Origin of the sequence: Methylophilus rhizosphaerae (assembly GCF_900100975.1) — a bacterium.
GTDB classification, from domain to species: domain Bacteria; phylum Pseudomonadota; class Gammaproteobacteria; order Burkholderiales; family Methylophilaceae; genus Methylophilus; species Methylophilus rhizosphaerae.
In genome coordinates, this window is sequence record NZ_FNFX01000001.1 from 469,520 (window position 1) to 582,964 (window position 113,445).

The 113,445-nt window shown below is 52.8% G+C and carries 125 protein-coding genes, 5 tRNA genes and 1 pseudogene (2 of these 131 only partly in view); 49 read left to right on the forward strand and 82 right to left on the reverse strand.

Annotated elements, in window-relative coordinates:
- The 11 genes from BLP53_RS02210 to BLP53_RS02260 all read right to left on the reverse strand — a co-directional run.
- A protein-coding gene (locus BLP53_RS02210) for an NADH-quinone oxidoreductase subunit D (RefSeq protein WP_091469230.1) crosses the window boundary here: on the reverse strand, positions 1-325 show its 5' portion. Its footprint begins 929 nt before the window's first position; only the first 325 of its 1,254 coding nucleotides appear in the window; its start codon is at positions 323-325; its stop codon lies off the left edge, out of view.
- A gap of 83 nt (positions 326-408) precedes the next feature.
- Positions 409-1,005 (reverse strand): NADH-quinone oxidoreductase subunit C, encoded by a 597-nt coding sequence (locus BLP53_RS02215; RefSeq protein WP_091469235.1) that lies wholly within the window; start codon positions 1,003-1,005, stop codon positions 409-411.
- Between the two features lie 28 nt (positions 1,006-1,033).
- A complete protein-coding gene (locus tag BLP53_RS02220; protein ID WP_018985714.1) occupies positions 1,034-1,513 on the reverse strand; it encodes a NuoB/complex I 20 kDa subunit family protein in 480 nt (159 codons plus the stop codon).
- Positions 1,514-1,519: 6 nt separating this feature from the next.
- Positions 1,520-1,876 carry an NADH-quinone oxidoreductase subunit A gene (gene ndhC, locus BLP53_RS02225; RefSeq protein ID WP_425412885.1) on the reverse strand — a complete coding sequence of 119 codons (357 nt, stop codon included), beginning with the start codon at positions 1,874-1,876 and terminating at the stop codon, positions 1,520-1,522.
- Positions 1,877-1,998: 122 nt separating this feature from the next.
- Positions 1,999-2,083: transfer RNA gene (locus tag BLP53_RS02230), tRNA-Leu, on the reverse strand.
- A gap of 8 nt (positions 2,084-2,091) precedes the next feature.
- Complete coding sequence (gene secG / locus BLP53_RS02235; RefSeq protein WP_091469241.1) at positions 2,092-2,436, reverse strand: preprotein translocase subunit SecG; 345 nt, start codon at positions 2,434-2,436, stop codon at positions 2,092-2,094.
- A gap of 68 nt (positions 2,437-2,504) precedes the next feature.
- Complete coding sequence (gene tpiA / locus BLP53_RS02240; protein ID WP_091469246.1) at positions 2,505-3,284, reverse strand: triose-phosphate isomerase; 780 nt, start codon at positions 3,282-3,284, stop codon at positions 2,505-2,507.
- 110 nt (positions 3,285-3,394) lie between these two features.
- Positions 3,395-4,474, reverse strand: coding sequence for an alkene reductase (locus BLP53_RS02245; RefSeq protein WP_091469248.1), 1,080 nt, complete (start codon positions 4,472-4,474; stop codon positions 3,395-3,397).
- Between the two features lie 119 nt (positions 4,475-4,593).
- Complete coding sequence (locus tag BLP53_RS02250; RefSeq protein ID WP_091469251.1) at positions 4,594-5,166, reverse strand: YceI family protein; 573 nt, start codon at positions 5,164-5,166, stop codon at positions 4,594-4,596.
- 19 nt (positions 5,167-5,185) lie between these two features.
- Complete coding sequence (locus BLP53_RS02255) at positions 5,186-5,758, reverse strand: flavodoxin family protein (RefSeq protein ID WP_091469255.1); 573 nt, start codon at positions 5,756-5,758, stop codon at positions 5,186-5,188.
- Positions 5,759-5,788: 30 nt separating this feature from the next.
- Positions 5,789-6,499, reverse strand: coding sequence for a pirin family protein (locus BLP53_RS02260; protein ID WP_091469259.1), 711 nt, complete (start codon positions 6,497-6,499; stop codon positions 5,789-5,791).
- Positions 6,500-6,602: 103 nt separating this feature from the next.
- Here BLP53_RS02260 and BLP53_RS02265 point away from each other — a divergent pair, with 103 nt between their 5' ends.
- Genes BLP53_RS02265 through tadA form a run of 3 tightly spaced genes read left to right on the forward strand, consistent with a single transcriptional unit; the run spans position 6,603 to position 8,480 of the window.
- Complete coding sequence (locus BLP53_RS02265) at positions 6,603-7,520, forward strand: LysR family transcriptional regulator (RefSeq protein ID WP_091469263.1); 918 nt, start codon at positions 6,603-6,605, stop codon at positions 7,518-7,520.
- A 36-nt stretch (positions 7,521-7,556) separates the two neighbouring features.
- Entirely contained in the window at positions 7,557-8,012 is a 456-nt protein-coding gene (locus BLP53_RS02270; protein ID WP_091469267.1) for a phosphate-starvation-inducible PsiE family protein, read from the forward strand.
- A 3-nt stretch (positions 8,013-8,015) separates the two neighbouring features.
- Positions 8,016-8,480 carry a tRNA adenosine(34) deaminase TadA gene (gene tadA / locus BLP53_RS02275; RefSeq protein WP_091469270.1) on the forward strand — a complete coding sequence of 155 codons (465 nt, stop codon included), beginning with the start codon at positions 8,016-8,018 and terminating at the stop codon, positions 8,478-8,480.
- 95 nt (positions 8,481-8,575) lie between these two features.
- Here tadA and BLP53_RS02280 read toward each other — a convergent pair whose 3' ends face one another.
- From BLP53_RS02280 to BLP53_RS02290, 3 genes are all read right to left on the reverse strand, one after another.
- Entirely contained in the window at positions 8,576-10,999 is a 2,424-nt protein-coding gene (locus BLP53_RS02280) for a TonB-dependent siderophore receptor (RefSeq protein ID WP_091469274.1), read from the reverse strand.
- Between the two features lie 102 nt (positions 11,000-11,101).
- Positions 11,102-12,076 carry a FecR domain-containing protein gene (locus tag BLP53_RS02285; protein WP_091469279.1) on the reverse strand — a complete coding sequence of 325 codons (975 nt, stop codon included), beginning with the start codon at positions 12,074-12,076 and terminating at the stop codon, positions 11,102-11,104.
- Positions 12,073-12,594, reverse strand: coding sequence for a sigma-70 family RNA polymerase sigma factor (locus BLP53_RS02290; RefSeq protein WP_245652583.1), 522 nt, complete (start codon positions 12,592-12,594; stop codon positions 12,073-12,075). Before BLP53_RS02290 ends, BLP53_RS02285 begins: the two co-directional genes overlap by 4 nt.
- 191 nt (positions 12,595-12,785) lie before the next feature.
- Between BLP53_RS02290 and BLP53_RS13760 the strand changes: the two are divergent.
- Positions 12,786-13,135 (forward strand): annotated as a pseudogene (locus tag BLP53_RS13760) (transposase); the annotation flags it as partial.
- A 24-nt stretch (positions 13,136-13,159) separates the two neighbouring features.
- Here BLP53_RS13760 and BLP53_RS02300 read toward each other — a convergent pair.
- The 8 genes from BLP53_RS02300 to BLP53_RS02335 all read right to left on the reverse strand — a co-directional run bounded on the left by BLP53_RS02300 (position 13,160) and on the right by BLP53_RS02335 (position 20,091).
- Entirely contained in the window at positions 13,160-13,846 is a 687-nt protein-coding gene (locus BLP53_RS02300) for a Bax inhibitor-1 family protein (RefSeq protein WP_091469290.1), read from the reverse strand.
- 118 nt (positions 13,847-13,964) lie between these two features.
- Positions 13,965-14,864, reverse strand: coding sequence for a lipid A hydroxylase LpxO (gene lpxO / locus BLP53_RS02305; protein WP_091469294.1), 900 nt, complete (start codon positions 14,862-14,864; stop codon positions 13,965-13,967).
- A 75-nt stretch (positions 14,865-14,939) separates the two neighbouring features.
- Positions 14,940-15,986: a beta-N-acetylhexosaminidase gene (nagZ, locus tag BLP53_RS02310; protein WP_091469297.1), complete on the reverse strand. Its 1,047-nt coding sequence runs from the start codon at positions 15,984-15,986 to the stop codon at positions 14,940-14,942.
- 36 nt (positions 15,987-16,022) lie between these two features.
- Complete coding sequence (locus BLP53_RS02315; protein ID WP_245652585.1) at positions 16,023-17,150, reverse strand: N5-glutamine methyltransferase family protein; 1,128 nt, start codon at positions 17,148-17,150, stop codon at positions 16,023-16,025.
- Positions 17,147-17,851 (reverse strand): queuosine precursor transporter, encoded by a 705-nt coding sequence (locus BLP53_RS02320; RefSeq protein WP_143001338.1) that lies wholly within the window; start codon positions 17,849-17,851, stop codon positions 17,147-17,149. The genes BLP53_RS02315 and BLP53_RS02320 overlap by 4 nt, the downstream gene beginning before the upstream one ends.
- 30 nt (positions 17,852-17,881) lie before the next feature.
- Positions 17,882-18,679 (reverse strand): ABC transporter permease, encoded by a 798-nt coding sequence (locus BLP53_RS02325; RefSeq protein WP_091469301.1) that lies wholly within the window; start codon positions 18,677-18,679, stop codon positions 17,882-17,884.
- Complete coding sequence (gene nikB / locus BLP53_RS02330) at positions 18,676-19,605, reverse strand: nickel ABC transporter permease (RefSeq protein WP_245652586.1); 930 nt, start codon at positions 19,603-19,605, stop codon at positions 18,676-18,678. The genes BLP53_RS02325 and nikB overlap by 4 nt, the downstream gene beginning before the upstream one ends.
- A 6-nt stretch (positions 19,606-19,611) precedes the next feature.
- The gene (locus BLP53_RS02335) at positions 19,612-20,091 is read right to left on the reverse strand and encodes a L,D-transpeptidase (protein ID WP_091470393.1); all 480 of its coding nucleotides are present in this window, start codon (positions 20,089-20,091) and stop codon (positions 19,612-19,614) included.
- 160 nt (positions 20,092-20,251) lie between these two features.
- Here BLP53_RS02335 and BLP53_RS02340 point away from each other — a divergent pair, with 160 nt between their 5' ends.
- Positions 20,252-20,941, forward strand: a complete 690-nt coding sequence (locus BLP53_RS02340) for a VIT1/CCC1 transporter family protein (RefSeq protein WP_091469304.1) — start codon at positions 20,252-20,254, stop codon at positions 20,939-20,941.
- A 5-nt stretch (positions 20,942-20,946) separates the two neighbouring features.
- Here the strand turns inward: BLP53_RS02340 and BLP53_RS02345 are convergent, their stop codons facing one another.
- Together BLP53_RS02345 and rlmD are read right to left on the reverse strand one after the other, a co-directional pair.
- Positions 20,947-22,368 (reverse strand): ABC transporter substrate-binding protein, encoded by a 1,422-nt coding sequence (locus BLP53_RS02345; protein WP_091470395.1) that lies wholly within the window; start codon positions 22,366-22,368, stop codon positions 20,947-20,949.
- Positions 22,369-22,421: 53 nt separating this feature from the next.
- A complete protein-coding gene (rlmD, locus tag BLP53_RS02350; protein WP_091469306.1) occupies positions 22,422-23,780 on the reverse strand; it encodes a 23S rRNA (uracil(1939)-C(5))-methyltransferase RlmD in 1,359 nt (452 codons plus the stop codon).
- Between the two features lie 66 nt (positions 23,781-23,846).
- On the opposite strand from rlmD, the gene BLP53_RS02355 reads away from it, so the two are divergent.
- On the forward strand, positions 23,847-24,332 hold the full coding sequence (locus BLP53_RS02355) for a hypothetical protein (RefSeq protein WP_176755187.1): 486 nt from the start codon (positions 23,847-23,849) through the stop codon (positions 24,330-24,332).
- Positions 24,333-24,349: 17 nt separating this feature from the next.
- Here BLP53_RS02355 and BLP53_RS02360 read toward each other — a convergent pair whose 3' ends face one another.
- The 6 genes from BLP53_RS02360 to cysM form a co-directional block, all read right to left on the reverse strand.
- A complete protein-coding gene (locus BLP53_RS02360; RefSeq protein WP_091469310.1) occupies positions 24,350-25,123 on the reverse strand; it encodes a 3'-5' exonuclease in 774 nt (257 codons plus the stop codon).
- A 136-nt stretch (positions 25,124-25,259) separates the two neighbouring features.
- Positions 25,260-25,739 (reverse strand): hypothetical protein, encoded by a 480-nt coding sequence (locus BLP53_RS02365; RefSeq protein ID WP_091469313.1) that lies wholly within the window; start codon positions 25,737-25,739, stop codon positions 25,260-25,262.
- A gap of 190 nt (positions 25,740-25,929) precedes the next feature.
- Positions 25,930-26,415, reverse strand: a complete 486-nt coding sequence (locus BLP53_RS02370; protein WP_245652588.1) for a YdbL family probable chaperone protein — start codon at positions 26,413-26,415, stop codon at positions 25,930-25,932.
- Complete coding sequence (locus tag BLP53_RS02375) at positions 26,412-26,651, reverse strand: hypothetical protein (RefSeq protein WP_143001339.1); 240 nt, start codon at positions 26,649-26,651, stop codon at positions 26,412-26,414. Before BLP53_RS02375 ends, BLP53_RS02370 begins: the two co-directional genes overlap by 4 nt.
- A 52-nt stretch (positions 26,652-26,703) precedes the next feature.
- Complete coding sequence (locus BLP53_RS02380) at positions 26,704-28,692, reverse strand: hypothetical protein (RefSeq protein WP_091469322.1); 1,989 nt, start codon at positions 28,690-28,692, stop codon at positions 26,704-26,706.
- On the reverse strand, positions 28,692-29,585 hold the full coding sequence (cysM, locus tag BLP53_RS02385; RefSeq protein ID WP_091469326.1) for a cysteine synthase CysM: 894 nt from the start codon (positions 29,583-29,585) through the stop codon (positions 28,692-28,694). The genes BLP53_RS02380 and cysM overlap by 1 nt, the downstream gene beginning before the upstream one ends.
- 208 nt (positions 29,586-29,793) lie before the next feature.
- On the opposite strand from cysM, the gene BLP53_RS02390 reads away from it, so the two are divergent.
- Positions 29,794-30,765, forward strand: coding sequence for a hypothetical protein (locus BLP53_RS02390; protein ID WP_245652589.1), 972 nt, complete (start codon positions 29,794-29,796; stop codon positions 30,763-30,765).
- 48 nt (positions 30,766-30,813) lie between these two features.
- Here BLP53_RS02390 and BLP53_RS02395 read toward each other — a convergent pair whose 3' ends face one another.
- Positions 30,814-31,317, reverse strand: coding sequence for a disulfide bond formation protein B (locus tag BLP53_RS02395; protein WP_091469329.1), 504 nt, complete (start codon positions 31,315-31,317; stop codon positions 30,814-30,816).
- An 84-nt stretch (positions 31,318-31,401) separates the two neighbouring features.
- Here BLP53_RS02395 and xseA point away from each other — a divergent pair, with 84 nt between their 5' ends.
- The 8 genes from xseA to prmB all read left to right on the forward strand — a co-directional run bounded on the left by xseA (position 31,402) and on the right by prmB (position 41,295).
- Complete coding sequence (gene xseA / locus BLP53_RS02400; RefSeq protein ID WP_425412886.1) at positions 31,402-32,622, forward strand: exodeoxyribonuclease VII large subunit; 1,221 nt, start codon at positions 31,402-31,404, stop codon at positions 32,620-32,622.
- 120 nt (positions 32,623-32,742) lie between these two features.
- Positions 32,743-34,626: a potassium transporter Kup gene (locus tag BLP53_RS02405; RefSeq protein ID WP_091469335.1), complete on the forward strand. Its 1,884-nt coding sequence runs from the start codon at positions 32,743-32,745 to the stop codon at positions 34,624-34,626.
- 119 nt (positions 34,627-34,745) lie between these two features.
- The gene (locus BLP53_RS02410; RefSeq protein WP_091470400.1) at positions 34,746-35,588 is read left to right on the forward strand and encodes a M48 family metallopeptidase; all 843 of its coding nucleotides are present in this window, start codon (positions 34,746-34,748) and stop codon (positions 35,586-35,588) included.
- 97 nt (positions 35,589-35,685) lie between these two features.
- Entirely contained in the window at positions 35,686-36,513 is an 828-nt protein-coding gene (dapD, locus tag BLP53_RS02415) for a 2,3,4,5-tetrahydropyridine-2,6-dicarboxylate N-succinyltransferase (RefSeq protein WP_091469339.1), read from the forward strand.
- 204 nt (positions 36,514-36,717) lie between these two features.
- Positions 36,718-38,790 (forward strand): putative bifunctional diguanylate cyclase/phosphodiesterase, encoded by a 2,073-nt coding sequence (locus BLP53_RS02420; RefSeq protein ID WP_245652590.1) that lies wholly within the window; start codon positions 36,718-36,720, stop codon positions 38,788-38,790.
- A 99-nt stretch (positions 38,791-38,889) separates the two neighbouring features.
- The gene (locus BLP53_RS02425; protein ID WP_091469343.1) at positions 38,890-39,243 is read left to right on the forward strand and encodes an ArsC family reductase; all 354 of its coding nucleotides are present in this window, start codon (positions 38,890-38,892) and stop codon (positions 39,241-39,243) included.
- A 5-nt stretch (positions 39,244-39,248) separates the two neighbouring features.
- Positions 39,249-40,391: a succinyl-diaminopimelate desuccinylase gene (dapE, locus tag BLP53_RS02430; protein WP_091469346.1), complete on the forward strand. Its 1,143-nt coding sequence runs from the start codon at positions 39,249-39,251 to the stop codon at positions 40,389-40,391.
- Between the two features lies 1 nt (position 40,392).
- Complete coding sequence (gene prmB / locus BLP53_RS02435; RefSeq protein ID WP_091469349.1) at positions 40,393-41,295, forward strand: 50S ribosomal protein L3 N(5)-glutamine methyltransferase; 903 nt, start codon at positions 40,393-40,395, stop codon at positions 41,293-41,295.
- Between the two features lie 21 nt (positions 41,296-41,316).
- On the opposite strand, the gene thiD is transcribed toward prmB, so the two are convergent.
- From thiD to BLP53_RS02455, 4 genes are all read right to left on the reverse strand, one after another.
- On the reverse strand, positions 41,317-42,189 hold the full coding sequence (thiD, locus tag BLP53_RS02440; protein WP_091469352.1) for a bifunctional hydroxymethylpyrimidine kinase/phosphomethylpyrimidine kinase: 873 nt from the start codon (positions 42,187-42,189) through the stop codon (positions 41,317-41,319).
- Between the two features lie 84 nt (positions 42,190-42,273).
- On the reverse strand, positions 42,274-43,392 hold the full coding sequence (locus tag BLP53_RS02445) for a pseudouridine synthase (protein WP_091469356.1): 1,119 nt from the start codon (positions 43,390-43,392) through the stop codon (positions 42,274-42,276).
- 99 nt (positions 43,393-43,491) lie between these two features.
- Positions 43,492-45,177 (reverse strand): single-stranded-DNA-specific exonuclease RecJ, encoded by a 1,686-nt coding sequence (gene recJ, locus BLP53_RS02450; RefSeq protein WP_091469359.1) that lies wholly within the window; start codon positions 45,175-45,177, stop codon positions 43,492-43,494.
- Between the two features lie 16 nt (positions 45,178-45,193).
- The gene (locus tag BLP53_RS02455; protein WP_091469362.1) at positions 45,194-46,177 is read right to left on the reverse strand and encodes a hypothetical protein; all 984 of its coding nucleotides are present in this window, start codon (positions 46,175-46,177) and stop codon (positions 45,194-45,196) included.
- 191 nt (positions 46,178-46,368) lie between these two features.
- Between BLP53_RS02455 and BLP53_RS02460 the strand changes: the two genes are divergently transcribed.
- Complete coding sequence (locus BLP53_RS02460; RefSeq protein ID WP_091469366.1) at positions 46,369-48,480, forward strand: putative bifunctional diguanylate cyclase/phosphodiesterase; 2,112 nt, start codon at positions 46,369-46,371, stop codon at positions 48,478-48,480.
- 401 nt (positions 48,481-48,881) lie between these two features.
- Here BLP53_RS02460 and BLP53_RS02470 read toward each other — a convergent pair.
- From BLP53_RS02470 to BLP53_RS02515, 10 genes are all read right to left on the reverse strand, one after another.
- Positions 48,882-48,958: transfer RNA gene (locus BLP53_RS02470), tRNA-Pro, on the reverse strand.
- Between the two features lie 108 nt (positions 48,959-49,066).
- Positions 49,067-49,501, reverse strand: coding sequence for a MerR family transcriptional regulator (locus BLP53_RS02475; RefSeq protein WP_091469369.1), 435 nt, complete (start codon positions 49,499-49,501; stop codon positions 49,067-49,069).
- 14 nt (positions 49,502-49,515) lie between these two features.
- Positions 49,516-49,833 carry an integration host factor subunit alpha gene (locus tag BLP53_RS02480; RefSeq protein WP_091469372.1) on the reverse strand — a complete coding sequence of 106 codons (318 nt, stop codon included), beginning with the start codon at positions 49,831-49,833 and terminating at the stop codon, positions 49,516-49,518.
- 85 nt (positions 49,834-49,918) lie between these two features.
- The gene (gene pheT / locus BLP53_RS02485; protein WP_091469376.1) at positions 49,919-52,267 is read right to left on the reverse strand and encodes a phenylalanine--tRNA ligase subunit beta; all 2,349 of its coding nucleotides are present in this window, start codon (positions 52,265-52,267) and stop codon (positions 49,919-49,921) included.
- Positions 52,268-52,306: 39 nt separating this feature from the next.
- A complete protein-coding gene (gene pheS / locus BLP53_RS02490) occupies positions 52,307-53,308 on the reverse strand; it encodes a phenylalanine--tRNA ligase subunit alpha (RefSeq protein ID WP_091469379.1) in 1,002 nt (333 codons plus the stop codon).
- 82 nt (positions 53,309-53,390) lie between these two features.
- Positions 53,391-53,750 (reverse strand): 50S ribosomal protein L20, encoded by a 360-nt coding sequence (gene rplT / locus BLP53_RS02495; protein ID WP_091469382.1) that lies wholly within the window; start codon positions 53,748-53,750, stop codon positions 53,391-53,393.
- Between the two features lie 10 nt (positions 53,751-53,760).
- Positions 53,761-53,958, reverse strand: coding sequence for a 50S ribosomal protein L35 (gene rpmI, locus BLP53_RS02500; RefSeq protein ID WP_018985786.1), 198 nt, complete (start codon positions 53,956-53,958; stop codon positions 53,761-53,763).
- An 87-nt stretch (positions 53,959-54,045) separates the two neighbouring features.
- Positions 54,046-54,612: a translation initiation factor IF-3 gene (infC, locus tag BLP53_RS02505; RefSeq protein ID WP_091469386.1), complete on the reverse strand. Its 567-nt coding sequence runs from the start codon at positions 54,610-54,612 to the stop codon at positions 54,046-54,048.
- Between the two features lie 40 nt (positions 54,613-54,652).
- Complete coding sequence (thrS, locus tag BLP53_RS02510) at positions 54,653-56,575, reverse strand: threonine--tRNA ligase (RefSeq protein ID WP_091469389.1); 1,923 nt, start codon at positions 56,573-56,575, stop codon at positions 54,653-54,655.
- 86 nt (positions 56,576-56,661) lie between these two features.
- Positions 56,662-56,738, reverse strand: a tRNA-Val gene (locus BLP53_RS02515).
- A 90-nt stretch (positions 56,739-56,828) separates the two neighbouring features.
- Here BLP53_RS02515 and BLP53_RS02520 point away from each other — a divergent pair.
- A complete protein-coding gene (locus BLP53_RS02520; RefSeq protein ID WP_091469392.1) occupies positions 56,829-57,497 on the forward strand; it encodes a 2OG-Fe(II) oxygenase in 669 nt (222 codons plus the stop codon).
- Positions 57,498-57,532: 35 nt separating this feature from the next.
- Here the strand turns inward: BLP53_RS02520 and BLP53_RS02525 are convergent, their stop codons facing one another.
- Genes BLP53_RS02525 through ypfJ form a run of 4 tightly spaced genes read right to left on the reverse strand, consistent with a single transcriptional unit; the run spans position 57,533 to position 61,074 of the window.
- On the reverse strand, positions 57,533-58,714 hold the full coding sequence (locus BLP53_RS02525; protein WP_245652591.1) for a lytic murein transglycosylase: 1,182 nt from the start codon (positions 58,712-58,714) through the stop codon (positions 57,533-57,535).
- A gap of 37 nt (positions 58,715-58,751) precedes the next feature.
- A complete protein-coding gene (locus tag BLP53_RS02530) occupies positions 58,752-59,582 on the reverse strand; it encodes an NAD-dependent epimerase/dehydratase family protein (RefSeq protein WP_091469396.1) in 831 nt (276 codons plus the stop codon).
- A 12-nt stretch (positions 59,583-59,594) separates the two neighbouring features.
- Positions 59,595-60,212 (reverse strand): NUDIX domain-containing protein, encoded by a 618-nt coding sequence (locus BLP53_RS02535; RefSeq protein WP_091469400.1) that lies wholly within the window; start codon positions 60,210-60,212, stop codon positions 59,595-59,597.
- 28 nt (positions 60,213-60,240) lie between these two features.
- Positions 60,241-61,074: a KPN_02809 family neutral zinc metallopeptidase gene (gene ypfJ, locus BLP53_RS02540; protein ID WP_091469404.1), complete on the reverse strand. Its 834-nt coding sequence runs from the start codon at positions 61,072-61,074 to the stop codon at positions 60,241-60,243.
- Between the two features lie 76 nt (positions 61,075-61,150).
- Here ypfJ and BLP53_RS02545 point away from each other — a divergent pair, with 76 nt between their 5' ends.
- Genes BLP53_RS02545 through BLP53_RS02575 form a run of 7 tightly spaced genes read left to right on the forward strand, consistent with a single transcriptional unit; the run spans position 61,151 to position 66,747 of the window.
- Positions 61,151-61,744 (forward strand): riboflavin synthase, encoded by a 594-nt coding sequence (locus BLP53_RS02545; RefSeq protein WP_091469407.1) that lies wholly within the window; start codon positions 61,151-61,153, stop codon positions 61,742-61,744.
- Entirely contained in the window at positions 61,744-62,853 is a 1,110-nt protein-coding gene (gene ribBA / locus BLP53_RS02550) for a bifunctional 3,4-dihydroxy-2-butanone-4-phosphate synthase/GTP cyclohydrolase II (RefSeq protein WP_091469411.1), read from the forward strand. The genes BLP53_RS02545 and ribBA overlap by 1 nt, the downstream gene beginning before the upstream one ends.
- Entirely contained in the window at positions 62,850-63,455 is a 606-nt protein-coding gene (locus tag BLP53_RS02555; protein WP_091469415.1) for a YqgE/AlgH family protein, read from the forward strand. The genes ribBA and BLP53_RS02555 overlap by 4 nt, the downstream gene beginning before the upstream one ends.
- Positions 63,448-63,951, forward strand: a complete 504-nt coding sequence (gene ruvX, locus BLP53_RS02560) for a Holliday junction resolvase RuvX (protein WP_091469419.1) — start codon at positions 63,448-63,450, stop codon at positions 63,949-63,951. The genes BLP53_RS02555 and ruvX overlap by 8 nt, the downstream gene beginning before the upstream one ends.
- A gap of 12 nt (positions 63,952-63,963) precedes the next feature.
- Positions 63,964-64,506, forward strand: a complete 543-nt coding sequence (gene pyrR / locus BLP53_RS02565) for a bifunctional pyr operon transcriptional regulator/uracil phosphoribosyltransferase PyrR (RefSeq protein ID WP_091469423.1) — start codon at positions 63,964-63,966, stop codon at positions 64,504-64,506.
- On the forward strand, positions 64,499-65,455 hold the full coding sequence (locus tag BLP53_RS02570; RefSeq protein ID WP_091469426.1) for an aspartate carbamoyltransferase catalytic subunit: 957 nt from the start codon (positions 64,499-64,501) through the stop codon (positions 65,453-65,455). The genes pyrR and BLP53_RS02570 overlap by 8 nt, the downstream gene beginning before the upstream one ends.
- The gene (locus BLP53_RS02575) at positions 65,452-66,747 is read left to right on the forward strand and encodes a dihydroorotase (RefSeq protein WP_091469430.1); all 1,296 of its coding nucleotides are present in this window, start codon (positions 65,452-65,454) and stop codon (positions 66,745-66,747) included. Before BLP53_RS02570 ends, BLP53_RS02575 begins: the two co-directional genes overlap by 4 nt.
- Positions 66,748-66,808: 61 nt before the next feature.
- On the opposite strand, the gene BLP53_RS02580 is transcribed toward BLP53_RS02575, so the two are convergent.
- Entirely contained in the window at positions 66,809-67,969 is a 1,161-nt protein-coding gene (locus BLP53_RS02580; protein ID WP_091469433.1) for a PilT/PilU family type 4a pilus ATPase, read from the reverse strand.
- A gap of 10 nt (positions 67,970-67,979) precedes the next feature.
- Positions 67,980-69,023 carry a type IV pilus twitching motility protein PilT gene (locus BLP53_RS02585; protein ID WP_091469437.1) on the reverse strand — a complete coding sequence of 348 codons (1,044 nt, stop codon included), beginning with the start codon at positions 69,021-69,023 and terminating at the stop codon, positions 67,980-67,982.
- 76 nt (positions 69,024-69,099) lie between these two features.
- Here BLP53_RS02585 and BLP53_RS02590 point away from each other — a divergent pair, with 76 nt between their 5' ends.
- Genes BLP53_RS02590 through BLP53_RS02600 form a run of 3 tightly spaced genes read left to right on the forward strand, consistent with a single transcriptional unit; the run spans position 69,100 to position 71,208 of the window.
- Entirely contained in the window at positions 69,100-69,825 is a 726-nt protein-coding gene (locus BLP53_RS02590; protein WP_091470404.1) for a YggS family pyridoxal phosphate-dependent enzyme, read from the forward strand.
- A 1-nt stretch (position 69,826) separates the two neighbouring features.
- Complete coding sequence (gene proC, locus BLP53_RS02595; protein WP_091469441.1) at positions 69,827-70,657, forward strand: pyrroline-5-carboxylate reductase; 831 nt, start codon at positions 69,827-69,829, stop codon at positions 70,655-70,657.
- Between the two features lie 2 nt (positions 70,658-70,659).
- Positions 70,660-71,208 carry a YggT family protein gene (locus BLP53_RS02600; RefSeq protein WP_091469444.1) on the forward strand — a complete coding sequence of 183 codons (549 nt, stop codon included), beginning with the start codon at positions 70,660-70,662 and terminating at the stop codon, positions 71,206-71,208.
- Positions 71,209-71,252: 44 nt separating this feature from the next.
- On the opposite strand, the gene rng is transcribed toward BLP53_RS02600, so the two are convergent.
- Both rng and BLP53_RS02610 read right to left on the reverse strand, forming a co-directional pair.
- A complete protein-coding gene (gene rng, locus BLP53_RS02605; RefSeq protein WP_218119019.1) occupies positions 71,253-72,719 on the reverse strand; it encodes a ribonuclease G in 1,467 nt (488 codons plus the stop codon).
- A gap of 42 nt (positions 72,720-72,761) precedes the next feature.
- A complete protein-coding gene (locus BLP53_RS02610) occupies positions 72,762-73,328 on the reverse strand; it encodes a Maf family protein (RefSeq protein ID WP_091470406.1) in 567 nt (188 codons plus the stop codon).
- Between the two features lie 165 nt (positions 73,329-73,493).
- Here BLP53_RS02610 and BLP53_RS02615 point away from each other — a divergent pair, with 165 nt between their 5' ends.
- From BLP53_RS02615 to BLP53_RS02680, 15 genes are all read left to right on the forward strand, one after another.
- On the forward strand, positions 73,494-74,357 hold the full coding sequence (locus BLP53_RS02615) for an ATP-binding protein (RefSeq protein ID WP_091469449.1): 864 nt from the start codon (positions 73,494-73,496) through the stop codon (positions 74,355-74,357).
- Between the two features lie 3 nt (positions 74,358-74,360).
- Positions 74,361-75,326 carry a Nudix family hydrolase gene (locus tag BLP53_RS02620; RefSeq protein WP_091469452.1) on the forward strand — a complete coding sequence of 322 codons (966 nt, stop codon included), beginning with the start codon at positions 74,361-74,363 and terminating at the stop codon, positions 75,324-75,326.
- 199 nt (positions 75,327-75,525) lie between these two features.
- A complete protein-coding gene (locus BLP53_RS02625) occupies positions 75,526-75,789 on the forward strand; it encodes a hypothetical protein (protein WP_091469454.1) in 264 nt (87 codons plus the stop codon).
- Positions 75,790-75,870: 81 nt separating this feature from the next.
- Entirely contained in the window at positions 75,871-76,260 is a 390-nt protein-coding gene (locus tag BLP53_RS02630; protein ID WP_091469457.1) for a DUF4260 domain-containing protein, read from the forward strand.
- A 24-nt stretch (positions 76,261-76,284) separates the two neighbouring features.
- Entirely contained in the window at positions 76,285-76,878 is a 594-nt protein-coding gene (locus BLP53_RS13475) for a hypothetical protein (protein ID WP_143001340.1), read from the forward strand.
- A gap of 15 nt (positions 76,879-76,893) precedes the next feature.
- A complete protein-coding gene (locus tag BLP53_RS02635) occupies positions 76,894-77,421 on the forward strand; it encodes a hypothetical protein (protein ID WP_091469459.1) in 528 nt (175 codons plus the stop codon).
- Positions 77,422-77,493: 72 nt separating this feature from the next.
- Positions 77,494-77,955, forward strand: coding sequence for a hypothetical protein (locus BLP53_RS02640; protein ID WP_091469462.1), 462 nt, complete (start codon positions 77,494-77,496; stop codon positions 77,953-77,955).
- 61 nt (positions 77,956-78,016) lie between these two features.
- Positions 78,017-78,352 (forward strand): hypothetical protein, encoded by a 336-nt coding sequence (locus BLP53_RS02645; protein ID WP_143001341.1) that lies wholly within the window; start codon positions 78,017-78,019, stop codon positions 78,350-78,352.
- 106 nt (positions 78,353-78,458) lie between these two features.
- Positions 78,459-79,016, forward strand: coding sequence for a hypothetical protein (locus tag BLP53_RS02650; protein ID WP_091469466.1), 558 nt, complete (start codon positions 78,459-78,461; stop codon positions 79,014-79,016).
- A gap of 97 nt (positions 79,017-79,113) precedes the next feature.
- Complete coding sequence (locus BLP53_RS02655; protein ID WP_091469468.1) at positions 79,114-79,392, forward strand: putative quinol monooxygenase; 279 nt, start codon at positions 79,114-79,116, stop codon at positions 79,390-79,392.
- A gap of 158 nt (positions 79,393-79,550) precedes the next feature.
- Positions 79,551-79,958 (forward strand): YybH family protein, encoded by a 408-nt coding sequence (locus BLP53_RS02660; RefSeq protein WP_091469472.1) that lies wholly within the window; start codon positions 79,551-79,553, stop codon positions 79,956-79,958.
- A gap of 36 nt (positions 79,959-79,994) precedes the next feature.
- On the forward strand, positions 79,995-80,342 hold the full coding sequence (locus tag BLP53_RS02665; RefSeq protein ID WP_091469475.1) for a DUF488 domain-containing protein: 348 nt from the start codon (positions 79,995-79,997) through the stop codon (positions 80,340-80,342).
- A 155-nt stretch (positions 80,343-80,497) separates the two neighbouring features.
- On the forward strand, positions 80,498-80,914 hold the full coding sequence (locus BLP53_RS02670) for a VOC family protein (RefSeq protein WP_091469479.1): 417 nt from the start codon (positions 80,498-80,500) through the stop codon (positions 80,912-80,914).
- Between the two features lie 377 nt (positions 80,915-81,291).
- The gene (rnk, locus tag BLP53_RS02675) at positions 81,292-81,705 is read left to right on the forward strand and encodes a nucleoside diphosphate kinase regulator (protein ID WP_091469482.1); all 414 of its coding nucleotides are present in this window, start codon (positions 81,292-81,294) and stop codon (positions 81,703-81,705) included.
- 169 nt (positions 81,706-81,874) lie between these two features.
- Entirely contained in the window at positions 81,875-82,093 is a 219-nt protein-coding gene (locus BLP53_RS02680; protein ID WP_091469484.1) for a VF530 family protein, read from the forward strand.
- Between the two features lie 34 nt (positions 82,094-82,127).
- Here the strand turns inward: BLP53_RS02680 and BLP53_RS02685 are convergent, their stop codons facing one another.
- The 5 genes from BLP53_RS02685 to BLP53_RS02705 all read right to left on the reverse strand — a co-directional run bounded on the left by BLP53_RS02685 (position 82,128) and on the right by BLP53_RS02705 (position 85,107).
- Positions 82,128-82,574, reverse strand: a complete 447-nt coding sequence (locus BLP53_RS02685; RefSeq protein WP_091470409.1) for a copper chaperone PCu(A)C — start codon at positions 82,572-82,574, stop codon at positions 82,128-82,130.
- Between the two features lie 17 nt (positions 82,575-82,591).
- On the reverse strand, positions 82,592-82,783 hold the full coding sequence (locus BLP53_RS02690) for a DNA gyrase inhibitor YacG (protein ID WP_091469487.1): 192 nt from the start codon (positions 82,781-82,783) through the stop codon (positions 82,592-82,594).
- A complete protein-coding gene (zapD, locus tag BLP53_RS02695) occupies positions 82,783-83,556 on the reverse strand; it encodes a cell division protein ZapD (RefSeq protein ID WP_091469490.1) in 774 nt (257 codons plus the stop codon). The genes BLP53_RS02690 and zapD overlap by 1 nt, the downstream gene beginning before the upstream one ends.
- Before the next feature lie 69 nt (positions 83,557-83,625).
- Positions 83,626-84,225 (reverse strand): dephospho-CoA kinase, encoded by a 600-nt coding sequence (gene coaE / locus BLP53_RS02700; RefSeq protein ID WP_091470411.1) that lies wholly within the window; start codon positions 84,223-84,225, stop codon positions 83,626-83,628.
- A gap of 9 nt (positions 84,226-84,234) precedes the next feature.
- Positions 84,235-85,107 (reverse strand): prepilin peptidase, encoded by an 873-nt coding sequence (locus BLP53_RS02705; protein WP_176755188.1) that lies wholly within the window; start codon positions 85,105-85,107, stop codon positions 84,235-84,237.
- Positions 85,108-85,330: 223 nt separating this feature from the next.
- Between BLP53_RS02705 and BLP53_RS02710 the strand changes: the two genes are divergently transcribed.
- Positions 85,331-85,744 (forward strand): hypothetical protein, encoded by a 414-nt coding sequence (locus BLP53_RS02710; RefSeq protein ID WP_091469492.1) that lies wholly within the window; start codon positions 85,331-85,333, stop codon positions 85,742-85,744.
- 46 nt (positions 85,745-85,790) lie between these two features.
- Here BLP53_RS02710 and BLP53_RS02715 read toward each other — a convergent pair whose 3' ends face one another.
- From BLP53_RS02715 to recA, 7 genes are all read right to left on the reverse strand, one after another.
- Entirely contained in the window at positions 85,791-86,720 is a 930-nt protein-coding gene (locus tag BLP53_RS02715; RefSeq protein WP_091469495.1) for a polyprenyl synthetase family protein, read from the reverse strand.
- Between the two features lie 260 nt (positions 86,721-86,980).
- Positions 86,981-87,057, reverse strand: a tRNA-Arg gene (locus tag BLP53_RS02720).
- A 56-nt stretch (positions 87,058-87,113) separates the two neighbouring features.
- Positions 87,114-87,207, reverse strand: a tRNA-Ser gene (locus BLP53_RS02725).
- Between the two features lie 122 nt (positions 87,208-87,329).
- Complete coding sequence (locus BLP53_RS02730) at positions 87,330-88,559, reverse strand: aspartate kinase (protein ID WP_091469498.1); 1,230 nt, start codon at positions 88,557-88,559, stop codon at positions 87,330-87,332.
- Between the two features lie 29 nt (positions 88,560-88,588).
- Complete coding sequence (gene alaS / locus BLP53_RS02735; RefSeq protein ID WP_091469502.1) at positions 88,589-91,240, reverse strand: alanine--tRNA ligase; 2,652 nt, start codon at positions 91,238-91,240, stop codon at positions 88,589-88,591.
- Complete coding sequence (gene recX / locus BLP53_RS02740; protein ID WP_091469506.1) at positions 91,215-91,688, reverse strand: recombination regulator RecX; 474 nt, start codon at positions 91,686-91,688, stop codon at positions 91,215-91,217. The genes alaS and recX overlap by 26 nt, the downstream gene beginning before the upstream one ends.
- A gap of 5 nt (positions 91,689-91,693) precedes the next feature.
- Complete coding sequence (recA, locus tag BLP53_RS02745; RefSeq protein ID WP_091469509.1) at positions 91,694-92,722, reverse strand: recombinase RecA; 1,029 nt, start codon at positions 92,720-92,722, stop codon at positions 91,694-91,696.
- A 204-nt stretch (positions 92,723-92,926) separates the two neighbouring features.
- On the opposite strand from recA, the gene BLP53_RS02750 reads away from it, so the two are divergent.
- Positions 92,927-93,253 (forward strand): hypothetical protein, encoded by a 327-nt coding sequence (locus BLP53_RS02750; protein ID WP_091469513.1) that lies wholly within the window; start codon positions 92,927-92,929, stop codon positions 93,251-93,253.
- Between the two features lie 3 nt (positions 93,254-93,256).
- On the opposite strand, the gene BLP53_RS02755 is transcribed toward BLP53_RS02750, so the two are convergent.
- The 5 genes from BLP53_RS02755 to mog are packed head-to-tail and all read right to left on the reverse strand — an operon-like array spanning position 93,257 to position 96,160.
- A complete protein-coding gene (locus BLP53_RS02755) occupies positions 93,257-93,763 on the reverse strand; it encodes a CinA family protein (protein ID WP_091470418.1) in 507 nt (168 codons plus the stop codon).
- Positions 93,763-94,269 carry a phosphatidylglycerophosphatase A family protein gene (locus BLP53_RS02760; RefSeq protein ID WP_425412891.1) on the reverse strand — a complete coding sequence of 169 codons (507 nt, stop codon included), beginning with the start codon at positions 94,267-94,269 and terminating at the stop codon, positions 93,763-93,765. Before BLP53_RS02760 ends, BLP53_RS02755 begins: the two co-directional genes overlap by 1 nt.
- The gene (thiL, locus tag BLP53_RS02765; protein ID WP_091469520.1) at positions 94,253-95,200 is read right to left on the reverse strand and encodes a thiamine-phosphate kinase; all 948 of its coding nucleotides are present in this window, start codon (positions 95,198-95,200) and stop codon (positions 94,253-94,255) included. Before thiL ends, BLP53_RS02760 begins: the two co-directional genes overlap by 17 nt.
- Positions 95,193-95,549 carry a VanZ family protein gene (locus tag BLP53_RS02770; protein WP_091469523.1) on the reverse strand — a complete coding sequence of 119 codons (357 nt, stop codon included), beginning with the start codon at positions 95,547-95,549 and terminating at the stop codon, positions 95,193-95,195. The genes thiL and BLP53_RS02770 overlap by 8 nt, the downstream gene beginning before the upstream one ends.
- Positions 95,550-95,560: 11 nt before the next feature.
- Entirely contained in the window at positions 95,561-96,160 is a 600-nt protein-coding gene (gene mog, locus BLP53_RS02775) for a molybdopterin adenylyltransferase (protein WP_091469527.1), read from the reverse strand.
- A gap of 99 nt (positions 96,161-96,259) precedes the next feature.
- On the opposite strand from mog, the gene BLP53_RS02780 reads away from it, so the two are divergent.
- On the forward strand, positions 96,260-96,973 hold the full coding sequence (locus BLP53_RS02780; RefSeq protein WP_245652593.1) for a PDZ domain-containing protein: 714 nt from the start codon (positions 96,260-96,262) through the stop codon (positions 96,971-96,973).
- A gap of 61 nt (positions 96,974-97,034) precedes the next feature.
- Positions 97,035-99,035: a site-specific recombinase gene (locus tag BLP53_RS02785; protein WP_091469531.1), complete on the forward strand. Its 2,001-nt coding sequence runs from the start codon at positions 97,035-97,037 to the stop codon at positions 99,033-99,035.
- Between the two features lie 58 nt (positions 99,036-99,093).
- Here BLP53_RS02785 and BLP53_RS02790 read toward each other — a convergent pair whose 3' ends face one another.
- Both BLP53_RS02790 and yjgA read right to left on the reverse strand, forming a co-directional pair.
- Entirely contained in the window at positions 99,094-99,426 is a 333-nt protein-coding gene (locus BLP53_RS02790; protein ID WP_245652595.1) for a sulfurtransferase TusA family protein, read from the reverse strand.
- On the reverse strand, positions 99,416-99,946 hold the full coding sequence (yjgA, locus tag BLP53_RS02795) for a ribosome biogenesis factor YjgA (protein WP_091470427.1): 531 nt from the start codon (positions 99,944-99,946) through the stop codon (positions 99,416-99,418). Before yjgA ends, BLP53_RS02790 begins: the two co-directional genes overlap by 11 nt.
- A gap of 74 nt (positions 99,947-100,020) precedes the next feature.
- Between yjgA and pmbA the strand changes: the two genes are divergently transcribed.
- On the forward strand, positions 100,021-101,343 hold the full coding sequence (gene pmbA, locus BLP53_RS02800; protein ID WP_091469535.1) for a metalloprotease PmbA: 1,323 nt from the start codon (positions 100,021-100,023) through the stop codon (positions 101,341-101,343).
- Positions 101,344-101,412: 69 nt separating this feature from the next.
- Here the strand turns inward: pmbA and BLP53_RS02805 are convergent, their stop codons facing one another.
- The 6 genes from BLP53_RS02805 to panC form a co-directional block, all read right to left on the reverse strand.
- Positions 101,413-102,519 carry an MlaA family lipoprotein gene (locus BLP53_RS02805; protein ID WP_091469537.1) on the reverse strand — a complete coding sequence of 369 codons (1,107 nt, stop codon included), beginning with the start codon at positions 102,517-102,519 and terminating at the stop codon, positions 101,413-101,415.
- 205 nt (positions 102,520-102,724) lie between these two features.
- On the reverse strand, positions 102,725-104,155 hold the full coding sequence (locus tag BLP53_RS02810; protein WP_091469540.1) for a cryptochrome/photolyase family protein: 1,431 nt from the start codon (positions 104,153-104,155) through the stop codon (positions 102,725-102,727).
- 2 nt (positions 104,156-104,157) lie between these two features.
- Positions 104,158-104,625, reverse strand: coding sequence for a 23S rRNA (pseudouridine(1915)-N(3))-methyltransferase RlmH (rlmH, locus tag BLP53_RS02815; RefSeq protein WP_091469544.1), 468 nt, complete (start codon positions 104,623-104,625; stop codon positions 104,158-104,160).
- A 15-nt stretch (positions 104,626-104,640) separates the two neighbouring features.
- Positions 104,641-105,012 (reverse strand): ribosome silencing factor, encoded by a 372-nt coding sequence (gene rsfS, locus BLP53_RS02820; RefSeq protein ID WP_091469548.1) that lies wholly within the window; start codon positions 105,010-105,012, stop codon positions 104,641-104,643.
- A 17-nt stretch (positions 105,013-105,029) separates the two neighbouring features.
- Positions 105,030-105,410, reverse strand: a complete 381-nt coding sequence (panD, locus tag BLP53_RS02825) for an aspartate 1-decarboxylase (protein ID WP_091469552.1) — start codon at positions 105,408-105,410, stop codon at positions 105,030-105,032.
- Between the two features lie 101 nt (positions 105,411-105,511).
- Positions 105,512-106,366, reverse strand: coding sequence for a pantoate--beta-alanine ligase (gene panC / locus BLP53_RS02830; protein ID WP_091469555.1), 855 nt, complete (start codon positions 106,364-106,366; stop codon positions 105,512-105,514).
- Between the two features lie 147 nt (positions 106,367-106,513).
- Here panC and mscL point away from each other — a divergent pair, with 147 nt between their 5' ends.
- Positions 106,514-106,924, forward strand: a complete 411-nt coding sequence (mscL, locus tag BLP53_RS02835) for a large conductance mechanosensitive channel protein MscL (RefSeq protein ID WP_091469558.1) — start codon at positions 106,514-106,516, stop codon at positions 106,922-106,924.
- 61 nt (positions 106,925-106,985) lie between these two features.
- Here the strand turns inward: mscL and BLP53_RS02840 are convergent, their stop codons facing one another.
- Entirely contained in the window at positions 106,986-107,846 is an 861-nt protein-coding gene (locus tag BLP53_RS02840) for a CorC family transporter (protein ID WP_091470429.1), read from the reverse strand.
- A gap of 160 nt (positions 107,847-108,006) precedes the next feature.
- On the opposite strand from BLP53_RS02840, the gene BLP53_RS02845 reads away from it, so the two are divergent.
- Entirely contained in the window at positions 108,007-111,699 is a 3,693-nt protein-coding gene (locus tag BLP53_RS02845; protein ID WP_091469562.1) for a DUF748 domain-containing protein, read from the forward strand.
- A 70-nt stretch (positions 111,700-111,769) separates the two neighbouring features.
- On the opposite strand, the gene BLP53_RS02850 is transcribed toward BLP53_RS02845, so the two are convergent.
- The 3 genes in view from BLP53_RS02850 to BLP53_RS02860 are tightly spaced (at most 29 nt apart) and all read right to left on the reverse strand, a layout consistent with a single transcriptional unit that may run on beyond the window.
- Positions 111,770-112,408: a site-2 protease family protein gene (locus tag BLP53_RS02850; protein WP_091470431.1), complete on the reverse strand. Its 639-nt coding sequence runs from the start codon at positions 112,406-112,408 to the stop codon at positions 111,770-111,772.
- Between the two features lie 29 nt (positions 112,409-112,437).
- Complete coding sequence (locus BLP53_RS02855) at positions 112,438-113,061, reverse strand: L-threonylcarbamoyladenylate synthase (RefSeq protein WP_091469567.1); 624 nt, start codon at positions 113,059-113,061, stop codon at positions 112,438-112,440.
- A 6-nt stretch (positions 113,062-113,067) separates the two neighbouring features.
- Positions 113,068-113,445: the 3' end of a 3',5'-nucleoside bisphosphate phosphatase gene (locus tag BLP53_RS02860; RefSeq protein WP_091469571.1), read on the reverse strand. It continues 474 nt past the right edge of the window; only the last 378 of its 852 coding nucleotides appear in the window; its start codon lies off the right edge, out of view; it ends in the stop codon at positions 113,068-113,070.

Below are 113,445 nucleotides of genomic sequence, written 5' to 3' on the forward strand. Positions count from 1 at the left end.
TAAGGATACGGGTAATTTCGTCGAACATGACGCGGATATACTGTGCCCGCACCGGCACTTCCAGGCCCAGCATTTTCTCAATCGCCATCACATAAGCATGCTCATTGGCCATCATGGATACATAATCCAGGCGGTCCATATACGGCACGCTTTGCAGGTAGGTACGATTTTCTGCCAGTTTTTCAGTGGCCCTGTGCAGCAAACCGATATGTGGATCCGCACGCTGAATCACTTCACCATCCAGCTCCAGCACCAGGCGCAACACACCGTGCGCCGCAGGGTGCTGCGGGCCAAAGTTCATGGTGTAATTCTTGATCTCAGCCATACTAAATAATTCCTAGCTTGCCAGACTCGGCCAAACAAAAGGCAGAAGTGTAAAGAAAAGAGGAGAAACTGCCCGACATCCGCTTACCCATGGTGCGCCCCATCATCGCGAATCAGGCGCGGCACATTATTACGCGGATCAATCGTGACCGGCTGGTAAATCACACGCTGCTGTACCGGGTCATAACGCATTTCCACGTTGCCTATCATGGGGAAATCCTTGCGGAACGGATGCCCGACGAAACCGTAATCGGTTAGCAGGCGGCGCAGGTCGGGATGGTTTTCAAACATCATGCCGTACAGGTCAAACGCTTCGCGCTCAAACCAGTTAGCGACGGGCCAGACATCAACCAGGGTCGGGAATACCGGAAAGTCATCATCCGCGGCAAATGCACGGATACGCACGCGCTGGTTCAGGCTGATAGACAATAAATGTAATACCAGCGCAAAGCGCGGGCCTTCCCAGCGACCATCACCATAATCAGAATAGTCCACACCACACAAATCAATCAGCTGTTCGAACTTAAGCTCGGCATGGGTTTTCAGCTTGTCAGCCACGGCCAGCAAATGCGTCACATGCACTTCTACTGTAATTTCACCCAGCTTTTGTTCCAGCTTCGCCACGCCATCACCCAAGGCTAGCTTGAGCTGCGCGGACAAATGTTCGAGTTTTGCAGACATAGTGTGATTTCTTGGGGGAATATGGAGTTCAGGTTCTGGCGATGGTATTGGTGCGCTTGATTTTTTTCTGCAACTGGATAATGCCGTACAGCAAGGCCTCAGCAGTGGGCGGGCAACCCGGCACATAGACATCAACCGGCACGATGCGGTCACAGCCACGCACCACCGCGTAAGAATAATGATAGTAACCGCCACCATTCGCGCAGCTCCCCATGGAAATCACCCAGCGGGGTTCTGCCATCTGGTCATAGACTTTGCGCAAGGCAGGGGCCATTTTATTGACCAATGTCCCCGCTACAATCATCACGTCAGACTGGCGCGGGCTCGGACGGAACACGATACCGAAACGGTCCAGGTCATAACGTGAGGCACCTGCGTGCATCATTTCAACCGCGCAGCAGGCCAACCCAAAGGTCATTGGCCACAGGGAGCCGGTACGCGTGTAGTTAATCACCGTATCCAGCGTGGTAGTGACAAAGCCTTTTTCCAATACGCCTTCAATGCTCATTTTGCATCAATCCCACTCGAGGGCACCCTTCATCCACTCAAAGATGAAGCCGACCACCAATATAAACAAGAAAACCATCATCGCCCAAAAACCAGCCGAACCAATTTCCTGGATCACAACCGCCCAGGGAAAAAGAAACGCAATTTCGAGATCAAACAGGATAAACAGGATAGCGACCAGGTAGTAACGCACATCGAATTTCATGCGCGCATCTTCAAATGCTTCAAAGCCACATTCATAAGGAGAGTTTTTTTCCGCATCAGGTTTGTGCGGAGAGAGAATTTTACCGGCCAATAGCGGCCCCAAGCCAACGCCTAGGCCTACCAGAATAAACATCAGAATCGGGAAATAGTTTTCTAACACTGATTTGCCTTAATCGATCATGTTAACAAGTATTCACTGCAAACCCATCAGGTCTGACAAGCGCACACAAAAACACTCCCAAGCAAACACTCCCGCCAGCCAACGTCGCCAAACGCAAACACTGGTGCCGTCGGCGAGACTCGAACTCGCACGACTTTCGTCACTACCCCCTCAAGATAGCGTGTCTACCAATTCCACCACGACGGCCAAAAAAACTAATTGGGAATATCTTTGGGTGTATTTTCTACCGGCTGGGCTGGCTTGACAGCCTCACCTTCTGCCGGTGCTTGCTGTGTCAACGCGGGTTTAACCACGCTGCCAGAACCCGCTTTGTGACTGGACATAAAAGCCAGTGTCAAACTGGTTGCAAAAAATACTGTAATAAAAATCGATGTCAGCTTGCTGAGCAAATTGGAAGAGCCGGATACCCCGAACAGGCTACCGGAGGCACCACTACCAAAGGCTGCACCCATGTCAGCCCCTTTGCCATGCTGCAATAAGACCAGGCCAATCACGGCAGCGGCTGCCAGCACATGAATGACGAGAATGACGTTTTCCATATTCCTTTAATCCAATAATGTAATAACGATTTGGCTTTTGGCACTTTCGCTATCTAGCGATGATGCTGTTATACCGGGCTGGCCTGGCATATTTTTATAAATTGCTCCACATCCAGCGAGCAACGGCCAACCAACGCACCATCTATTTCCTTCTGATTTAATAATTGTACCGCATTTTGTGGGTTTACGCTGCCTCCATACAGGATTTTTAACGTAGCGGCAGCGGCCTGATCTGCACTGGCAACCGTATCACGGATAAACTGGTGCATGGAGACTGCCTGTTCCGCTGTCGCCGCCAGGCCGGTGCCAATGGCCCAGATAGGTTCGTAAGAAATAATGGCCTCTGTAAATGCCCCGCCACCAAACAGGCGGATAATCGTTTCCAGCTGCTTGCCGACCACGCGTTCCATCACGCCCGCCTCGCGTTCCAGCAGGGTTTCCCCCACACACAAAATCGGTGTCAGGCCATGGCGCTTGGCCATCATGAATTTTTCGGCAATATTCTCATCAGACTCACAATAGGCCGTGCTGCGTTCAGAGTGTCCAATAATCACATACTGTACCCCGAAATCACGCAACATGTCGGCACTGACTTCACCGGTGTAAGCCCCCTGCTCATACTTGGCAAGATTCTGCGCGCCCCAGGCGACCCGGCTGCCGGACAGCAATGATTGCATTTGTGCCAAGTAAGGATAAGGCACACAGACCACCACATCGGTTTGCGGCAAGGCCTGCAACCCTTGCAGGTAACCTTCAACCAATGCCTGGTTAAATGCCAGACTGCCATGCATTTTCCAGTTGGCAACGACAAGTTTACGAAAAGCGGAATGTGGTACGGAATGAGGCATGCAGAAATTAACTCACGATGTGCGGAGCAGTATTGGTTCGAATTTGCGTTGCGCGAATTCTACGCCCGCACACTGTGAGCGACAAGCCTGATGGCTAAAAACCGGGCAAATTAAACCGTCAGGAATGGGTAATCGGTATAACCGTTTTCATTACCACCATAGAAAGTGGCCGAATCAGCTGCATTCAGTGGTGCATTTCTGGCGTACCGCTCGACCAGGTCTGGATTGGCGATAAATGGCACGCCATACGCCACTGCATCGGCATGGCCACTGGCGATCACCGCATTGCCACGCGCTTTGTCATAGCCCAGGTTGGCAATATAGCCATTGCTGAACAACTGGCGCATCTGCGCAAAGTCAAATGGTTCAGACTCACCCCCGCCATGGATGCCACCTTCAACCACGTGCAGGTAAGCAAGGTTAAACTGGTTCAGCGCCCTGGTCACATAATTGAAAGTCTGTTGCGGCTGGCTGTCCTGCATATCGTTGAATGGATTGACCGGTGACAAACGCACGCCGACCTTGTCCGCACCTATCGTACCCACCACTGCCTGCACTACTTCCAGCAACAAGCGTGTACGATTTTCTAATGATCCACCGTACTGATCAGTCCGATGGTTGGTGCCATCGCGCAAAAACTGATCCAGCAGGTAACCGTTCGCCGCATGCACTTCCACACCATCAAAGCCCGCCGCAATCGCACAACGTGTCGCATGCACATAATCCTGGGCCAGCGTCGCCAGCTCAGCCTCATCCAGCGCACGGGGCGTGACAAAATCCTGCAAGCCTTCATAGGTGAATGCCTGGCCTGCTGGCTTAATCGCTGAAGGTGCTACGGGCGTCGCCTGGTTGGGCAACAAGCTGGGGTGGGAGATACGGCCCACATGCCATAACTGAATGACAATCTTGCCGCCGCTGGCATGCACGGCATCCGTGACTTTTTTCCAGCCGGCAATCTGTGCATCAGTATAAATCCCTGGCAAGGCCGGATAGCCATGTGCCATAGGAGAAATCGGTGTAGCTTCGGTAATGATCAGCCCGGCAGAAGCCCGTTGCTGGTAATAGGTCACATTCATTTCCTGCGGCACCCCTCCCTCGCCTGCGCGATTGCGTGTCAGTGGCGCCATCACCACACGGTTCTTTAAAGCGATTGCGCCTAATTTTGCCGGGGAAAATAAATCCAATGCCATAGAGATCTCCACTTTAATTTATTTTACTAAATGTATATTTTACGGAATGCTCACATGCAGGCCCGGTCACCCAATATTATCCAGATACCGGGCCCGCAGAACGATTAAATGCTTAACACTTACTTGGCTTTCACGCCTTCAATCAACAAAGTCACTTCAATATCATCGCCCACTGGCGCATTGGCACCGGTTGCCCAGCCAAAACCATAATCAGAAGCTTTCAAGGTGATATGGCCTTCAAATCCTGCACGCTGGCCGCCCCATGGGTCAGCACCATAGCCCAGTACGCGGATAGGAATATCCACCAGTTTAGTGACGCCGTGCATGGTTAAGTTGCCCTGCATAATGCCTTGCGTCTGATTGGAAGCGGTGATTTTGGTGCTTTCGAATTGGATCTGGGTATATTTGGCCACATCCAGGTATTTATCCGCCTTGATATGCTCGTCACGCTTGCCAAACCCTGTATTCACGCTGCTCACATTGATGGTGGCACGTACAGTCGCTGTGTTCAGATTCGCCGGATCCAGCGTAATCACGCCAGCCACATCGTTAAAAGTACCCGAAGTTTTGGAAACGACATGCCGGATACTGAAATTGGCAAAACTGTGTGTTCCATCGATATTGTAGGTTTCTGTTGCAGCCCAGGCCTGAGAGGCCGCCAACAAACTTACGGCCAAGAATATTTTTTTCACGTGTTTCTCCTTGTGATTGTTATTTGGATGATACAAACCGTTTGGTAATGGTCGCGACCCGCTCACCCAAATGTTCAGCAGTCAGTAAGTCACTCTGGATAGGCGCCAGGTCTGGTCCCTGATCTGAATTGGCCTGTGCCATTGCACCCAGAAAACCACCCAAACGATTTAAGTCGTTGACCGAACCATGACTGTGATTGTTCCCTGGCAGCAACCCCAAGCTTACCCAGATCATGCCATGCTGGGCTGCAAAAACCGAGAGTTGCGTCAATGTATTCAGCTTATCCCCGCTTTGGCTGGCAGAGGTCGTAAAACCTGCAGCAATTTTATCCTGCCAGTCCCGCGTGAACCAGGCTTTGGAACTGGCATCCATAAAAGCCTTAAACTGGGCAGAAGCCGAACCCATATACGTGGGGCTACCAAAAATAATCGCATCACTGGCCTTGAGCACATCCCACTGCTGCTGGGCCTCATCCACCGTCAAGAAATGGACGGTCACGCCTTCCACTTTAGCAACTCCCCGGGCAACCGCCTTGGCCTGCTCGCCAGTATGACCATAACCACTGTGGTAAACAATTGCAAGCTGTGTCATTTTTAACTCCTTTATATCATTCGATTAAAATTATGTATGAATCCCTGGTAAATCAAACCACAACACTTCACTTTCCTGCCGGGCGTGCATTTCCAGTTGCGTGGCGGCATCCGCTTTCAATGCATCGCCAGTTCCCAACCGCTGCCCGTCAATCTCAATCTCGCCACGCGCCACATGCATATAGGCACTGCGGCCTGCGCTGACTTCCAGAGGCAGGCTGTGCCCGGCTTCCAGCACCGTGGCACACAAAGTCACATCCTGATGCACTTTCAGCGAGCCATCCCAGGCGTCAGATGAAGCAATCAATGCCCAGCGATTTAACTTGCTTGCCAGAGAAATGTTTTTTTCTTCATAACCTGGCGGCAAATTCAAGACCGCGGGCTCAATCCATATTTGCAGCAAGTGCGCGGCCGTTTGCTCGGAAGCATTCATTTCGCTATGCCGCACACCTGTACCGGCGGTCATGCGCTGCACATCGCCTGCACGGATCACCGAGCCGTTGCCCATGCTGTCCGTATGGCGCAACTCGCCCGCCAACATGTAGGTAATGATTTCCATATCCTGGTGGCCATGCATGCCAAAACCAGTGGCTGGTGCAATCTTGTCATCGTTGATCACGCGCAATACTGAAAAACCCATATTGTCAGGATCGTAATAGCTGGAAAATGAAAAACTGTGAAAGCTCTCCAGCCAGCCATGATTGGCGTATCCACGCGCATTCGAGGGCCGAATATTCAACATTTGTTCACTCCTTCCGAAAATTTAAATGTATGATAAAAAAACACTTACGCATTTGATAGCAAAACATTTTGCATCACTCATTCAATTTTTTTGATGAATCACCATGGCCGTTAAACTTAGCCTTGAAGCCCTAGAAGTCATCGATACCATAGACCGCAAAGGCAGCTTTGCGGCGGCAGCCGAAGCCCTCTACCGCGTACCATCTGCGCTGACCTATACGATACGCAAGCTGGAAGAAGATCTGGGCATAGAATTATTTGACCGCAGCGGCCACCGTGCCACCCTCACCAAGGCCGGTGCCGAGCTATTGAAAGAAGGCCGTTATTTACTGGATGCGGCCCAAACACTGGAATGCAGGGTTCGCAGAATTGCAACCGGCGTAGAGACAGATATTGCAATTGCGGTAAGTGACCTCTTTGATTTCCAGCCTGTTCTTGACCTGCTGCAGGCGTTTTACCAGCAAGGCTTTGGCACGCGCGTCAAACTCTTGCGTGAAGTCTACGGCGGTAGCTGGGATGCGCTGCAATCCAACCGGGCAGATATTTCGATAGGTGCCCCTGGAGACTCTCCGCCTGGTAACGGTTTTGGTACCCATTTACTGGGCCAGCTGGAATTTGTGTTTGCCGTAGCGCCGCACCATCCACTGGCCACGATACCGGAGCCGCTGAATGCTGAGGATATTGTGCAGCATCGCATAGTTGCCGCAGCAGATAGTTCACGCAACCTGCCGCCTCGTACTTCCGGCATCTTGTCCGGCCAGGATACCTTGACCGTGCCTGATATGCATACCAAACTGCAAGCACAAATCTCCGGCATTGCCATCGGTTATTTACCCAGCCCCATGGCGCAATCGGCGGTTGACAAAGGCTTGTTGCTGATTAAACAGGTGGCAGAGCCCAAGCCGGTTGCCCCCACTTTTATTGCCTGGCGCCAGCAACGCCCGTCTGAAATGGGCAAAGCCATGCAATGGCTGCTCGGGCAACTTTCGCAACTGTCACTGGCGCAACTGCTGGTGAAATGATTTATCATTCCACCTCGATTGCCGCATGGAAATCTTATGTCACAAGAACAATTACCCGAAGAATTTGAACCACTGAACCGCATCGCCATCAAGGCCATGCTCTGGTTGAACGGCCTTGCGCACATCATCATCGGTTTGGCCCTGGCGATTTCCGTGGTCATGTTTACCTGGCTGTTTTTTCTTGACGTCAAGGAAGCCGCTTACGAGCACAACCTGGTACATGGCTTTTTACGTGCCTTGGGCACCCTGATGCTGCTGTGGTCCATCTCGGCCCTGATTTCTGCCGAAATCCGCTATCTGCGCGGACATAAACTGCTGGTCGAAACCTTTGTCGAAGTGGTGCTGGTCATGTTCCTGCGCAAACTGATTGTACTGCCGGTGCAGGATGCCGCTCCAACCTATGAAGAAATCGGCATCTGGCTGGCGGGCGCCTTTATCATGGGCCTGGTGTATATCCTGATCCGCCTTGCCGACAAGCCTGCCAAACCATAACGCATGCAAGACGAAGATTTCATGCGCATGGCGATCGCGCTGGCGCTGGCAGCCGCCAGCCAGGGCGAAGTGCCGGTAGGTGCAGTGGTCGTGAAAAATGGCGAAGTGATAGGCCGTGGCCAGAATGCACCTATCAGCCTGAATGACCCGACCGCACACGCTGAAATCCAGGCCATGCGGCAAGCGGCACAACACCTGGGCAACTACAGGCTGGTCGATTGCACGCTGTACGTCACGCTGGAACCTTGTGCCATGTGCAGCGGTGCCATCCAGCATGCACGCATTGCCAGGCTGGTATATGGTGCCAGCGACCTGAAAACCGGCTGTTGTGGCAGCGTGGTTGATTTAATGGCCGAGCAGAAACTGAATCATCACTGCACCGTGACACAGTCGGAGCTGGCTGAAGAATGCGGCCAGCTGTTAAGCACCTTTTTCAGGCAGCGCAGACTGGAGAAAACCAGATTGTAATCCAAGAAGCAGGCGTTATTACTCGGGCAATACCTGGCTCAAAGACTTCAAGAGCAAGAGTCCAAAAATCAACCCGCCAGGCTTGGCAGTGAAACCTACCAACGATAGGTTGCTGTTAAAGTCGCACGGCGTGGCTCCCCATAGTAGCAACTACCAAAATTACAATTTGCTACGTATTCCTTATCAGTTAAATTTCTTACGTTGAATGCTAGATTCCAATGTCTTAAATCGTAACCAACCAAAGCATCCAATAATGTGTAGGAAGGAATTTTCTCAGAGGCGGTATCATAGTTTCCTCTTGTCATGCCATTGAATCTTGCCCCTAGACCTATCTTGACGCCAGAATTGAATCGATAGTCACTCCAGACAGCAAGCGTGTGCTCTGGCGTTGCAATCGCAGGAGTACCAACTTGGCTTGGGTCGCTGCTTTTAGTTATTTCAACCTTGGGCGTATAAGTATAGGCGGTTACCAAGCTCATATTCTCCAAAGGCTGAGTGTGCATTTCCAGTTCAAGGCCACGAACCTGAATTCCTCCCACTTGACGAGGACTAAAGCTCACTGGGTCATAAGTAATGAAGTCATTTCTTCTCAAATCAAAAATTGCAGCGCTATAGATTTCTCTTCTGCCTACCGGCTGATAACGCAAACCTACTTCATATTGACGCCCCGTTTCTGGCTTAAAGCTCTTGAGCGTCACTGGATCAAGAGTGGCCGTGGGAACAAATGATTCAGAGTAACTGACGTATGGAGCCAATCCATTATCGGCTAAATAAACCAATCCAGCTCGACCAGTGAATTTGTGGTCTGTGAATTGTTGTGCACCACTACTAACTAACTCTTCTTGTTTGATTTTAGCCTCATCATAACGACCACCCAAAGTTGCTACCCAATGATCATCCCATTTAATTTGGTCTTGAAGATAAAATCCAGTTTGGGCAAGTTTGACTCGTACATCTGCAATAGGGGAACCTACAGGGATAGCTTGAGAAAGGTCTGGTGCCTGCAAATCCAATTCGGGGGCACTGTCGGAATAGGATTGATAGTTATCTTTAACGTGTTGATAGTCCAATCCGAACAATATGGTATGCTGCCAGTTGCCCAGTTGGAAGCGATCCTCAATCTGGTTGTCAATAGTGAAGGCCTTCACCTTCTCAGGGCTGCCAGTCATGCTGCGTGTTAAGTAGCGATAATTGTCAGGATCTGCAGGGGTAGCATTTACAGTGCGATAGTCTCCCCCAAATACCTGCCAATAATCCAGATCTATCTCGCTGTATCGCGCATTCTGCCTGAAGGCCCACTGGTCATTAAACTGATGTTCCAGCAGGTAACCAACATACCACTGCTTTTGATCGAAACGGTTGAATTTTTTATCGCCGACAAACGTATCATAAGACAGCTTTCCGCCGGCAGGCGTCCTGACCAGTGAGCCCTGTTCTGGTAAAGCACCGGCAAACACGCCTGCTTGCGAATGCATATATTGTGACATTAACGTAAGCGTCGTTTTGTCAGATGGTTTGATCGTGAGAGATGGAGCAATAAACATATGATCGTCATCCATATGTTGACGCGGTAGCTCAGCATCACGCACTAACCCAGTGATGCGATAGAGCACAGAACCATCTTCGTTTAACGCGCCAGAAAAGTCCCCTGCGATTTGTCGGCGCTGAAAATTACCTAATTGCACTTGAATTTCTTTAATGGGTGTCTCAGTTGGGCGCTTGCTGACCACGTTGATCATCCCGCCGGCAGAGTTCTGACCGTAAAGCACAGACGAAGGGCCACGCAGGATTTCAAGACGCTCAGTACCGTAGTTTTCTACTCTCCACAGCGCAAAGTTGCCAGAATTACGCCACTGTAATCCATCTTGATAGAAACCCGGGGAGTATGCATCAACCCCTCGTAATGCAATCCAGTCATACCGTGAATCTGGACCATAAGGGGCTATGTTGACGCCAGGCGTGTAAGCCATCCCTTCCTTGAGAGTTTGTGCGCCGATTGCCTTGATGAAATCTTTGGTAACAACAGAAACTGATTGGGGTGTTTCGATAATCGGTGTATCCGTTTTGCTTCCTGTTGCACTACGTTTTGCAACATAACCCTGTACCGGACTCCACGCCTTTTCCTTTTCCAGTGCTGCAGTGACTTGCACCTCTGGCAGCACGTTTTCTTTTGCTGGCATCTGGATGATGGAATAGCGTGTATCGCCGCGATACTCCACCTGCAGGCCAGAACCTTTAAGTAAAGCATCCAACCCACTCTGGACACTATACCGACCTTGAAGTCCCTGACTGGATATCCCATCGGCCAAAGATGCATCCCCAGACAGCATAATGCCAGCTTCAGCCGCAAAATGACTCAATACCTGGCTTAAAGATCCCGCAGGAATATGGTACTCGTGTAATGCCACCTCAGGCTCCGCAGCTTGTAGTGGGGTAATGCTTGAAATGCCGCCAAGCATTAAAGTAAATAGCGCTGCTCGCACATTGCGTGCGAGTAACGTAGAACAATTGGATTTCATTTTGGCTCCCTGACGATTAAGAAATATGAGGATTTATTTCTAAACCGAAACAGCCATATGAAAAGGGAACCTGAGTGATAAAAAAGCGCAACGATTGTTGTACTAATTTAACGGTTTCAATTCGAAGTTACCTTGAGCATCATTTTGAACACGTATTGGAAGGCTATTGGCGATTTCCTGCAGAACTAATGGAACATTACTAAACGGGTAAGCCCCCATCAAACGGAAGTGAGCTACGCTAGGCGAGACACTGATTCTTCGCGGGTAATAATTTGAGAGCTCGGCGATAAAGTCATCCAGATGCTGATTATCAGCAATCAGAATGCCACGTGTCCATGCTTCGCGGGCGGATAATGCTGGCTCTAAAGGACTGATTTTCTGCGTATCAAAATATGCCTGATTGCCAGCGGGCACAATAATGGACTCACCTTGTGGCGTCGTGATGGCCACGCGACCATCATAGACCGCAAGCAACGTGCGCCCAGTTTCCTGGCGTACTGTAAAACGAGTCCCTAATGCTGTCATTCGGCCATGCCGGGTATCAACAACCAGCGCACGATCCTGATCATCATGTCCCGATTGCAATAACACCTCTCCCGCCAATACTGTGATGCGCCGCAGCATCAGGCCATATTCTACTTTGGCCTGGCTATTGGCATTGAGCCAGAGTCTGCTGGCATCTGCCAAGACTACCGTCGCAGTTTTCCCGGGCGGCGGGCTATAAGTTTTTGCACTTGCAGTCAGGGTAGTGAGCCAATCTTGCCAAGGGCTATATCTTTTAAGCATGACGCCACCAAACAAAGCTACACCTGCAAAACCTAATACTTTTAATGCTTGCCGGCGAGAGTTCGGGTGGCTCAACGCCTGATGCGAGGCGGTTTTACTAGAAACCGTGTTCAGTTTATTGAATGATGCATTGATAGCTTCCACCTCTTTCCAGGCTGAATGGTGCCTAGGGCTGGCGGCTAACCAAGCCTGCCATGCCAGACGATCACTTTCATCAATCTGCTTGTCACTTAAAACCGCAAACCACTCAGCAGCTTGCTGTAAGGCCGTCTGATCAAGAGCCTGACTCATACCGTATCCTCATTAAGCTTTTTGCGCAGCAATAAGCAATGCATCATGGCGGCTGCCATATACTTTTTCACCATGCGTTCGGATACTCCAATGGTGTCAGCAATTTCCTTGTAGCCAAATCCATGAATTTGCGCCAATAAGAAAGCCTGTTTCGCTTTAGGGTTTAGCCGATTTAGCATAGCATCGATTTCAAACAAGGTTTCAACCACTATCGCCTGAAGTTCTTGTGACATGTAAAACGGTTCATCATGCTGACTTAAGGCTTCTAAATAGCATTGCTCTAGCGCCTGGCGCCGCCATTGATCAATCATTAGCCCTTTTGCGATTCGAACTAAATAGACTTTGGGCGTATAGACATTTGTCAAAGCATCACTTTTTAGAATAAGTCTTACGAAAGTATCTTGAGCAATATCGGCTGCATTATGGGGGCAACCTAATTTTTTAAGTAACCAACTAGATAGCCAGCTGTGATGATTCTTGTATAAAGCAGAAACCTGCAAATTAGACGAATCGGACATGAGCATCCAAAATCCAATAAATGATAATAATTCTCATTCTAAAGGTTGAAGTCGTATCTGTAAAATACCAAAAGTATCGAATGGATACTTGCAATTTTGATGTCGTTCCAAGGCTGGTGAGTGCTAATACTTCTGCTCGGTTCGTTTGTTAAATATATTGGGAACTTGAGAATCGTCTAGTAACGGGTGAAAAACTTAAAAATACTGAGGCCCCTATACTTCCCTCTGATCAGGGATGGCAATCTCGGGTGAGAAGCTATCAGCAGGCACTGGCCCTGGAAAAGGCTATGTCTGAAAAAGGTAACTGCCTAGATAATGCTGTGATGGGAAACTTCTTTGGGCTACTGAAATCAGAACTCTTTTATCTGCAAAAAATTCGAGTCAATAGAGCAGTTGCAGTGCGGTATCAATGAATATATTCATTACTATAGTCACGATAGAATTAAATTGAAGTGGATTGAGCCCTGTGGAATACAGAACTCAATCCTTATTAGCCGCTGAATTAACTGTCCAACTTTACGGGGTGCAGTTTAAGCGGTAGGTTTATTTTTCATTCAGCAAAAACTTAATCGCGATTGCCCAGCAATGCCAGCAAGATATTCAACAAGTTCACAAACAGGTTGTATACATCCAGGTAGAGGTTCAGCGTCGCCATCACATAGTTGGTCTGGCCACCACGAACAATCTGGTTAACGTCATACAAAATGTAAGCTGAGAAAATCAGCACGGACACGCCGGAAATCGCCAGTGACAAGGCCGGAATCTGGAAGTACATATTGGCCAAGCCAGCCACAATCGCCAGGATCAGGCCTACCATCAGGAACTTGCCCATACCGCTGAAATCACGCGCAGGCGATGACCCGATACCCGCCAAAGTCAGGAAAGTAATACCAGTACCGGCAGCAGCCAAGCCCACAATTTCAGCACCGTTACGCAGATGCAGTGCAAATTGCAGGATAGGCCCCAGCATGATGCCAAACACAAAAGTCATCGCCAGCAACAGCCAGACGCCAACGCCACTGTTCTGGTTCACGGCAATCAGTTTGAACATGCCAAACATCACGGCCAGGAAACCGATCGCAAACATGAACGGATGCGCGGCCAGCCAGCCAAAATTCATTTGCAGGCCGACATAAGCGCCAATCACGGTCGGGATCATACTCAAGCCGAGTAGTGCATATGTGTTACGCAACACGCGATTCTGCGTGTCGGATACATTCCCCTCACGGCCTAAAACTTGCATATCAGACATAGTGTTTTCCTCTCAAGAAAATGAAATTACTTTTATATAAATTGTTTATGACTAAGATAATGGCAACGGCATAAAGTTTCAAGCGCCCGCCATTATTTTATACGCTTGAGCGATAACGTTAAAGTTTCCACAAACCGTAGCATACCAATGCAATCAGGGCAATGCGCGTGATCTGGTACACGGTTTTATTCCAGCGCTTGAAACGGCGGCGATACTGGCCGACCACCCAGGCATAATGGAACAGCCGGTTAATCACCCCGGTCTGGTCGCCGGCTTCATTGGGCGAACTGGCCGCCGTCACGATGGTATTGGCTAGGAAACGGTTCACGGCCTGCGCCCAGCGGTAACGCATGGGGCGTTCGATATCGCAGAACAGGATAATGCGATTTTCCTGGGTCTTGTTATAGGCTTCGTGGATATAGGTTTCATCAAACATCACCGCCTGGCCATCGCGCCAGCTGTAATCTTCCCCATCCACGCGGATAAAACACTGGTCATTGTTAGGCGTGACCAGGCCCAGGTGGTAACGCAACGAACCGGCATACGGATCACGATGCGGATTCAAGTGCGCGCCCGGCGGCAACTCGGCAAACATGGCCGCCTTGACACTGGGAATACTTTGCAGCAAGGCCACTGTCTGGGGGCAATAGATGCTGGCGGAAGGATGGTGCGCATCGTACCACTTCAGGTAAAAGCGCTTCCAGCCAGTTTTAAAGAAGGAGTTAAAACCGGCATCGTTATTGTTCTGCGCGGCAGCAATACGTTCCTGTTCACGCACATGCAAGGCTTCTTTGCGAATCTCCTCCCAGCGGTCACTGATTACCTTCAATTCAGGAAAGTCACTCACCGACAGGTAAGGCGTGGTCGGCGCCTTGGAGAAGAGGTACAGAAAAACATTGAATGGCGACACAATGCCGGAATGGTCAAATAGCTGGCGGTAAAACTTATGCCGCACTTTACCGCGAAAATGCACATAGCTGACCGACGCCAGAAACACGCCTAATATAATCCACTTCATAGCTGCAAACCGATGATATCGCCTGAAAAATGATTGACTGTTTAGCTTACTGTATCCTTAACGGATTAGATAGCTTCACGCAAATAAATCTGCTTCCTGCTGGCCGACCAGCGCCATACGCTTCACTGCCTCGACATAGCCGGCCGATTCACGCAGGCTGACCATATCTGCCGGATGGGCAGCGCCATGCATGCGCGCCAGCCGGGCAATACTTTGGGCGGAGATGTTCCATTGCAGGTTTTCCAGCAGTTCATCCGCCAGGTCCGGCCGGTTACACAGCAATACCATATCACAACCGGCATTCAGGGCCGCCAGGGTACGTGCCGTCACATCCCCCGCCACGGTCGCGCCTTCCATGCTCAGGTCATCGCTGAAAATCACACCGTTAAAGCCCAGTCGTTCACGCAATACTTTCTGCAACCAGCGTGGCGAGAATCCGGCAGGCTTTTCATCCACTTTGGGGTAAATCACATGTGCCGGCATTACCGCATGCAAGCCTTCATCAATCATGCGTACAAACGGCTGCATGTCATTTTGTGCAATCTGGTCAAATTCGCGCTCATCCACCGGGATACTCACGTGTGAATCCGCCACTACAAAGCCGTGGCCGGGAAAATGCTTGCCGACTGCCGCCATACCGCCTTTTTTCAGGCCCTGCATCAGGCTGAATGCCAGTTCGTTGATCGCCTGCGGATCGCGGTGAAAAGCGCGGTCGCCGATCACCAGACTATCGCCATAATCCATATCCAGCACCGGCGTGAAACTGAAATCCACGCCATGCGCGCGTAACTCCGCCGCCAGAATGTAGCCTGCCTCAACCGCCAGCTCTTTCGCCTTGCGGGGGTGCTTGTCCCAGATATGACCAAATGCACGCATGGGCGGAATTTTGGTAAAGCCTTCGCGGAACCGCTGCACGCGCCCGCCTTCATGATCGACCGCAATCAGCAATGGCGGCTGGCGCACGGCATGAATGCTCGCCGTCAGCGCTTTCAGTTGTGCACAACTCTCAAAATTGCGCGCAAACAGAATCACGCCACCGACCAGCGGATGTTGCAAACGGCGGATATCATCGGCAGTGAGCTCCTTGCCAACCACATCCAGCATCACGGGACCTAAAGACATAATGTTTCCCAATATTTTCTATTAATTTAGTCTGAACTACTGCAATTTTAAACGATAAAGACTAGTGGCTTCTTTAGATCGTGCTGCAAATAACGGATCCTGCGTATCCTGCGCTTTGCCATGCTTAGGCTGCGTATCCAGCCGCTGCACAATCTCCAGTCCGGCATCAGCAATCCAGCCAGCCAGTTCACCAGGTTTGCGCAGGCCGATCAATTCAGCCAGATCCGACATCACCAGCCAGGCTTCGCCATTGGGATTCAAATGTGCTGTCACACCGTTTAAAAACGCTTTCAGCATGCGGCTGTCCGGATCATACACTGCATGTTCAATCGCTGATTGTGCCTTGGCAGGCAACCAGGGCGGATTACACACGATTAAATCAGCTTTGCTATCCACTGGAAATAGATCCGCCTCCACCACACTGACTTTATTTCCGTAACCCAGGTGCTGCACATTCTCGCGGGCACACACCAATGCGCGTGGCTGGTTATCGGTGGCGATAATAGCAGGTACACCACGTTTTGCCAGGATGGCCGCAATCACGCCGGTACCGGTACCAATATCCATGGCCGTTCTGGCCTGTAATGGCGCTTGTGCAATCAGTTCCAGGTACTCGCCGCGCACCGGGGAATACACACCATAATAAGCATGTATATTTTTCGCGAGCGCCGGAATCAACACGCCTTTTTTGCGCCACTCATACGCGCCCACCATGCCTTGCAGTATTTGCAGTGGGATCAATAATGAGTCTGGTACTTCGCCATCTAATGCTTGAATCAGCGCTTCGCTGACATCAGGTGCACGCTTGAGTGCGCTACGCCCGTTTTCCAGATGCAACATGACTTTGTTCAGGATATTCGCGCGCTGGATCTGGCGGGCGCGATGCAGATGGAACGTCGCCAGCAAAGTCGGCGCAGCTTTGAGCGGTTTTTTATCGATGCGTCGTGCGAGCGCCTGCACCAGTTGCCGTGCATTCTGGTAATCCCCGACATAGACCAGTCCGCAGCCTTCCGATGCCATGCGATAAGCCGTATCGGCATTGGTCTGGTCACCAATCACTTCCAGCCATTTGGGCGGATTCGTCTGTAACGCAGACAGCCACTCGGCTTCTCGGGTACTACCTTGCTGCACCCAGGCAATGGTCTGGGTTCGTGCTTTCATCATGGGGAGTTATCCAGTGTAAACGGGTTAAAGTTGGTATGGGTATCGTAGTAATCCTCATGTTCGACACGTTTGAGGAATGCCACCACTTTGTACACCACGGGCGTGAATACGACTTCAACCAGGATCTTGGAAATAATCTGCGCACCTATCACCAGCGGGATTTTATCATTGGGAATAATGCCGGTATTCCAGAAAGCCAGCGGCACAAACATCACCGTATCAATCGCCTCGCCAAAAACAGTACTGGCAATGGTGCGTTGCCATAAATGTCTGCCTGCGCTCCACACTTTCATTTTGGCCATGACAAAACTGTTCACAAATTCACCGACGGCAAAGGCAACCAGCCCTGCCAGTGAAATACGCCAGGTGCTGCCGAAGGCGACTTCATATTCATGCTGGTTATCCCAGAACGGTGCCGGTGGCAATGCGACTATCATCCACGCCATCAGGCTGGCGAAGGCCAGCCCGGCAAATCCTGCCCAGATCACGCGGCGGCTGGCGGCATAGCCATAGACTTCGGTCAGGATATCGCCAAAAATAAAACTGATGGGGAAAAACAGGACGCCGGCGCCAAAAGTCAAGGTACCGAGTACCGGCACCTCGATTTGTGTCACTTTGGCCGGGCCAATCAGGTTGGAACAGACCAGCACCGTCACGAACGCGGCCATGATCAGGTCGTAATAGCGGTAATGTTTCCTCATGGCTGCACCTCACTCATGGCTGCACCTTGTTCATAGCTGCATCTCGCTACGCACATCCAGCTTGTCACGCAATACGTCACCACCCAGGTTGATTGCCAGGATCAGGCTCATCATGCACAGGCCAACCGCCAGCACATAATGCGGCGCCACCAGCATAAAGCGCACGGCATCCCGCAACATGGCGCCCCAGGAAGCCTCCGGTGCCTGTATGCCCAGGCCGAGAAAAGACAGGGAGGCTTCGGCGATCATGACGCTGGCCATGCTGTAGGCGGCCTCTACCAGCAAAATGGAAATCAGTAATGGCAAGATATGCCGCAGCATCACCCGCCATGCACTCGCTCCCAGTGACTCCGCCGCCAGCACATGCAAACGTTCGCGCAATACCAGGGTTTGCCCGCGCGATAACCGGGCATACGTCACCCAGCCGGTCAGGCACAGCGCCAGTATCAGGTTGTTGATACCCGCCCCTAATACCGCAGCAAATGCAATGGCGAGCAAGATGCCAGGGAATGCCAGGAAAATACTGGTAATCTGCATCAGCACCTGATCCAGCCGGCCACCATGGTAACCGGCGAACACCCCGATACTGATCCCGATCAACATGGTCACCGCGGTCACCACCACCGTCACCAGGAAAGAGACTTCCACACCATGGATCACGCGCGCCAAGATATCGCGCCCGAGGTCATCCGTCCCCAGCCAGTGCCGGGCGCTGGGCCATTGCAGGATCGCGTCAAGATCAATGTGATTAGGTGCCTGACCCGCATAATGCGCAACCAGGACGGCAAGCAGCCAGAAGGCCAGCGTCAGCAACGAAAACGTTTTCATCGCGCATTCCTGGTACGCGGATCCAGCCAGCGATAGGCAATATCCGTGGCCTGGTTGATCAGCACATAGCTGAGCGCCACCACCAGCACACAGGCTTGCGTCACCGGGTAATCACGCTTTTCTATGCTGTCCACCAGCAAGCGGCCTATGCCATTCCAGCTGAAAATGGTTTCGGTAATCACGGCCCCCGCCAGCAAGCTGCCCATTTGCAAACCAACGATGGTGACCATGGGCAACAAGGCGGCACGTAAGGCGTGTTTCAATAACACGCGCCGCTCGCTCAGGCCTTTGGCGCGCGCAGTGCGGATATAGTCTTCGTTCAATACTTCAAGCAGGCTGGTACGCGTCATGCGTGTCAGTATCGCGCTCAACCCCAGCCCCAACGTCAATGCAGGCAACAGGATACTGGCGGCATTATCCATACCGCTCACTGGCAGCCAGCCCAGCCAGACGGCAAATACCAGCATCAATACCGGCCCCAGCCAGAACGCAGGCATGGCAGCCAGGCGGATACTCACCAGCGTCACCATCACATCCTGCCAATGGCCAGCCTTCAGGGCGGACCATATACCCAGCGGGATGCCGACAAGCAAGCCGATGCTGAGTGCAGTCACAGCCAGGATCAATGTCGCCGGATACGCCTGGACCAGCAATTGGGTAATCGGGGTCTGCGTGTGAATGGAAACACCAAAGTCACCATGCAGCAAGTTCAGCAGATAATGCCCGAACTGGGCAAGCACTGGTTGGTCCAGCCCAAGCTGGGCTTTCAGCGCGAAACGGTCTGCCGGACTGGCAGATTCGCCCAGCATGACATCTACCGGGTCGCCTGGCACCATATGCAGCAAGGCAAAGGTAAGGCACAGCACCCCGAACACCACGGGCAATACTGTGGCGATACGTTTAATGATAGCTCCCCAACTGCGCATCCGCACCTAATCGTGGATATTCACCGTGGTGCCGACCGGCACCTGGTCAAATAGGGCGATTAAATCGGCATTACGCATGCGGATACAGCCATGCGAGCCGGGCGTGCCCATTTCCACACTGTCAGGCGAGCCGTGAATGTAAATATAGCGCTGCATGGTGTCCACATTGCCCAGGCGGTTTTTACCTGCTTCCGTCCCGCTCAGCCAGAGAATGCGGGTCAATATCCAGTCTCGTTGCGGAAATTCGGCCGCCAGCTCGGGCCTGAATATTTCCCCGGTAGGCCGACGCCCGACAAACACGGTGTTTTCAGGCGCAGCATCCCCAATCTTGGCGCGAACAATATGTGACCCCAATGGCGTGCAGCCACTGTCTTTCACGCAGCCCACACCATTGGCAGCAGTGGACACTGCATATCGGTTTAACTGCGCGCCCTCATCATCAAACAAGGTGAGCGATTGTTCGGGAATGGAGATTTCAATATGCATAAGCATTATTCTAAGCGATTTGGACTGATTAGATTCAACATCAGGCATATCAAACGCAAAACCGGGAGCGGCGGCAATGGCAGGCAAAATCTGTGCTGCGCGCAGAATTCCATTACAATCGTCAACCATTCCATTTGCGCCAGACACAGGACCTTCTCTCATGCCACATCATGAAATGCATTTTTTACAACGCAGTGGCTGGTTACGCGCGGCGGTACTGGGTGCCAACGACGGTATCATTTCCACCGCCAGTTTGCTGATGGGTGTAGCGGCCGCAGGCACCGATAGCCACACCCTGCTCATCACCGGTGTGGCCGGGTTGACTGCAGGGGCACTATCCATGGCCACCGGGGAATATGTCTCGGTCAGCTCGCAAACCGATATTGAACAGGCAGACCTGGCACGTGAGGCCAGGGAGTTGAAAGACAATCCAGACAGCGAACTGCGTGAACTGACCGGCATTTATATTCAACGTGGGCTATCTCCGCAGTTGGCAGGGCAAGTCGCACAAGCCTTGTCGCAACATGATTCACTGGCGGCGCATGCACGCGATGAACTGGGCTTGAATGAGGCCAACCGCGCCAATCCGTTACAGGCGGCACTCGCATCCGCACTGGCATTTGCCAGTGGCGCAAGCCTGCCATTAATCACGGCCTGGCTGGCACCACACGCACAGGTTCAAGCCTGGCTCATCGGCAGTACCTTGCCATTCCTGGCCCTGCTGGGCGCCATTGCCGCCAGGACGGGCGGGGCCAACCTGTTGCACGGTGCCAGCCGTGTCGTCTTATGGGGTGCGCTGGCGCTGGTCATCACTGCCCTGATCGGTCGCTGGTTTGGCGTCAATGTCTAAACTCATTACCGAGCCGGATGAAAAACCACTTGCGCCAAGTCATCCCAGTTACCATCCGGCGCTGGCTGGTAAGCCGCAATCGTTGCGCGATACGCGGCGAACTGCCCTTCATACCAGAGCGGGATATAAGGCAGTTGCGCATGAATACGGCGGGTAATCGCCGGCCACTCTTCTTTTTGCAGCAGGTCATCCAGTACCACATCCCGATAACCGCCACGATTGAATCCGGCGGGCGGCCTGTTGTTTGAGCCAAACACCTTGCTGTAAATTTCCGGTGTTTTAATCCCGACCCAGGTCAGGCCGTACATCTGGAAATTGCCTGTTTGCACATCGGCAAAAAATGTACCCCAGTCCAGGCTTTTAATCTGCAGATCAATGCCTGCCGCCTGCATTTGTGCCTGCAGGATGGTCGCCAGCCGGACGCGCTGCGCGTCGGTACTGGTTTTATATACCAGCGTTAATGGCAACTTGACACCCGCCGATTCCAGCAACTGGCGGGCCAGCGCCGGCTGGTAACCGTAAGCTTGCAGCCCGGCATTCCCGGCATAGTGTTCCGGCGGCAGGATGGCGTTGGCCTGGCGGCTATGCCCTACCATCACTTTATCAATAATCGCCTGCGTATCAATCGCATGCGCAATCGCGCGCCTGACACGCACATCCCGCAGGAAGACTGCCTGTGTATTCAGGCCGAGATAGGAGTAATTGACACCAATACCGGTCTGCACCGTGATACCAGTCTGTTTTTGCAGGTATTTGACCAGCTCGGGCGGCAAGTCACCCTGAAGCAGGTCGGCTTCACCACGCTTGAGTTTCAGCACGCGCACATTCGGGTCTTTGACTTCATCAAAGTAGACTGGCAAGCCGTCACTGCGTCGTACCAGTTGCAAACGGCTATGCCAGCGCTCGAATTTAAACGGCCCGCTACCAATGGGGACATGCGCAAAATCATGATGAGCGGCAATCTGGTCGGCTGGCAGGATGCCTATGATCAGCCGTGCAGGGAAATGCGGGTCCGGCTCGCTCAATGCAAATTCGATGGTTTGCGGATCCGGCGTGACAATCTGCGTGACGTGCCTGAATTCAGCCGTATGCGGGGAGTTCTTGAGTTGCAGCAGGCTGTCGTAAGTGGCTTTGACATCTGTCGCAGTCACCGGTTTGCCATGATGAAAACTGGCGGCGGGTTGATGCAGGTGAAAACGGTAATGCCGGCTATCCGGCATATCCCAGGTCGCCAGGCCGGGCACCACGCGCGAAGCCTGGTCAAACTCAACCAGGCGCTGATACAGCAGACGATTGACCCGCTCGGAGGCGGCATCGGTGGCATAGCGCGGATCCAGGTTGACCGGTGCCTGCGCCACCGCAAATACCAGCGCACGCGGACCGCTGTCAGGCTGGCAGGCCGCCAGCAATACCACCAGCCCACCCATGCACAGCGCACGGGCAGCCAGCTTGCGCAGTGATACCGCTATGCTTTTCAACGCTATGGTCTTTCCAGCAGGGCAATCGACTCCACATGCGCCGTATGCGGAAACATATTCATGACACCTGCGGCCTTGAGCTGATAGTCTTTGACATGAGTGAGAATCGCCACATCACGCGCCAGCGTCGACGGATTACACGATACATACACAATGCGCCCGGGTGCACCGACACCATCGTCAGGTAACGACTTGATCAGTTCCATGGCGCCATCGCGCGGCGGGTCAATCAGCCATTTGTCAAAATAGCCCAACTCCTGCAACAGTTCCGGCGTCATATCAAACAAATCGGATTCGGCAAATTCGACATTGTGCACACCATTCAGGCTGGCATTTTCAATGGCGCGCTTAACCAGCGCCTGTGACCCTTCTACCCCGTACACCTGTGCCCCGCTACGCGCAATCGGCAGCGTAAAATTACCAAGACCGCAGAAGAAGTCCGCAATGCGTTCGTTTGCCTGCGGCTGCAATAACTGCATGGCACGGCGGATCATGACGCGATTGATGCCCGGGTTAACCTGGGTGAACTCAATCGGGCTGAACGGGTATTCCAGGCTGTATTCCGGCAAGCTGTAGTGCAAACGGTCACCGTGGTCAAACAAAGGTTGGGCGGTATTTGGCCCTTTGGTCTGTGTCCACAACTGCACGCCATATTGCCCTTCAAATGCTTGCAGCAATGGCAAGTCACGTTCATCCAGCGCTTCCAGGATACGCAACAACAGCACCGTGGCATCTTCGCCTACGGCCAGTTCAATCTGTGGCAGGGATTGCTTGATGCTTAACTGGCCGATCAATGTTTTCAGCGGCACAATCAGGTCGGAGATGTATTTGGGCAGGACTTCACAGCTGTCCATAAAAGTGACATAGCTACTGGCTTTTTCGTTAAAGCCAACCAGTACCCCGCCTTTTTTCTCCACATACCGCACCCTGAGGCGTGCTTTGTGGCGGTAGTGCCAGGGCGTGCCCTGGATAGGCGACAGGATTTTTTCCGGGCGGATGCGGCCGATATGCCACAAATCGGCTTCCAGCATGCGCTGCTTGGCCGCGACTTGCGCGGAAAACTCCAGGTGCTGCATGGCACAGCCGCCACAGGTGCCGAAATACTGGCAACCTGGCGTGACACGCTGGCTGGAGGCCTTCAATACTTCCGTCGTGGTGGCAATTTCATAAGTGGATTTCACGTGGTGCGACACAAACTGCACCCGCTCAAACGGCAATGCGCCTTCAATAAAAATGACCTTGCCATCGACATGGGCTACGCCGCGACCTTCCTGGTCCAGGGATTCAATGTCGGCAATACGGGGAGTTTGTTTCGCCATGGACGCTGGCGACATGCGGTTTCTTTGACGGTTGCTTCTCATAGGGTGTTATTTTACCTGAATTGGGCATACAATCCCGCAAGAAGCTCAGCAAAGTAAGGAGACAATATGTTTAAAAAATGGACTCTATTGGTTGCGTTAACAACAGTGCTCTGCGTACCTGCGGTGGGTCTTGCCGACGACCTGCTTGCCATCCAGCAGGATGAACACGGCGTGGATTACGTCACCGGCGGGATTGGTTCGGAAGAAGTCGAAGCAATGGAATCGTTCAAATCCCAATTCAATATGTACTTCCTGTTCTCGGAAGGCAAGGCCGGGCGTCTGGTGGATGATGTCAATGTCAGCATCCTGGACAGTAAAAAACAAACTGTTTTCAATGTTGAACACGCCGCGCCCAGGCTGCTGCTGAACTTGCCCAACGGCGCATACACGGTGGTTGCCACCTATCTGGGCAATACCCAACAATACGGTTTCAGTAGCAGCAAGAAACACCAGCGCATCATCCTGAACTGGAAAACTACCGCACCAGATGAAGAGACAATCCGCGGCCAGGATGAAGGCAGCAATGAGCCACAGCCTGACATGCCTGAATAATCCGCCAGGCTATCAGGCTATTCCCAGGCAGCGGCAAACTGTTGCCAGTGCGCGCCACTGTAACCAGACAAGGTTTCGCGAACCAGGCGGATTTCTTCCTCGTAAGCCGCTGCGGTGAGGTGGCCGCGCATTTTCAGGTAACGCAAATACACCAGGTGCGTATTGGCCACATCGGTTTCACAGTAATCGCGTATCGCCCTGATTTCGCCCTCCAGGTACGCCTGCCACACCTTGCTGCCATCCATGCCCAGCTTGCCTGGGAAGCCACATAACTGCGCCATTTCATCCAGTGGTGCATTGGCGCGGCCGCCATACATGGCCAGCACGTCCATCAGGTCCAGGTGGCGCATGTGGTAGCGGCTGATGTAATTATTCCATTTGAATTCCTTGTCATCCTCACCCAGGTCCCAGTAGCGTGGTGCGGCAATGCCGTGCACCATGGCGCGGTAATGCAGCACTGGCAGGTCAAAGCCTCCGCCATTCCAGCTGACCAGGTTGGGCGTATATTTTTCGATGCCATCAAAAAAACGCTGGATAATTTCGGCTTCGGTGGATTGCTCATCGCCCAGGCTCCATACGCGGAACTGGTTGCCTTCACGCAAGGCACATGAAATGGCACACACGCGTTGCAGGTGATGTTGCAGGAATTCAGTACCGTTCTGCTGGCGGCGCTGATGGAAGGCGATATTGGCCACTTCGGCATCGCCCAGGCTGGCTGGCAGCGCATGCAAGCGGCGGATGCCGTCAACGTCGGGAATGGTTTCGATATCAAACACAAGGCTGGGAATCATACACACAACAATCCTGCCGGACTGCCCGTAAAATGGATATGGCCGTCACCATACCACAGGGCAAGCCCACCTCACCAGCCGAAAATAAATGCAGGAAAACCTGAAGGCAAAATCCTAATGGAACAAGCTGTCAGCGTCAGGCAATTTCCAGTTGCAGGATATCCGTCTCGTTGTCTTTTTCCAGCCATTCTGGCGGTGCTTTATGCAAGCGGACAGGCCGTTGCATGTCTTCCCCGTCAAAGGTCAGGATGGCATAGCTGACTTCTTCAGGCGCCTCAATTGGCGTGAATTTGCCAAAACCGAAATCGGCATTGCGCATGACTTGCCACGCGCCCGCCGGTTCGGCATATTCAGGGCGGGAAAAATAATGGGCGATCTGCTTGTCCGTCGCGGCTTGCAGTGCGCAATCGTTTTCACGCGACAGTACAGACCAGCGGTAATCCAGGCCATCCGCAATGGGTTGCAACTGCAGGATATACCAGTGCAGATTTTCACGCACCAGCTGGATCAATGAGCGCACACGACCGGTCTGCTGATTCAGGATGTAGTAAATGCCCGAATCTTCCTGGCGGATCGTCTGGCCCAGACGAGGTAACACGAAAAGATTATTTGCCACAACAAACTCCTTTCATCGGAACATGCACTTGAATACCATGCAATGACCATGCCTGAAACTGAAAGCCGGTCGTTTTACCGCGGTGTTCTTCGATTTGTCAGGGCATGCGCCGTTTTCAGTCATGACAACCTCCGGTTGTAGCGCTTCAGCAAGGTGACGGATAAAACCTGTACAGACAATGACTTGCCTGCTATTTACGTATCCATTGCCCATCCCGTTGCACGAACCAGCCGGATTGCGCTTTATCCACCCAGCGCTGGGCAAAGGTGCGTTGTATCTCTCCTTCCCATTCCGGGTGACCATTTGCGGCAGCCATGCCCTGGTACAGTTTTGCACGGTCCGCGTTTTCATCCTTCACCAGGGCAGTAAATGCACTACGTTGGGACAAGGGCACCAAACCGGCCTCTTTCACGGCAATAAAACCATCGGCCGTTAACCCTACCGCACCAGACTGGTAATACGGCAGCAACTGCTGATGCCGGCTTTGCATACTGGCTTTCACCGCAGCGACTGCAGGGGTGTTCACATCCAGGTCTGCGGCCGCCTGTGCAGGTAAACTCACCAGCCCGGCGGCACACACGGCCAGCAATAGTGCTTTAATGATGTGATAAGCCGCATGCAGAAATAGTTGCAGTACATTATGGCGACGGTCAATGAATTTCAGAAGCATACTCATGGTGCAGACTCCGGGTTGATAGCAGGTGCAGCCTGCGGATCAGTTGCTGGCGCCTGTCCGGCTGGTATCTGCCAGATTTCGTCTATCACCTTATCCGCCGCTTTTTCTGCAGCCGCCGCCGGAAAGTAGATATTGATAGTGACACAAGCCGTCAGGCCCACACTGGCCATCACGCATAGCCCGCTCACCAGCCATCGCCCATGTGTGGTACTGTTTTTATTCCAGGTCAAATCCAATTGCTTTCCTTTCCATGACTGGTTTACCAGCCAGGCATTCAATAAATAGAGCCTAGTCGATAATGATTTTACTATTGTGATCCGTGATACGCTGCATCCGCCCCAGTACATCTTTCCAGCTGACATACTCCGTATAGCCGTTGACGTTGACCGAAGGCGCGCCTTTGCCTTTGACAATCACAAATCCGTCCGGCAGTTTTTCCACCCCGCCCATTTTGCAGATATCGCCGCGCAGTTCACAGCTGAGGCCGATTTTTTCATAGCTGAACTCCTTGAAGAAACGCAGGAAAGTACGTTGCAATGCCGCCGCCGTGCCTTCCCCGCCAAGCGCCGTAATATTCTCTACCGCACGTTGCGAGATTTTTTTCCGGAACGGGCCGTCCGCAGTGCGTACCGAAGCCTGCATCGAGACCGGTTTCCAGTTTTTCAGCCGCAAATCTTTCACATCCCCTTCGAGTTTGCCACTGATGGAGCCGAAATTAAAGGTGCGCGTGATTTCGCCCAGGTCTATGTCGCGCATGGTGAAATTGGCATATAAACTCGGCACCGCACCCAAAGGGTCGTCAATTTCCAGGTCCGACATGCCTATGGTCCCGTCAAACAGCGTGAACTGCATATCACCGACCATACGCAGGGTGTGATTGGCATAAGTCACCAGCGGAACCGTTCCCGCCACCTGTCCACGCATGACGGGCCAATCCAGCGCCTGGCTGAAACTGGCCATGCTGATCGGCTGCATCTCCATTTTGACATGCCAGACCATGCTCTGGTTAATCCAGGCGGCAGAAACATCCTGGAAATCCAGCGCACCATCCAGGATGGGCAGCCGCAGACTGGGCGCAGTAATCGCATAGCGGTTCACTTCCGCCTGCCACCTGGTTTCACCCAGCGGGATTTTTAAAATATGGCCGGATTGGTAGCCCATGGCAATCTGCCTGGGTTGCTCGTAATCCCACGGAATATCGGCATTGAAATGTGCAAAACCGAACTTGCCAGCCTGGTCTTCCACACTGGCATCAGCAATCTTCAGGTGAAAATTCAGTGGCTGCAAGCCTTTGGCCTCAAACGACCAGTCGGCTTTGCCGGAAACATTCAGGTGCCCGAAAACAGAATTGGGCACCAGCGGCTGGATAAACGCCTGGTAAACGCCATTAAAATCCACTTCGCTGGCATCCACTTTCAGGAACTCAAATGCTTTACTGTCAAGGTTGAAGCGGCTCTGGCTGTGCAAGGTACCCACCCCCGGCAGGTGCAGCGTTGCCTGCGCTATATCCAGGTAAGGCTGGCGGTAAACCCCCTGAATCTCGAAGTGCTTATTGCCATCGGCAAAATAAAACGGCTGCCAGAATAACTCGCCCTGCTGCCAGTCAAACACCCCCTGCCAGCGCCAGCCATCCGCCTGCTCATGAGCAGAAAGTGAAACTTTTCCAGTCAGTTTGTCACCGGCATGCAAACCGGCGGCATCACTGAATGTCGCTTGCCGCACGGCCAGTTCCACCTCCACGCCCCTGCTTGCTTCGGTATTGTGATTGACCGTTGCCCAGGTCGGCGTCACCTGCACGCTGAACGGGACATGTGAGCGACTGTCTTCATACAGGCCGTCTTCACAGGGCCAGGGTTGGCTGCCTGGCTGCGCAGGCACCAGGCATTTGAGGTGAAACGTACCCCAGGCTTCATCAGTCGGTGTTTTTACTTCGGCATCCAGAGACAAGGCAGGCTGCAAGGTTTTCTGGCGATAATCCAGGAAAATCCGCGGATGCCGCACCTGGTAAAGTGGCATCTGCAACTGTTCGGAGGTCACCAGCAAGGTCGGACGCTGGCTAAGGTTCAGTTTGATGGTCGGTTTATCCAGCCTGGCATCGCCAATCTGTATGCGTTCGGCATACAGCTGCACCCGCTGTTTGTCATGCAAATCCAGGATAGCGCGCGGTTTTTCCAGCTGAAACAGGTCACTGCCTATGCTCTCTGCGCTCAGGCTGAGCTCGGTGATTGCACATGCCTGTGCTGACCATACTAGCAGTCCCAGGCACCAGAGGCGCATCAGTCGGGGAATACTCCGCTGGACAGGTAGCGGTCACCACGGTCACATACGATGGAGACAATCACGGCATCATTGACTTCCCTGGATAATTGCAACGCGGTATACAATGCGCCCCCGCTGGAAATACCGGCAAAAATCCCTTCCTTGTTTGCCAGCTTGCGCGTGGTGTCTTCAGCCTGCTTCTGGTTCACATAACGCAACTGGTCTATGCGTGCAGGTTCATAAATGGTAGGCAGGTAGGCTTCCGGCCATTTGCGGATACCGGGGATCTGTGAACCTTCTTCCGGCTGCACGCCAATAACCTGGATGGCCGGATTCTGCTCTTTCAGGTAGCGCGAAGTGCCCATGATGGTACCTGTGGTGCCCATGCTGGAGACAAAATGCGTCACCTTGCCTGCGGTATCGCGCCAGATTTCCGGCCCGGTACTTTCATAATGGGCCAGTGGATTATCCGTATTGCCGAACTGGTCTAGCACAATGCCCTCGCCTTCTGCCTGCAGCTTCAGCGCCACATCGCGCGCCAGCTCCATACTGCCATCCCTGGGTGTCAGCACCAGTTCTGCACCATAGGCTTTCATGCTCTGTTTGCGCTCGGCCGTCTGGTTTTCCGGCATCACCAGTACCATTTTATAGCCACGCATCGCCGCCACCATGGCCAGCGCAATGCCGGTATTGCCACTAGTCGCTTCAATCAGGGTATCGCCCGGTTTGATCTGCCCGCGTTTTTCCGCCTGCAGAATCATATTGTAGGCTGGCCTGTCCTTGACCGAACCGGCCGGATTATTCCCTTCCAGCTTGAGCAAAATCGTATTGCTGGGATTGGGGTTCATGCGTTGCAGCGCGACCAGTGGCGTATTGCCAACAAAGTCCGCTAAAGTTTTATATGGTTTCATAACAAGCCGACAGGGATTGATGTTCCGGACTTTACTTCATCCGGCTACTGAACATGACGAAGTGCCCATTTTACATAAACTGGCCACGTGACAAAAAAATAATTGCCCGGCAATGCGCGTCAGCGCATGCAGCAGTACATTTATGCATGCCAGCCTGCAAGCCTGTGTATACTGCTGGCATTGTTTTTCGCTATCACCTTTTGACCTCATGATGTCCAGATGCTCTGCCGTGGTTTTTGCACTTGCCTGCCTGCAAGTGGTATTCATCCCCCATTTATATGCCGAACAGTGGCAAACGATAGAAGGACGGGAGAAATTCCTGACTGTAGCGGTCGATCTCGACTCGCTGCAAGTGGGCCAGCAGGAAGACATCATCCGTTTCAGGCTGAGGGCAGATGACCATGACGACACCGTTGCGACAAAATTCGTACAGGCATCGTGCAGTGAGTTTTCCATGGAAACCGAGCAGGAAGTGGTGTTCCACAAATCCAGCCTGTCGTCCGATACGCTGGACTGGCAAACCAACCCGGCATTACATGGCAGCCCGGAATTTGCACAGGCCAGACTGTCTTTCTGGGGAGTGACACAGGCCTATGGCCGCGCCATTGCGCTGGCCTGCCAACGAGCAGGCAACCGTGCACCCGAGCGCCTGCAAAGCAGGTCACTGGAAAATTGTGCGCAAACCAATCCTTTGCACAAGGTGGCCTGTGCCAGCCATGCGAGCTGGCGTGCCAACTACAAGCTGTATATGTCACGTTCGCATGATGTGATCCATAACTGCGGCATTCCAGAAGACCGCATGACCCGACAGGCGGCATGGCTGCTCAAAAGCGTCATGCAATGCCAGGATGAAAACTGTGGTAACGAGATACTGGAGAACTGGATACACAAGCGCGGGCAGGATATCGCCAGCGTGATCCACATGCCCCGCTATCGCCAGGAATCAGCGCCCTTGTGCCAGTCCCTCAACCAGGCAGACCAGGCGATTGCCAGCATGCAAACCGAAGAGATTTATGCCAAAGCCAAATACCTGGGTTGCCTCAAGCGCGAAACTGCCAGGTTACGGGCGGCCAACCCTCCGAACACTGCACTATCGCAACAGGCGGAACAACGCTGCGACAGCCAGTTTAAAGAATGGCATGAGGTGATTACCAAACAGTCGGCAATGCTGGCTGACTGAAACACATCCTTATCATCCGCGGCTTAAACGCCACGAACTCGAAAACAGTCAGCGCGTGCAGCGGCGGGCGCGCCACAGAAAGAACGCATACAGGCCAAACAGCAGAAAACTGATCAGGCCCAGTTGCGGCAAGGTCAGGCCCAGAAAGGTCCAGTCAATCGCAGCACAATCGCCTGTCCCCCTGAACACCAGCGTCAGTGCCTTTTTCAGCGGGAAGGTTTCAAACATATAATCGAAACCGACACCGCAATCGGCAATGATGTCATCCTTGTGTACCTGCAGCCACCAGTGACGGATGGCAACGCCTGCCCCGCCCAGCGCCGTCAACACTTCGACCAGCGCCAGGCCGCTGCCTAACCAGGACCTGGCCGGGATAAAGGCATGAATTAAAAACAGCAAGCCCAGGCTCATGAAAATGATGCGCTGCGAAATACACAAGGGGCACGGCTCCAGGTGGTAGTGCACCTGGATCGCCAACGCCAGGGCAACGATGCCGAAACAAGCCAGAAAACCCAATATATAACCGCTCCGCCCTTTAAACCACTGACACATTGTTTTATCTCCTGTCCTGTATGAATTGCAAGCTGGATGAATCTTAACTTTATCAAGCCGAAATTGTAATGGATAATGCGCAATATGATAGCGCGCCCTGATACATCGTTCCCGAAAATGTTGAGTGTCAGCGACCTCAACCGCCTGGCCAAGGAATTACTGGAAACCAGCTTCCCCCTGTTCTGGGTCAGCGGGGAAATTTCCAACTTCACCCGTGCTGCCAGTGGCCACTGGTATTTTTCACTGAAAGATGCGCAGGCGCAGGTGCGTTGCGTGATGTTCAAGGGGCGCAACAGCCTGGTAGAGCGCATGCCGCGTGAAGGCGACCTGATCGAAGCGCGGGCCACCGTCACACTGTATGAAGCACGCGGCGATTTCCAGCTCACGCTGGAATACCTGCAACCAGCAGGCATGGGGCGGCTGTATGAAGCCTACGAACAACTGAAACAGCGCTTGCAGGCAGAAGGCCTGTTCGACCAGGCGCGTAAAAAACCCATTCCTGCCGAACCCCAGCGGATTGGCATTGTGACCTCGCCCGATGCAGCAGCCCTGCGCGATGTGCTGACGGCATTACGCCGGCGCTACCCTGGTATCCGCGTGATTATTTACCCTACGCCGGTACAGGGCAAAGGCTCGGCGGAACTGATTGCACAGGCCATCCGGCAGGCCAGCAAGCGCCGGGAAGTCGATACGCTGCTGATCTGCCGTGGGGGTGGCAGCATTGAAGACTTATGGTCTTTCAATGAAGAAATCGTCGCCCGCGCCATTGTCGCCTGCCCCTTGCCGACCATCAGCGGTGTCGGCCATGAAACCGACTTTACCATTGCCGATTTTGTCGCCGACCTGCGCGCGGCCACGCCAACCGCAGCAGCAGAACTGGCCTGCCCTGACCAATCGCATTTGCGCCAGCAGGTAAGCCAATGGCAGTTGCGGCTGATGCGTACCATGCAGTCCCTGCTGCAAACACAGGCACAAACCCTGGATTATTTATCGCGCAGGCTGGTTTCCCCGGCACAGCAACTGCAGCAACAGAAACAAGCCCTGCAGCAATGGCAACACCGTTTGCAGTTATCCATGCAGCATATCCTCAATGCCCATGGCCGCCGACTGGAACAGCTGGCAAGCAGCCTGCAGCAACTGAACCCGCACCAGGTGCTGGCACGTGGCTATGCCATTGTGCAGCAGGCCGATGGCCATGCAGTCACCGATGCCGGGCAACTGGCGCCGCAGGAAACATTGCGGCTGACCCTGCATCGAGGCATGGCAGAGGTCACGGTGACCAAGGCCTCCAAACCCGGCCATTAATACTTTTTTACGCCTTTCATAGCGTCTACCGCAGGCAGCATGCCGGATTTGGACGCAAGTCCCTGCGCAAGTCACGTATAATGCGCCGATAATCCAAGTTTGCTTTCAGTCGTTCACACAATGGACCATACAAAAAGTCAGCCCGCGGCACTCCATACCATGGCACTTGCCGCCCTCGGTGTCGTCTTCGGTGATATCGGGACCAGCCCGCTCTACACCATGAAGGAAATATTTGCGGTCGGGCATCATCCGCTATTGCTCAACCAGGATAACGTTTACGGCATCCTGTCCATGATTACCTGGGCGCTGCTGCTGATCGTGTCATTTAAATATGTCGCGTTTATCATGCGCGCAGACAACCGCGGCGAAGGCGGCATCATGGCCCTGCTGTCACTGGCCAGCCGTTATGCCGGCGGCGATCCTGACCAGCGCAAGCACATCATGCTGCTGGGCATTATCGGTGCCTGTATGTTCTACGCCGACGGCATGATTACCCCGGCCATTTCAGTGCTATCAGCCGTCGAAGGCCTGGAAGTGGCCGCGCCACAGCTTGATCAATGGATAGTGCCAATTACCTTGTGCGTGCTGTTCCTGCTGTTCTGGGCACAAAGCAAGGGCACCGCCGTCATGGGTGCGTTTTTCGGCCCCATCATGCTGACCTGGTTCTCCATCCTTGGCATTCTGGGTATCCTCAATATCACGCATCACCCTGAAATTCTCGCTGCCCTCAACCCGTTTTATGCCATCCTGTTTTTCACTACCCAGCCGAAAATTGCCTTTATTGCCTTAGGTGCAGTTGTGCTGGCCGTGACCGGGGCGGAAGCGCTGTACGCGGATATGGGGCATTTTGGCCGCAAACCGATACGCCTGGCCTGGTTCCTGTTCGTCTTGCCAGCCCTGATTTTCAATTACTTCGGCCAAGGGGCACTGATCCTGGCCGAACCTGAATCCATCCAGAACCCGTTTTACCACCTGGCACCTGACTGGGCGCTGTTCCCGCTGATTATCCTGGCTACCCTGGCGACCGTAATCGCTTCACAAGCCGTGATTACCGGTGCCTTTTCGGTCTCGCGCCAGGCACTGCAACTCGGCTTTATCCCGCGCATGCATGTCGCACACACCTCCGAGAAAACCGAGGGGCAAGTGTATATGCCACGCGTCAACTGGGGCCTGATGGTGGCCGTGATGGGACTGGTGATCGTGTTTGGCAGCTCCGGTGACCTGGCCGCAGCCTATGGTATCGCCGTCACCGGTGACATGGTGATTACCACTTTGCTGGCGGCTGTGGTGTTCCATCACCTGTGGGGCTGGAGCAAGCGCAGAACGGCCTGCCTGATTACTTTGTTCCTAGTGATTGATCTCTCCTTCTTTACCGCGAATATCCTGAAAATACCGGATGGCGGCTGGGTACCATTGCTGATGGGCCTGATTATTTTCACCCTGATGCGCACCTGGAAAACCGGGCGGGCAATGCTCTACAACACGCTGAAGTCGGAATCCATGGAACTGGTGCCGTTTATCCAGGCCATAGGCATGCACCCGCCTGCCCGTGTCAGCGGTGCCGGCGTATTCATGACGCCCAACCCGGATGGCGTACCACATGCACTGCTGCACAATCTCAAGCACAACAAAGTCTTGCATGACAGCGTCATCATCCTGACCGTACGTTTTGAGGATTACCCGTATACCAGCCAGGAAGAACGCCTTACCGTCGAAACCCTGCCCTACGGGTTTTACCGAGTCACCCTGCGTTATGGCTATATGGATGAGCCGGATCTGCCGCGTGACCTGGTGCTGACGGCTGCCCAGGGCCTGGCACTGGATCCCATGGATACCTCTTTCTTTGTCGGTAAGGAAAGCCTGATTGTGTCAGACAAGCCTGGCATGGCATTCTGGCGCAAAAAGATTTTTATTGGCTTGTTCCGGACCGCCGAGACCATTACCAACCAGTTCAAATTACCACCTAACCGCGTGGTTGAATTGGGCTCACAGGTAAAAATCTAAGCCGGTTCTTCCATGGTTTACCGGCAGAAGAAACGACAAAACCTGCACACACGCGTTAAAATAAACCCATACGAGGGTTTGCCACTTCTATTGGCATTCAAGTGAGAGAAAACACCATGATGAAAAAAACGATACTTTTCACGCTGGTGACCGCCAGCCTGCTGCAATTATCCGGCTGCGCGACCACCAGCACCACCCAGGCCGGAGCCGTAGGTGTGGAACGTAAACAATATGTAGGACTGGTCTCCGAGAAAGAAGCGGAAGAACAGTCGGCCCTGGCCTACCAGCAAACCATCAAGGAAGCCCAGGGCAAGAAAACCCTCAATACCGATAGCAAGGAAACCCAGCGCGTACGCAATATTGCCAACCGCCTGATTGCACAGGTCGGTAGCTTCCGCCCGGACGCACTGAAGTGGAAATGGGAAATCAATGTCATGGAAAGCGAAGAGGTGAATGCCTATTGCATGGCCGGTGGCAAAATCATGGTCTATACCGGCTTGCTTGAGAAAATCAAGCCGACAGATGATGAACTGGCGGCCGTGATGGGTCATGAGATCTCCCATGCACTGCGTGAACATGTGCGTGAACAAATGTCACGTGCCAAGGTACAGCAGTACGGCTTGCTGGGCCTGGCTGCAGTCGTTGGCGTCGCTACCAACAATGCCGATAACGCCAATACGGCGCTGGCACTGGGCGGTACGGTCGCCTCGGTGGCGCTCACGCTGCCCAATAGCCGGACTGCCGAACATGAAGCGGACGAAATCGGCCTGGAACTGGCAGCACGCGCCGCTTACAATCCGCAGGCTGCCATTTCCCTCTGGAATAAAATGGGCGCGCTCGGCGGCTCCAAGCCACCTGAAATCCTGAGTACCCACCCGTCTGATCAAAGCCGTATCGCGGATTTGCAAGCCATGATGCCCAAAGTCATGCCGCTTTATCAGGCTGCCCTCAAAGCCAAATAACCGCCCTACGCCCATCATACGGGCGGTTTTGGTTCCAAAAACCCGAAATTAGGTTAAAATTTCGGGTTTTACTCTTATTCAATCAAGTAGAGATATCATGGATCCACGTCAAAGCATCATTGAAGCGGCTTTTGAAGACCGCGCCAACATTACGCCTGCCAATGCACCGGCAGAGATCAAGCAAACTGTTGCCTCCATCCTGGATGACCTGGATGCGGGCAAACTGCGCGTGGCGAGCCGCATTGGTGATACGCAGCAATGGGAAACCCACCAGTGGCTCAAGAAAGCCGTGCTGCTGTCTTTCCGCCTGAAAGATAACTACCTGATGGATGATGGCGTGACTCGCTACTTTGATAAAGTGGACCCCAAATTCGCCAACTACACGGAAGAGGATTTCAAGGCGGGCGGTTTCCGCGTAGTGCCTAACGCCATCGTGCGCAAAGGTTCCTTTATTGCCAAAAACACGGTGCTGATGCCGTCCTACGTCAACATCGGCGCCTATGTCGGCGAAGGTAGCATGGTAGATACATGGGCCACCGTTGGCTCCTGTGCCCAGATCGGTAAAAACGTACACTTGTCCGGTGGCGTAGGCATTGGCGGCGTGCTGGAACCGGTACAGGCCGGCCCGACCATTATCGGTGACAACTGCTTCATTGGCGCGCGTTCCGAAGTGGTGGAAGGTGTGGTGGTGGAAGACAATTCCGTGATTTCCATGGGCGTATACATCGGTCAATCCACCAAAATCTACGACCGTGAAACCGGCGAAGTGCACTATGGCCGCGTACCGGCAGGCTCCGTCGTCGTATCTGGCAACCTGCCCTCCAGCGATGGCAAATACAGCCTGTACTGCGCCGTGATTGTGAAGAAAGTCGATGCCAAGACTTTGGGTAAAGTCGGCATCAACGAATTGTTGCGCGGCATTTAACGCATCACCTGGCAGGAATCGCTGCCATCACGACGGCTCAAGTTAGGGGTAAAGCCGTCCGATATAACAGTGATTCCCGCCATACCCTGGCGATTCAAAATATAAGCATGGAGAAATAGTTATTCGCAGTTAAGCAGTCACAAGCAATACCAGTAATTCATCGTAGTAGTGCCACACCAAACACAATAAATAGTGCAATTACTTATGACAACCACGCAAATATTGACTCTGTTACTGTTCACACTCAGTGTGGCCGGCTGCCATTTTTCATTTGGCCTGGTTGACCGCTTGCGCAAGGTCACAGCCAAACAGCACGTCAGCCTGCTCCGGAAAAACGCGCTACTGGTCGCACTCGGTATTTTTCTCTTGCATTGCGGTTACCAGACCGCCGCTGACAATATTCCCAGAATAGCGCAACATCCGGTCGAGCTTACCGGCAGCCTGCTTTGCGCCTATATCCTCTCACTGTCGCTTCTGGGCACCGTCAACAAGAAAACACTGCCGTTGCGCGAACTGATCTATGCCTCTGTCACCGCTGGCCTCAGTGCTTACCTGCTCTCCTACCTGTACCAAGTCAGCGCCGGTGCCATCAATCTCCGCATAGATAGCTGGACCGCATTGTTCGCCTTTTTCCTGGCCTGCCTCACCTCCGCGCTGGCAATTGTGACCATGCTCTGGATCAAGAGCTATGAAGGTAAGGCCTTGCGACGCCTGAAAATGATGTTTTCGGTGGAAATCGCGCTGGGCTTTCTTGCCTCGCATACCGCCATCAACCTGAGTATATTGCACAACAATATATTTATCGGCCAGCCCAGCGACCAGACAGGCAATTACCTGGTCCTGCTGCTGACACTGGCACCTGTGCTGCTATTCATCACCTCGTTTATCCTGGTTATTTTCTACGAGCGCAATGTCGATATCACCCAAAGCAAGCTGACTTTCCGCAACACGCAAACGGCCAGTAAAAGGCTCATGGCCTACGACCCGCTCACCCATCTGCCTAACCGCGACGCCTTGAACCAGCACCTGGCCATCAATGCCAAACGCTGTGACCGCAACGGCGAATCGCTGGCGCTGGCGTATATTGACCTGGATCACTTCAAACCGGTGAATGACCAGTTTGGCCACCACATTGGTGACCTGCTACTGATTGAAGTGGCCAAACGCATCAGCAATGCCATCCGCAATTGTGACTATGTAGCCCGCGCAGGCGGCGACGAATTTATTGCCATCCTGAGTGAAATCGAAAGCCACCAGAGCGTAGTCGCGGTCATCCAGCGCATCATTGATGCCTTGCGTACCACCTTTGTGATTGAAAACCACGTTATTGAAATTTCATGTTCTATCGGTATTGCCATGTATCCGCAGGATGGCAACCTGAAAAAACTGAAACTGAACGCGGATGCGGCCATGTACAAAGCCAAGGAAAACGGCAAGAACCAGTACCGTTTCTTTGATGCCGAAATTGAACAGGCCTCCGATGAAATGCAGCAAACCCGCATTGAACTGAAAAAAGCCATTACCGAACAGGAATTCAGGCTGCTGTTCCAGCCCAAGGTGGATGCCATGACCCGCCTGGTATATGGCGCCGAAGCCCTGTTGCGCTGGCAGCACCCCAGCCGCGGCCTGCTCTCGCCGACCAGTTTCATCGAGGCCGCCGAACGGTTTGGCATGATAGAAGAAATCAATGCCTGGGTGATCTCGCAGACCTGCCATACCATCAGCCAGGCCAGGGCGCGCGGCATAGACTTGAATATTTCCGTCAATTTATCCAGCCAGCAATTCAGGAACAAGCAGCTGGGCATGCATATCCAGTCCATCCTGGAAGCACACCAGGTAGACGCCCGCAACCTGATTCTCGAAGTCTCCGCCACCAATGTGACGCACCCGCAAATCCCGTTTAAGGAAACATTGCGTGACTTTAGCCAGCAGGGCCTGAAAATCTCGCTGGATGACTTTGGCCTGCATCCTGTCAACCTTACGCACCTGCAGGACCTTGAGGTCAACGAAGTGAAGCTGGACAGATCGCTCACCAGGCATGTAGCGACTTCGGCACCGGCATTGGCGATTGTGGAAGCCATGGTCAAACTGGCGCATGCGCTGGGATTGAATGTGGTGGCGGAAGGTGTGGAAGAAGAAGACCAGCGCAGGGCCCTCACCAGCGTAGGCTGCGACCAGATGCAAGGCTACCTGTTTTCACGGCCGGTGGAGCAACAATTCCTGTTTGATGCCTTCAGCCAATTGCAACTGAAATCCCCCACTCCCAGCCTGTTTTAATCCTGCCAGCGCTCGCCGGCACAGATTTCCCCAATAAATTGCAACACCTCCGGCGCTGGCTGGTAAAATGTTTCTTTGAATCAAGAGTGAATAGTTGTCATGAAACTTTACGGCATTCCCAACTGCAGTACCGTCAAGAAAGCACGCGCCTGGCTGGAACAGCACGCTATCGCTTATGAATTCCACGATTTCAAGAAACTGGGACTGGATACGCCTACCGGCCAATCATGGTTAACACAGCAACCGTGGGAAAAACTGGTCAACCGCAGTGGCATGACCTGGCGTAACCTGGGCGACGCCGAAAAAAACGCCGTGGTCGATGCATCCAGCGCACTGGCACTGATGCAGGAAAAAACCTCGGTCATCAAACGGCCTGTGCTGGTCGATCACGACCGGATTCTCGCGCTCGGTTTTAATGAAACCGATTATGCCAACCTGTTTGCCAAAGAATAACCATCATGTCAAAAACACTGGAACTTGCCATTGATTTACTCAAACGCCGCTCACTGACCCCGGAAGATGCGGATTGCCAGGAAGCCATGATTGCCCGCCTGGAACCCCTGGGCTTCAAGATTGAGCGCATGCGGTTCGGCGAAGTGGATAATTTTTACGCACGTCGCGGCACCAGCGGCCCGCTGATCGTCTTTGCCGGTCATACCGACGTGGTGCCCACCGGCCCGCTGGATCAATGGCATACGCCACCATTTGAACCGACCATTAAAGACGGCATGCTGTATGCCCGTGGTGCGGCGGATATGAAAACCTCGTTGGCAGCATTTATCACCAGCATCGAAGAATTTATCGCCGAGAACCCGGATCACCCTGGCTCGATTGGCCTGCTGATCACCTCCGATGAAGAAGGCATTGCCGTCGAAGGGACGGTCAAAGTGGTGGAAGCGCTGCAAGCACGCGGCGAGACCTTTGATTACTGCATCGTCGGCGAACCGACCAGCAACAAATTTGTCGGTGACATGATTAAAAACGGCCGCCGTGGTTCCTTGTCCGGCGCACTCACAGTCAGAGGCATACAGGGTCATATCGCCTACCCGCACCTGGTCAAGAACCCGATCCACCTGGTGGCGCCCGCGATCAAGGATATGGTTGAAACAACCTGGGATAACGGTAATGAATATTTCCCGCCCACTTCCTGGCAGATTTCCAATATGAATGGCGGCACAGGTGCAACCAATGTCGTGCCTGGTGAAGTGGAGATTCTGTTTAACTTCCGCTACTGCCCGGAAGTCGATGGTCAGGGCAGTTCAGAAGCCAGCCTGCGCTCGCGTGTACACGCCATCCTGGACAAACATGCCCTGGATTATGTGCTGGAGTGGGATCATAACCAGTCGTACATCACGCCACGCGGCAAGCTAGTTGAAGCCATCAGCCAGGCCATTGAAAAGAGCTATGGCATTAGCCCGGAACTTTCCACCACCGGCGGCACTTCCGATGGCCGCTTTATTGCCGATATCTGCAAGGAAGTCATTGAATTCGGGCCATTGAACGCTACCATCCACAAACTCAATGAATGCGTAGCAGTGGCCGATATCGAGCCGTTGAAAGAAACCTACAAGCGCACCATGGAATTATTGTTATTAAAATAATATGACGCACACTTTACATACCATCCGCGACTGGCTGCGTTATGCGGTCAGCCGCTTTGAAAACTCGGATATTTTCTACGGCCATGGCACGGACAACAGCTATGACGAAGCCGTCTGGCTGGTGATGAGCACCCTGCATCTGCCGCATGACACGCTGGAAAATTTCCTCGATGCCAGGCTCACGACTGAAGAAAGCCAGCACCTGGCAACCCTGATTGAAAAACGCGTGACCGAACATACGCCCACGGCTTACCTGGTCAATGAAGCCTGGTTGCGTGGTTATAAGTTTTACGTCGATGAGCGCGTGATCGTGCCGCGCTCATTTATCGCCGAACTACTGGAAAACGGTTTGCAGCCCTGGGTAGAGTTTCCTGAAATGGTGGAATCCGCTGCCGACATTTGTACCGGTTCCGGCTGCCTGGGGGTATTGCTGGCCGAGGCTTTCCCGAATGCACACATTGATGTGGTCGATATTTCACCGGATGCCATTGATGTCTGCAATATCAATATAGGACGCTATGGCCTGGAACATCAGGTCCAGGCTGTACAATCCGATATGTTCACGGCACTCAAGGGCCGTAAATATGATGTGATTATCAGCAATCCTCCTTATGTCGATGCGCCCAGCATGGCGGAGTTGCCAGCAGAATACCGCAAGGAACCGCAACTGGCTTTGGGCAGTGGCATTGCCGGGCTGGATCATACCCATACCTTGCTGACCCAGGCCACCGAATACCTGAATGACGGCGGTATATTAGTCGTGGAAATCGGTCATAACCGTGACGCCTTGCACGAGGCCTATCCTGACTTGCCATTCACATGGCTGGATACCAGTGGTGGCGACCAGTTTGTATTTATGCTGACGAAGGAAGATTTGCTGGAAGCTGGCTTGCACGCTGAATAAACGGCCGCCAGAAACAGAATCTCAGGTTTGCCAGACTTTCATGGCTTGCGGTGCAAAACCATGATTCAACGGGCCCACGCCCTCGCCTGTCCTGACATTGGAGCCAGCATGCAAAGCAGAACGGACATAAGCCCTGGCGGCCAGTACCGCATCCGGCAGGCTGGAACCCAACGCAAGATGGGCAGCAATGGCGGATGAGAGTGTGCAACCAGTGCCGTGCAGGTTATGCGTAGAAATACGTAAAGAATGTAATCTTTGCAACGCATTGGCCTGGCCGCTACTGTTAGACTGAACCAGGATATCCACCACTTCATGCCCGGGCAAATGCCCGCCTTTGAGCAAAACAGCCTGCGCGCCTTGCTGAAGCAATTCTTCTGCTGCCAGCGCCAGCTCCTCGGTTTCTGTCAGGGCGCGGCCTAACAGCAAGGCAGCCTCATCCAGGTTGGGCGTCACCACCAGGGCACGTGGAAACAACTCGCTTACCAGTACAGAGATCGCCTCATCGGAAATCAGTTTGGCACCATTGGCCGCCACCATGACCGGATCCAGCACCACTTGTTTCAGCCCATGAGCATCGAGTGCTTCAGCCACCGTGGTCACCATTTCCGGCGAATGCAGCATGCCAATCTTGACCGCATCGACACCAATATCTTCCACCACGGCATCAATCTGGTCGCGCAACATGGCAGCTGGCACACTATGAATGGCCCGTACCCCTTGCGTATTCTGCGCCGTCAAAGCGGTGATGGCAGTCATGCCATAACAGCCCAGCGCAGAAAAGGTCTTGAGATCAGCCTGTATCCCGGCACCACCGCTGCTATCCGAACCGGCAATAGACAGCACGCGCGGATAACGGCTGGTGATCATGGCATCAGATGATGGCGTGACGGTCATCCAGTCAGCTTTCTATGATAAACACAGGATGAACAATACCAGCGCATAGAATCAGCGATTGGCTATTAGCATGCAGTCCAGCGTTTATCCGCGCCCCCGGTTACGGTCACTGCGTTTCTTAGCGCCGGAATTCATACGTGCATTCTCGCGTGAAGCCTGTTTCAAATCGGCATCCTGGCGAATACGGCGTGATTGTTTAGGTGCCGGACGCGCCGGGCGCTCGGTATCAGCCGTCGCGTTGGCGGTTTCCAGCAAGCTACGGCGCTGTTTGCGCACCTTGGGTACGAATACCCGTGTGGCATGATCTTTTTCACGCGGACTAAGCTGTTTCAGCGGTTTGCGCGGTACAGGCAACCCGGCCCACTCCAGCAGACCGACAACCTGCTTTTGCTCCAGTTTCAGCATCGTGCCGCGCTTCAAACGCGGTGGCAGGTTAATCGGGCCAAAACGCACGCGCATCAGGCGGCTCACCGGCAAATGAAAAGCCTCAAACAAGCGGCGCACTTCGCGGTTACGGCCTTCCTTGATCACCACCTGGTACCACTTGTTGGCGCCTTCGCCCCCTTGCGCAAAAATACTTTCAAAGTTGGCCGGCCCATCTTCCAGCTCAATACCATGCTTGAGTTGTGCCATCTGGTCTTCGGTCAATTCGCCCAGGATACGCACGGCATACTCACGCTCGACTTCATAGCGCGGATGCATAAAACGGTTAGCCAGCTCACCCGAATTAGTGAAAATCAACAGGCCACTGGTATTCATATCCAGGCGGCCAATCGCCAGCCATTTGCCCTGCTTGATGCGTGGCAATTTATCAAAAACCGTGGCCCTGCCTTCCGGATCATCCTGGCTGACAATCTCGCCTTCCGGTTTGTGGTATAACAAAATCTGTGGCAGTTCGGCTTCAAACGGCAGGTGCAGGATACGGCTATCCAGCCGCACGATATCGTACTCGTCTACCACTGCCCCTACCTGGGCCACCTGCCCGTTAACGGTGATGCGGCCACTGGCCACCAGCGTTTCCATATCACGACGGGAACCGAACCCGGCCAAGGCCAGCAATTTGTGCAAACGCTGGCCGCTGCGGGACTCAGCTGGCGTTTCTGCTCCCTCCACATGGTCTGCCGCCTCAGGAGTACGCACCTTGGCTGGGCGTGGTGGACGGATTGGCGATGCAGTTTTGGGTGTTTTAAACGGACGGGCCATGCTTAACCTCTTGAATGAAGGCTGTATTTTACCGTAATTAAGGCATTCGCCCTAAAGCTAAATCCGCCAGATGCCTGCGTCTGATGCCACTTATCTCGCTCAGGTGCTCTCAGCGTGTATCACCTGTAATTGCAGGTTCCTGGCACCATTGAATTCATTGACCTGCAACGCATAAGCCAGCGTGACCTGGCTGGGCAATAAGTCCGCATGCCGGAAGTAAATGGCTTCAAATTGCTGGCCCTGTTTTTGCAGGCGCAGCTTGAGATGTTTTTCCCCCAGCACGCGCTGCTGCACGACTTCAAACGCGTCATAAAACAACGGTGGCGGGAATCCCTGGCCCCACACCTGGTGCCCCAGCATTTCTGCGGTCTGCAAAGTCATCTCCTGCACGGCCAGCGCACCATCGGTTTCCAGCACCTCCTGCAGGGTTTCTGCGTCAATCAGCTGTTGCACCACCTGCTCAAAAACCTGCTGGAAGCGCGGGAAATCGTCAGCCCGGATACTCAGTCCTGCCGCCATGGCATGGCCACCAAACTTGAGGATCAAATCCGGTTGCAGCTTGGTCACCATGTCTAATGCATCCCGCAGGTGCAAACCGGCAATCGAGCGGCCGGAGCCTTTGATCAACCCGTCACCTGCCTCAGCAAATGCAATGACCGGCCGGTGAAACTGCTCCTTGATACGCGAGGCCAGGATACCGATCACGCCCTGGTGCCAGTCCGGCTGGAACACGCTGATGGTGTACTGTCCCTCATGAAAATCCTGCGTCAGGTCTGCCATGGCATCCCACTGCATTTCCGCTTCGATCTGCTTGCGTTCGGCATTCAGTACATGCAGTTGCTGCGCATATTGCATGGCTTCCTGTGGCGTGGTTGCCAACAGGCAGCGTATGCCTATGGTCATATCATCCAGCCGGCCGGCAGCGTTCAGGCGCGGGCCGACATAAAACCCCAGGTCCTGGGCGTTGACCTGGCTCGCATCGCGCCCGGCCAGCTGGAGGATAGCCAGTATCCCCGGACAGGCCTGGCCCTGGCGTATGCGCTTCAGCCCCTGCTGCACCAGGATGCGGTTATTGGCATCCAGCTTGACCAGATCAGCTACCGTGCCCAGTGCCACCAGGTCCAGCAGGCTGCCCAGGTGTACGGCTTCATCTGCCAGTATTCCGCGCTGCTTGAGTTCTGCACGCAAAGCGATCAGCACATAAAATATCACCCCTACGCCAGCCAGGTGCTTGCTGGGGAAAGTACAGCCACGCTGGTTGGGGTTGACGATGCAATCAGCTGCCGGGGTCTGTTCGGCGGGAAGATGGTGGTCAGTAATCAGCACCTGCATGCCCAGCGTTTTGGCAGCCTGCACGCCATCAATACTGGCGATGCCATTATCCACGGTCAGAATCACGTCGGGTTGCTGCTGTGACGCCAGCGCCACAATTTCCGGGGTCAGGCCATAGCCATATTCAAACCGGTTAGGTACCAGGAAATCGACATTCGCCCCCATCATGGTTAAGCCACGCATGGCAACACTGGTCGCCGTTGCGCCATCCGCATCATAGTCGCCGATAATCAGGATGCGCTTGTGCGCCTGTATCGCATCCGCCAGCAAGGCGGCCATTTCGGTGCAACCCGTCATTGCCTGTGGCTTCAGCAGATGCGGCATTTCCTGCAAGGCCCAGTCATCCGGCGAGACTGTCCTGGAGGCCAGCAGGCGCGCCAGCAAATCAGGCAGGCCTTGCGCCTGCAAGGCCTGGAAGGAAGTATCGGAATAAGGTCGTTGCTGAATTTTCATCTTGGTTCTGTGTCAACTAAGTGGCTGCCGGCAACCTGGCCGATGGCAATGAGGATTCCAGTTGTTGCAGCAATACGGGTAAAGATTGCGCTTTACGCCAGAACTGCCAGCGAGCGCGCCTGCGGTATCGCACCCGTACACTACGCTCGACAAAAGGCAGCACAATCTCCAGTGCAGGCAGCCGCCCATGCTGCATGGCAGTGGCCAGCGCGGCCCAGTCCACGTCCTGCAGCTGGTCAGCGACCATCAGGGCATGCCTGACTGTTTTATCAGCCACCACATCCGCCAGCGGGCGGGTTACCAGGCCGGGCAACTGGCAGGCCCGTAACCCGTCAAACACGGCACCAGTCCCTGCCACCTGCCGCTCATGCTGCCATAGCGGGAGCTCCGGCACACTGGCAAACCACAGGCTGTTTAATGTCAACGGCCAATCTGGCACCTCCGCTGCACTGGCAAGCTGGTGCAGCAGCATCTGTATTTCATTGCTCCATTGCCGTATCAGGGCCGCATCTTTACCTTGCGGCTGCCATTGCATGGCCTGTTGATATAAACAGTCCTGCGGCCAGCGGCACTGCACGTCCACGGGATGCAATGGCTGTATCCACCAGAAACGCTGTTCAGGAGCCGCATGCACAATAAAGTCCTGCGCAAAATGCTGCTGCAGCCTGTCTGTGAGCCAGGCGTAAATATGCGCCGGTAGCGGCACCGTGCCCTGTAGCGAAAACGTGTCCCGCTGCAGGTTAAGATGCACAGGCAACAGGCATAACGCCGGTGGCGCTACCCAGGCCTGCCGTGCGCGCAGTACGGCAGAGACGGGCGAAATAGCCGCCGGTTCCGTGCCCTGCAATACCTGGAACAAGGCAGTCAGAGGGGCGACAGGCATGACTTGCCAGTCAGCCTGCAATAGCAGCGGGCATTGCGCTGTCAGCGCCTCTATCACCGCCGCGGATTGGGCGGCCGCATCTGACAAATAATCTGTGATATAAATTTGCTGTATCATGCAAAAACCAATACACTATTTTTACAATTTTCCGGTGATGACTGCACCGGGTATAAACACTTTATCGCTGCTAAGATTTTTGGACTTATACACGAAATCCGGGGGGATGTCATGACATCAGCAACCGTCTTTTATCATGATGTAAGCACACCATTGTTACTTGCTTTGAATTAAACCGATTGCCTGGCACCATGCATTTTTTCCAGAACCTCAATATCCAGTCCAGATTACTGTTATTTGTGATCGGGCCGGTATTCGCACTCTCTTGTACCCTGCTGCTGTTTGATTTCAAGGCACAACTGCAACGCGAAGAAGACAAGCTCGGCCAGCATGCCCTGACAACGGCAAAGTTTCTATCTGCCGTGGTTCATGACCAGTCAGCGTTGCATGACAGGCCCTATATAGAACGCCTGCTCAAAGCCAGCCAACTGGAGCGCGAACCTTACCTCTCACTGATGATTGCCAATGCAGAGCAACATCCGCTGGCCAGGCTGGGTGCCTCTTTTGCTGTCAGCGACACGCTACCGCAACAGGACACCATGGTCATGCAACAAGCCACGCATGACGTCACCATGGTCAGGGTATTCACCACCGAACCCAAACATGCCCTGCTTGGCTTCGTATTTGTCGCCATTGATAAAGCGGCATTGATTGAAGACCACAGACAGGCATTTATCAGGAATGTCGGCTATATCACGCTGGCACTGATGATTTGCGCTATCCTGGTATATTGGGTCAGCCGTTCCATCAGCCAGCCTATCCGCGAAATGACCTCGGCCCTGAAGCGCTTTGTCGTGGGTGAGCAGCCAGTCGGCCAGGTCAGAAACAGCCTGCCGGAGATCAAATCGCTGCAAACCACCATCAATGAAATTTCGCGGGAAATGCAGCATGTGGAAGCCGACATGCGCCACCGCATCCAGGACGCCCAGGCACAACTGCGCTACCAGGCCCGCCATGATGCCTTGACCGGCCTGGTCAACCGCCAGGAACTGGAAAGACGGCTGCAACAGGCACTGGAAGACGTGAAACAACACCGGGCCAACCATGTATTCTGTTACATGGACCTCGACCAGTTCCGTGTCATTAACGATACCTGTGGCCATCTGGCCGGCGATGAAATGCTGCGGCAGATCAGCATGATCCTGAGCCAGCGCATCCGCGCCGAAGATACCTTTGCCCGATTGGGCGGCGACGAATTCGGCCTGCTGCTCAGCTATTGCCAGGTTGAAAAAGCCATTGAAATTGCCGCGCAGTTACGCCAGATGGTAGAGGCCTTCCGCTTCATGCACGAAGACCGCCTGTTCCAGACCGGCATCAGTATCGGCGTTGTCGAAATCACCCCCGACCTGAAAGATGTCGGCCAGATTACCCGCCATGCAGACGCAGCCTGCTATGTCGCCAAAGACAATGGCCGCAACCAGATTCACCTGTTCCATTCCGAAGATGATGTGTTGCTCAAGCGCCACGTCGAAATGGAGTGGGTATCACGCATTAACGAAGCCATAGAACACAACGACTTCGTTTTGTACTGCCAGGGCATTTTCCCCTTGCAGCAGAAAGATCTGCCGCCTTTCTACGAAATACTGATCCGCAAACGCGATGAACATGGCGGCATTATTCCACCGGCCGAGTTCCTGCCGTCTGCAGAACGTTATCATTTGATGACCAAAATAGACCGCTGGGTTATCCAGCACGCCTTTATGGCACTGCAACCGCTATTTAAAGCACAGCCTGCCAGCGCCCAGCCGTTTATCGTCAGCATCAACCTGTCCGGCATGTCACTGGGCGATGCCAGCTTGCTGCCATACATTAAAAACTGCTTCACCACCTACCAGATCCCCCCCGGCCATGTCTGTTTTGAAGTGACCGAAACCTCAGCCATTATCAATATCGACAACACCATCAAACTGATCAACGAGCTTAAGCAAATGGGTGTCCGCTTCATGCTGGATGATTTTGGCAGCGGCATGTCCTCATTCAGCTACCTGAAACACCTGCCGGTAGACTTCCTCAAAATGGATGGCGCCTACGTAAGAGACATCACCAGCAGCAAAGTGGACTTGGCCATGGCCAAAGCCATCCAGAGCGTAGCGCAATCCATGGAAATCAAGACCATTGCCGAATACGTCGAAGACCAGGCAACCCTGGATTGCCTGAAAGAAATGGGCGTCGCCTATGCGCAGGGTTTCTACCTGAACAAACCCATGCCGTTGAATGACGTGCTTTCCCGCCATGGCGCAGCCAGCCAGCAGCAGTCAGCGAATATCAGCCAGACAACGATTGAGACGGATATAAGTGCCTGAAGGCTGACAATACGATTAGCTAGCCTGAGGGGAAGCAAGCTAACTTTTAGCTTGCCCTCTGCCTTTAATCCAAAGCAGCAATTACCGTTTCTATCGGAAGAAATAATGTCCGGCTATCTTGTGGATATTCTATAAACTCAGCACACCTTGTAAAACTGCTTGGCTGTATCTCTTTTGGCATGAATCAAACCAGCACTGATACCAATTGAGTGCGAAGCAACAACAATTCTGCGCAAAGTGTCTGAAAGAAGATCAGCGCCAAGCCACATCTACGCCATCCAGGCTAACAAGAGAATTGGTCGACGAGGTTTTTGACGCACCTGCCTCACAAATAATATTAGATCACTCTAATACTATGAATTGGCTGAATTGGGAAAAGTTGGTTAACTTATTGATTTTATTGGTCGGGACGGTGTGATTCGAACACACGACCCCTTGCACCCCATGCAAGTGCGCTACCAGGCTGCGCTACGCCCCGACATTTGACTCAAGCGGATGATCGCTTGAAAAAGAAGCTGGCATTATAAAACAAAACCGCATATTCACTAAGGAGAATATGCGGTTTTTTGTACGTTTGCGCGCGAGTTTAAACAGCAACTTTGAGCAGACTGATTACCTGCTGGATCTGTTCCTTCAAGGCGGCAATATCTACGGAAGAGGCGCTGGCCGCTGCATGTGCGGTTGAGTTTGCCTGTTGACTGGCCGTATTTACCGATTCTGCTGCCGGACGGCCTGCTTTGTGATCGGCTTTCTCATCTACCCCATCCAGGCGATTGCGCGCGCCACTGATGGTGAAGCCCTGCTCATAGAGCAATTCACGGATCTTACGGATCAGCAATACTTCGTGATGCTGGTAATAGCGACGGTTGCCACGACGTTTAACCGGTTTGAGCTGGGTAAACTCCTGCTCCCAGTAACGCAGAACATGTGGCTTCACGCCGCACAGCTCGCTGACTTCACCGATGGTGAAATAGCGCTTGGCCGGAATCGGCGGTAACGTCACTTTTTGCGTTTCAACCATGTCAGGAATTCAGGTCAGGCTTGCGCTTGCAATGGAGGTTGTTGGGCATAGTGTTCTTCTACGCGCAATTTCAATTTCTGACTGGCGTGGAAAGTCACTACACGACGTGCAGAAATCGGGATTTCCTCGCCGGTTTTAGGATTGCGGCCTGGGCGCTCGGATTTGGTACGCAATTCAAAATTACCGAATCCGGACAGCTTCACGCTATCTCCTTGTTCCAACGCATTGCGAACTTCTTCAAAAAACGCTTCCACCATGTCTTTGGCTTCACGCTTGTTCAGTCCGACTTGTTCAAACAACAAATCAGCCAAGTCAGCTTTTGTGAGTGTCATTAACGATCCCCTGAACCTTCTTATTATACGAACCTAGCTTGTGTACTCACTGATTACCCCGGATTTTACCAAGGATACCCAGTGATTATCTTAGTGTTGCTGCAAAATTAGATGACCAATTACGGAGGATTTTTGCCACGACATTATCCACTTCCCCGTCGACCATAGTTTTGCAAGTATCTTGCATAAGTACAAGAAATGCAAGGCTTTTTTTGCCTTCCGGCACCCCTTTTCCCTGATACACATCGAACAGTTTCAGCTGTTTTAGTTGAGAGATATTCTCATTTATCACTGCATCTATCATCGCCTGTGCGGACACGGATTGATCCACCACCATCGCCAGGTCACGACGTACTGGCAGGAATTTGCTGACTTCTTCATAGGCGGGCACACGGCTGTTTTGTATCGCGGCAGCATCGATTTCAAACAGGAAGCAGGCCTGATTCAGTTGATATTGTTGTTGCCATTGCGGATGCAATTTTCCCAGCCAGCCGACGGCCTGGTCTGCCACATAAATGCGCGCGGACTGCCCCGGATGCAGGGCTGGATGGGTTTCTGCCACAAAACGCACGGGTTGTGCGAACAGGGCTTCGACATGCGCTTTGACATCATAGAAATCAAACGCACGCGCAGTGCTACTCCACTGCTCAGGCAAAATGCTGCCATAACACAAGCCGGACAGGGTCAATGTTTCCGCATACCCTTGCGCCTCGCGCAGGTAGCGGCTACCTACTTCGAACAGCATGGCACGTGATTGCTGGCGATTCAGGTTGTAGCTCAAGGTATCCAGCAAACCACCCCACAAACCAGAACGCATCACGCTCAGGTTGCTGGCAATCGGGTTTTTCAGGGCAATCGGTTGCTGGTTGCCATACAGGTCACGCTCCCAGGCGGCGTCAACAAAACTGTAAGTCACGACTTCCTGGTAGCCCTGCTGCACCATGACATCACTCATCCAGGCGTTGCTACGCTGTGCTTCCGGCGCTGCCAGCATGCCCTGCAAGGCGATCGGCGTTAAGGCAGGGATATGCTCATAACCGTGCAGACGCGCAACTTCTTCAATCAGGTCCTCTTCACGGGCAATATCAAAACGGAAGCTGGGCGCGCTGACGCTGAATACGCCAGCAGTTTCATTGAATACAAAACCCAGCTGTGTCAGTAACTGGCCCACCTGTGCCACACTGATTTCAATACCCAGCACAGAAACCAGGCGGTCATGGCGCAATGTCACTTGCTGACGTGCTGGCAATTGCCCGGTAACTGCCGTGATAGCGCCAGCAGTACCACCGCAGATTTCCTGTATCAAAGCGGTTGCGCGCTCAATGGCTTGTTGCGTGTTGCCAAAATCCACGCCGCGCTCGAAACGGTAGGAAGAATCCGTACTAAGCGCCAGACGGCGTGCCTTGCCTGCCATCACATCCGGTGTAAAGAAAGCACTTTCCAGGAAAATAGCCTGTGTTGCCTCTGTCACAGAAGTCGGTTTGCCACCCATAATACCGGCCAGCGCTACAGGGCCGCTGTTATCGGCGATCACCAGATCATCTGGCTTCAGAGTGACTTCTGTATCATTGAGCAAAGCCAGCCTCTCGCCAGCTTGTGCAAAACGCACCTGGATATCCCCTTGCAACAGGTTCAGGTCAAATGCATGCAAAGGTTGGCCTTGTTCCAGCAAGACGTAATTGGTGATATCGACCAAGGCACTGATACTGCGGATACCGCTACGCTCCAGGCGACGGATCATCCAGTCCGGGGTCGCAGCCTTTGCATTCACACCGTCGATAACGCGGCCATAATAAGCCGGGCATGCATCGCTCGCAGTCACCGTAACCGCTTTACTTTGCTTGCCAGTTACATGCACCGGATGGATTGCAGGCAACTGTATTGGCGCACCCGTCATGGCGACCACATCGCGTGCAATGCCCAGGATACTCAGGCAATCAGCACGGTTTGGTGTCAGCTTCAAGGTGTAGGTATGGTCATTCAGATCGAGGTACTCACGGATATCCTGTCCAACCGGCGCATCTGCTGGCAACTCAAGAATGCCATTGGCTTCGGCCGCAATACCCAGCTCTTTGGCTGAGCACATCATGCCGAAAGATTCCACGCCACGCACTTTGGCCTGCTTGATGCTGAATCCAGGCAATTCTGCGCCTACAAGCGCACAGGGCGCTTTCAGGCCAGCGCGCGCGTTGGGCGCGCCACAGACAATTTGCAGCACTTCACCGCCGACATTTACTTTACAGACTTGCAAACGGTCTGCATCCGGATGTTTGGCTGCTTCCAGGATTTCTGCGACCACAATGCGCTGGAAGGCTGGTGCGACCGGCGTCAACTCTTCGACTTCCAGACCGGCCATGGTCAATGCGTGACCAAGTTGCGCGGTATCCAGCGCCGGGTTGACCATGGAACGTAACCATTGTTCTGAGAACTGCATATCTTGCCTGTACCTGTAATATTAAAAAGTGACTTGGGATTACTTAATGAATTGCTGCAAAAAGCGCAGATCATTATTAAAGAAATGGCGCAAATCATTGACACCGTAACGCAGCATCGCCAGCCGTTCGACGCCCAGCCCGAAGGCAAAACCGCGATATTTTTCGCTATCGATATTCACGTGCCTGAGCACTTCTGGGTGCACCATGCCGCAACCGCCAATTTCCAGCCAGCCACCATTCCAACTCATATCCATTTCAGCGGAAGGCTCGGTAAACGGAAAGAAGGAAGGACGGAAGCGCACCGTTAAATCATCACGTTCAAAAAATTTCTGCAGGAAATCCTGCACCACGCCTTTCAGGTTGGCAAAGCTGATCTGCTCATCCACCCACAAACCTTCCACCTGGTGAAACATCGGTGAGTGCGTGGCATCTGAGTCCACACGATAGACCCGGCCTGGCGCAATAATCTTGAGTGGTGGCGTGTTGTTTTCCATGTAATGCACTTGTACTGGCGACGTATGCGTGCGCAGCACATGTTCCATGCTGTCATTGCCGTTATCGACATAAAAGGTATCGTGCATGGCACGCGCCGGATGGTTATCCGGGATATTCAAGGCAGTAAAGTTATAAAAATCGGTTTCGATTTCGGGGCCATTGGCCACGCTAAATCCAATTGAATGAAACAGCGCTTCCACACGACGTAGCGTCAATGTTACCGGATGCAGGCCACCAGCCGATTGTGCACGCGCTGGCAAAGTGACGTCTATGCTTTCGCTGGCCAGTTGTTTTGCCTGCTCGGCGGCCAGGATGCTGTCCCGGCGCGCGTTCAAAGCTTGCTCAACCGCTTGTTTGACCACATTAATCGCTGCTCCCGCTGCCGGACGTTCTTCCGCGGATAATTTACCCAGTCCCTTCAAGGCTTCAGTCAGTGCACCGGACTTGCCCAGGTATTTGGCTTTGGCATTTTCCAGTGCAGGAACATCCTGACAATTGGCAAAGTCCTGCTGTGCTTCTGCGATTAAATGATTCAGATCGGCCATAGTATGTTTTCTTGCAATTATTTTCTGTTGCAGCGGTTGAAATAAAAAAAGAGGCCGCAGCCTCTTTTTTTGGTAGGTCTGATTAGGCGCTTAAACCTGTTTTAGCCAATTCTACGAATTTGGCAAAAGCAGCTTTATCAAACACAGCCAGGTCAGCCAGTACTTTACGGTCTACTTCTACCGCAGACTTTTTCAAGCCATTCATGAAGCGGCTGTATGTCAAACCTGCTTCACGAGCTGCTGCATTAATCCGCGCAATCCATAATGTACGGAACTGGCGCTTTTTCTGGCGACGGTCACGGTATGCGTATTGACCAGCTTTCATCACCGCCTGTTTGGCAACGCGGTAGACGTTCTTGCGACGACCACGGTAACCTTTGGCAGCGTTTAATACTTTCTTGTGTTTTGCGCGTGCGATGACACCACGTTTTACTCTAGGCATGTCGGTCTCCTTATTGTGTTGGCATCATGGCGCGAACGCGCTTCACGTCGGTCGCAGAAATAATTGCGGTACCGCGCAGTTTACGTTTTTGCTTGGTAGTTTTCTTGGTCAGGATGTGGCGCAAGTGAGAATGTGTACGCTTCACTTTACCGTTACCCAAGAACTTGAAGCGCTTTTTAGCGCTGCTCTTTGTTTTCATCTTTGGCATTTTTTTCTCCTTAGAGGTTGAATAAAGAGTAACTGGGCAGCCAATTTAGCCGTATTACTCCAAAAAATCCTGTATTGCCTGAATACTTTATGCGCCTGATACTTCTTTTTCACCGGCTTTTTTCGGCGGTGCTTTTTTCGCGGGTGCCAACACCATCACCATCTGGCGGCCTTCCATTTTCGGATACTGCTCAACCAGTGCATGCTCGGTTAAATCTGCTTCCAGGCGTTTCAATAACGCCAAGCCAAATTCCTGGTGCGTAATTTCACGGCCACGAAAACGCAATGTAATCTTTGCCTTATCGCCATCACCCAGGAAACGGATGATATTGCGTAATTTAATATTGTAATCACCATCATCGGTGCCAGGCCTGAATTTGACCTCTTTGATCTGCACCTGTTTTTGCTTAAGCTTTTGCTCATGTAACCGCTTGCTTTCGGCGTACTTGAACTTGCCATAATCCATCAAACGGCACACGGGTGGTGCGGCATTCGGCGCAATTTCAACAATATCAATATCGGCTTCTTCCGCCTTGGCAAAGGCCTCTTTCAGGCTCATAATGCCTAACGGTTCGCCATCCACACCTAGCAAACGCACCTGTGGCGCAGTAATGTCACCATTGATGCGTGTTTCTTTATCCTGAGCTATAACAATCCCCTAAACAATAAACAAAGCCGCACGGCACCTGGGAAAATCAGACCCGGTTTTGAATGTCCTGCTGTATGTGCGCCACAAACGCATCTACCGACATCACACCCAGATCTTCACCTTTTCTGGTACGTACGGCCACTTGACCATTTTGCATTTCTTTGTCGCCCACCACGATCAGGTATGGCAACTTTTGCAAACTATGTTCGCGTATTTTATAGGTAATCTTCTCATTTCTCAAGTCAAAATCGCATCTGATGCCATTTTTCTTCAATTTTTCAATTACTTGGCGTACATAATCGGCCTGATTGTCAGAAATATTGAGCACCATGACCTGTACTGGCGACAGCCAGACTGGCATCGCACCGGCAAAGTTCTCGATCAGAATGCCTAAAAAACGCTCCATGGAACCCACAATGGCGCGATGCAACATGATCGGCCGCTGGCGCGTATTGTCTTCGGCCACATACTCGGCACCCAGACGCTCAGGCAGGTTAGGATCCAACTGGATGGTCCCGCACTGCCACATCCGGCCCAGTGAGTCCTTGAGGGTAAATTCGATTTTCGGGCCGTAGAAAGCACCCTCGCCTGGCTGATACTCAAACTCAAGGCCATTGGCTTTAATGGCGTTGGCCAAGGCAGTTTCTGCCATATCCCAGGCTTCTTCAGTGCCGACGCGCTTCTCTGGGCGAGTAGACAATTTGACAATCACATCATCAAAACCAAAGTCTTTGTAGACTTCGTACAGCATCTTGATGAAGTCAGCCACTTCGGCTTCGACTTGTGACTCCATACAGAAAATATGCGCATCATCCTGGGTAAAGCCGCGCACGCGCATCAGGCCATGCAGGGAACCAGACGGCTCGTTACGGTGACAGGAACCAAACTCTGCCAGGCGCAACGGTAAATCGCGGTAGCTGTGCAAACTGCTGTTGAAAATCTGGATATGGCCAGGGCAGTTCATCGGCTTCACCGCATAATCGCGATTTTCCGATTGCGTCGTGAACATATTGTCACGGTAATTCTGCCAATGGCCGGATTTCTCCCACAGGGTTTTATCCAGCACAGTCGGTGTACGCACTTCCTGGTAATCGTACTCCTTGAACTTGGCACGCATGTACTGCTCGACTTCTTGCCAGATTACCCAGCCACGCGGATGCCAGAACACCATACCCGGTGCATCGTCCTGCATATGGTAAAAATCGAGTTGCTTGCCCAGCTTGCGATGGTCGCGTTTTTCAGCCTCTTCCAGCATGTGCAGATAGGCTTCCAGCTCATCCTTGTTACGCCAGGCTGTACCGTATACGCGTTGCAGCATCTCGTTATTGCTGTCACCGCGCCAGTAGGCACCCGCCAGCTTCATTAATTTAAAGGCTTTGAGCTTGCCAGTATTCGGCACGTGCGGGCCGCGGCACAAGTCAGTAAAGTTGCCTTCCGCGTACAAAGACACATCTTCATTACTCGGGATGCTGGCAATAATCTCGGCTTTATAGTGTTCATTAATGCTTTTGAAGTAAGCGACCGCTTCATCACGTGGCAACACCTTGCGCTCGACTTTTTCGTCCTTCTTCGCCAGCTCGGCCATTTTCTTTTCGATGGCAGCCAGGTCATCCGGTGTGAATGGGCGCTTGTAGCTGAAGTCGTAGTAGAAGCCATTCTCAATCACCGGGCCGATGGTGACCTGCGCATCCGGGAATAGTTCTTTCACGGCATATGCCAGCAAGTGCGCAGTCGAATGACGGATAATGTCCAGGCCTTCGTCATTTTTATCGGTGATGATGGCAAGCTCGATATCCTGCTCAATAAGATAACTGGTATCCACCAGTTTCGCCGCCTGCCCGGCAAGCGTGACCTTACCGGCCAAAGCTGCCTTGGCTAACCCTGCGCCAATGTTTGCGGCGACTTCTGCCACGGTGACTGCGTGTTCAAACTGTCTTACAGACCCATCAGGTAATCGAATATTCGGCATGCACTATCCGTCAAATGTTCAGGAGAACGTGCCCCACAAGCGGCACAAACAATAAAAGCCGTTAATTATAACGGCTTTTTTGTGATTGGTAGTCGCGAATGGACTCGAACCATCGACCCCCACCATGTCAAGGTGGTGCTCTAACCAGCTGAGCTACGCGACTATTGCATTTGCTTGACTGCAAATCAATAAGGTTGCGCATTCTATCCGAAAGACCAGCAATAGGCAATGGGATCCCGATTATAATGCGCGCATGAATCCGCCGCGCATTTCTCCAGTCCCGTTGCCTGATGACACGATTGAAACCTTGCTGGACACACTCACCCGCCAGCACTACTGTGTGATTGACCAGGTTATCCCGGCTGAACTGGTACATTCCCTGCACGAGCTGGCACTGGCGCGGCAACAAAGCGGCCAAATGCACCAGGCAGGCACCAGTAAAGCCGCCATTGCCAATCCGGCCTTGCGGGCCGACCAGATTGCCTGGCTGGAAGACAATGACCCACATCCCTCAGTACAGCATTACTTTGCCCTGCTGGCGGAACTGCAACACCTCATTAACCGGCATTTCATGATGGGGCTGGACAGTGTTGAAGCGCATTTTGCCATTTATCCTGCCGGCTCCTCCGGCTATGCCACCCACCTGGACCAGTTCAGCCATCATCGCCACACCATCGCCACAGGTGCCAGAGCCTTAACCGCAACGCTTTATTTGAATGAGGACTGGACGCCAGATGCCGGTGGCGAGTTACGCCTGTACCTGGACGAACATGCCCAGGCACCCGGGCAAGAGGCTGCACACCTGGATATTAGCCCGCTGGGTGGGCGGCTGGTGCTGTTCCTGTCAGCCAGGTTCTGGCATGCCGTGCTGCCCGCGAAGCATCCCCGTGTCAGCGTCACCGGCTGGTTCAAAACCCGCTGATACCGCGCCGACAAACAAGACGCGGAACATCATGATTATGGCTCGCCAGCCAGCCGCGTGTAGAGCGCAAACCCGGCATAGCCATCTTGCGGCAACTGCTGGCTGGCCTGGTAACGCCGGATGGCCGCCTGGGTTTTTGCACCAGGAAAACCATCGGGCGGGCCGCAATCAAACCCCCTGGCATTCAGTGTCTCCTGCAATGTCCACATTTGCTGGTAACTGAGGGCAGCCGGCTCAGGCGGCATGGCCAGCGTATAAGTATCCTGCCGCAGCTGCTGGCTCAACATGCTCACACTGAGTGCATAGTTGACCGAGCGGTTCCACTGCATGATGACATCAAAGTTCGGGAAAACCATATAAGCCGGCCCGTCAAACCCCTGTGGTAACAGAATCGCTGCCTGCGGCAAACCCTGGACACTGTCCGGTACGCCCACTACGCCGGCCTTGAGCCATTCGCTGACAGGTTTCTTCACCTGCAATTGTGCCTGGCTGTAATCAAAATCCGGCGGCAGTACCACCGTCATGCTGGCAGGTTGTCCCGGCTGCCAGCCTGCCTGTGACAGGTAATTGGCGGCGGAGCTGAATACATCCAGGTAAGAATCCCAGATATCCACCTTTCCATCCGCATCGGCATCCACCCCATATTTCAGCAACGTCGTGGGCATAAACTGCATATGGCCGGTCGCGCCTGCCCATGAGCCGGTAATCGGGCTATCGTAGCGCTGCTCGCGCTCGACAATTCGCATCAGGTTAAGCAGCTCCCGCTTGAAAAATTCGGCACGCCGCCCCTCATAAGACAAGGTAGCCAGCGCGGAAGCCAGCGGAATATCTCCCATATAGCCGCCAAAATTGGTTTCCATGCCCCAGAAAGCCACCAATACTTCCTTGGGTACCTGGTAAGTCTCTTCCGCCACGTACAGCACCGCCTGATAGTCCTGCAGCAATTGCTTGCCTTTTGCAACGATACGCGGGTTAATGCGGCGATTCACATAGGCAGAAAAACTGGTGACAAATTCCGGTTGCCTGCGGTCCAGTTCCACCACTTTTGGCAGGTAAGTGACCTGATTGAGCGTTGTATCCACTGCCTGCGGTGCAATCTGCAAGTCAAGTGCCTCCTGCCGCAGTGCAGACACCCACAACTGGAAGCCTTCTTCGTCATCCGCGTTGACTGTCACGCCAGCGAACATCAGCACAAAGGCGAGTATTACGTTCAACATAAGGTCACTTCTCCTGCGTACATCTAAAAACAAATCCTCACTTCATGGTAGCCAGGATGACTTGATAACCCGCCCGGTAATCGGCAAATTGCGGCCGGAATCCGGTTTGCGTCAAATACTGACCAATGATGCGCTTGCCAGACTGCGGTTGTAACGGCGGGGTATCGGGCAATGGTAACTGCCTATGCACAGCCAGCCATTGCAGCACCTCATGCTGCAATGCCGGAACACCATCCGTCACTAGGCAATGCGAGGGCAGTTCCACATGATTCGCAACCTGCTGGTATAAATGCACCACGGCACGGGCCACATCCACTTCATGAATCCGGTTGGTCCAATGGGCCTGCGTCGGCCAGCGCGCTGCCTCCTGTACCATCCGCAACACGGAAAGCCGTTGCGGGCCGTAAATACCGGACACCCGCAAAGCCGTATGCCCGCAAGGCAATGCCTCCAGTAATCGCTCGGCCTCCAGCAGGTGCTGTCCGGAAGCGCCGGCTGGCACCGCTGGCGATTGGTCATCAATCCACTCGCCCTGCTGCTCACCATAAACACTGGTACTGGAAATAAAGAACACATGCCGTAAGGCAGCATGTGATACATGCTGTAACACGTTGTTAAGGCCTTGCACATAAGTCTGCTGGTAAGACTGCCCTGCCACGGGTGCCAGGCAATACAGCAAAATCTCGGGTTGCAGCGCGGCCAGCCGGGATATGTCATTCCCCGCAACCACATCCAGGTGAACCACCTGTGCGCCCACAGGAACCGCCTGTTCAGAACGCCGGACAATCGTTAACTCATGTGCTTGTGCCAGTGTCTGCCGAGCGATTAATGCGCCCAGACCGCCACAGCCTATCTGCAACACCTTCATGCACCCACCTTGTTAAACATGGATACCTGTCATGGGATGCTTACGCAGATACCGCTCCGCCAGCAGCATCGCAGCCATGGTTTTGCTATCGGTAATTTCCCCGCTTTCGATGGCCTGCATCACACGTTCAAACGGCCAGACAAAGACATCCATGGCCTCATCCATATCTCGGGCATGTTGTCCCAACGCCAGCCCATAGGCCAGGTAAATATGGATGATTTCGTTGGAATAGCCTATACAGGGATGTTGAATACCCAGCTTAACCCATTCTTTGGCCTGGTAACCGGTCTCTTCCAGCAGTTCACGCTGGCCGGTGGTCAGCACCGGCTCGCCGAGGTCAATCTTGCCGGCAGGTAGCTCTATAAAGACCTGCTTGAGTGGGTAGCGGAACTGCCTTTCGAGTACAACGCCACCGTCGCTGGTCAGAGCCACTACCGCTACGGCGCCAGGATGCATGACATATTCACGTCCGCTGAGTGTGCCATTGGGCAAACGTGCTTCATCGTAGCGTACGGTCAGCATTTTTCCCTGCGCCAGTACTGCACTGGAAACCGTGGTTTCAATCAGATGCTGGTCATGCTGATACCCGGGTAGAGAAACGGGTTGCTGCGCGCTGCTTTTTTCTGCCATGCCTGGAATTCCATACTGCCTATATTGACTATTTAAAGGTATTACAGTCGTTCACATTACCGGCCTGCAAACCCTGTTTGAACCAGTGTACCCGCTGCTCGGAACTGCCATGCGTAAAACTGTCCGGGACCGCATAACCCTGTGCCTGCTTTTGCAAAGTGTCATCACCAATCGCGGTCGCAGCAGTCAAGGCTTCTTCAATATCGCCCTCTTCCAGGATACGGAACTGCTGATTGGCATGATGTGCCCACACGCCGGCATAGCAATCTGCCTGCAACTCCAGCCTGACCGAATAGGCATTGGCAACGGCTTCCGAGCGTGCCTGCTGCCTGGCTTGCTGGACTTTCTCCGAAGTGCCCAGCAAGTTCTGCACATGATGGCCTACTTCATGCGCAATGACATAGGCCTGGGCAAAATCCCCCGGCGCCTTGAAGCGGTCCTGCAATTCCTGGTAAAAACTCAGGTCGATATACACTTTCTGGTCTGCCGGGCAATAAAATGGCCCCATGGCGGACTGGCCCTGGCCACACGCCGTCGCTGTCGCGCCACTGAAGATTTCCAGCGCAGGTGGCGTATATTGCCGCCCGGTGCCAGACAACAACGCCTGCCAGACCTGTTCGGTGCTCCACAGTACTTTGGACACAAATTTGACTTTGGGGTCATTGCTATCCGCCGGTACTGCAGCAGACTGCGTGGGTTGCGCCTGCTGGGCAATATTCAATACCAGGCTGGGATCGACACCGAAATACATGGCTACCAGCGCAATCGCAATGGTGCCTATACCTATACTGCGGCCGCCAAATGCGCCACGGCCACGGCTGTCTTCTACATGCTGGCTTTCTTCCAGATCATCCAAACGCATCAGCGTCTCCCCGGGGATATGAAAAATGTTGAGGGAATGTGATTACTTTAGCATGCAGCACTGATAAAATCACACCATGTTCACTGGGATTATTCAAACCGTCGGCAGGATTGCCAAAGTCGTACCACATGGCGAAGATTCCGCCTTACGTATCGAAGCTTCCAATTTAGGTCTGGACGATGTGCAGCTGGGTGACAGCATTGCCGTCAACGGCGTCTGCCTGACCGTCACCAGCCTCGCACCAGGCAGCTTTGAGGTGATGGTGTCCAAAGTCACCCTGGATGTCACCACCGGACTCGGCAAACCTGGCCCAGTCAACCTGGAAAAAGCCTTGCGCCTGGCAGACAGGCTGGGCGGCCACCTGGTCACCGGCCATGTCGATGGCGTTGGCACCATTACCGCGCTGGAGCCGGTCGGGGAATGCTGGCTGCTCCGGATACGCGCGCCCCATACGCTAAGTAAATATATCGCCCAAAAGGGCTCGTTATGTGTCAATGGCATCAGCCTGACCGTCAATGCCATTACGCAGGATGAAGTCAGCATTAACCTGATTCCACACACCATGCAACATACCATGATGCAACATGCCAAACCCGGAGATGCAGTGAACCTGGAAATAGATTTAATCGCGCGCTATGTCGAGCGCATGCAAGCCTGGGAGCAGGAATAATGTCCGCACAAATCAGCCCTATCGAAGCGATTATCGCTGACATCCGTGCCGGCAAAATGGTCATCCTGGTGGATGACGAACATAGGGAAAACGAAGGTGACTTCGTCATTGCCGCCGAATTTGTCACCGCAGAACATATCAACTTCATGGCGAAATATGGCCGTGGATTAATTTGCCTGACGCTGACCGAGCAACGTTGCCGCCAGTTGAGCCTGCCACCCATGGTGCAGAAAAACGGTACCCGGCTGGGCACCAATTTCACTGTTTCGATTGAAGCCGCCGAAGGTGTCACCACCGGTATTTCAGCCGCTGACCGCGCAACGACTATCCGCGCAGCCATCGCAAAAAACGCCAATGCCAGCCATATTGTCAGCCCCGGGCATATTTTCCCCTTATCTGCCATGAACGGCGGTGTCCTGGTGCGGGCTGGCCATACCGAAGCCGGTTGCGATCTGGCACAACTGGCAGGTTGTGAACCCGCCAGCGTCATCTGCGAAATCCTCAAGGATGACGGTGACATGGCACGCCTGCCGGATTTAATGCAGGTTGCCGCTGAACATGACATCAAAATCGGTACCATTGCCGACCTGATTCACTACCGGGCCGCCAACGAAACCCTGATCGAGCGTAGCGCAGTACGCAATATCGACACCGTGTTTGGCCCCATGCAACTGATTGCCTACAGGGACAATATTGCGCAGGAAACACACCTGGTCCTGGTAAAAGGTGATCCACATACCGCAGCAGAAACACTGGTGCGCGTGCATGAGCCATTATCCCTGATTGATTTGCTTGATAGCAGCCAGCAATCCCACAGCTGGAATCTGCTACATGCCATGCGCACCATCAGTGCAGCCGATTGCGGGGTAATCGTATTGATTAACCATGACGAAGATGGCCTGGGACTGACGGATCGCATTCTGCGTGCAGACCAGAAAATGGTACTGAACCAGGAGCTGCGCAACTACGGCATAGGCTCGCAGATTTTGCTGGATTTGGGCGTCAAGAAAATGCGCCTGATGGCGACGCCACGCAAAATGCCCAGCATGGACGGCTTTGGCCTGGAAATTACCGGCTATCTCAGTGCAGAAGAGGCATCACGTTCATGAGTGCACCATTACCGCTGGAAGCAACAGGCGAACGCATGAACCTGACCGGCCAGATCCTGATCGCCATGCCCGCCATGCAGGATCCTTATTTCAGTAAAAGTGTCATCCTGGTATGCAATCACGATGATGACGGCGCCATGGGCATGATTCTCAATCATCCGCTGGAGCTCAATGTCGGCGACCTGTTCGAGCAATTGCAAATGGACTGCGAAGCGCCGCACCAGCAGACCCGCCAGGTGTATTTTGGCGGGCCGGTACAAGTCGAGCGCGGTTTTGTCCTGCACACCCCATCCACCGAATTCAATACCACGATGGAATTATCCGACGGGCTGGCGATGACCTCCTCCAAAGATATCCTGGAAGCAGCCGCCCGCGACGAAGCCCCACAGGAAATGTTTATTGCCCTGGGCTACGCCGGCTGGACGGCCGGGCAGCTGGAAGATGAAATCCAGGCCAATACATGGCTGACATTGCCACTGGCGGATATGCAACATCTGCACACGCTGATCTTCAAGCTGCCGAATGATGACAAGCTGCGCTGGGCCATGCAGCAACTGGGGGTGGATTACGCCACCCTGTCCGAGGTGGCAGGCCATGCCTGATGCCACCACGTACGGCAAACAGCCTCTCAACCAAAGCCATCTCCCCATTACCCAGCGCCGTTACCCGGATATCAGCGGAACCATATTGGCCTTTGACTTTGGTGAAAAACGCATAGGCGTAGCGGTCGGTGACACCCTGCTCAAACTGGCACATCCCCTGCTCACCATAGAAGCTGAAGATAATGCCAGCAAGTTTGCGCAAATTGACACCCTGCTGCGTGAGTGGCAACCCGCCTTGCTGGTGGTCGGCCTGCCCATGACCATGAATGGTGAAGCGCACGCGATGACCGTCCTGGCGCAAAAGTTTGCCCAGCGCCTGGAAGGCCGTTTCAACCTGCCGGTAATGATGGTCGATGAGCGCCTCTCCTCTGCCGAAGCCGCGCAATCCCTGCGCGAAGCGGGTATCCGTGGCCGCGCGCAAAAAGCACATTTGGACCAGGTTGCCGCACAAACTATATTACAATCCTATTTTGATGCCTATCACTCACGTTCATAGCACAGGACCCTCATGATACTGCCTGACCCCGAACAGTTACTGGATCAGCTCTATAGCCAATTAAAACCACGCATCCATGATGACATCACGCTGGTCGGTATTTATACCGGTGGCATCTGGCTGATGGAAAAATTGTTGCAACGCCTGCAAGCTGACTTTGATCGTGACATTCCGCACGGCAAACTCAATACCGCCATGTACCGGGATGATTACGCCAGGCGTGGTATGAAAACCGCCGCGCAACCGACACATATCCCTTTTGATGTCACGGATAAACACATTATCCTGATCGACGATATTTTTTACACCGGCCGCACCACGCGTGCCGCTATCAATGAACTGTTTGATTACGGCCGCCCGGCATCCGTGCAACTCGCGGTGCTCATCAACCGTGGTGGCGCAGAATTACCGATCAGGCCGGACATGGTAGGTGCGGAGTTGCCATTACAGGCCCACCAGGCCTTTGAACTGTCAATGAATACACTGGGGCGCCTGAGCCTCAGCGTGATCGAATCCACCCCGTCTGCAAACCATGGAGCTGACGTCGATGTATAACCCCCAACTCAACGCACAAGGGCAATTGCAACACCTGCTCAGTATCGAAGGCCTGCCCAGGCGCATCCTGACGGATATTCTGGATACGGCCGAAAACTTTGTCAGCGTGACTGAACGTGAAGTCAAGAAAGTGCCGCTGCTACGCGGCAAAACGGTGTGCAATATCTTTTTTGAAAACAGCACCCGCACCCGCACCACCTTTGAAATTGCGGCCAAGCGCTTGTCGGCGGATGTGCTGAACCTCAACGTCGGTACCTCTTCCCAATCCAAGGGCGAGACGATTCTGGACACCGTCAACAACCTGATTGCGATGCATGCCGATATGTTTGTAGTACGCCACCAGCAAAGCGGCGCCGCACATTTTATTGCGCAACATGTGCCACCGCATATCAGTGTGATTAACGCCGGTGATGGCCGTCACGCGCACCCGACCCAAGGTCTGCTGGATGTCTTTACCATCCGGAAATACAAACCGGAAATGCATAATCTGCGCGTGGCCATTGTCGGCGACGTATTGCACTCGCGCGTGGCCCGCAGTGAAATTCACGCCCTCACCACCCTGGGGGTGCCTGAAATCCGCGTGATTGCACCCCGCACTTTATTGCCCTCAGGCGTCGAAAAACTGGGCGTACAGGTTTTTCACAATATGGATGAAGGCCTCAAGGATGTCGATGTCATCATGATGCTGCGCCTGCAGAACGAACGCATGTCCGGCGCCCTGCTGCCCAGTACCCAGGAATTCTTCCAGACCTTTGGCCTGACACCGGAACGCCTGGCGAGCGCCAAGCCGGATGCCATTGTCATGCATCCCGGCCCCATGAACCGGGGGGTGGAAATTGATTCGGCCGTGGCAGATGGCAAGCAATCCGTGATCTTGCCACAGGTCACCTATGGTATTGCGGTACGGATGGCGGTGATGGCAATTCTGGGAGGGGGCAACGCCGCATGAATATTCTGATTAAAAACGGTCATGTCATGGATGCCGGCCAGCAGCTGGACCAGGTCAAGGATCTCTATATCAGCCAGGGCAAGATTGCCGCCATCGGCGACGCCCCCGCAGGTTTTACTGCCGACCACGTGCTGGATGCCAGTGGCAAATGGGTATTGCCCGGCCTGGTGGATCTATGTGCACGTTTGCGTGAACCCGGCAGTGAATACAAGGCAACATTATTAAGCGAACTGCGTGCCGCCATGGCCGGTGGTGTCACCAGCCTGGCCTGCCCGCCGGATACCGATCCGGTGCTGGATGAACCTGGCCTGGTTGAAATGCTCAAGCATAGAGCCAAATCCCACGCACTGGCCCATGTCTATCCGCTGGGTGCCGTGACGCGCCAATTGCAAGGCCAGTTGCTCACCGAAATGTTTGCCCTGACTTCAGCCGGCTGTGTTGGCTTTTCGCAAGCAGACGCAGCGATTGTGGACACGCAGGTACTCTGGCGTGCCTTTGAATATGCGGCGACGTTCGGCTACACCCTGTTTATGCGCGCCGAAGATCCTTACCTGGCCAGAAACGGTGTGGCACATGATGGCGAAGTAGCTTCCAGGCTGGGCCTGAAAGGCATTCCGGTCGCTGCGGAAACCATCGCCCTGCAAACCATGTTGCATATCGCCCAGGCAACCGGCGTGTCGTTACATATTGCCAGGGTATCTACTGCGGAATCTGTAGCACTAATCCGCCAGGCCAAGCAGTCAGGTATGACGCTGACCGCGGATGTCAGTATCCAGCACTTGCACCTGACCGAAATGGATATCGGCTTTTTTGACAGCCTGACGCGCCTGACGCCGCCCGTACGTACCCAGCGTGACCGTGATGCCTTACGTGCTGGCCTGCTGGACGGTACGCTGGATGCGATCTGTTCTGACCATACGCCTGTTGATGAAGATGGCAAGGCCTTGCCATTTGCAGAAGCACATCCCGGCGCATCCGCGCTGGAACTACTCTTGCCGCTCACGCTGAAATGGGCTGCACAAGCCAGGCTCTCACCAGCACAGGCATTAGGTAAAATCACACAGGCACCGGCAAATATCCTGGGCGTACCTGCCGGCAATTTGCAGGTAGGGTCCAGCGCAGATGTCGTGATTTACGACCCGCAGGTGGAGTGGCGCGTGGACAGCCAGGCGCTGGTCAGCCAGGGCAAGAACACGCCTTTCATGCACCAGCCAGTGACCGGCAAAGTCGCGGCAACCCTGACCAATGGCGTGCTGGTATTTCAGCAGGAAATGCTGCACCTGAATAATTAACTCACGTCCTCCCAATAAAAAAGCCATCGCATGCGATGGCTTTTTTATTGATAGCAAGATCCTACAGGATATCCAGGTCGGAAATCCGGCTCGGGGCCTGGTTTTCAGGGTTGGATACTTTGCTGTTCAGCTTGATTTTCAGGCGCAGGTCATTGACAGAATCGGCATTGCGCAATGCATCGTCATAAGTGATGCGCCCGGCTTCAAACAAGTCAAACAGCGCCTGGTCGAAGGTTTGCATGCCCAGCTCACGCGATTTGGCCATGATTTCCTTGATTGCATGCACATCGCCTTTGTAAATCAGGTCTGAAATCAGCGGCGAATGCAGCAATACTTCCACTGCTGCCACCCGGCCGGAGCCATCGACTTTAGGAATCAGACGTTGCGAGGCAATACAACGCAGGTTCAGCGACAAATCCATCAGCAACTGCTGGCGCCGCTCTTCCGGGAAGAAGTTGATAATACGGTCCAGCGCCTGGTTGGTACTGTTGGCGTGCAGTGTCGCCAGGCACAAGTGCCCGGTTTCGGAAAAGGCAATCGCGTAATCCATGGTTTCACGGTCACGAATCTCACCGATCATAATTACATCTGGTGCCTGGCGCAGGGTGTTTTTCAGCGCCGCATGCCAGCTTTCGGTATCCACGCCGACTTCGCGCTGGGTCACGATACAGTTCTTATGGCCGTGGATAAACTCCACCGGATCTTCAATGGTGATGATATGGCCGAAGCTGCTTTCATTGCGATGGCCCAGCATGGCGGCCATGGAAGTAGATTTACCGGAACCGGTGCCACCGACAAAAATAATCAGGCCACGTTTGGCCATGACCACATCCTTGAGCACAGGCGGCAGGTTCAGGTCATCGAATTTGGGAATATTGGTATTAATCACGCGGAACACCAGCCCGGCCGCGCTACGCTGGATAAACGCATTGACGCGGAAGCGACCGACGGTAGACATGCTGATCGCAAAGTTGCATTCCAGGGTTTCCCTGAATTCCTGCGCCTGCTTGTCATTCATCACCGCCCGCGCGATGTCGGCGGTTTGCTGGGTATTGAGCGTCTGTGAAGAGACCGGTGTCAGCTTGCCATCAATTTTCATGGCCGGTGGGAAGCCGGCCGTGATAAACAGATCTGACGCTTTGCGTGTAATCATCAGCCGCAGCAAATCATCGACAAATTTTTCCGTCTGGCTGCGATCCGCCCCTGCCTGTATATTCTCCATCCGGCAGCCTTCAGCCCATAATCGCGTCGCGATTGGCAGCTTTGGTACGCGCTTCATTGGCGCTGATCACATTGCGCTTGACCAGCTCCTGCAGATTCTGGTCCAGTGTCTGCATACCGACACTCTGGCCAGTCTGGATGGCAGAATACATCTGGGCAATCTTGTTTTCACGGATCAGGTTACGAATCGCTGGCGTCCCTATCATGATTTCATGCGCCGCCACACGGCCCTGCTCATCCTTGGTTTTACAAAGAGTTTGCGAAATGACTGCACGTAAAGACTCAGACAGCATGGAACGTACCATTTCCTTTTCAGCTGCCGGGAACACATCCACCACACGGTCTATGGTTTTAGCCGCTGAGCTGGTATGCAAGGTGCCGAATACCAGGTGACCGGTTTCCGCCGCCGTCAGCGCCAGGCGGATGGTTTCCAGGTCACGCATCTCACCGACCAGGATCACATCCGGGTCTTCACGCAAGGCCGAACGCAAGGCATTATCGAATGACTGGGTATGCGGGCCGACTTCGCGCTGGTTGATCAGCGATTTTTTCGAGGTATGCACAAATTCGATCGGATCTTCCACGGTCAGGATATGCGACATCTGCGTATCGTTAATGTAGTCGATCATGGCCGCCAGTGTGGTCGATTTACCGGAACCGGTCGGACCGGTCACCAGCACAATGCCGCGCGGCGTATCGGCCAGGTCCTTGAATACCTTGGGCGCATTCAGTTCTTCCAGTGTCAGCACCTTGCTCGGAATGGTACGGAATACTGCGCCGGCGCCACGCTGCTGGTTAAAGGCATTGACCCGGAAACGGGCCAGGTCCGGGATTTCAAAAGAAAAATCGCATTCCAGGTTTTCTTCATACACTTTGCGCTGGCTGTCATTCATGATGTCGTACAGCATGCGGTGTACTTCGGCATGTTCCATGGACGGCAAATTGATTTTTCGCACGTCGCCATGCACACGGATCATCGGCGGCAAACCGGCTGACAAATGCAAGTCTGACGCTTTGTTTTTAACAGAAAATGCCAATAAATCTGAAATATCCACAATTGACTCCAGTGATTATTTATATAATGTTATTTTATTCGTCCTGCTGTCATTCCAGTTTTACGCCTTCACGACCATGAGCACATTGACCGACAATCTCGCCCGCACGCACCAACAGATTGCACAAGCCAAAGCCCGCTTCCAGGCCCAGCAGGACGTCACGTTGTGTGCAGTCAGCAAAGCACAACCTGCTGCAGCCATTCGCGAAGCCTTTCAGGCCGGCCAGACCGTGTTCGGCGAAAACTACCTGCAGGAAGCGCTGCAAAAACAGGAAGCGCTACAGGATTGTGCCATAGCATGGCATTTTATCGGCCCGATTCAAAGCAATAAAACACAGCCAATTGCCCTTCAGTTCGACTGGGTGCACTCGGTGGACCGCCTGAAAATTGCCCAGCGCCTGTCGGCTGCCCGGCCGCCCGGGCGTGAACCACTCAACGTTTGCCTGCAGGTGAATATCAGCGAAGAGGCAAGCAAGAGTGGTGCCAGCGCCCGGGAACTGCTGGAACTTGCCTTAAATATCAAGCAATTGCCCCACCTGCGCCTGCGTGGCCTGATGGCGATTCCGGCACCACAGCAGGATTTCGACGCGCAACGTGACCAATTCCGGCAGGTGCGCCAACTGTTTGAACAGTTAAATACGCACGGCCTGCAACTCGACACGCTTTCCATAGGCATGAGCGGCGATTACGAAGCCGCCATTGCCGAAGGCGCAACACTGGTGCGCATAGGCACGGCCATTTTTGGCGGCCGGCCACCCAAACCAGATTCAGGTTCAGATTCAACGACTCAAGGAGTTCTTTAACATGAATACCCTCGCCTCACCCCGCATCGCATTTATCGGTGGCGGGAATATGGCACAAGCGCTGATGACAGGCTTGCAGCAACGTGCCTTTCCCATGCAGCAGATTACGGTGATTGATCCCGATACCGGCAAACATGCGCAATTACAAAGCGCCCTGGGCGTGCGCACCAGCCAAGCCCTCTCGGCAGAAGTCTTAGACGCAGAGATCATTGTATTGGCGGTGAAACCACAACAATTGAAACTGGTGGCAGAATCCCTGGCCCCTTACCTGCAATCGCAACTGATTATTTCCGTCGCCGCCGGTATCCGCACTTCGGATTTAAGCCGCTGGCTGAATGATTACAAAACCTTAATACGCACCATGCCCAACACCCCGGCACAAATCCAGGCGGGCGTGACCGGGGTATTTGCGCTGCCCGGGGTAAGTGAAGTGCAGCGCCAACTTACAGATCACGTGTTACAGGCGGTCGGTGATGTCGTGTGGCTGACAGAAGAAACGCAGCTTGATGCCGTCACCGCTATTTCAGGCAGTGGCCCGGCCTATGTGTTTTTACTGATTGAAGCCCTGACGGACGCAGGCGTCGCATTAGGCCTGGATAAATCACAGGCTTTGCAATTAAGCATCGCCACATTTAAAGGTGCCAGCCTGCTCGCCGCAGCCAGCAGCACGCCGGTGGCCACCTTGCGTGAACAGGTAACCTCAAAAGGCGGCACCACGGAACAGGGATTACTGAGCCTGAACCAGCACCATATTCATGCGATTATGCAACATGCGGCACAACAAGCGGCGAACCGCGCCAAAACCCTGGGTGACGAATTGGGAGGACAATAAAAATGCTAGGTGATATGACGTTATTCTTGCTGAAAACAATCTTCGGCATTCTGACATTCCTGCTGGTACTGCGCTTCCTGATGCAATGGACACGCACTTCATTCCAGAATCCGCTGGGCCAGATGACCATGGCGCTCACGGACTTTATCGTCAAACCGACACGCAAACTGATACGCCCGGTACGGCAATGGGATATGTCCACCCTGTTGCTGGCCTTGCTCACGCAGATGATTCTGCTCTGCCTGCTTTCAACGCTGATAGGTGCCCCGCCAGCACCATTGTTATGGCTGTGGCAGGCGATTATCGGTGTGCTGGGACAGATGGTGGATGTATTCTTCTACGGAATTTTATTGATGGCGATTTTGAGCTGGGTTAATCCTTACAGCCCGATTTATGGTGTACTCAACCAGCTCACCTCGCCTATTCTGGATCCGTTGCGCCGTGTCTTGCCAGCGATCCAGGGGTTTGATTTCTCGGCACTGGTGGCATTGATCCTGTTACAGATGGTGAGCCATATTGTCTTGCCAAATCTGGCAAGCAGTATTTTCTAACTCTTGCGGGCGGCGCTTGCCGCCCGGTTTGTTTATCCGGCCCGCTACATCCAGACAATATCGAAGGCTTCGCGCCCGTACTGGGTATCCGGATGTAGCGACACTGGCCGCTTGATAAAGTCCGACAGGCTGGCCAGGCTTTGCGATTCTTCATCATTCAGCATGTTAATCACCTCAGGTGAAGCCAGTATCTTGAATTCATTGGCATTCTTGAATTGCTTGGATTCGCGTAACAGCTCGCGCATGATTTCATAGCAAATGGTTTGCGCCGTTTTCAATTCACCACGCCCCTGGCAGACTTTGCATGTTTCACATAGCAAATGTGCCAGGCTTTCACGGGTGCGTTTGCGCGTCAACTCCACCAGGCCCAAGGCGGAAAAACCGTTGACATTGATGCGCGCCCGGTCGAGCGTCACGGCCTTGCGCAACTCCTCCAGCACCGCCTCGCGCTGGGCATCCTCATCCATATCAATAAAATCAACGATGATAATGCCACCGAGGTTACGCAAGCGTAATTGCCGTGCAATCGCCTGTGCCGCTTCAAGATTGGTTTTGAAAATGGTATCCGACAGGTTTTTGCCACTGACAAAACTACCGGTATTCACATCCACCGTGGTCAGGGCTTCAGTCTGGTCAAAAATCAGGTAACCACCTGATTTCAGCTCCACCTTGCGCGCCAGCGCTTTTTCGATTTCATTTTCAATATCATAGAACTCGAACAGCGAGCGTTCGCCCTTGTAATGGCTCAATGGCTTCACGGCATGGGAGACATACAGTTCGGCAAACTCTTTCAGCCGTTCGAACATTTCGCGTGAATCGACACGGATACTGGTGGTTTCCTTGCATACCACATCGCGCAGGATGCGGCGCGGCAGGCTCAGGTCATAAAAAATCAGCGAGCGTTCGTCGACTTTGGTACTTTCCGCCTGGATTTTGCTCCAGACCTTGCGCAGGTATTCGATGTCGGCCAGCAATTCCTCATCGGTCGCATTTTCGGACATGGTGCGGATGATATAACCGCCTTCGCGCGTTTCCGGCAGCAAGCCCAACAGGCGGTTGCGTAAAAACTCGCGTTCTTCCTCAATATCAATGCGCTGCGAAACGCCGATATGTTTCTGGTAAGGCAGGTATACCAGGAAGCGGCCGGCAATACTGATTTCCGTTGTCAGGCGCGCACCTTTGGTGCCTATCGCTTCCTTAATCACCTGCACGATAATAGACTGGCCTTCGTGCAGCACTTCCTGGATGGGGCGGTCAATCCTGATATCGCCTTCTTCCGTACGGCACTCCATAATGTCAGCCGCATGCAGGAAAGCCGCACGGGGCAGGCCAATTTCGACAAACGCCGATTGCATGCCCGGCAGCACCCGCACTACCGTGCCACGGTAAATATTGCCGACAATGCCCAGCGAAGAGGCTCGTTCAATATGCAACTCCTGCACAACGCCCTGTTCCAGAATCGCTACCCGCGTTTCCTGCGGCGTGACGTTAATCAATACTTCCTGCGCCAATGACATTTACTCTGATCCCTGCTGATGCTGTTTTCTTGGAGTTTACCACGCGTGTAACAACTGCGCCGTTTCATGTAGCGGCAACCCCATCACGCCGCTATAGCTGCCCTCTATACGCACAATCCATGCGCCAGCGCGGCCCTGTATACCATAGGCACCTGCTTTGTCCATCGGTTCGCCACTGTCGACATAAGCTTGTAACACGCCAACCGGCACCTGCATCATTTCAACCTGAGTGGTATTGAGCAGACAGCGAACGTCCCCTGCCTGGTACACAGCGACCGCCGTATGCACGACATGCGTGCTGCCACTCAGGCGCGACAGCATCTCCATGGCTTCACCCGCATCCGCCGGCTTACCCAGAATTTCCTGCCCCATGGCCACCGTGGTATCGGCAGCCAGGATTGCCAGGCCACGCGTGCCATGGATGGTGGCAATCGCCATGGCCTTGGCACGCGCCAGCCGCTGTACATATACCGCCGGATCCTCTCCCGGCAGGCAAGATTCATCAATATCAGCCGGTACAATCTCGCATTGCACGCCTAGTTGCGCAAGCAGTTCCACCCGGCGCGGACTGCGCGAGGCGAGGATAATTTGTTGTGGTTGCATAAGAAATAAACCTGTTTGAATGGAAACGGAAATGTCATCCAGCCCGAAAGGTAACACAAAACCAAGCCAGGTTTGCGACCAGCGAAACGCCACTTGCCCTGACAGCTCCTGACGGCATTGTGTACAATAGCCGCTCCCTTCACTCCACGATGTAAAGAAAACCGCATGAACCCGATTGAACATCTGCTGCAGCGCGCCGAACATTTGATCACACGCCTGGAAACCCTGCTCCCCGCCCCACCCGCCGAACCTAACTGGCAGGCCACCGCCTGGCGCTGGATCAAGCAAGGCAACCAGGGTCAGTTGCAGGCGGTGGAACATCCACATACGGTCTTGCTCGACGATATCCGCTTTATCGACCGCCAGAAAAATGAAGTGGTCAGGAATACGCGGCAATTCCTGCAAGGCTTGCCCGCCAACCACGTGCTGCTGACTGGCGCGCGCGGCACTGGCAAATCGTCACTGGTGAAAGCCCTGCTCAACGGCTATGCGGCAGAGGGTTTGCGATTGATCGAAGTCGATAAACAGGATCTGACCGACCTGCCGCAAATCGCCCAGCTCATCCGCAACCGCCCGGAAAAATTCATTATTTTCTGCGATGACCTGACCTTTGAAGCCAACGATGTCGGCTACAAGGCCTTGAAAGTCATCCTGGATGGCTCGATTGAAAATGCTTCACCCAACTTGCTGGTATATGCCACCTCCAACCGCAAAAACCTGATGCCGGAATATATGGCCGATAATCAGCCGGTCATGGATAAAGGCGGCGAAATCCGCCCCAGCGATACCATTGATGAAAAAACCTCACTGTCGGAACGGTTTGGCCTGTGGCTGTCGTTCTACAGTTTTGACCAGGATGAATACCTGACCATTGCCGCGCACTGGCTGCAAACCTTCGGCGTGGCCATGGATGACGTGGCCCGCCATGCCGCTCTGCAGTTCTACCACACGCGTGGTGCCCGCAGTGGCCGTGTTGCCTACCAGTTTGCCAAGGATTATGCCGGCAAACTGCAATTAAAATCCGAATAAGTCATGACAAAACTGGTTCAAGTCGCGGTCGCCATCCTGGTACGCCCCAACGGTGAATACCTGCTCGCCAGCCGCCCGCAAGGCAAAGGCTGGGCAGGCTGGTGGGAGTTCCCCGGCGGCAAAATCGAAGCTGGCGAAACACCCGAACACGCATTGATTCGCGAAGCGCAGGAAGAGTTAGGTATCACACCGACCCAAATCCAGCCGTGGATCAAACGCCGTTATGACTACCCGGCCACCCATGATGCCGAAGCCAAAACCGTCCTGCTGCATTTCTTTTTTGTCAGTGCCTGGCAAGGCGACCTGAGCGCGCGCGAAAGCCAGCAACTCGCCTGGCAACACCCGCGCCTGCTGAATGTCAACCCGGTGTTACCCGCCAATGCGCCCATCATGCACGCACTCAACCTGCCACCGGTTTACGCTATCAGCAACCTGGCAGAAATGGGGCAAGATAACTTCCTGCACGCGCTAGCCAAACAACTGGACCAGGGCCTGCAACTGTTGCAAATCCGCGAATCGCAACTGGCAACCGATGTACTGGCCGCACTCAGCGAACAAGTGCTGAAAATCTGCGCCAACTATGACTGCCGCTGCCTGCTCAATAGCAGCCCGGAACAAGCCTTACAACTCGGCTACCACGGTGTGCACCTGAATAGTCAGCGACTGCTGGCACTCACACAGAAGCCTGAACATTTATTAGTGGGCGCATCTTGCCACGACGCTGAACAACTGCAAAAAGCCCAAGTCCTGCAACTGGATTTCGCCCTGCTCTCGCCAGTGTTGCCAACCCAAAGCCACCCTGAAGCAGTTGGGTTAGGCTGGGAGCGATTTGCTGAATTATTGAATGGACTGGAAATTCCGGTTTATGGTTTAGGTGGGATGCAGCATGAACACTTGGCCCAGGCGCTGGCCTGCGGGGCACGCGGTATTGCCATGCAACGTGCTGTTTGGCAACAGAAAAAAGATTAAGTGGCTGTCTAAAGGCCGATATTCGCCATGATGCAAAATGGATCTATTGATCAAACCCATATACGCTTACTCGGTACGGATACTATAATGCTTTAACCAAATCTTGTTGCGTACCTGCTCAAGTAGTTTTGAATGCATTCTTGACAGAAAATAAACCGTCAAATAGGATGCCTACTCCTAGTTAGGCATGAGGAAAAAAATGGAGCACTTTTCAATTGGTATAGTTTCTTTTGCATTCGCGTTCTTATTCCCAACTTTATATTTCGTCGGCTTTCAGGTTCGTCGCTTGGGAGCATGGTCTAAACGTGAAGAGGGGCCCAAAGACCGCATAGGCTTTTTTCTGTTGGTAGCAGCAATTTTCGGTTTTGCCGTTGGCAGCTTCGCTCAACCACTCTGGAACAAAGCCGATGAGTGCAAAGCGGCAGGCCAGCCAGTTTTGTCATGCACTCTCTTTTCAAAGTAGGCATGTCTAACCCTACGCTCAAGCGGGACTGCGCAAAAGCGCGCAGCCCCTTAGCTCCACGTTAAGCACTAGGAGAAGTTCATGACAGGTCCGGTATCAGGTGGTGTGCGGAGTTTGCTTCGCATTGAGGGGTTATGCGTTCTCGCGGTCAGTCTGCTGACCTATACAAAGTTCGGTAGCGGCTGGGGCACCTTCGCTTTGTTCTTCTTTGCGCCAGACTTGTCTTTCCTTGGATATCTGGCCGGGCCCAAAGTGGGCGCGGTGTCGTACAACTTTGCGCATTCTTATATCGGTGCTTTAGCAGCATTGGCAATTGGCATCTTTCTTTCGGCTCCCATAGCAATCACAGCCGGAATTATTTGGGCGGCTCACATTGGTTTCGACCGCGCGCTGGGCTATGGCCTTAAGTATTCTGCCGGCTTCGGGTTTACCCATTTGGGTGTCGTCGGACGTGCAAGAGCTGGCGCCTAACAATTCATTCAAGCCGACGCCTCTTTGCGGCGCGGCTTAATTCCAGCGTTAGGGCAAATTACAGTGATTCTTTATGTCAGGACCTTCTTATTCACTTTATTTTTAATTTTTACTCATTACGCTCAAGCACGTAACCCTGATTTATACATTCAATGGCAGCTACGATGGAGTGATACAGAAAGTTTACCAGGCACGCCAACTCATAGTTTTATAGGTAATAACACTATAGTTGGAGGCACTATAAATATGAGTTGGGTAAAAAAAGATGGTAACTACAATATATACACTTCGGGAGATACATTGGATGGAAAAAGTTATTCTCTTTTGCTGCAATTTTTAAATGAATCTCACGCATACATATCTCCCTCCCAGTTATTCTCTATTAAACTTCCATACGAGAATTGCACTGAATGGAGTGATTGGGAAACCCCGAAGTATGTAAAGCTCATTGAGCATGGAGTAGCTTGGGCATTACTAAATAAAGTTGAGCTTGAATTTATTGATCAGGGAAGTTCACCATTATTCGAATTAAGATATCGAGTAAACTCTTGGACTAAATTATGCAATTACAAAGCCCCAACCAATCATTCAAGCGGGACGTCTAACGGTGCCCCTTAATTCAAAGGCATCGCCATGAACAATGACTACCTCAAGCTCCTGCAGAAGCGCATAGGCAGCACATCGGTCGGTCCATCCACTGCAAGAGGCATGGGGCCCGCAGGCACGATACAGGCCGCTCGAAAGTACCTTCAAGGCCTCAACATTAGGCGCTTCGTGAAGCGAAATGAGAGTGCCTTCCGATCGGAACTAGACATCGCCACACTGGAACTACAGAAGGCGCTTCCCAAAGAAGCTCGAAACTGGGGTAGCGCTAGAAAGTTCCTGAACATATTCCTTCGGGACTGCGCATACAACAAATACATATGTGAGCAGTACCAGCTAGAGAAGATCGAATCCTGGCTAGAAGTCCCCATAGACAGTCACGTGGTGAAGGGATTGAAAGAAGAGGGGAAACGCGGAGACTTGCCGCGCTGGAGAACGGTCATTAGCCTCACGCCGAGCGAGCACGATACGTATCAGTCGTTCGCTTCGGCTGTAGCCGAACGGGAAAGCGTGCTTCGCGCTCATCTAGATGTGAAGTACTGGCGCCGCGATGCCTAACCCTTCCATCGAGAGGACGTCGCCCGGCAAGCCGGTCGCCGCCTCTCATGTCAAACGTTAGGCTCAAAACGAATGGACTTAACTAATAGTGATTTTATTTCAATAGGTAGTGCCTTAGTTGTTGGCTTGTCAGTACTATATGCACGATGGGCTGTTAAAGCATCTAAACACCAGAATGAAATATCCCTTCATGCAGAAAGACTAAATGTTTACAAAGGCGTAACCATTTTTGGTGCAAAACTTGCCGCAAACGGACCAAGCATTCAAGAAACAGATGTGTGGAAATTCCATGAATGGGTTCAGCTTAGCGAGTTTTATTACAATATAGCTATACACCAACGATTGGATACAGCATTTACCCAAGCTTTAGTCATGTTGACTAAAAACGATGAATGGAAGTTAGCAAAAGAACAAGGCAGTGCTAATACAACAGACATTAGTAATGAAAGACATAAAATTCATCGAGCGTTGAGAGATGAGTGTTTTTCCATAAGTGATGCCATAAAAGAGAACTTACGTCTTGCAAAAGCCTAACCCATCATTCAAGCCGGACGCCTAACGGCGCCCCTTAATTCAAACGTTAGGCAAGGAGCACATGATGAGCATCATCTCTAGAATTAAATGGGTTATGGTGGTGATTCTGCTTAATATGCCCCTTCCACTTTTAGCAGCAGAAGCTGAGGCCACTGAAACGATAGCAATTACAAGTGAGCCAACTAAATGTTATGAAGCAGTATGGGGTAGCGATGAAAAAAAGAAGGCTGGCTTGGGCTTAAATGCTGGGCAGGCTGTCACGCTATGTAGCGGTACAACAAATGCCGCAAGGGTGGTTGAGTGCTTTTTGGAAGCTTGGGCACACCCTAAAAATGGCGGCCTTGGCCTGACAACTGGTCAAGCGATTACGTTATGCAAAACAAATTCTCTGCAATAGTCGGCTTGGCACTGGTACAGTCCTTTCCTAACCCATCATTCAAGCGGGACACGCTAAAGCGTGCCCCTTAATTCAAACGTTAGGCAAATACAACTCGGAGAGTCAATTGGATTTTGATTGGAAGTACTGTATCACCACATTTGTTGCAGTGGTCGCGGCATTGATCGCATGGGGGCAACGCAAAGACGCCAGAAAATCGGCAGCTGAAGCTCTCGAATCGAATAAACGACTTGAGCAATACGAGCACCTTCCCATAGTCGTTATCTCTGTAGAGGCCGATGGTGAAAAGATTCGAATTTCATTAACGAACACCAGCCCTTCGAATTGTGTTTCATCCTACGAAATCGGATTGTTTCTCCGCATCGAGGCTGCGAGTAATTTACTGAGAATTAATATAGACAATTCTGTTGTTACCGGTGGCTTCATTGCTCCAAACTCAACCACATATGTATACCCTGATGAGATAAACAGGCTTATCTCTTACGCCATTCCGGCACTGAGAGAATCCCCGTCTGAAGAAGATCGTGTCCTTCTCAGGGCCGTGGCGAAGTTCGCACCTCCTCACCCTAAATCAGAAAAGATGGTGGAGGAAAGTACCAGCTTGTTCACGTATCAAAGAGATCACTTCCTGCCAAAAATCAATGCCCCGGAACAGAAAAACTAGAACCCAAGTTGGTGGGTGCCCTTCGCAGCTACGGCGGCTCCTCACGTCAAACGTTAGGACTCATAGGAGACTTTATGGCACTTCAAGATCAGCCCGCATGCGCGCCAAACCGGGCTTTGGCGACAAGCTTTTTGAACTGGCTAACGCTGGAATGACGAAGTCGGGAGCTTCCGACCGATTCATCCTTGCTCGTGAGGACGGAGACCCGGACATCCTTTGGAATGTTGAGGTCTTTAAATCCGACGAAGCGAAAGGCAACTATGAGAATAGCCCGCTCGCTGACAAACTCCGCGATGAGATCATCAACCTTTTGGCCGAGCCGCCCATGCGCATTCCAGTTCATCCATATGCCGCCCTTCCCATTAATGAGTCCTAACAATTCATTCAAGCCGACGCCGCTTCGCGGCGCGGCTTAATTCAGGCGTTAGGCAAGTTAATACTAACAGCCATCAAGTAATCACTCTAAAACGTATTGGCATTCGCTTTGGTGACGCTTATCATCCTCCCACTGATGGCTGATTCTGAGGGGCAACCGTGAAACCAGATTTTGATACAGCGCTGCAAGTGCATTTTAAAGCCATTTCCAATAGGGATATCGAAGCGTTCAAGTCGCATCTCACAAAAGGCGACACCCTCTATACCATTGTCCAGAATGGCCATGCTTTCACGACCCCATCTGAAACCATTGCAATACATGAACAATGGTTTAAAGACCCCAATTGGGTGTGGGAAGGCTCGCTAATTCACAAGGTTGTGGGAGAAGATATGGCAATGGCACTGGTGAAATACCAATATCGTGCCAGACCGGAAGATACCCCGGTCGTTACATGGCTCACTTATGTTTTCCAGCTACAAGACAAGCAATGGCGCATTGTGCACGACCAGAATACAGCGCTTGATTTTGCTGCTTTCGCCCGCATGGCAGGGATTGAGATCAAGTAAAATGCCTGACCATTTTTTTAGTCAGGAGGAGAGCATATGAGCGTATCCTTTAAGCGAGTGTATGAATCACCAGCCTCTACGGATGGTCGGCGCGTGCTTGTAGATCGCATCTGGCCTCGTGGCATCACCAAAGAGCAGGCAAAACTTGACCTGTGGCTGAAAGAAGTCGCACCATCGACAGCATTACGCAAGTGGTTCGGACACGATCCTGCAAAATGGGAAGAATTCCGGACAAAATATCGCGCTGAACTCGGAGACAACCCGGCAGTGGCAACACTAAAAGAACTGGTAGACAAATCCAAAGTGACTTTGGTGTATGCTGCCAAAGATGAAAAGCATAACCACGTCATTGTGTTGCGTGAGTATATTGCTGGTATTCATTGAAAAACAGCTCCCCTCGTTTCAGCATATTGGCATTTTATGTTTTTGTTTGCTTTGCGCGTATTTGAGCGCAGTTTTAAAAGCACAGGGCAACAGAGCATTGCCAAGACTTCGTGCGCGCACAAATGCATAACGTAATACTAAAGGAAATCAGGCGCATGAAACCGCGAATCACCGTTATTACCATTGGCGTTGACGATCTTGAAGCATCATTGCGCTTCTACCGTGAGGGTCTTGGCTTTGCCACCGAAGGCATCATTGGCAAAGAGTTCGAGTACGGCGCCGTTGTATTCATTGACCTGCAACCAGGCCTTCGTTTAGCGCTCTGGCCTCGCAACAGCATCGCCCATGACACAGGCCTTGTGACGAGTCCCGTTAGTCCTACCGAAATGACGCTGGGTCATAACGTATCCTCAAAGGCCGAGGTCGATGTTGTCATGGCACAAGCAGCTTCCGCTGGTGCAAAGATCGTCAAGCCCGCGCATGATACGTTTTGGGGCGGCTACTCTGGCTATTTCCAGGATCCAGACGGGCATCTCTGGGAAATCGTCTGGAATCCGCAGTGGCCAGGGTAAGAAGAGCATACTTTAATCAAAAAACAAGCAGTACATATTCCGGCGAATGTGCGTTTGCCTGAGCATGTAAAGCAAGTACTGTCTAACTCAATCAAACATCAGCGACTCGCTCAGCTCCTGCTCATGCCTTCAATTACACTGAATCCCGGGCTATAATGCCAGGCATGACTACACAATTGATCAGATCAGTAATCCCTGCGATTGTGGGTTCATTTCAAAAGCAGACCAACAACATGTCGTACAGGCCGCAGGTTTTACACTCGCGGTTCAAGTAAACGGAGGCCTGACAGCACATGCAAGCCGATGCCGCTTTGCGGTAGGGCTTAACTCAAGTGTCGGGCATCACGATCAACGACTTCTTCATGAGGCTATTCACAATGGAAATTCAACCACCAATTACGATCTCTTCAATGGATGCGGCAAGGCTTGAAAAAATGCTTGATTCGCTGAGTGACAGCGAAATGCCGAACAAGGATGATTTACAAGCTGAGCTGGATCGCGCCAATATTGTGGCGCCAGAGGAAATGCCCGGCGACATTGTGACGATGAACTCAACGGTAAACTTCCGGATAGAGTCATCCAGCTCGGAGTTTGCCCTGACGCTTGTTTATCCGCATGATATTGGCGACGGTAAGGGGAAAATATCAGTGCTGGCGCCTGTGGGCAGTGCACTGCTTGGCTTACGGGAAGGTAGCGAAATATCCTGGCCCAAGCCTGGTGGCGGCTTGCTCAAGGTTCGCATCCTGAAAGTCGTGTACCAACCTGAGCGCTCCGGTGATTTCCAGCGATAACTGGGATCGTAAATCCGGGATATTCAACCAGCCACACACAGGTGGTGTGCTTCGCATCGCCACCTGTAACCACCCATGCGCACAGCAAAGAATTGGTGTTAATCAATCAATCGAGTGAGTTTGAACGCGTGACGCAGTTACTGCTTAAGAACTGGCATTAAGGCTTAAGATGCACGATCAACCCAATAATCCCTTACATGGCGTTACGCTGGAACAAATCGTCACCAGGCTGGCGGATCATTATGGCTGGGAAACGCTGGCCAGAAAAATCAATATCAATTGTTTCAAGAATGATCCTTCCGTGAAGTCCAGCCTGAAGTTTTTGCGCAAAACGCCCTGGGCAAGAACAGAGGTAGAAAACTTGTATATTGCTACATTTGCAATATGAAGCAAAACAAAAGGAGTGTTGGTTGGAGCAGTCTTTAAGGAGCTGCTTTGACAGGCAGGCTAACGAATTTTTCCTCGATCTTGCCTGCCTTGTCTTTAAAACAGAGTCGGAACTTTACCTGCTCACCAGCTTTAAATGGGCGACCCAGTTCAAACAACATCAGGTGAAAACTGCCTGGCGCCAGTTTGACCGGTTGATTGGCTGGAATTGCCAGCTCTTCCAGGTGGCGCATTTTCATAATGCCATTTTGCATGGTCATGCTATGTATTTCAGTGTTACCAGCGCGTTCGGTCTCTACATACACCATGGTCATATCTTCCTTGCTGCGCAAGGTCAGGTAGGCTGCACCCACCGATTGCCCGGGATTGGAAGCACGTACCCAGGCGTCACTGATCGCCACATCCGCCTGGGCAACACCCAGCCATAACATCAGGGTACTCCCGAGCAGGCACTGTAGTAAATAAATAGCTGAGTTTTTCATGCCCCGGAATGTGCCCATTATTCAGGTTCGTACAAATCCGGTGGTGTCGCGTCCGGAATACGGAATTTTTCGGTCGCCCAGTCGCCCAGGTCCATTAGTTTGCACCGCTCGCTGCAAAATGGCCGGAATGGGTTGGCGGTTGAGTATTCGGTGGTTTCACCGCAGCCGGGGCAAGCAACTTTGCGGGATTTAACTGCTGTTGACTGCATTAGTTGTGTCCTGCCCCGGTAAAATTACAGATAATCATCCTGAACGGGATATCCTGCTCGCACCCTTTTGGCCGTTGCACAAAATCCAGTTTCTGGAAGCGGATATTAATCGCATACTTATTGGCGCTGACTTCAGGGAAGCATTCGTCGTGATTCACTTCAATACGTAGTAACTGTGCCGGTTTATGACCGGATAACTGCTGCTGGTAAGCCCCATTGTGCGCCACCACGGACATGACCTGGCCGCTACCGCGCAACAATTGCAGAATCATACGGATGGATTCATACATGGGTTTCAGGCGGGATAGCCATTGCTCAAAGTCTGCCTTTCGCCGTTCGACCGGTAAATACAGCCAGTGGCGGTAAGAAGGCAGATCGAACTCACAGACCCCGCCGGGAATACTGGTGCGTTGCTTCACGCTCATCAACCAGTCGTTATCGCGCAGGGACTGGCCCAGTTTCTGGTGGTCCGCACGCAGGGTGGTCGCACACCGTTCCAGGCTTAATAAAGTGCTGTTAAGCGCCTGTTGGTCGATGTTGGGGTTGTTTTGCAAGAAAGAGAGCTGTACCTTGTGCCTTTCCAGCTCCTGCAACAAGTCCACTTTCAAATCCCCGCGGTCTATCAGGTCCAGGACTTGCAACATGGAAATCAGCGCCACATGATGACTGATCTCATGGCCTGTTTCGATGTGGTGCAGCATCTTGACGAACAAATCCTCCAGGCGGAGATAGGTTCTGATGCGCTCATTAAATGGAAACTCGTAGCTAGACACGGCAGCCTTTTCTGTCAGCTGATACTTGAAAAGTATGCAATAAAAGCCTGATTATGAAACCCTTTTAAATCACTGGCAAGTATTTGAGAAGTTTTTATGAAACTCGAGCACTTTTTGCCGCAAATTGTCCAGGGTCTGGTCATTCTCCATGACAGAATCCGCGATGGATAAACGGGCCTGGCGGCTGCTCTGGGCGGTAATGATCGCCTGTGCCATGGATTCGGACAAGCCGCGCTGCATGACGCGGACCAATTGAGTTTGCTCACTGCAATCCACCACCAGCACATGGTCCACCATGGACCAGTCCGCCGGACTTTCAACCAGTAATGGAATCGCCAGGATGACATAAGGATGCAGGCTATAACCCGCAATCTGCTGCATGGCTTCTGCACGGATAGCCGGATGCATGATGTGATTCAATCTGTCCAGCGCATCCGGTTCGGCAAACACCAGTTCGCGCAATTTTCCACGGTGCAACTGGCCATGCTCGTCAAACATTTCATCGCCAAACGCCTGGCGCACCGCCTGCATGGCAACACTGCCGGGCGCACTCATGGCATGGGCGATGTCGTCCAGGTCCACTACCGGTACGCCCAGTGCCATAAAGCTTTTGCAAACTTCGCTTTTCCCACTGCCGATACCGCCAGTCACGGCAACCACTTTAGTCACAACCTTCACCTATGGCATCAAATAAAAGGCAGCCAGTGCCTGGCCGTAAAACAAGGCAGCGATTCCGCCCAGCGCCAGGAACGGGCCAAACGGAATCGCCGTATGCCTGGTTTTGCCTTTGAGCAAAATCAGGCCCAGGCCAATCACGCTGCCCACGACTGAACTCAGCAAAATCACGGCAGGCAGCAACTGCCAGCCAAACCAGGCGCCGATGGCGGCCAGCAGTTTGAAATCACCATAGCCCATGCCCTCCTTGCCTGTAACCAGCTTGAACAACCAGTACACACTCCATAACACTAGATAACCCACCATCGCGCCAATCACCGCCGATGTAATATCGGTAAAACCGGCTTGCAGGTTCACCAGTAACCCCAGCCACAATAAAGGCAGCGTAATATCATCCGGCAATAGCTGCGTATCAAAATCGATAAACGTTAATGCGACCAGGGCAAATACAAATACCAGTGCGAATAACGTTAGCGCGCTATAGCCATATTGCACGGCGACTGAGTATGCCAACCCGCCCGTCAGCAGTTCTACCAGCGGATAACGTGCTGAAATGGGCGCCTGGCAGGCTTTGCATTTGCCGCGCAAACACAAATAACTGATGACAGGGATGTTTTCCCACGCACTGATTGCGTGGCCGCAAGATGGGCAGGAAGAACGCGGAATAACCAGGTTATACCTGGGCTGATCCGGCGCTGCCTGGCCCTGCAAATCCAGGCAACTGACCTGCCAGTCGCGCTCCATCATTTTAGGCAGGCGATGAATCACCACATTCAGGAAACTGCCGATGAGCAAGCCCAGTACCAGGCAAACACCTTGCAGGAAGTAAGGCTGCGTTTTCAATAAACTTAAAACAGGCTCAAGGATTTCTGTCATGATACCGATAACATCATTAAGGTTGCTGCATCATCTCATCGTTAATGCCGCTAAGCAAGAATAAACGCTTTTGTGCAGGCAAAACCTGTATGGAAGCCAATATACACAGCCTTGAAAACAGATTGGTTGCCACCATTTATGTGTAAGATGGGAACTGCACCTGGCCAAGTAACTTCGGGCTGAGTGCCTTCGCATCTGTCTCTTTTAGTGAAGGAAGTAGCCTATGTCTGATCAAATCAAATTCACACCACCCACCGAAGGCGAGTTAAATCAGGTGGAACTGGGCCAGGGAGAACACCCGGCCTGGGATGTACCGATTATTTGCCGTGTGGAAGTTGACTTGCCAGGATGGCTGGCAAAGCTGACCGGGGAAGATCACTGGGAAGTCTACAGCGAAGAAGAGGAAGAGAATTGCGTCAGCTTCGCCATGCGAGCCACGCAAAAGACCAGTCACCACTCCCCGGCTGACCGCACAGAGAATCCCTTGCAGGCAGAAGTGACGCTATATCACAACGGCTATGCCGTGGTCGACATGAATGGCCAGTCGCTATTTGATGGCGCCTTGACCAATACCACCAACGATTGCGCAAAACTCAGCTACTACCATATGAGCGGGGAGCCCATTGCGCTGAACTAAATCGGAGCAGCATGCATTGGAACATGCATGCTGCGATGACACTCACCTATTGCTGGCGACTGACTGAGAAATGTGCCAGATCCAGCAATGCCTGTTTTGCCGCACCTGACGGGAACACATCCAGTGCCTGGCACGCCAACAGCACTTCTTTTTGTGCGACTGAGCGCACATATTCGAATGCGTTTACGGTGTGCAGAATTTCCAGCACTTCTTGCAGCTCTGTCACACGCCCCTCCAGTAATGCCCGCTTGACTAACTCGGCCTGTGCCGTCGGTGCCTGTTGAATGGCATACAGCATTGGCAACGTCACTTTGCCTTCCGCCAGGTCATTCCCCAGGGTTTTACCGATTTTTTCGCTGTCGCCGGTCAAATCCAGCACATCGTCCACCAGCTGGAAAGCGGTGCCCAGGTGCATGCCATAAGCGGCCAGCCCTTCTTCCTGTTGCGGGCTGGACTGGCATTGTACCGCCCCCAGGCGCGTGGCTGCTTCAAATAGTTTGGCGGTTTTAAAGTGGATGACGCGCAAATAATCCTGCTCGCTGACGCCAATATTGCGCACGTTCAGCAACTGCAGCACTTCACCTTCGGAAATAATATTGGTCGCATCGGCCAGAATATCCATCACGCGCATATTCTGCAACTTGACCATCATCTGGAAAGCGCGCGAATACAGGAAATCGCCCACCAGTACGCTGGCAGGATTGCCGTAGACATGGTTGGCGGTGGATTTGCCACGGCGTAATTCCGACGCATCCACCACATCGTCATGCAGCAAGGTCGCGGTATGAATAAACTCGACAATAGTCGCCAGTTGACGATGCGCGGAAGTGACCTCGCCCGCCAGATCCCCGGCCATCAATACCAGTGCCGGACGCAAGCGTTTGCCACCACTATGGATGATATATTCTGAGATCTGATTAATCAGCGGAACTTGAGATGACAAAGACTGGCGAATAACGGCATCCACCTGCTGCATATCGCCCGCAATCCGCGCCAAACAAGCATTAAGAGACACTGAAACACCAATGAAAAAACAAAGCTGAAGCATACCATATCTGACATGGCTCTCGCTATGCCGAATGCGGCGCTACCGTCGCCTGGCGGATATCTGAACAATAAAAAGTCCCTGCATGCCCCAGAAGAGCACATGTTATTGATGCTGCCACAAAGCATCAATAATGGAAGTGAAAAAGGAAAAAAGGGTTAGATGATCTCTCATCTAACCCTTTTTATTTTTGGCGCGCCCGGAGCGATTCGAACGCCCGACCCTTTGGTTCGTAGCCAAATACTCTATCCAACTGAGCTACGGGCGCCAAGGTCACAACAGTGTTGCAACTAAAAAAGCATTATACCACAAGTTTCAGATTTTTGGCGGTGAGCGAGGGATTCGAACCCTCGATACAGGTTTAAGCCCATATGCTTCCTTAGCAGGGAAGTGCCTTCGACCACTCGGCCAGCTCACCGTTTAAAACTTACGCAGTGTGACTGCTTTCATACAGTATTGCTACTGCATTGAAGGGCGCCATACTACGTGAAAACCCTTCAAAAATCAACGCAAAAAAGAAGAATGTTTATTTCTTTTCTATCAGGCATTTTCCAGGCCGAAGGCTTTATGCAATACACGTACGGCCAGTTCCATGTATTTCTCTTCGATCACTACCGCGATTTTGATTTCGCTGGTTGAGATCATCTGGATATTGATACCCTCTTCCGCCAATGTGCGGAACATCTGGCTGGCAATGCCGACATGAGAACGCATACCGACGCCGACTACAGAAACTTTGGCGATCTTGTCATCACCAGTAATTTCACGTGCCTGGATATGACCTTGTACTTTGTCACGTAAAATACCCAGTGTCTTGTTCATTTCATTTTTGTGCACGGTGAAGGTAAAGTCGGTGGTGCCATCCGCACCCACGTTCTGGATGATTACATCCACATCAATATTGGCGTCGGCCACCGGCCCTAAAATCTGGTAAGCAATACCAGGCTTGTCTGGCACCCCAGCCACAGTCACTTTCGCCTCATCGCGGTTGAACGCGATACCCGAGATGATTGGATCTTCCATGTTTCCCTCATTTTCTTCAAACGTAATCAATGTGCCGTCGCCTTCTTCTTCAAAGCTGGAAAGCACACGCAGTTTCACTTTATATTTACCGGCAAATTCAACGGAACGAATCTGTAACACCTTGGAGCCTTGTGATGCCAGCTCCAGCATTTCTTCAAAGGTAATTTTTTCCAGGCGGCGTGCTTCTGGCACCACACGTGGGTCGGTGGTATAGACACCATCCACATCAGTATAAATCTGGCACTCATCGGCACCCAGGGCTGCCGCCAGTGCTACACCGGTGGTATCAGAACCGCCGCGACCCAGGGTGGTGATATTGCCATCGGCATCCGCACCCTGGAAACCGGCCACGACACAGACATAGCCATCATCCAGATCTTTTTTCAGGTTATGCTGGTCAATATCCAGGATGCGCGCCTTGGTATGCGCATCATCCGTCAGTATCTTGACCTGGGAGCCTGTATAGCTTTTGGCTTTAATCCCTAACTCCATGAGCGCCAGCGCTGTCATGCCAATCGTCACCTGCTCACCGGTGGACACCATCATGTCCAGTTCACGCGGATCCGGATCCGGCATGATCTCCTTGGCCAATGCAATCAGCCGGTTGGTTTCACCAGACATGGCAGAGACTACTACCACAACCTGATGCCCCATCGCTTTATAACGTGCCACACGCCTGGCTACATTGCGGATACGCTCCGGATTGGCGACCGAGGTACCGCCATATTTTTGTACGATTAATGCCATGATTTCGCTCTAAACACTATTTCTGTCAATTAATTTAATTTCTGCTTCATCCAGGCAGCGACACTTTCCAGTGCCTGTGGCAATTTACCGGCATCGGTACCACCCGCCATCGCCATATCCGGCTTGCCACCGCCTTTACCACCGACTTGCGCGGCCACATGATTAACCAGTTCGCCAGCTTTCACTTTACTGGTTAAATCAGCCGTCACGCCAGCAGCCAGGCTCACCTTGCCATCGGAAACACTGGCCAGCACAATCGCGGCTGACTTGAGCTTGTCTTTCAGTTTATCCATGGTCTCACGCAAGGCGTTGGCATCCGCACCTTCCAGCACCGCAGCCAGTACGTTCACGCCATCAACATCCAGCACCTGGTTCACCAGGTCATCGCCCTGTGCACTTGCCAGTTTGGACTTCAAACGCGCCAGTTCTTTTTCCAGTGACTTGACGTTATCCAGCACTTGCGCAATTTTTGCAGGCAACTCATGCACAGGCGCTTTCAATTCGCCGGCGACCTGATTAATCAAGGCTTGCTGACCTTGTACCAGTTTAAGCGCACCCTCACCCGTGGTCGCTTCTACACGGCGTACACCTGCGGCCACACCACTTTCGGCAGTAATTTTAAACAGGCCAATATCGCCAGTACGGCTCACATGCGTGCCACCGCACAATTCGCGCGAAGTACCAATATCCAGCACACGTACTTCATCGCCGTATTTCTCACCGAACAACATCATGGCACCGGTTTGTTGTGCCGCTTCGATATCCATTACCCGCGCCAATGTCGCTTCATTTGCCAGAATCTCGGCATTCACAATCGCCTCGACCCTGGCGATTTCGGCATCAGTCATCGGTGCATTATGCACAAAGTCAAAACGGGTTTTCTCGGTATCCACCAGGCTGCCTTTTTGTTGTACATGCTCGCCCAATACCTCTCGCAGGGCTTTATGCATCAAATGCGTGGCGGAGTGGTTGCGCATGGTGCTGGCACGGGCTTGCAAATTCACCTTGGCAGTCAAGCTGTCACCGACAGACAACATACCTGTTTTCAACACACCGTGGTGGCCAAAAACTGTAGCCTGGATTTTCTGTGTATCTTCTACCGCAAAGATGCCGTTGGCAGATTTCAGTTCGCCGCTATCGCCAATCTGGCCACCAGACTCGGCATAGAATGGCGTGTCATCCAGGACCACCACACCCAGGTCACCTTCATTCAAGGTATTGACCGCGCTACCATCTTTGTACAGCGCTAATACTTTGGCTGGGGTTTCCAGTCTGTCATAGCCATGGAAAACTGTGGCTTGCCCCTCATATTCCAGGTTCAGCGCCATCTTGAATTTACCCGCCGCGCGCGCCTGCTCTTTCTGGCGCGCCATGGCAGCATCAAAACCAGCCGTATCGACCGTTACGCCACGTTCGCGGCAAATATCAGCGGTCAAATCCAGTGGAAAACCGAAGGTGTCGTGTAATTTAAACGCCAGGTCACCATTGAAGATAACAGGTTTGGTTGCCAGTTCGGCTTCCAGTATCTGCATGCCGTTTTCAATGGTTTCAAAGAAGCGGTCTTCTTCCTGCTTAAGGATGTCGGTCACGCGCGCCTGGTTACTTGCCAGTTCAGGATAGGCTTCGCCCATCTCAGCGACCAGATCCGGCACCAGTTTATGGAAGAAGGCGGCCCGGCAGCCCAGTTTGTAACCATGGCGAATCGCACGGCGGATAATGCGACGCAGCACATAGCCACGGCCTTCATTGCCGGGGATCACGCCGTCGGCAATCAGGAAGGAGCAGGCCCGGATATGGTCAGCCAGTACCTTGAGTGAAGGGCTATCCAGATCGACCGTATTGGTTTCACGTGCAGCCGCTTTAATCAGCGCCTGGAACAGGTCGATTTCGTAGTTGGCATGCACGCCTTGCAGCACGGCAGAAATACGCTCCAGGCCCATACCGGTATCCACCGATGGTTTGGGCAGTGGATGCATCACGCCCGCTTCATCGCGGTTAAACTGCATGAACACGTTATTCCAGATTTCGATAAAGCGGTCGCCATCTTCGTCCGGGCTGCCGGGCGGACCGCCAGGAATATGCGCACCGTGATCATAGAAAATCTCGGTACAGGGGCCACACGGACCCGTGTCTCCCATCATCCAGAAGTTGTCAGACGCGTAACGTGCACCCTTGTTGTCGCCAATACGCACAATCCTGTCTGCGGGCACGCCGATCTCCTTGTGCCAGATGTCATACGCCTCATCATCTTCCGCATACACCGTTACCATCAGGCGCTCTTTGGGCAGTGCATAGACTCCGGTCAGCAACTCCCAGGCAAAGCTAATTGCATCACGCTTGAAGTAATCGCCAAAGCTGAAGTTGCCCAGCATTTCGAAGAAAGTATGGTGACGCGCGGTATAGCCAACATTTTCAAGGTCATTGTGCTTGCCGCCGGCCCGCACGCACTTCTGCGCCGTCGCAGCACGGCTATAAGGGCGCTTGTCAAAGCCGAGGAATACATCCTTGAACTGGTTCATACCCGCATTGGTGAACAGCAAGGTGGGGTCGCCATGCGGTACCAGCGAGCTGGAAGGCACAACCTGGTGGCCCTTGGACGCAAAAAAATCCAGGAAGGCCTGGCGGATTTGCTTGCTGGAAGGTTTACTTCCGTAACTAACTGTCGTCTTCTGGACTGTCATCTTCTGCGTGTCTACTTAAAATTTTCTTGATTACATCAAACGCAAACCCCCGGCTCTGTAAAAAACGGGCCTGCTTCGCCCACTCTTCGCGTGTTGCCGGGAATGCTTTAAACTTTTTGCGCCAGACTTCGCTGGCGCGCTCCACTTCATTGTCCTGTAATCCGGCAATCGCTTCGGTTACCAGGGATTCATCAATGCCTTTTTCCCGTAATTCGTGAGCGACGCGCGTCGCACCAAACTTGGCTTGCCGGGCATGTATCATTTGCTCGACATAGCGGGCATCACTTAACCAGCCACGTGCTTTAAAATCGGTAATCAAGGCCGGAATATCATCATCTTCACTGGCATAGCCTTTAAGCTTTTGCGCCAGTTCGGCAGCAGCATATTCGCGCTTGCTTAAATATTCCAGGGCGCGCTGGCGCAGTGATTTTTCGGGCGGCTGGCGCAAGCGGCTTAGTCGTCCTCGCCTCTGGCAGCTGCCATGCTATCCGCCAGGATATTGGAGTTTTCGCGAATCCTGGTTTCAATTTCCGCCGCAATTGCCGGATTCTCGCGCAGGAATTCCTTGGCATTTTCCTTGCCCTGGCCGATTTTTTCGCCATTGTAGCTATACCAGGCACCGGATTTTTCAACCAGTTTGAGGTTGGTGCCCAGTTCAATTACTTCGCCCAGACGGGAAATCCCTTCGCCATACATGATGTCGAACTCGGCTTGCTTGAACGGAGGCGCCACCTTGTTCTTGATGACCTTGACCCTGGTTTCTGAACCCGTAACTTCATCCCCTTTTTTAATCGCACCGGTGCGGCGGATATCCAGTCGTACGGAAGAGTAGAATTTGAGCGCGTTACCGCCAGTGGTCGTTTCCGGGTTGCCAAACATGACACCAATTTTCATGCGGATCTGGTTAATGAAAATCACCAGCGTATTGGTACGCTTGATATTACCGGTCAGTTTACGCAATGCCTGCGACATCAGGCGCGCCTGCAGGCCCATGTGGCTATCGCCCATCTCGCCTTCGATTTCCGCACGTGGCGTCAGCGCCGCCACCGAGTCAACTACCACGATATCCACTGAGCCGGAACGCACCAGCATATCGGCAATTTCCAGCGCCTGCTCGCCAGTATCCGGCTGGGAGATTAATAAATCCGGCACGTTGACACCCAGCTTGGCGGCATATTGCGGATCCAACGCATGTTCGGCATCAATAAAAGCCGCCGTGCCTCCCAGTTTCTGCATTTCTGCAATGACGGACAGGGTCAGCGTGGTTTTACCGGAAGATTCGGGGCCGTAAATCTCGATGATGCGGCCACGAGGCAATCCGCCTACGCCAAGCGCAATATCCAGGCCAAGTGAACCGGTCGAAACGACCTGTAGATCTTCACCGATATCAGCATCGCCCATGCGCATAATCGAGCCTTTGCCAAATTGCTTTTCAATTTGAGAAAGTGCTGCGGCGAGTGCCTTGCTTTTATTGTCATCCATGCTGGGGGCCTTTTGTCTGTAGGGGAAAAAGCGCGCTCGGGTCAAGCGCTATTTAATCAGATAAATAACTGCTAATTATTTCATAAATCGACCATCAGTGAAATGGCATTCGAACGTTTTCATGCAGCGAATTGTCAACCTCTCAAGGGACGATGCGTTAAGGATTCAGGAAGCGCGTATAGTTTCCCATTGAGAGGAGCAGTTATGAGAGTCGCACAAACTATTTTAGGCATGGCATTGAGCAGCCTCGCAGTATTTTCAGCCCATGCGGACACCCACTGGTCGGTTGGCGTTGCCGTTGGCAACCCTTACGCCCCGCCGCCTGTTTATTATGCGCCACCACCGGTGTATTACGCACCCCCACCTGTAGTCATTTACAGGCATCCGCAAAGCAGTTATTACGGTGTTCCCCCGGTTGCTTATGCCCCTCCGGCACCGGGTTTTATCCAGTTCTCATACGGCAATGGCTATCGCAGTTATGGTTATGGCCACGGCCCTGGCGGCTGGGGTCACGGACATCATCGCCGTTAATGTTTAGCCGGGTGTATTAGCCAGCTTCAGCAAGCCTGCCAGCAAATAGCTGGCGGCCTGCTCCCGGATATCAGCCCGATTTCCTGCAAAATATTGCGTTTTCACCAGCACCTGCATTGGTTCATCCGCACGCTCACGTGCTGCCCACGCAAAACACACCATCCCCACCGGCTTTTGCAATGAGCCGCCACCCGGTCCGGCGATGCCTGTAATTGCGCCACTGAGTTGCGCCAGGCTATGCTGCAATGCGCCGGCTGCCATTGCCTGCGCTACTGGCTCACTGACTGCACCATGTTCAGTGATCAACGTTGCCGGTACGCCAAGCATGGCCTCCTTGGCCGCATTGCTATAGGTCACAAACCCACGGTCGAACCATGCCGAGCTGCCCGCAATGGCCGTCACCGCCTGCGACACCATGCCGCCAGTGCAGGATTCAGCCAATGCCAGTTGCCAGTCCCTGGCTTGTAAAGCCAACCCTAGCGCGACACTGAGCTGCTCAAGCGTTTGCACTATATCCACCACTGGAACAGTTGCAAGACAACAATGGCCATGATGGCTGCCAGCACATCGTCCAGCATGACACCGAGGCCGCCTTTGATATGGCGGTCAGCCCAGCGGATAGGAAAAGGCTTCCAGATATCGAATAGCCGGAACAGGGCGAAAGCAGCAACACCCCAGCCCCAGGTAGAAGGGACGGTGATTAATACACCTGCCATGGCCACAATTTCATCCCAGACAATCGCGCCGTGATCGCTCACCCCCAGTGCCCGCCCGGTAAATCCGCAACACCAGACGCCCAGCATAAACAGCAGCAACAGGCTCAATCCCTGCTGCCAGGGTGGCAAATCCATCAACATCCAGAATAGCGGGAACCCAAGCAAGGTGCCCGCGGTGCCCGGCGCTTTGGGCGACAAGCCGCTACCCAGTCCCAGACTGAGAAAATGTAAGGGATGTGAAACAAGTAATGCCGCATCCGGCCCGGGATATGACGCGCGGGTATTAGTCAAAATGGTTATATCCTTTGTGTGACAGTTCAATCCTTGTTGCGCCATCCAGCACGGTCAGCCCGGGCACTGCGGTGATTCCACCGATGCGGGTTAACGGAACATCCAGTGTTTGCGCCAGCTGCAGTATTTCATCTCTTCGCAGCTGCGGAGCGGTAAAACATAGCTCATAATCATCCCCGCCCGCCAATACGGCCTGCTGCATGGTTGAGCGCGCCACCTGGGAAAACGGTAATTCAGGCAGCGGAAATAAGCCCCAATCCAGCTGTGCGCCTTTGCCTGACGCTGTGAGGATATGGCTCAGATCTGCCAGCAAGCCATCGGAAACATCCAGCGCGGCATGGGCGATTCCTCGCAATGCCAGCCCCAGCGCCACCCGCGGTTGTGGCTGATGCATGACAGTTGCCAGTTTTGCTACCTCCTCCGCATGCAAATCAAGCCTGCCCATCCGGTGCTGCAGCCATAAAGCCGCCTGTCCCAGCTTGCCGCTGACCCAGATATCGTCACCGGTTTGTGCACCATTGCGCCTGAGAGCTTCGCCTGCGGGCACTTCACCCATGATATTGATGGCGATATTTAATGGCCCGCGCGTCGTATCCCCACCAATCAGTGAAACACCATACCTATCAGCGCAGGCAAATAATCCCTGGCTAAAACCACTTAACCAGTCTTCATCCACTTCGGGCAAGGCAACCGATAAGGTGGCCCACCGCGGCTCAGCGCCCATGGCAGCCATATCACTGACGTTGACCGCCATAGCTTTCCATCCAATCAGGTAAGGATCAGTATCAGTAAAAAAATGGGTGCCGGACACTGACATATCGGCGGATACCGCCAGTTGGTAACCGGGGCGCACACGAATCAATGCGGCATCATCCCCTACCCCCAAATCTGCGGTTACAGGCCGGGTAAAGTATTTGGCAATCAGGTCAAATTCAGCCACGGCGCTTTTTCCACCAGCCCAGCCACAGTGGCACGACCAACCAGGCCAGCGCAATCCCGACCAGGTCGGCAAACCAGTCATACATGCTGGGCTGCCGGGTAACGGTCAATATACCTTGCAACACTTCCATTGATGCACCGAACAAGGCGATGCCTGCCATAATGACCAGGCGTTGTGCCGGGAAAGCCAGCAGACCCCAGAAAGTCAGTCCGGCAAAGGCGACAATATGCTGTATTTTATCTTTGTAAACAGGCCCCTCATTCGCTGACGGCATTTCCATCAGCAGCAGATAGGTCAGTATGGCAGCACATACAATAAAAATCAGCACAACAGTTTTTCGGGCATCCATATAATCTTGACTCAAGGACGTTTGGCAGACTTGGGCCGGAACGCCTTGACCACCTGCTCGTCTGTTTCCATATAAGGCATAGGCTGATTTACCGTTGCCAGCAAATCCAGGCAATACGGCACTGCCGCAAAAATGCCTGGCACGATCACATTCCCTTCCTCATCCCTCAACCCTTCCAGGGTTTCCTGGATGGATTTGGGCTGTCCAGGCAAGTTGATAATCAGGCATTGCTTACGGACCACGGCAACCTGGCGGGACAAAATCGCAGTGGGCACAAAGCGCAGGCTGATTTGCCGCATTTGCTCACCGAACCCGGGCATTTCACGGTCGGCAACCGCCAGCGTGGCCTCGGGCGTCACATCCCGGAGCGCCGGGCCAGTACCGCCAGTGGTCAATACCAGATGACAGGCTTCGTCATCCACCAATTGCCTCAAGGTCTGCACAATGGTTGCCTGCTCATCGGCAATCAACCGCGTAACCAGTTCAAAAGGGGAAGTCAGGGTGCTCTCAAGCCAGGAAGACAACGCAGGAATACCCTTGTCCTCATAAATACCTTGTGAAGCGCGATCGCTGATAGAAACCAGCCCGATGCGCGTGAGTTGTGCTTGCATAACTTTAGGTCTGTACTAATTTGATTTGTGTTAATCTGGTCTGCGTGAGTGTACTGGTACATCATAACATTACCACCCGCCATTATTATGGAGAATGCGATGAAAGCCTTATGCAATTTCATGCGTCAGATTACGCCACCACTTGGCCTGAGCCTGTTTCTGCTGGCCAGCTCACCGGTCACGCAAGCGGAAGATAACCCATATGCCACACACTATCAAGCGCAGAGCCCAAGTCAATTGCATTCGTTGCAAGCGCATCCTGAACCCCAGCTCTTTTCCGGCAAGCGCCCGGATACCGACAATATCCAGATGCTGGAAGATGGTTATGACCTGATGGGGTTCAGCGGATTCGAGGCTGGCGACATCCCGCCGACACAGGCCGTTGCCCACGGACGGGCGATTCAGGCAGACACCATTCTGGTGTATGTCAAGAAAACAGAGGAGGACGGCCAGTCGCCGCCGGAAAAAAGCAGCCATACGAACGGATCGACCTATCGCTATTATGCGACGTTCTGGGCCAAGCTGCCTCCGCCGGTATTAGGCGTTCATGTGATTAAACTGGTGCCTCGCGACACGGCGCAAAAAGATAGCCCATCAGCACCAAGTGCCGGTGTACGGGTCATTGCGGTCATTCATGGTTCGGTTGCCGAAAAAAACGGCATATTACGCGGCGACCAGCTACTGGCCATTAAGCAGGAAAAAGTGGAAGATGCGGCAACCTTGTCCAGCCTGGTCAGCAAATTCAAGGGGCAGACCGTCACCCTGCAACTGGAGCGTGCGGGGGAACCATTATCCCTGCAATTCTCTCTTTAATGTTCAGCCTTGATGTTATGCTTTGCTGACAACACAAAAAATAGAACAGAAAGTGCTTTATATGTTCCAATCCACGTTCGAGCACCAGGCAGCCCAGGAGGCTGCTGGTCAAATCAACGATATCCAGTTCTTACGTGCGTTATTAGATGACATCCGCCCACACAACGCCTCGGATATCGATAATGCCAGCAAGGCCATACAGGCCCTGTGTTTTTTACTCCAGCAGCATCCGCAATTTGCATTTTTGTTGCGCAACAGCCTGCTGCGTTTGCTGACCGAAAAGAATGTAATTTCACTCTATTCAGACCATGGTATCCAGTCTGATCTCGGTTTTTTCACGGAGATATACCGGCGTATTTCCCACACCCTGCTGCCAGATGTACCGGACCCGCGCTACCTGAAAGATGTGTTTGGCCAGATATTCCACCAAAACAGCGATGCCAACTGGGTAACGGCAGTCCCCAATACTGTCTGGCGTGATTTCATTCACACGCTGGCGATGGCACAGGGCGACCCTGCACAACAGGCCCATTGCATTCAGGCCCTCAAAGATGCGCTGCAAGTGCTCTCTTTTCGCTTATCCGCCTCGGGCCTGGATCCTGAGTTGATTTTGCAGCACGAGGACCTGGAAAATAATGATTCACCGTTTATTACGCAGAATATTGAGATCCAGTCCTTCCTCACGCTGACGGAAACGACAGCGGATGATATCCAGCATATTTACGATGTGCTGAGGCGCTGCGAGCACCTTACCCATGAAATCCGCAAAGCTAACGCCAAGACGGGGACCAGCATTGCACTGACCGCGTTGATGCAGCGGATGCTGCAGCAAATTCACCGCATGCAACTGGTGGTCGATATTCTGCATGGGCTGTTGCTTGAGCACGATGTCAGCGATGCCATTACGCGCCTGTTCAAGCAACTGGTCTACGCCGAATGCAAGAAAAACAACTTATCCGAATACTGGCGCCATAACACGGAATTACTGGCATTACGCGTGACAGAAAATGCCAGCCATACCGGTGAACACTACATTGCACAACACCGGCAGGAATACTTTAAACTGATGCGTTCGGCCATGGGTGCCGGCATCATTATCGCCCTGATGGCCATGTTCAAGATCATTGTGGCCGGCTATCATTTACCACCCCTGACCGAGGCCATTTTGTTCAGCCTTAACTATGGGTTGGGATTTGTGCTGATCCATTTATTGCATTTTACTGTCGCCACCAAGCAGCCAGCCATGACCGCTGCCACGATAGCCGCCACCATTGATGATGGCGGGCATGACAGCAAAAACATCCAGAACCTGGTCAATATTGTGGCGCAGACCATCAGCAGCCAGACCATTGCTATCCTGGGTAACGTGATTGTGGTGATTCCAGTTGCCATCCTGATCGACTGGCTGGCCGTGCAATACAGTGGCCACCATTTTATTACCGAAGCCAAGGCGCACATGCTGCTCGATACCAACAACCCGCTTATCAGCCTGAGTGTGCTGTATGCTGCCATCGCCGGTGTCTGCCTGTTCCTGGCCGGGCTCATTGCCGGTTACCACGACAACCTTGCTGCCTATAACCGTATCCCCGAGCGTATTGCCAACCTGCCGCGCCTGCAGCGCTGGCTGGGTAAAGAGCGCCTGCTGAGGATATCAGAATACATCCGTCACAACCTCGGGGCCCTGGCCGGCAATTTCTATTTCGGCTGCCTGCTGGGGTTTGCTTCCGGCCTGGGAATAATGCTGGGGTTGCCGCTGGATATCCGCCATGTCACGTTTGTCGCCGCTTTTTCAGGCTACGCATTCTCGGCGCTGGATTTTCAGTTGAGTTACTACCTGGTCGGCACTGCGGTACTGGGCATTGTACTCGTGGCGACAGTCAACCTACTGACCAGTTTTGGCCTGGCCATTTACGTTGCCATGAAATCCAGGCAGGTCCGCTACCGGCACTGGAAAGCATTTGTGCTGGAGTTGCTGACTTCTCTCTATCGCCATCCGGGAAAATTCCTGTTGCCCCCAAAGAAATCAGAGCTCCTGTTGCCGCCGCAGAAACCAGATGCCTGACCTTTGATTGCGGTGGCGGATAGCCATCGCAATCATATTAATCACTCAAATAACAGAACTACTGCCCAGCAAGCACGGCGTCCTTCTTAATCAGGAAGTGGAGTATGCCGTCTTCCTTTTTAAAGAAAAGTAGTGTTGCGGGATGATTGTTAATCAGGTTGCGGATATTTTGTTCACTACCAACAGAAGTCGTCCTCACCATCGCCGTTTGCCCGGGCAACAGCCCATCAATCACCTCTTTGGTTTTTAACATTGGGACGGGACTATCCAAGCCGGTCAAGTCAAATTCCATATCAATCCCTTGCTGCATGTTTTCCTCCTGATGGCAGGGCTTTCTTAAAGCCTCTTTGAAATTGCTGTTTTTATTTTCCAACAAATGGCTATTCGGCATCCTCATCCGATCCAACGCCAGCGGTCTGCTCCATTACTTCACGGATCATTTTAAATAGTTCACGGCTGCTTTTCGGCGGTTTATTTGCTGCTGCCTCTTTTTGCGCATTGCGGATTAAAGTGCGCATCTGCTGTACGTCCGTGCGTGGGAATTCTGCAATAAATAATTCGAGCACCCTGGCATCTTCCAGCAACCGGGTACGCCAGCGTTCCATGTGATGAAAACGGGCATTTTCTTCCTGATGCTTGCCTTCCCATTTTTGTAATTGCTCGACAATCGGCGCCAGGTCAATATCACGCATCAGTCGACCGATATACTGCATCTGGCGACGGATGGCTCCGTTGGAAGTAATCCGCTTGGCTTCTGCAATTGCATCCAGCAAGGCTTCTTCCAGTGGTAATTTCTTCAGTTTGTCTTTAGGCAGATCCACCAGTTGACGACCAATTTCCTGCGCGGCATCCGCCTCTGCTTTCAATCTGGTTTTACTGGGAGGGGAATCATCAAACTGTTCTGCTGTCATGGTAAAAGCAATCTTTGCCAAATCAGGTATGATAACAGTTTTAACCGCCATTCGAAGAAACAAGCGCCACTAGCATGCATCTGGAACAACTCAAACAAATCGCACAAGATATCATTCAACTAGCCAGCCAGGCTGGCGCCAGCAGTGCGGAAACCGAAGTCAGCTTTGGCACGGGCCAGAATGTATCAGTGCGCCAGGGTGAAACTGAAAACATAGAATACAACCGTGACAAAGGCTGTTCAGTCACGGTGTATTTTGGCCAGAGAAAAGGCTATGCCAGCACATCTGATTTAAGTTTACAGGCACTGAAAGATACGGTTGAGGCTGCCTGTAATATTGCCAAATACACTGCGCAAGACCCTTTCTGCGGCCTGGCAGATGCGGAACGCATGGCGACGGAATTCCCCGATTTATCCCTGCATCATCCCTGGCATATAGAGGTCGATGCAGCCCTGGAGTTAGCCAAGCGGTGCGAAGCCGCAGCATTATCAACGGATGCACGCATCAGCAATAGTGAAGGCGCCAGCATTTACAGCCAGAGCGGTGCGTTTGCCTATGCCAACAGTCACGGCTTTATTGGCGGTTACCCCAGCTCACGCCATAGCATTAGTTGCTCGGTGATTGCAGAAGCCGGTAACCAGATGCAGCGCGATTACTGGTACAGCAGCGCACGGGATGCGCAGGACCTCGCTTCACCGGAACAGGTTGGCCATATCGCTGGCTCACGCACGGCAAAACGCCTGGGCGCCCGCCCGATCAAAACCGGGCAGTATCCAGTCTTGTTTGAAGCACCCTTGGCCAGCGGTTTAATCGGTACACTGATAAGTGCCATTTCGGGCGGCAACCTTTACCGGAAATCCTCCTTCTTGCTGGATAGCCTGGGGCAGGTTGTTGCCAGCCCGGTACTGCATATAGAGGAAGATCCCTTTGTATTGAAAGGCGCCGCGAGCAGCGCTTTTGACAGCGAAGGTGTGGCTTGCCAATCCCGCACGCTGGTAGAAAATGGCGTGCTGCAAGGTTATTTGCTGGGTAGTTATTCTGCGCGCAAACTAGGCATGCAATCGACCGGCAATGCTGGTGGCGCGCACAACATCCTGGTTCGCTCTAGCGGCCAGTCACTGGAACAGCTACTGCAAACGCTGGATACCGGTTTACTGATCACAGAGTTACTGGGGCATGGCATGAATATGGTGACGGGCGACTACTCCAGGGGCGCTGCGGGCTACTGGGTGGAAAAAGGCGTGATTGTGCATCCAGTGGAAGAAATCACCATTGCCAGCAATATGAAAGACATGCTCAAAGGCATTACCGCCATTGGCAACGACAGGATTCCCCACAGTTCCAGGCTGACCGGCTCCATCCTGGTAGACCGCATGACAGTCGCCTCAGCTGGCTGAACAAGCGGGAATATCTACATGAAAAAAGGCTTTGCAATTGCAAAGCCTTTTTTCATTCCAGCGACAATATTACTGTGGAATTGCCGGGAGTTCCTGTGTCAGCAAGCGATCATCTACGCCTGCAACTACGTCCGCAGGAACAGCATCGCTCTCCAGCACCACTGGCATTTCTGCCGGTTGCTGTTCAACCTGCGACTGCTCAAGTGATTGCTCAAGCAATGGTGGCAACTCTTCCTGCGGGGCCAGTGTTGTGTTTTCTGTGACATCGGCAGTGAGTTCTGGCGCAGCTTGTTGTTCAATCGTTGTTGCAGAAACATCTTCTGCAACAGGTTGTTGAATTTCTTCTGCCACAATGGCCTCGGCCGGCTCTTCAATCAGCGCAGCCGACTGCAGGGTGGTGGCTTCAATTGCAGAAGAGGCTGGCTCTGGCGACATGGAATCCGTGGCTGGCTCTTCATCTTCCGGTTCGAAATCATCCTGCAGCAGTTCGGCTGGTACCAGCCCGTCCTGTATCAGGCTGGCGCGACGTTGCAAATAAGCATCACGCATAAAAGCGTAAGGGTCGATGGAAGCGTCATCCACAAGATCCTTCGCATCCAGCAACTGAGTGCGCCTATCCAGCAACTGCACCAAACGCACCTGATTGTGCGCGCGAATCTGGCCGGTATTATGCAGGTACGTCACCGGGTCAGACGTGACGGTATCGAATGCCAGGCCGGTCACATCTCGCACCGTGCTTGGTCCCAGGATAGGCAATACCAGGTATGCACCAGAGCCCACGCCCCAATACCCCAGTGTCTGGCCGAAATCTTCGTTATGTTTTGCAATATTGTCTTTGCCAGCCACATCAATAAAACCGGCAATACCAAATGTGCTATTAATCACGAAACGTCCTGCATCGGTAAATGCCTGGGCAAATTTCAATTGCAACAAATCATTGACAATCGTGGTGAGCGTGCCCAGATTGCTGAAAAAGTTACTGATGCCAGTACGCACGGGCTCAGGCGCAACAGCCTTGTAGGCTTTGGCGACCGGCTTCATGGCATATTTGTCTGCCACATCATTAAACTTGTATATTCCCCGGTTGATGCCTTCCAATGGGTCCCTATTGGTAGTTGCACACCCTGAAAGACCGCACAGTACAGCAATCAATACAACAGCTTTTAGTTTTTTCATATTCGTCTTATGTTTAGATGCTAAATCAAGCGCACTTAATTAGGTGCCCCGTCAAACAGTCAAAACCGTATCCTCTGCCAACTCTTCACAATCAGTAATTACGACGCACAGCCCTAAAAACTGAAGCGCCACAGCCAATAAAATCAGCTACATCGACAATCAACCAATCATAAAGTAAAACGACCTCATTCTACATCAAATGTCATCATTGCTTCACATTATTTTTGTATAGCACCAACGCCTGTTCCCGCTGTATCGCATGCTCCACCAGCGGTACAGGATAAGCCAGCGCTGGCGAAGCCACAACCGAATTCCGCTTGCTTGCAACCGCCCACGGCGCATGGATCCTTTTCGCATCCAGTGCAGCCAGCTCCGGAACATATTTGCGAATAAACTTGCCTTGCGGATCAAATTTCTCAGACTGGGATTGCGGATTGAATATCCTGAAATAAGGTTGCGCATCACAGCCGGTAGAAGCGGCCCACTGCCAGCCACCATTGTTGGCCGCAAAGTCGAAATCAAGCAGTTTTTCAGCGAAATATTGCTCACCCCAACGCCAGTCTATCAATAAATCCTTGGTCAGGAAGCTGGCAACCACCATGCGCAAGCGGTTATGCATGTAACCGGTTTGATTCAGCTGGCGCATGGCTGCATCGACGATGGGAAATCCGGTGCGACCCTCACACCAGGCTTCAAACCAGCCGGTATCATTGGAAAAAGGCAAGGCATTATATTCCAGCCGGTATGCCTGTCTTTCCAGTTGCAAATCTGGCCGGTGGTAGCAGACCTGGAAATAAAAATCACGCCAGATTAATTCACTGAGCCAGGTAGCTGCACCTGCATTGCCAGCCAGTGCAAGTTGCCAGGCCGCATGTGCCAGCTGGCGGATGGAAATGGTGCCAAAGCGCAAATGTACCGACAGGTACGAAACGCCCTTGACCGCCGGGTAATTGCGCGCTTCCTGGTAATCATCAATACGGTCAAGAAAATCAGTCAATAACTTCTGTGCCCCGGCCATTCCGGTAGGGAGTCTTAATGCATGCAGATTTGTACGATAAAACCCTAGCATCTCCAATTCCAGCATGGGCTCGGGATTAATTTTAGCAAGCGCCCGGAGATACTTTTTTACAGGGTAAGCTTCAAGATAAAACGCATTCAACTTGGCCAGGTGTGCGTTTTTATAGGGTGTAAATACACTATATGGCTTGCCCGTTTGCGTGACGATCTCATCCTGTTCAAAAATCACCTGGTCTTTAAACAACTGCAAGGTTTTACCCATAGCAACCAATGCGTTACCAACAGCCTCATCCCTTGCAATGGCAACCGGCTCATAATCCTTATTGACATACACGGCGGTCACATTCAGCTTTTGCGCCAGTGCAGGAATTTCCTGCTGTGCCTGCCCGTGAAGCACCATCAAATCACCACCCTGGGATTGCAGGGACTGTTTGAGCTCACGTACACTTTCCCAGATAAACTCGATCCGGCGATCCTGTTTATCTTTTAGCCCATCTAGAATATCGGTATCAAAAACGAAGGCGACATAGACTTGCGTGTGCCGTTTCAAGGCATGATAAAGCGCAGCATGGTCATCATCGCGCAGATCGCGACGTAGCCAGACCAGGGCATCAGACATGGTTATTCCCGGTGATAAGGATGGCCGCTTAGAACCGTATGCGCCCGGTAAAGCTGCTCGGCCAGCATGACACGCACCATGCCATGCGGCATGGTCAGTTTGGACAGGCTGAACAGCCATTGTGCCTGTATTTTCAGTTGTGGATGCAAGCCATCCGCGCCACCAATCACTAACGACACATCTCTGCCCATTTCCTGCCAGCCTTTCATTTTCTCGGCCAATTGCAAAGTCGTCACGGTTTGCCCACGTTCATCCAGCGCGACCAGGTAATCCTTGCCAGCCACTTCCAGAATGCGTTTGGCTTCCGCTTCTTGCACCACTTCGCTGTTTTTACCGGCTGCGCGCTTATCCGGTTTGATTTCAATAATGCGGGTTTCCAACTCGCGCGGCATGCGCTTTAAATATTCTGCGCAGGCAGACTCCACCCAGTCAGGCATTTTGTGCCCGACTGAGATGACATTCAACTTCATGAAATTCTGAAAGGATTAAGCAGCAGAAGCAGCAGCGCGGCGCGATTGGGATTCGCTCCACAACTGCTCAAGGTTGTAATAGGCACGGGTGGCAGGCACCATGACATGGACGACGATTTCGCCCAGGTCCACCAGCACCCACTCACCGTCTTTTTCGCCTTCTATACCACGCGTATCAGCCCCTTTTTCCTTGAGCTTCTCGCGTACATTGTCGGCAATGGCCTTGCACTGGCGGGTAGAGTTACCGCTGGCGACAATCATGTAGCTGGTGACGGAGGTCATCTGGTGTACATCCATCACCGTAATATCAAACGCTTTAATATCTTCCAGCGCGTCTACGACGGCCAGTTTCATGTCTTCCAGTGACAATTTATCGATAGGTTCCATGGGCAGATTCAATTGATTCAGGCAGCTTGTACCGGAATATGGGTTTTCTGTTCGACGATACGGTTTTGCGCATCGACATATACCAGTTGAGGATGATAGTGAGCCAGTTCAGCTTCACTGTACTGTGAATAACTGGCAATAATCACCAGGTCGTCAGGATCCGCCCTGTGTGCTGCGGCACCATTGACAGAAATCACGCCTGAGCCACGCTCGGCACAAATGGCGTAGGTCGTGAAACGCTGACCATTGTTGACGTTGTAAATCTGAATTTGCTCATATTCATGAATATTGGCAGCTTCCAGCAAGGCTTTATCGATCGCACAGCTACCTTCATAATGCAGCTCGCTATGTGTTACACGCACCCGATGCAGCTTTGATTTCAACATGGTTCTATGCATTGCGTCCCTTCATCCAGATTTCCGCCAGTGCGGAAAAGCTTGTAATTATAAAGTTATCAATAGCTTAGCGCAAAATAAATTTCATACCATCTGCCCCATGCCTACAGGCTGACCTCGCAATTATCAATCAATCGCGTACTGCCGAGCCTGGCGGCTGCCAGCACCACGAGTTGCTTTTGACTGGCAGATGGCGCTTGCAAACTCTCCTGTGTTCGGATTTCAACGTAATCTACCAGCCAGCCCTTTTGTGCCAGCGCCGTGCTCGCTTCCGCACATACAGCCTGGTAATCCCGCCGGCCATTGTTTAGTGCATGGCAGACTTGCTGTAACTGGGCATATAACTGGGCTGCCTGCGTTTTCTGGGCTGCCGTCAAATAGCCGTTACGTGAACTCATGGCCAGGCCGGAGGTTTCACGCATGGTTTCTGCACCAATGATTTCAATATCGAAATTAAGCTGCCGCGCCAAAGACTGAATAACCATCAGCTGCTGGTAATCTTTTTTGCCAAATACTGCCAGTTGCGGTTTCACCATATGAAACAACTTGGTCACCACGGTGGCCACCCCGGCAAAATGCCCCGGGCGGCTGGCACCACATAAGTCATTCGCCAGGGACGGTGGCTGCACAATCACCTGCTGCTGCAAGTCCTGCCCGTCAAAATCCGGGTACATCTCCTCGACTGCAGGCGCAAACACCACATCTGCCCCTACTGCCTGTAACTGCTCACAGTCGGCCTGCAAGGTGCGTGGATACTTGCCAAAGTCCTCATTGACCCCAAATTGCAACGGATTCACAAAAATGCTCACCACCACAATATCTACCCGGCTTCTGGCGACGCTGACCAAGTGGCAATGCCCCGCATGCAAATTGCCCATGGTGGGTACAAACCCGATCCGTTTCTGTGCCTGATGATCGAGGAAGTTGCGCAATTCGCGCAAAGTGTGAAACAACTGCATGTATGCGTCTCTTGATTTTGAGAATGGCAATATAACATAGCCCTGTTGCCAAACAGCGGGCAGCGGGTAATTGACAAGCAGGCAAATCAGCGCCTATAGTCGTTCATGCAATCTTGCTATTAATAACAATCAATGGAGTGAGAAGTTATGAGTGTCATGTCTGAATTTAAGCAATTCGCGCTCAAAGGCAACGTCATGGATCTGGCAGTAGGTGTGATCATCGGCGGCGCATTTGGCAAAATCGTGGATTCCCTGGTCAATGACGTCATTATGCCCATCGTAGGCAAAGTATTTGGCGGATTTGATTTCAGCAATATGTATATCCCGCTGAATGGTCAATCGCCTGACCTGGCACTGGTAGAAGCCAAAAAACTCGGTGCCGTGCTCGCCTACGGCAACTTTGTGACCATCGTCCTCAACTTCATTATCCTGGCATTTATTATTTTCCAGATGGTCAAATTCATGAACAGCCTGAAATCTGCTGAACCACCACCGCCAGAAGTAGCCCCGGAAGATATTGTATTGCTGCGCGAAATTCGTGATAGCCTGAAAAAATAACCCAGGATTCAAGCAATAAAAAAGGGCGCGCCTGCGCCCTTTTTTGCATATCGGCTAAACACTAAACCGATTCGATCGGATAAGCCTCTTCCGGTAACTTCTCCACCATTAACACGTGTACGCGCCGGCTGTCCGCATGCACCACGGTCACACTCAGGTTATCGATACGGATATGTTCACCGCGCTTGGGCAAATGACCGAAGTGGTTCACCACCAGCCCACCAAACGTTGAAAACTCCTCATCGCTGAATTCAGTGCCGATTGCTTCATTAAACTCGGCGATTTCCGTCAAGGCCTTGACGCGGTATTTACGCGCGTCCTGCTGAATAATATTGCTGCCGTCCTCATCCTCGTCATATTCATCTTCGATATCGCCAACAATCTGCTCAAGCACGTCTTCAATGGTCACCATGCCGGCCACACCGCCATACTCATCCACCACAATGGCGATGTGGTTACGATTGCTACGGAACTCCTTCAGCAATACATTCAGGCGTTTGGATTCAGGCACAAATACCGCCGGACGCAGCATGTCGCGCAGTTCAAACGACTGATTGGCGTAATAGCGCAATAAATCCTTGGCCAGCAAAATACCGATAACGTCGTTTTTATTATCTTCAATGACCGGGAAGCGGGAGTGGGCGGTTTCAATGACAAACGGCAGGAGGTTTTCGGGTGGTTGTGCAATGTCAATCACATCCATTTGCGAACGCGGGATCATGACATCCCTGACCTGCATTTCACTGACTTGCAGGACACCCTCAATCATGGCGAGCGAGTCACCATCCATCAGGTGGTTTTCATAAGCCCCATGCAGCAATTCAACCAGTTGCTCGCGATCTTCCGGCTCGCGCAGAAGAAAATGACTTAATCGTTCTAGTAAAGAGGGTTTATGTGACAACTTTTCCGGCTCAGAAGCCATACGTACTGCTGAAAACAGCATCCTGTGTAACTAAATTGGTTTTAAGCATACATGAAAACGGTTGAAGATGTCACCTTCCACCCTTTTTCACCCTGTCGTTCGCGCCTGATTTGCACCAGCCTCTGGCACCTGAGGAAATAAATCTGCTAAATTACGACCTATGCCGAATCGTCTCACTTCCCTGCTGATAGCGCTGCGCCAATCCCTGCTTGCCAGGATCATTGCCGGCCTAATTGTTTTTTACTTCCTGTTCGCCTGGCTGGCAGTAAATCCGCTGGCAAAATGGCTGCTGCCATGGGTGGCGGAAACCAGGCTGGCCAGTAAAGCCAGTGTTGAAAAAGTAGTCTTTGACCCGTTCCAACTCACCGCCACCATTGATCATTTTGCCCTGACGGAGAAAAGCGGCGCCCCCTTGGCCTCATTTGACAAACTGGTAGTGGACCTGGAATTCAGCGGGCTGCTCCACTGGGCCTGGAAGCTGAAACAAGTGGCATTGACCGCGCCACAGGTCAATGTGCATGTCTCAAAACAGGGAAAGCTGAACTGGGCAGACTTCATTGCCAAACTGAACGAGGACCCTTCCCCGCCCAGCCCGGACTTACCGCGTGTGATTGTTGACAATATCGATATCCGCCAAGGCGATATCGAATATAAAGATGACCATCATCCCACACCGTTACAGGCTTCGTTAAAACCGCTGGACTTTGAGTTGGATGGGTTCTCCACCCTGCCCCAAGACCGTGGCGACTACTTAATTGCGGCCAAGCTGCCTTACCAGGGCGGTACCTTGAAATGGAAAGGGGATTTCGGCGTCAACCCGCTGGCATCCAAAGGCTCACTGGCCATTGAAGGCCTGCAGATTGCCAAAGTGATGCAATGGGTCAATGCCCAGTCTCTGCCTTTCCAGGCAGAAAGTGGCACGTTTTCCAGCCAGTTCAAATATGATTTCTCGCTGCCCAACCAGCAGCCCAAACTATTGCTGGCAGATGCCAGATTGGCACTCAATGCAGTGGGAGGAAAATTAGCACAAGGCGACCACCTGGCACTCAATCAACTGGAGTTGCTAATCAAGCAACTCGTGCTGGAACAACAACCGCATACCGTGGTGACCACGCAAGCCATTACGCTGAACCTTGATCAACTCAAATTACAGAAACCGCAGGCTGATTTCTCTCTCGCATCTGCCAGCCTGTCCTTACCCAGGGTCAATTTCAGTACCAAGGAAACTGTGCAAGTCGCCTTTGACGCGCTGAATGTACAACTCAACCAGTTACAACTGCACCATCAGCAACGCACGCTGTTTCAGTTGCCGCAGCTAACCGTTGAGCAAGTCGGCCTGGACCTGGCCGAACGGCAGGCCAGTATCAGTAAAATTGCATTAGCCGATGGCCAACTGTCGGCCACCAGCCAGGCCAATGGCCTCCTGGACTGGCAACAGGTCTTTGCAACCCCTGCCCCCCAGGCTGACAGCAACACGGCTGATACCACTGCGACTGCGCCGCCGGCTGCAGCAGAAAAAGAAAGTAGCCCTTTCCACGTCACCATCGGGGAAATTGCACTGTCGCACTGGCAACTGGCCTATCTTGACCAGCAGTTCGCCAAACCACTGCAGGCCTCTGTTGCCGACTTCAACCTTCACCTGGCGCTGGATCAGCAGGCAGGCCTGCAACTCAGTAATATACAGGTTGATGCCAATAAACTGACTGTACAATCGGATAAAAAACCGGTCGCACAATTGGCGAGCCTGGCGTTGACTGACGGTAGTGTCGTCCTGGATACCCAGAAAGCCAGCCTGGGCACCATACAGCTATCCGGACTGAAAACCAGCGTGATCAGGCAGGCAGACCAGCGCCTGAACTGGCAAGCCATGCTGAGTCCTGCCAATAGCAAGAACACCCCGCCCTCTTCTGGCCAGCACAAAGAGGAAACACGCACAGCAGCCAGTCCGGCGGCAGCAAAAAGACCAGCCTGGGAATTTGGCCTGAAGCGCTTTGCCTTGCAACATGCAGACATCCACATTGAAGACCAGACGACTGCTACGCCAATGCAACTGGATGTCACAGAGGGCCGGGTTGAAGTCGCAGGCCTGAGCCAGAACATGGCTCGCCCACTACCGGTCAAGGCCGGCTTCAAAGTCAAACAGGGCGGCCAATTCAACGCCCAGGGCAAGTTATCACCGGCACCGTTCGCCACCAGCATGCAGCTATCACTGGTGGACCTGTCGCTTAAACCGTTTGCGCCCTATATCCAGCAAGTCGCGATGCTTAACCTGCAGGATGGCAGCGCCAGTACCCAGGGAAAATTGCAGCAAACGGCCAAAGGCAGTACCACCTTTGATGGCGGATTCAGCGTCAGTCGCTTGTCGCTGGTGGAAGAATCCAGCCAGGAGCCGTTCATGCGCTGGGAAAAATTACAGGGTGACGGTTTGGCACTATCCCTGGCCCCGAACCGCCTGCAACTCAATACCTTGACACTGACCAAGCCGCAAACCAAGTTCATCATCCACCCGGATCGCAGCCTGAACATTACCAAGGTGTTGCGTAGCAACAAGCCCGCCGAGAATACTGCCGGCACGGAAACATCTGCCTCCACACCGGTGGCCACAGCAACCAGTAGCACTGATACCAATACAGCGGCAGCCACCGACACAAACAGCTCGGATTTCCCTGTCGCGATTGATACCGTACGTATCAATGACGCTGAACTGGAGTTTGCCGACCTTTCGCTGCCACAGCCCTTTGGCACCCATATTCACTCACTGGGTGGCGTGATCAATGGCATCTCCAGCAACCCGGCAGCCACCGCGCAAGTGGAATTGGATGGCAAGGTGGATGACTACGGGTCTGCGCGCATCCGTGGTGCACTGCAACCGTTCAAAACGACCGAATTTACCGATATCAAGCTGGCATTTACCAACCTGGAAATGAATCGCCTGACACCTTATTCCGGCAAGTTTGCCGGGCGCAAAATTGAATCGGGCAAGCTCTCCGTGGACCTGGAATACAAAATAAAACAGCGCAAACTGGCTGGCGAAAATAAATTCGTCATCCAGAAACTCACACTGGGTGAAAAAGTGGACAGCAAGGATGCCGCCAACCTGCCACTGGATCTTGCAATTGCCATTATGGAAGACAGCGATGGCGTGATTGATCTCGACTTACCCATCAGCGGTAGCCTGGATGACCCGAAATTCAGCTATGGCAGCATTTTGTGGAAAGCCTTTACCAATGTCATGACCAAGATTGTCACGGCACCGTTCAGCGCACTGGGCAAACTGTTTGGCAGCAGTGAAAAACTGGAAGCCATTGTGTTTGACCCGGGCAAATCCGCCATTGCCCCGCCAGAACTGGAGAAACTGCATGCGGTCAGTACGGCACTGGGCAAGCGCCAGCAATTAAAACTGGGCATTGTGCCTGGCTATGACACAGCCGCAGATACGCGCGCCATCCAGGAACTGACCTTGCGGGCACAAGTGGCAGAAGAAATGGGTGCCCGCCCCGAATCGGGCCAGGCAGCCGGACCAATAGACCTCAACAACCCAAAAGTACAGTCTGCCATCCAGGCACTGCATGACCGTTTAACCAACAAAGGGCTGCTCAAGCGCCTGGCAGCCAAGCTGGAAAAAGCGCCGGCAGGTTTTTATGAACAGGCACAGGAAGCATTGACGACCAGCATCCAGGTCTCTGAGGCAGACTTGCAAACCCTGGCGAAAACCCGTGCGCAAGCTATTGCAAAAGCACTACAGGAGGCAAACGTCAGTCCGGAACGGGTAGAAATTGTTGCACCTGTAACAGTCAAGGCTGACCACGAGCATGTGCCGTCCAAGCTGACACTGGGTGTGATAAAACACTAAAGTAATTTACTTCAGTAACTCAGTACGCTGCAGGTCACGTAAAGTGGCCTGAATGCCTTTCAAATAATCTTTACATCACCAATGTCGCCAGCAAATGCTGGAAAAACCGCAATACGGGCGACAAAATAGCGCCGAGTATGCCGGTAAACAACAGCGCAATTAAAATGAACATGCCATAACGCTCAATGCGCGAAAAGGCAATCGCTGCCTGCATAGGCAGCAAACTCACCGCAATCCTGCCACCATCCAGCGGCGGCAGGGGAAACAGATTCAGCACCAGTAGTACCAGGTTGATCTGGATACCGGCAACGCTCATCTGTGCGAGGAAATCCTGTGCTGACAGCGGGAATACCTGCACCCGCGCGAGGATTAATCCCCAGCACAATGCCATGACAAAATTGGATGCCGGCCCCGCCAGCGCCACCCATAGCATATCTTGTTTGGGGCGGCGCAAATTAGCAAAATTGACCGGTACCGGCTTGGCCCAACCAAACAATATACCACCCAGCATGACACTCAAAGCCGGCAATAGCACGGTGCCTATAGGGTCAATATGCTTGAAGGGGTTCAGGGTAATCCGGCCCATGCGCTCGGCGGTCAAATCACCGAAATATTTGGCGGCGTAGCCATGTGCCGCTTCATGCACCGTAATCGCAAACAGGATGGGCAAAGCGTATGCGGCCATTTTTTGTATTGTGGTTAATTCCATCTGACTTCTAAATTCCAGTTCATTAATTTTCAGGCCAGCAATAACGGCCATGGTGCCACACCGGCACGCACCAACTCAGGCGGATCCTGCGTTAGGTCCAGCACAGTGGTGGCACCCACATGCACAATATCACTATCAATCACGGCATCGAGCTGATGTTCCAGCGTTTCGCGAATTTCCCAGCCGATTGACATCGGTACTTCCTGGCCGGGCAATTGCAGTGTCATGCTTAATAAAGGCGTATTAAGAGCCTCCAGTAAAGTCTGCGTCACGATGTGCCTGGGCACACGCAATCCTATCGTACTACGTTTGGGATGCTGCAAACGGCGCGGCACTTCACGGCTGGCTTCCAGCAAGAATGTGTAGGCGCCAGGCGTCATGGCTTTCAGCAACCGGAACTGGCTGTTATTGACTTTGGCATAGGTGCTGATTTCAGCCAGATCGCGGCAAAGCAGGGTAAACGGATGATTATCGTCTACTCCGCGCAGTCGCCGGATACGGGTTTGCGCATCCTTGAATGCCATGGAGCACACCAGCGCATAGCTGGAATCTGTCGGGCAGGCGATCACACCGCCCTGCTGTAATAATTGTACTGCCTGCTGGATTAACCGGGTCTGCGGGTTTTCCGCGTGAATGCTGAAGTATTGCGCCATCGCTGATTACTGTAATTGGTTGATTTCAGGCCAACCCTGCCATACAGGCACACAATCGGCAGGCAAGTCCGGCAGGCGGCCCATTTCCATATACGACATGCCAGGGCCATGGTAATCCGATCCCTGCGAAGCCTTGAGGTCAAATTGATGCGCCAATTTGGCAAACTGGGCATATTGTGGCGGCTGGTGACTACCGGTCACCACTTCCAGTGCCACACCGCCCCTATCCCTGAACTCATTCAGCAATAACAGCATATTCACGGAACCCAGATCATAGCGCCCCGGGTGGGCCAGCACGGCAATACCGCCACTGTCCTTAATCAAGGTCAATGCCTCTTCCAGGCTCATCCATTCATGATTCACATAGCCAGGCTTGCCCTTGAC

Bases quoted from the DNA above. Each gene is read 5' to 3' on its own strand.
- BLP53_RS02215 (WP_091469235.1), bottom strand. From the start codon at position 1,005: ATGTCTGCAAAACTCGAACATTTGTCCGCGCAGCTCAAGCTAGCCTTG.
- BLP53_RS02220 (WP_018985714.1), bottom strand. From the start codon at position 1,513: ATGAGCATTGAAGGCGTATTGGAAAAAGGCTTTGTCACTACCACGCTG.
- secG (WP_091469241.1), bottom strand. From the start codon at position 2,436: ATGGAAAACGTCATTCTCGTCATTCATGTGCTGGCAGCCGCTGCCGTG.
- tpiA (WP_091469246.1), bottom strand. From the start codon at position 3,284: ATGCCTCATTCCGTACCACATTCCGCTTTTCGTAAACTTGTCGTTGCC.
- BLP53_RS02245 (WP_091469248.1), bottom strand. From the start codon at position 4,474: ATGGCATTGGATTTATTTTCCCCGGCAAAATTAGGCGCAATCGCTTTA.
- BLP53_RS02255 (WP_091469255.1), bottom strand. From the start codon at position 5,758: ATGACACAGCTTGCAATTGTTTACCACAGTGGTTATGGTCATACTGGC.
- BLP53_RS02260 (WP_091469259.1), bottom strand. From the start codon at position 6,499: ATGTTGAATATTCGGCCCTCGAATGCGCGTGGATACGCCAATCATGGC.
- BLP53_RS02265 (WP_091469263.1), top strand. From the start codon at position 6,603: ATGGCCGTTAAACTTAGCCTTGAAGCCCTAGAAGTCATCGATACCATA.
- BLP53_RS02270 (WP_091469267.1), top strand. From the start codon at position 7,557: ATGTCACAAGAACAATTACCCGAAGAATTTGAACCACTGAACCGCATC.
- tadA (WP_091469270.1), top strand. From the start codon at position 8,016: ATGCAAGACGAAGATTTCATGCGCATGGCGATCGCGCTGGCGCTGGCA.
- BLP53_RS02280 (WP_091469274.1), bottom strand. From the start codon at position 10,999: ATGAAATCCAATTGTTCTACGTTACTCGCACGCAATGTGCGAGCAGCG.
- BLP53_RS02285 (WP_091469279.1), bottom strand. From the start codon at position 12,076: ATGAGTCAGGCTCTTGATCAGACGGCCTTACAGCAAGCTGCTGAGTGG.
- BLP53_RS02290 (WP_245652583.1), bottom strand. From the start codon at position 12,594: ATGTCCGATTCGTCTAATTTGCAGGTTTCTGCTTTATACAAGAATCAT.
- BLP53_RS02300 (WP_091469290.1), bottom strand. From the start codon at position 13,846: ATGTCTGATATGCAAGTTTTAGGCCGTGAGGGGAATGTATCCGACACG.
- lpxO (WP_091469294.1), bottom strand. From the start codon at position 14,864: ATGAAGTGGATTATATTAGGCGTGTTTCTGGCGTCGGTCAGCTATGTG.
- nagZ (WP_091469297.1), bottom strand. From the start codon at position 15,986: ATGTCTTTAGGTCCCGTGATGCTGGATGTGGTTGGCAAGGAGCTCACT.
- BLP53_RS02315 (WP_245652585.1), bottom strand. From the start codon at position 17,150: ATGATGAAAGCACGAACCCAGACCATTGCCTGGGTGCAGCAAGGTAGT.
- BLP53_RS02320 (WP_143001338.1), bottom strand. From the start codon at position 17,851: ATGAGGAAACATTACCGCTATTACGACCTGATCATGGCCGCGTTCGTG.
- BLP53_RS02325 (WP_091469301.1), bottom strand. From the start codon at position 18,679: ATGAAAACGTTTTCGTTGCTGACGCTGGCCTTCTGGCTGCTTGCCGTC.
- nikB (WP_245652586.1), bottom strand. From the start codon at position 19,605: ATGCGCAGTTGGGGAGCTATCATTAAACGTATCGCCACAGTATTGCCC.
- BLP53_RS02335 (WP_091470393.1), bottom strand. From the start codon at position 20,091: ATGCATATTGAAATCTCCATTCCCGAACAATCGCTCACCTTGTTTGAT.
- BLP53_RS02340 (WP_091469304.1), top strand. From the start codon at position 20,252: ATGCCACATCATGAAATGCATTTTTTACAACGCAGTGGCTGGTTACGC.
- BLP53_RS02345 (WP_091470395.1), bottom strand. From the start codon at position 22,368: ATGGGTGGGCTGGTGGTATTGCTGGCGGCCTGCCAGCCTGACAGCGGT.
- rlmD (WP_091469306.1), bottom strand. From the start codon at position 23,780: ATGAGAAGCAACCGTCAAAGAAACCGCATGTCGCCAGCGTCCATGGCG.
- BLP53_RS02355 (WP_176755187.1), top strand. From the start codon at position 23,847: ATGTTTAAAAAATGGACTCTATTGGTTGCGTTAACAACAGTGCTCTGC.
- BLP53_RS02360 (WP_091469310.1), bottom strand. From the start codon at position 25,123: ATGATTCCCAGCCTTGTGTTTGATATCGAAACCATTCCCGACGTTGAC.
- BLP53_RS02370 (WP_245652588.1), bottom strand. From the start codon at position 26,415: ATGAGTATGCTTCTGAAATTCATTGACCGTCGCCATAATGTACTGCAA.
- BLP53_RS02380 (WP_091469322.1), bottom strand. From the start codon at position 28,692: ATGCGCCTCTGGTGCCTGGGACTGCTAGTATGGTCAGCACAGGCATGT.
- cysM (WP_091469326.1), bottom strand. From the start codon at position 29,585: ATGAAACCATATAAAACTTTAGCGGACTTTGTTGGCAATACGCCACTG.
- BLP53_RS02390 (WP_245652589.1), top strand. From the start codon at position 29,794: ATGATGTCCAGATGCTCTGCCGTGGTTTTTGCACTTGCCTGCCTGCAA.
- BLP53_RS02395 (WP_091469329.1), bottom strand. From the start codon at position 31,317: ATGTGTCAGTGGTTTAAAGGGCGGAGCGGTTATATATTGGGTTTTCTG.
- xseA (WP_425412886.1), top strand. From the start codon at position 31,402: ATGATAGCGCGCCCTGATACATCGTTCCCGAAAATGTTGAGTGTCAGC.
- BLP53_RS02405 (WP_091469335.1), top strand. From the start codon at position 32,743: ATGGACCATACAAAAAGTCAGCCCGCGGCACTCCATACCATGGCACTT.
- BLP53_RS02410 (WP_091470400.1), top strand. From the start codon at position 34,746: ATGAAAAAAACGATACTTTTCACGCTGGTGACCGCCAGCCTGCTGCAA.
- dapD (WP_091469339.1), top strand. From the start codon at position 35,686: ATGGATCCACGTCAAAGCATCATTGAAGCGGCTTTTGAAGACCGCGCC.
- BLP53_RS02420 (WP_245652590.1), top strand. From the start codon at position 36,718: ATGACAACCACGCAAATATTGACTCTGTTACTGTTCACACTCAGTGTG.
- BLP53_RS02425 (WP_091469343.1), top strand. From the start codon at position 38,890: ATGAAACTTTACGGCATTCCCAACTGCAGTACCGTCAAGAAAGCACGC.
- dapE (WP_091469346.1), top strand. From the start codon at position 39,249: ATGTCAAAAACACTGGAACTTGCCATTGATTTACTCAAACGCCGCTCA.
- prmB (WP_091469349.1), top strand. From the start codon at position 40,393: ATGACGCACACTTTACATACCATCCGCGACTGGCTGCGTTATGCGGTC.
- thiD (WP_091469352.1), bottom strand. From the start codon at position 42,189: ATGACCGTCACGCCATCATCTGATGCCATGATCACCAGCCGTTATCCG.
- BLP53_RS02445 (WP_091469356.1), bottom strand. From the start codon at position 43,392: ATGGCCCGTCCGTTTAAAACACCCAAAACTGCATCGCCAATCCGTCCA.
- recJ (WP_091469359.1), bottom strand. From the start codon at position 45,177: ATGAAAATTCAGCAACGACCTTATTCCGATACTTCCTTCCAGGCCTTG.
- BLP53_RS02455 (WP_091469362.1), bottom strand. From the start codon at position 46,177: ATGATACAGCAAATTTATATCACAGATTATTTGTCAGATGCGGCCGCC.
- BLP53_RS02460 (WP_091469366.1), top strand. From the start codon at position 46,369: ATGCATTTTTTCCAGAACCTCAATATCCAGTCCAGATTACTGTTATTT.
- BLP53_RS02475 (WP_091469369.1), bottom strand. From the start codon at position 49,501: ATGGTTGAAACGCAAAAAGTGACGTTACCGCCGATTCCGGCCAAGCGC.
- BLP53_RS02480 (WP_091469372.1), bottom strand. From the start codon at position 49,833: ATGACACTCACAAAAGCTGACTTGGCTGATTTGTTGTTTGAACAAGTC.
- pheT (WP_091469376.1), bottom strand. From the start codon at position 52,267: ATGCAGTTCTCAGAACAATGGTTACGTTCCATGGTCAACCCGGCGCTG.
- pheS (WP_091469379.1), bottom strand. From the start codon at position 53,308: ATGGCCGATCTGAATCATTTAATCGCAGAAGCACAGCAGGACTTTGCC.
- rplT (WP_091469382.1), bottom strand. From the start codon at position 53,750: ATGCCTAGAGTAAAACGTGGTGTCATCGCACGCGCAAAACACAAGAAA.
- rpmI (WP_018985786.1), bottom strand. From the start codon at position 53,958: ATGCCAAAGATGAAAACAAAGAGCAGCGCTAAAAAGCGCTTCAAGTTC.
- thrS (WP_091469389.1), bottom strand. From the start codon at position 56,575: ATGCCGAATATTCGATTACCTGATGGGTCTGTAAGACAGTTTGAACAC.
- BLP53_RS02520 (WP_091469392.1), top strand. From the start codon at position 56,829: ATGAATCCGCCGCGCATTTCTCCAGTCCCGTTGCCTGATGACACGATT.
- BLP53_RS02525 (WP_245652591.1), bottom strand. From the start codon at position 58,714: ATGTTGAACGTAATACTCGCCTTTGTGCTGATGTTCGCTGGCGTGACA.
- BLP53_RS02530 (WP_091469396.1), bottom strand. From the start codon at position 59,582: ATGAAGGTGTTGCAGATAGGCTGTGGCGGTCTGGGCGCATTAATCGCT.
- BLP53_RS02535 (WP_091469400.1), bottom strand. From the start codon at position 60,212: ATGGCAGAAAAAAGCAGCGCGCAGCAACCCGTTTCTCTACCCGGGTAT.
- ypfJ (WP_091469404.1), bottom strand. From the start codon at position 61,074: ATGCGTTTGGATGATCTGGAAGAAAGCCAGCATGTAGAAGACAGCCGT.
- BLP53_RS02545 (WP_091469407.1), top strand. From the start codon at position 61,151: ATGTTCACTGGGATTATTCAAACCGTCGGCAGGATTGCCAAAGTCGTA.
- ribBA (WP_091469411.1), top strand. From the start codon at position 61,744: ATGTCCGCACAAATCAGCCCTATCGAAGCGATTATCGCTGACATCCGT.
- BLP53_RS02555 (WP_091469415.1), top strand. From the start codon at position 62,850: ATGAGTGCACCATTACCGCTGGAAGCAACAGGCGAACGCATGAACCTG.
- ruvX (WP_091469419.1), top strand. From the start codon at position 63,448: ATGCCTGATGCCACCACGTACGGCAAACAGCCTCTCAACCAAAGCCAT.
- pyrR (WP_091469423.1), top strand. From the start codon at position 63,964: ATGATACTGCCTGACCCCGAACAGTTACTGGATCAGCTCTATAGCCAA.
- BLP53_RS02570 (WP_091469426.1), top strand. From the start codon at position 64,499: ATGTATAACCCCCAACTCAACGCACAAGGGCAATTGCAACACCTGCTC.
- BLP53_RS02575 (WP_091469430.1), top strand. From the start codon at position 65,452: ATGAATATTCTGATTAAAAACGGTCATGTCATGGATGCCGGCCAGCAG.
- BLP53_RS02580 (WP_091469433.1), bottom strand. From the start codon at position 67,969: ATGGAGAATATACAGGCAGGGGCGGATCGCAGCCAGACGGAAAAATTT.
- BLP53_RS02590 (WP_091470404.1), top strand. From the start codon at position 69,100: ATGAGCACATTGACCGACAATCTCGCCCGCACGCACCAACAGATTGCA.
- proC (WP_091469441.1), top strand. From the start codon at position 69,827: ATGAATACCCTCGCCTCACCCCGCATCGCATTTATCGGTGGCGGGAAT.
- BLP53_RS02600 (WP_091469444.1), top strand. From the start codon at position 70,660: ATGCTAGGTGATATGACGTTATTCTTGCTGAAAACAATCTTCGGCATT.
- BLP53_RS02610 (WP_091470406.1), bottom strand. From the start codon at position 73,328: ATGCAACCACAACAAATTATCCTCGCCTCGCGCAGTCCGCGCCGGGTG.
- BLP53_RS02615 (WP_091469449.1), top strand. From the start codon at position 73,494: ATGAACCCGATTGAACATCTGCTGCAGCGCGCCGAACATTTGATCACA.
- BLP53_RS02620 (WP_091469452.1), top strand. From the start codon at position 74,361: ATGACAAAACTGGTTCAAGTCGCGGTCGCCATCCTGGTACGCCCCAAC.
- BLP53_RS02625 (WP_091469454.1), top strand. From the start codon at position 75,526: ATGGAGCACTTTTCAATTGGTATAGTTTCTTTTGCATTCGCGTTCTTA.
- BLP53_RS02630 (WP_091469457.1), top strand. From the start codon at position 75,871: ATGACAGGTCCGGTATCAGGTGGTGTGCGGAGTTTGCTTCGCATTGAG.
- BLP53_RS02635 (WP_091469459.1), top strand. From the start codon at position 76,894: ATGAACAATGACTACCTCAAGCTCCTGCAGAAGCGCATAGGCAGCACA.
- BLP53_RS02640 (WP_091469462.1), top strand. From the start codon at position 77,494: ATGGACTTAACTAATAGTGATTTTATTTCAATAGGTAGTGCCTTAGTT.
- BLP53_RS02645 (WP_143001341.1), top strand. From the start codon at position 78,017: ATGATGAGCATCATCTCTAGAATTAAATGGGTTATGGTGGTGATTCTG.
- BLP53_RS02655 (WP_091469468.1), top strand. From the start codon at position 79,114: ATGCGCGCCAAACCGGGCTTTGGCGACAAGCTTTTTGAACTGGCTAAC.
- BLP53_RS02665 (WP_091469475.1), top strand. From the start codon at position 79,995: ATGAGCGTATCCTTTAAGCGAGTGTATGAATCACCAGCCTCTACGGAT.
- BLP53_RS02670 (WP_091469479.1), top strand. From the start codon at position 80,498: ATGAAACCGCGAATCACCGTTATTACCATTGGCGTTGACGATCTTGAA.
- rnk (WP_091469482.1), top strand. From the start codon at position 81,292: ATGGAAATTCAACCACCAATTACGATCTCTTCAATGGATGCGGCAAGG.
- BLP53_RS02680 (WP_091469484.1), top strand. From the start codon at position 81,875: ATGCACGATCAACCCAATAATCCCTTACATGGCGTTACGCTGGAACAA.
- BLP53_RS02685 (WP_091470409.1), bottom strand. From the start codon at position 82,574: ATGAAAAACTCAGCTATTTATTTACTACAGTGCCTGCTCGGGAGTACC.
- BLP53_RS02690 (WP_091469487.1), bottom strand. From the start codon at position 82,783: ATGCAGTCAACAGCAGTTAAATCCCGCAAAGTTGCTTGCCCCGGCTGC.
- BLP53_RS02705 (WP_176755188.1), bottom strand. From the start codon at position 85,107: ATGACAGAAATCCTTGAGCCTGTTTTAAGTTTATTGAAAACGCAGCCT.
- BLP53_RS02710 (WP_091469492.1), top strand. From the start codon at position 85,331: ATGTCTGATCAAATCAAATTCACACCACCCACCGAAGGCGAGTTAAAT.
- BLP53_RS02715 (WP_091469495.1), bottom strand. From the start codon at position 86,720: ATGCAGCAGGTGGATGCCGTTATTCGCCAGTCTTTGTCATCTCAAGTT.
- BLP53_RS02730 (WP_091469498.1), bottom strand. From the start codon at position 88,559: ATGGCATTAATCGTACAAAAATATGGCGGTACCTCGGTCGCCAATCCG.
- alaS (WP_091469502.1), bottom strand. From the start codon at position 91,240: ATGACAGTCCAGAAGACGACAGTTAGTTACGGAAGTAAACCTTCCAGC.
- recA (WP_091469509.1), bottom strand. From the start codon at position 92,722: ATGGATGACAATAAAAGCAAGGCACTCGCCGCAGCACTTTCTCAAATT.
- BLP53_RS02750 (WP_091469513.1), top strand. From the start codon at position 92,927: ATGAGAGTCGCACAAACTATTTTAGGCATGGCATTGAGCAGCCTCGCA.
- BLP53_RS02770 (WP_091469523.1), bottom strand. From the start codon at position 95,549: ATGGATGCCCGAAAAACTGTTGTGCTGATTTTTATTGTATGTGCTGCC.
- mog (WP_091469527.1), bottom strand. From the start codon at position 96,160: ATGCAAGCACAACTCACGCGCATCGGGCTGGTTTCTATCAGCGATCGC.
- BLP53_RS02780 (WP_245652593.1), top strand. From the start codon at position 96,260: ATGAAAGCCTTATGCAATTTCATGCGTCAGATTACGCCACCACTTGGC.
- BLP53_RS02785 (WP_091469531.1), top strand. From the start codon at position 97,035: ATGTTCCAATCCACGTTCGAGCACCAGGCAGCCCAGGAGGCTGCTGGT.
- BLP53_RS02790 (WP_245652595.1), bottom strand. From the start codon at position 99,426: ATGCCGAATAGCCATTTGTTGGAAAATAAAAACAGCAATTTCAAAGAG.
- yjgA (WP_091470427.1), bottom strand. From the start codon at position 99,946: ATGACAGCAGAACAGTTTGATGATTCCCCTCCCAGTAAAACCAGATTG.
- pmbA (WP_091469535.1), top strand. From the start codon at position 100,021: ATGCATCTGGAACAACTCAAACAAATCGCACAAGATATCATTCAACTA.
- BLP53_RS02805 (WP_091469537.1), bottom strand. From the start codon at position 102,519: ATGAAAAAACTAAAAGCTGTTGTATTGATTGCTGTACTGTGCGGTCTT.
- BLP53_RS02810 (WP_091469540.1), bottom strand. From the start codon at position 104,155: ATGTCTGATGCCCTGGTCTGGCTACGTCGCGATCTGCGCGATGATGAC.
- rlmH (WP_091469544.1), bottom strand. From the start codon at position 104,625: ATGAAGTTGAATGTCATCTCAGTCGGGCACAAAATGCCTGACTGGGTG.
- rsfS (WP_091469548.1), bottom strand. From the start codon at position 105,012: ATGGAACCTATCGATAAATTGTCACTGGAAGACATGAAACTGGCCGTC.
- panD (WP_091469552.1), bottom strand. From the start codon at position 105,410: ATGCATAGAACCATGTTGAAATCAAAGCTGCATCGGGTGCGTGTAACA.
- panC (WP_091469555.1), bottom strand. From the start codon at position 106,366: ATGCAGTTGTTTCACACTTTGCGCGAATTGCGCAACTTCCTCGATCAT.
- mscL (WP_091469558.1), top strand. From the start codon at position 106,514: ATGAGTGTCATGTCTGAATTTAAGCAATTCGCGCTCAAAGGCAACGTC.
- BLP53_RS02840 (WP_091470429.1), bottom strand. From the start codon at position 107,846: ATGGCTTCTGAGCCGGAAAAGTTGTCACATAAACCCTCTTTACTAGAA.
- BLP53_RS02845 (WP_091469562.1), top strand. From the start codon at position 108,007: ATGCCGAATCGTCTCACTTCCCTGCTGATAGCGCTGCGCCAATCCCTG.
- BLP53_RS02850 (WP_091470431.1), bottom strand. From the start codon at position 112,408: ATGGAATTAACCACAATACAAAAAATGGCCGCATACGCTTTGCCCATC.
- BLP53_RS02855 (WP_091469567.1), bottom strand. From the start codon at position 113,061: ATGGCGCAATACTTCAGCATTCACGCGGAAAACCCGCAGACCCGGTTA.